At 64.4% G+C, this 109,388-nt stretch carries 117 protein-coding genes; 54 read left to right on the top strand and 63 right to left on the bottom strand.

Annotation, left to right across the window (positions count from 1 at the left end):
• Positions 1-47: 47 nt before the first annotated feature.
• Positions 48-353: a hypothetical protein gene (locus FJ946_RS17290; RefSeq protein ID WP_140499110.1), complete on the top strand. Its 306-nt coding sequence runs from the start codon at positions 48-50 to the stop codon at positions 351-353.
• Positions 354-460: 107 nt separating this feature from the next.
• On the opposite strand, the gene FJ946_RS17285 is transcribed toward FJ946_RS17290, so the two are convergent.
• Positions 461-1,057, bottom strand: coding sequence for a DUF6456 domain-containing protein (locus FJ946_RS17285; RefSeq protein ID WP_140521422.1), 597 nt, complete (start codon positions 1,055-1,057; stop codon positions 461-463).
• Between the two features lie 134 nt (positions 1,058-1,191).
• On the opposite strand from FJ946_RS17285, the gene FJ946_RS17280 reads away from it, so the two are divergent.
• Complete coding sequence (locus FJ946_RS17280) at positions 1,192-1,473, top strand: DUF982 domain-containing protein (protein ID WP_140499114.1); 282 nt, start codon at positions 1,192-1,194, stop codon at positions 1,471-1,473.
• 99 nt (positions 1,474-1,572) lie between these two features.
• Entirely contained in the window at positions 1,573-1,875 is a 303-nt protein-coding gene (locus FJ946_RS17275) for a DUF982 domain-containing protein (RefSeq protein ID WP_181167691.1), read from the top strand.
• Positions 1,876-2,116: 241 nt separating this feature from the next.
• On the opposite strand, the gene FJ946_RS17270 is transcribed toward FJ946_RS17275, so the two are convergent.
• Together FJ946_RS17270 and FJ946_RS31185 are read right to left on the bottom strand one after the other, a co-directional pair.
• A complete protein-coding gene (locus tag FJ946_RS17270) occupies positions 2,117-2,701 on the bottom strand; it encodes a GcrA family cell cycle regulator (RefSeq protein WP_140521421.1) in 585 nt (194 codons plus the stop codon).
• A gap of 128 nt (positions 2,702-2,829) precedes the next feature.
• Positions 2,830-2,976 (bottom strand): hypothetical protein, encoded by a 147-nt coding sequence (locus tag FJ946_RS31185; protein ID WP_224618688.1) that lies wholly within the window; start codon positions 2,974-2,976, stop codon positions 2,830-2,832.
• Between the two features lie 299 nt (positions 2,977-3,275).
• Here FJ946_RS31185 and FJ946_RS17260 point away from each other — a divergent pair, with 299 nt between their 5' ends.
• Positions 3,276-3,980, top strand: coding sequence for a helix-turn-helix transcriptional regulator (locus FJ946_RS17260; RefSeq protein ID WP_140565749.1), 705 nt, complete (start codon positions 3,276-3,278; stop codon positions 3,978-3,980).
• Between the two features lie 62 nt (positions 3,981-4,042).
• Here FJ946_RS17260 and FJ946_RS17255 read toward each other — a convergent pair whose 3' ends face one another.
• Positions 4,043-4,345 (bottom strand): hypothetical protein, encoded by a 303-nt coding sequence (locus FJ946_RS17255; protein ID WP_140556357.1) that lies wholly within the window; start codon positions 4,343-4,345, stop codon positions 4,043-4,045.
• Between the two features lie 173 nt (positions 4,346-4,518).
• Here FJ946_RS17255 and FJ946_RS17250 point away from each other — a divergent pair, with 173 nt between their 5' ends.
• The 4 genes from FJ946_RS17250 to FJ946_RS17235 all read left to right on the top strand — a co-directional run bounded on the left by FJ946_RS17250 (position 4,519) and on the right by FJ946_RS17235 (position 6,828).
• Complete coding sequence (locus FJ946_RS17250) at positions 4,519-4,887, top strand: hypothetical protein (protein WP_140565410.1); 369 nt, start codon at positions 4,519-4,521, stop codon at positions 4,885-4,887.
• 191 nt (positions 4,888-5,078) lie between these two features.
• Positions 5,079-5,639 (top strand): hypothetical protein, encoded by a 561-nt coding sequence (locus FJ946_RS17245; RefSeq protein ID WP_224519033.1) that lies wholly within the window; start codon positions 5,079-5,081, stop codon positions 5,637-5,639.
• A gap of 2 nt (positions 5,640-5,641) precedes the next feature.
• On the top strand, positions 5,642-6,256 hold the full coding sequence (locus FJ946_RS17240) for a hypothetical protein (protein WP_246673066.1): 615 nt from the start codon (positions 5,642-5,644) through the stop codon (positions 6,254-6,256).
• Positions 6,253-6,828, top strand: a complete 576-nt coding sequence (locus tag FJ946_RS17235; RefSeq protein ID WP_140516193.1) for a hypothetical protein — start codon at positions 6,253-6,255, stop codon at positions 6,826-6,828. Before FJ946_RS17240 ends, FJ946_RS17235 begins: the two co-directional genes overlap by 4 nt.
• A gap of 22 nt (positions 6,829-6,850) precedes the next feature.
• Here the strand turns inward: FJ946_RS17235 and FJ946_RS17230 are convergent, their stop codons facing one another.
• The 5 genes from FJ946_RS17230 to FJ946_RS17205 form a co-directional block, all read right to left on the bottom strand.
• Entirely contained in the window at positions 6,851-7,963 is a 1,113-nt protein-coding gene (locus FJ946_RS17230) for an ionic transporter (RefSeq protein WP_140565414.1), read from the bottom strand.
• Between the two features lie 127 nt (positions 7,964-8,090).
• Entirely contained in the window at positions 8,091-9,386 is a 1,296-nt protein-coding gene (locus tag FJ946_RS17225) for a hypothetical protein (RefSeq protein WP_140565418.1), read from the bottom strand.
• A 132-nt stretch (positions 9,387-9,518) separates the two neighbouring features.
• A complete protein-coding gene (locus FJ946_RS17220; RefSeq protein WP_140516199.1) occupies positions 9,519-10,535 on the bottom strand; it encodes an ABC transporter permease in 1,017 nt (338 codons plus the stop codon).
• Positions 10,532-12,097, bottom strand: a complete 1,566-nt coding sequence (locus tag FJ946_RS17215; protein ID WP_140559844.1) for a sugar ABC transporter ATP-binding protein — start codon at positions 12,095-12,097, stop codon at positions 10,532-10,534. The genes FJ946_RS17220 and FJ946_RS17215 overlap by 4 nt, the downstream gene beginning before the upstream one ends.
• 234 nt (positions 12,098-12,331) lie before the next feature.
• A complete protein-coding gene (locus tag FJ946_RS17205; RefSeq protein WP_140565423.1) occupies positions 12,332-13,279 on the bottom strand; it encodes a substrate-binding domain-containing protein in 948 nt (315 codons plus the stop codon).
• Between the two features lie 318 nt (positions 13,280-13,597).
• On the opposite strand from FJ946_RS17205, the gene FJ946_RS17200 reads away from it, so the two are divergent.
• Positions 13,598-14,290 (top strand): RibD family protein, encoded by a 693-nt coding sequence (locus tag FJ946_RS17200; RefSeq protein WP_140565427.1) that lies wholly within the window; start codon positions 13,598-13,600, stop codon positions 14,288-14,290.
• Positions 14,291-14,308: 18 nt separating this feature from the next.
• Here the strand turns inward: FJ946_RS17200 and FJ946_RS17195 are convergent, their stop codons facing one another.
• Positions 14,309-15,199, bottom strand: coding sequence for an SDR family oxidoreductase (locus tag FJ946_RS17195; RefSeq protein WP_140565430.1), 891 nt, complete (start codon positions 15,197-15,199; stop codon positions 14,309-14,311).
• Positions 15,200-15,289: 90 nt separating this feature from the next.
• On the opposite strand from FJ946_RS17195, the gene FJ946_RS17190 reads away from it, so the two are divergent.
• Positions 15,290-16,135, top strand: a complete 846-nt coding sequence (locus FJ946_RS17190; RefSeq protein ID WP_181167669.1) for a helix-turn-helix transcriptional regulator — start codon at positions 15,290-15,292, stop codon at positions 16,133-16,135.
• An 84-nt stretch (positions 16,136-16,219) separates the two neighbouring features.
• Here the strand turns inward: FJ946_RS17190 and FJ946_RS17185 are convergent, their stop codons facing one another.
• A complete protein-coding gene (locus FJ946_RS17185) occupies positions 16,220-17,119 on the bottom strand; it encodes a LysR family transcriptional regulator (protein WP_140516211.1) in 900 nt (299 codons plus the stop codon).
• Positions 17,120-17,214: 95 nt separating this feature from the next.
• Here FJ946_RS17185 and FJ946_RS17180 point away from each other — a divergent pair, with 95 nt between their 5' ends.
• From FJ946_RS17180 to FJ946_RS17170, 3 genes are all read left to right on the top strand, one after another.
• A complete protein-coding gene (locus FJ946_RS17180; RefSeq protein WP_140565433.1) occupies positions 17,215-18,099 on the top strand; it encodes an aldo/keto reductase family oxidoreductase in 885 nt (294 codons plus the stop codon).
• A gap of 125 nt (positions 18,100-18,224) precedes the next feature.
• Entirely contained in the window at positions 18,225-18,956 is a 732-nt protein-coding gene (locus FJ946_RS17175; RefSeq protein ID WP_140516215.1) for a pseudouridine synthase, read from the top strand.
• A gap of 143 nt (positions 18,957-19,099) precedes the next feature.
• Positions 19,100-19,501: a VOC family protein gene (locus tag FJ946_RS17170; protein ID WP_140565436.1), complete on the top strand. Its 402-nt coding sequence runs from the start codon at positions 19,100-19,102 to the stop codon at positions 19,499-19,501.
• Positions 19,502-19,507: 6 nt separating this feature from the next.
• Here FJ946_RS17170 and FJ946_RS17165 read toward each other — a convergent pair whose 3' ends face one another.
• On the bottom strand, positions 19,508-20,089 hold the full coding sequence (locus FJ946_RS17165; RefSeq protein ID WP_140565439.1) for a histidine phosphatase family protein: 582 nt from the start codon (positions 20,087-20,089) through the stop codon (positions 19,508-19,510).
• Positions 20,090-20,308: 219 nt separating this feature from the next.
• On the opposite strand from FJ946_RS17165, the gene FJ946_RS17160 reads away from it, so the two are divergent.
• A complete protein-coding gene (locus tag FJ946_RS17160; protein ID WP_140565442.1) occupies positions 20,309-20,758 on the top strand; it encodes a universal stress protein in 450 nt (149 codons plus the stop codon).
• A 35-nt stretch (positions 20,759-20,793) separates the two neighbouring features.
• Here the strand turns inward: FJ946_RS17160 and FJ946_RS17155 are convergent, their stop codons facing one another.
• Positions 20,794-21,552, bottom strand: a complete 759-nt coding sequence (locus FJ946_RS17155) for a sulfite exporter TauE/SafE family protein (protein ID WP_140565445.1) — start codon at positions 21,550-21,552, stop codon at positions 20,794-20,796.
• Positions 21,545-21,754: a hypothetical protein gene (locus FJ946_RS17150; protein WP_140565448.1), complete on the bottom strand. Its 210-nt coding sequence runs from the start codon at positions 21,752-21,754 to the stop codon at positions 21,545-21,547. The genes FJ946_RS17155 and FJ946_RS17150 overlap by 8 nt, the downstream gene beginning before the upstream one ends.
• Before the next feature lie 171 nt (positions 21,755-21,925).
• Here FJ946_RS17150 and FJ946_RS17145 point away from each other — a divergent pair, with 171 nt between their 5' ends.
• The 7 genes from FJ946_RS17145 (at position 21,926) to FJ946_RS17120 (ending at position 26,685) form a co-directional block, all read left to right on the top strand.
• Positions 21,926-22,798 (top strand): LysR substrate-binding domain-containing protein, encoded by an 873-nt coding sequence (locus tag FJ946_RS17145; RefSeq protein WP_140565451.1) that lies wholly within the window; start codon positions 21,926-21,928, stop codon positions 22,796-22,798.
• A 125-nt stretch (positions 22,799-22,923) separates the two neighbouring features.
• The gene (locus tag FJ946_RS17140) at positions 22,924-23,430 is read left to right on the top strand and encodes an Lrp/AsnC family transcriptional regulator (RefSeq protein WP_140499160.1); all 507 of its coding nucleotides are present in this window, start codon (positions 22,924-22,926) and stop codon (positions 23,428-23,430) included.
• Positions 23,427-23,552, top strand: a complete 126-nt coding sequence (locus tag FJ946_RS31455) for a hypothetical protein (RefSeq protein WP_263483102.1) — start codon at positions 23,427-23,429, stop codon at positions 23,550-23,552. The genes FJ946_RS17140 and FJ946_RS31455 overlap by 4 nt, the downstream gene beginning before the upstream one ends.
• 110 nt (positions 23,553-23,662) lie before the next feature.
• Entirely contained in the window at positions 23,663-24,451 is a 789-nt protein-coding gene (locus tag FJ946_RS17135; RefSeq protein WP_140516312.1) for an ABC transporter substrate-binding protein, read from the top strand.
• 122 nt (positions 24,452-24,573) lie between these two features.
• Positions 24,574-25,245 (top strand): amino acid ABC transporter permease, encoded by a 672-nt coding sequence (locus FJ946_RS17130; protein WP_140565454.1) that lies wholly within the window; start codon positions 24,574-24,576, stop codon positions 25,243-25,245.
• Positions 25,242-25,916, top strand: coding sequence for an amino acid ABC transporter permease (locus FJ946_RS17125; protein WP_140547216.1), 675 nt, complete (start codon positions 25,242-25,244; stop codon positions 25,914-25,916). Before FJ946_RS17130 ends, FJ946_RS17125 begins: the two co-directional genes overlap by 4 nt.
• A gap of 25 nt (positions 25,917-25,941) precedes the next feature.
• Positions 25,942-26,685, top strand: coding sequence for an amino acid ABC transporter ATP-binding protein (locus tag FJ946_RS17120; RefSeq protein WP_140565457.1), 744 nt, complete (start codon positions 25,942-25,944; stop codon positions 26,683-26,685).
• A gap of 14 nt (positions 26,686-26,699) precedes the next feature.
• On the opposite strand, the gene FJ946_RS17115 is transcribed toward FJ946_RS17120, so the two are convergent.
• The 5 genes from FJ946_RS17115 to FJ946_RS17090 all read right to left on the bottom strand — a co-directional run bounded on the left by FJ946_RS17115 (position 26,700) and on the right by FJ946_RS17090 (position 30,553).
• Complete coding sequence (locus FJ946_RS17115; RefSeq protein ID WP_140565460.1) at positions 26,700-27,398, bottom strand: RES family NAD+ phosphorylase; 699 nt, start codon at positions 27,396-27,398, stop codon at positions 26,700-26,702.
• Complete coding sequence (locus tag FJ946_RS17110; RefSeq protein ID WP_140565462.1) at positions 27,392-27,802, bottom strand: MbcA/ParS/Xre antitoxin family protein; 411 nt, start codon at positions 27,800-27,802, stop codon at positions 27,392-27,394. Before FJ946_RS17110 ends, FJ946_RS17115 begins: the two co-directional genes overlap by 7 nt.
• A gap of 292 nt (positions 27,803-28,094) precedes the next feature.
• Positions 28,095-29,528, bottom strand: a complete 1,434-nt coding sequence (locus tag FJ946_RS17100; RefSeq protein WP_140565468.1) for an aldehyde dehydrogenase family protein — start codon at positions 29,526-29,528, stop codon at positions 28,095-28,097.
• Positions 29,529-29,681: 153 nt separating this feature from the next.
• The gene (locus FJ946_RS17095) at positions 29,682-30,065 is read right to left on the bottom strand and encodes an ACT domain-containing protein (RefSeq protein ID WP_140516236.1); all 384 of its coding nucleotides are present in this window, start codon (positions 30,063-30,065) and stop codon (positions 29,682-29,684) included.
• Positions 30,066-30,085: 20 nt separating this feature from the next.
• Positions 30,086-30,553, bottom strand: a complete 468-nt coding sequence (locus tag FJ946_RS17090; RefSeq protein WP_140499176.1) for a GNAT family N-acetyltransferase — start codon at positions 30,551-30,553, stop codon at positions 30,086-30,088.
• Here FJ946_RS17090 and FJ946_RS17085 point away from each other — a divergent pair.
• A complete protein-coding gene (locus FJ946_RS17085; RefSeq protein WP_140565471.1) occupies positions 30,546-30,866 on the top strand; it encodes a hypothetical protein in 321 nt (106 codons plus the stop codon). The genes FJ946_RS17090 and FJ946_RS17085 overlap by 8 nt on opposite strands.
• Before the next feature lie 105 nt (positions 30,867-30,971).
• Positions 30,972-32,036: a YeiH family protein gene (locus tag FJ946_RS17080; protein WP_140565475.1), complete on the top strand. Its 1,065-nt coding sequence runs from the start codon at positions 30,972-30,974 to the stop codon at positions 32,034-32,036.
• A gap of 93 nt (positions 32,037-32,129) precedes the next feature.
• Here FJ946_RS17080 and FJ946_RS17075 read toward each other — a convergent pair whose 3' ends face one another.
• On the bottom strand, positions 32,130-32,627 hold the full coding sequence (locus FJ946_RS17075; RefSeq protein ID WP_140516241.1) for a GAF domain-containing protein: 498 nt from the start codon (positions 32,625-32,627) through the stop codon (positions 32,130-32,132).
• Between the two features lie 76 nt (positions 32,628-32,703).
• On the opposite strand from FJ946_RS17075, the gene FJ946_RS17070 reads away from it, so the two are divergent.
• Entirely contained in the window at positions 32,704-33,117 is a 414-nt protein-coding gene (locus FJ946_RS17070; RefSeq protein WP_246673067.1) for an NUDIX domain-containing protein, read from the top strand.
• Positions 33,118-33,134: 17 nt separating this feature from the next.
• Here the strand turns inward: FJ946_RS17070 and FJ946_RS30790 are convergent, their stop codons facing one another.
• The 3 genes from FJ946_RS30790 to FJ946_RS17060 all read right to left on the bottom strand — a co-directional run bounded on the left by FJ946_RS30790 (position 33,135) and on the right by FJ946_RS17060 (position 35,445).
• The gene (locus tag FJ946_RS30790) at positions 33,135-33,293 is read right to left on the bottom strand and encodes a hypothetical protein (protein WP_181167670.1); all 159 of its coding nucleotides are present in this window, start codon (positions 33,291-33,293) and stop codon (positions 33,135-33,137) included.
• A 148-nt stretch (positions 33,294-33,441) separates the two neighbouring features.
• Positions 33,442-35,070, bottom strand: a complete 1,629-nt coding sequence (groL, locus tag FJ946_RS17065; protein WP_140663576.1) for a chaperonin GroEL — start codon at positions 35,068-35,070, stop codon at positions 33,442-33,444.
• A gap of 60 nt (positions 35,071-35,130) precedes the next feature.
• Positions 35,131-35,445 carry a co-chaperone GroES gene (locus tag FJ946_RS17060; RefSeq protein ID WP_140565483.1) on the bottom strand — a complete coding sequence of 105 codons (315 nt, stop codon included), beginning with the start codon at positions 35,443-35,445 and terminating at the stop codon, positions 35,131-35,133.
• Between the two features lie 246 nt (positions 35,446-35,691).
• Between FJ946_RS17060 and FJ946_RS17055 the strand changes: the two genes are divergently transcribed.
• Positions 35,692-35,940, top strand: a complete 249-nt coding sequence (locus FJ946_RS17055) for a hypothetical protein (protein WP_140499188.1) — start codon at positions 35,692-35,694, stop codon at positions 35,938-35,940.
• Complete coding sequence (locus FJ946_RS17050; protein ID WP_140499190.1) at positions 35,937-36,203, top strand: DUF1488 domain-containing protein; 267 nt, start codon at positions 35,937-35,939, stop codon at positions 36,201-36,203. The genes FJ946_RS17055 and FJ946_RS17050 overlap by 4 nt, the downstream gene beginning before the upstream one ends.
• 23 nt (positions 36,204-36,226) lie before the next feature.
• Here FJ946_RS17050 and FJ946_RS17045 read toward each other — a convergent pair whose 3' ends face one another.
• Together FJ946_RS17045 and FJ946_RS17040 are read right to left on the bottom strand one after the other, a co-directional pair.
• Positions 36,227-36,418 (bottom strand): hypothetical protein, encoded by a 192-nt coding sequence (locus tag FJ946_RS17045; RefSeq protein WP_140521391.1) that lies wholly within the window; start codon positions 36,416-36,418, stop codon positions 36,227-36,229.
• Between the two features lie 5 nt (positions 36,419-36,423).
• Positions 36,424-36,630 (bottom strand): hypothetical protein, encoded by a 207-nt coding sequence (locus tag FJ946_RS17040; protein ID WP_140499194.1) that lies wholly within the window; start codon positions 36,628-36,630, stop codon positions 36,424-36,426.
• A 728-nt stretch (positions 36,631-37,358) separates the two neighbouring features.
• Here FJ946_RS17040 and FJ946_RS17035 point away from each other — a divergent pair.
• The 5 genes from FJ946_RS17035 (at position 37,359) to FJ946_RS17015 (ending at position 43,881) form a co-directional block, all read left to right on the top strand.
• Positions 37,359-38,408 carry a LacI family DNA-binding transcriptional regulator gene (locus FJ946_RS17035; RefSeq protein WP_140565487.1) on the top strand — a complete coding sequence of 350 codons (1,050 nt, stop codon included), beginning with the start codon at positions 37,359-37,361 and terminating at the stop codon, positions 38,406-38,408.
• A 63-nt stretch (positions 38,409-38,471) separates the two neighbouring features.
• Positions 38,472-39,719, top strand: coding sequence for a sugar ABC transporter substrate-binding protein (locus FJ946_RS17030; RefSeq protein WP_140565491.1), 1,248 nt, complete (start codon positions 38,472-38,474; stop codon positions 39,717-39,719).
• A gap of 374 nt (positions 39,720-40,093) precedes the next feature.
• Positions 40,094-41,020: a sugar ABC transporter permease gene (locus FJ946_RS17025; RefSeq protein WP_140499200.1), complete on the top strand. Its 927-nt coding sequence runs from the start codon at positions 40,094-40,096 to the stop codon at positions 41,018-41,020.
• Positions 41,020-41,877 (top strand): carbohydrate ABC transporter permease, encoded by an 858-nt coding sequence (locus FJ946_RS17020; protein ID WP_140565495.1) that lies wholly within the window; start codon positions 41,020-41,022, stop codon positions 41,875-41,877. Before FJ946_RS17025 ends, FJ946_RS17020 begins: the two co-directional genes overlap by 1 nt.
• A gap of 21 nt (positions 41,878-41,898) precedes the next feature.
• Positions 41,899-43,881, top strand: coding sequence for a glycoside hydrolase family 127 protein (locus FJ946_RS17015; protein WP_140565498.1), 1,983 nt, complete (start codon positions 41,899-41,901; stop codon positions 43,879-43,881).
• A gap of 73 nt (positions 43,882-43,954) precedes the next feature.
• Here FJ946_RS17015 and FJ946_RS17010 read toward each other — a convergent pair whose 3' ends face one another.
• The 7 genes from FJ946_RS17010 to FJ946_RS16980 form a co-directional block, all read right to left on the bottom strand.
• Complete coding sequence (locus FJ946_RS17010) at positions 43,955-44,353, bottom strand: DUF1801 domain-containing protein (protein WP_140516262.1); 399 nt, start codon at positions 44,351-44,353, stop codon at positions 43,955-43,957.
• Positions 44,354-44,450: 97 nt separating this feature from the next.
• Positions 44,451-44,906 carry a DUF1801 domain-containing protein gene (locus FJ946_RS17005; RefSeq protein ID WP_140565501.1) on the bottom strand — a complete coding sequence of 152 codons (456 nt, stop codon included), beginning with the start codon at positions 44,904-44,906 and terminating at the stop codon, positions 44,451-44,453.
• 11 nt (positions 44,907-44,917) lie between these two features.
• Positions 44,918-45,142, bottom strand: coding sequence for a hypothetical protein (locus tag FJ946_RS17000; protein WP_140499210.1), 225 nt, complete (start codon positions 45,140-45,142; stop codon positions 44,918-44,920).
• Between the two features lie 34 nt (positions 45,143-45,176).
• Positions 45,177-45,569: a VOC family protein gene (locus FJ946_RS16995; RefSeq protein WP_140559866.1), complete on the bottom strand. Its 393-nt coding sequence runs from the start codon at positions 45,567-45,569 to the stop codon at positions 45,177-45,179.
• A 73-nt stretch (positions 45,570-45,642) separates the two neighbouring features.
• On the bottom strand, positions 45,643-46,074 hold the full coding sequence (locus FJ946_RS16990) for an SRPBCC domain-containing protein (protein ID WP_140565504.1): 432 nt from the start codon (positions 46,072-46,074) through the stop codon (positions 45,643-45,645).
• Complete coding sequence (locus FJ946_RS16985) at positions 46,071-46,394, bottom strand: metalloregulator ArsR/SmtB family transcription factor (protein WP_140559868.1); 324 nt, start codon at positions 46,392-46,394, stop codon at positions 46,071-46,073. The genes FJ946_RS16990 and FJ946_RS16985 overlap by 4 nt, the downstream gene beginning before the upstream one ends.
• Before the next feature lie 128 nt (positions 46,395-46,522).
• Positions 46,523-47,242 (bottom strand): gamma-glutamylcyclotransferase, encoded by a 720-nt coding sequence (locus tag FJ946_RS16980; protein ID WP_140565507.1) that lies wholly within the window; start codon positions 47,240-47,242, stop codon positions 46,523-46,525.
• Between the two features lie 212 nt (positions 47,243-47,454).
• Between FJ946_RS16980 and FJ946_RS16975 the strand changes: the two genes are divergently transcribed.
• From FJ946_RS16975 to FJ946_RS16965, 3 genes are all read left to right on the top strand, one after another.
• Positions 47,455-48,147 (top strand): DUF2270 domain-containing protein, encoded by a 693-nt coding sequence (locus tag FJ946_RS16975; protein ID WP_140556314.1) that lies wholly within the window; start codon positions 47,455-47,457, stop codon positions 48,145-48,147.
• Between the two features lie 162 nt (positions 48,148-48,309).
• The gene (locus tag FJ946_RS16970; protein ID WP_140565509.1) at positions 48,310-49,584 is read left to right on the top strand and encodes a DUF763 domain-containing protein; all 1,275 of its coding nucleotides are present in this window, start codon (positions 48,310-48,312) and stop codon (positions 49,582-49,584) included.
• Positions 49,585-49,940: 356 nt separating this feature from the next.
• Positions 49,941-52,262 carry a cation:proton antiporter gene (locus FJ946_RS16965; protein ID WP_140565512.1) on the top strand — a complete coding sequence of 774 codons (2,322 nt, stop codon included), beginning with the start codon at positions 49,941-49,943 and terminating at the stop codon, positions 52,260-52,262.
• Between the two features lie 9 nt (positions 52,263-52,271).
• Here the strand turns inward: FJ946_RS16965 and FJ946_RS30785 are convergent, their stop codons facing one another.
• Both FJ946_RS30785 and FJ946_RS16960 read right to left on the bottom strand, forming a co-directional pair.
• Positions 52,272-52,415, bottom strand: a complete 144-nt coding sequence (locus FJ946_RS30785; RefSeq protein WP_181167671.1) for a hypothetical protein — start codon at positions 52,413-52,415, stop codon at positions 52,272-52,274.
• A 203-nt stretch (positions 52,416-52,618) separates the two neighbouring features.
• Positions 52,619-53,452: a methyltransferase domain-containing protein gene (locus tag FJ946_RS16960; RefSeq protein ID WP_246673068.1), complete on the bottom strand. Its 834-nt coding sequence runs from the start codon at positions 53,450-53,452 to the stop codon at positions 52,619-52,621.
• A 402-nt stretch (positions 53,453-53,854) separates the two neighbouring features.
• Here FJ946_RS16960 and FJ946_RS16955 point away from each other — a divergent pair, with 402 nt between their 5' ends.
• The 5 genes from FJ946_RS16955 to FJ946_RS16935 all read left to right on the top strand — a co-directional run bounded on the left by FJ946_RS16955 (position 53,855) and on the right by FJ946_RS16935 (position 60,286).
• Complete coding sequence (locus tag FJ946_RS16955; protein ID WP_140565517.1) at positions 53,855-54,286, top strand: DOPA 4,5-dioxygenase family protein; 432 nt, start codon at positions 53,855-53,857, stop codon at positions 54,284-54,286.
• Between the two features lie 365 nt (positions 54,287-54,651).
• The gene (locus FJ946_RS16950; protein ID WP_181167672.1) at positions 54,652-56,235 is read left to right on the top strand and encodes a class I SAM-dependent methyltransferase; all 1,584 of its coding nucleotides are present in this window, start codon (positions 54,652-54,654) and stop codon (positions 56,233-56,235) included.
• Positions 56,228-58,432: a sensor histidine kinase gene (locus tag FJ946_RS16945; RefSeq protein ID WP_181167673.1), complete on the top strand. Its 2,205-nt coding sequence runs from the start codon at positions 56,228-56,230 to the stop codon at positions 58,430-58,432. The genes FJ946_RS16950 and FJ946_RS16945 overlap by 8 nt, the downstream gene beginning before the upstream one ends.
• Positions 58,425-59,540, top strand: coding sequence for a hypothetical protein (locus FJ946_RS16940; RefSeq protein WP_140565529.1), 1,116 nt, complete (start codon positions 58,425-58,427; stop codon positions 59,538-59,540). Before FJ946_RS16945 ends, FJ946_RS16940 begins: the two co-directional genes overlap by 8 nt.
• Positions 59,541-59,542: 2 nt before the next feature.
• Positions 59,543-60,286 (top strand): hypothetical protein, encoded by a 744-nt coding sequence (locus FJ946_RS16935; protein WP_140565531.1) that lies wholly within the window; start codon positions 59,543-59,545, stop codon positions 60,284-60,286.
• Between the two features lie 100 nt (positions 60,287-60,386).
• Here the strand turns inward: FJ946_RS16935 and FJ946_RS16930 are convergent, their stop codons facing one another.
• Genes FJ946_RS16930 through FJ946_RS16915 form a run of 4 tightly spaced genes read right to left on the bottom strand, consistent with a single transcriptional unit; the run spans position 60,387 to position 64,247 of the window.
• Positions 60,387-60,632 (bottom strand): MoaD/ThiS family protein, encoded by a 246-nt coding sequence (locus FJ946_RS16930; protein WP_140565534.1) that lies wholly within the window; start codon positions 60,630-60,632, stop codon positions 60,387-60,389.
• Positions 60,633-60,643: 11 nt separating this feature from the next.
• Positions 60,644-62,908: a xanthine dehydrogenase family protein molybdopterin-binding subunit gene (locus tag FJ946_RS16925; RefSeq protein WP_140565536.1), complete on the bottom strand. Its 2,265-nt coding sequence runs from the start codon at positions 62,906-62,908 to the stop codon at positions 60,644-60,646.
• Between the two features lie 2 nt (positions 62,909-62,910).
• Positions 62,911-63,387, bottom strand: coding sequence for a (2Fe-2S)-binding protein (locus tag FJ946_RS16920; RefSeq protein ID WP_140517305.1), 477 nt, complete (start codon positions 63,385-63,387; stop codon positions 62,911-62,913).
• Positions 63,387-64,247, bottom strand: a complete 861-nt coding sequence (locus FJ946_RS16915) for a xanthine dehydrogenase family protein subunit M (RefSeq protein WP_140565539.1) — start codon at positions 64,245-64,247, stop codon at positions 63,387-63,389. The genes FJ946_RS16920 and FJ946_RS16915 overlap by 1 nt, the downstream gene beginning before the upstream one ends.
• Before the next feature lie 248 nt (positions 64,248-64,495).
• Here FJ946_RS16915 and FJ946_RS16910 point away from each other — a divergent pair, with 248 nt between their 5' ends.
• Together FJ946_RS16910 and FJ946_RS16905 are read left to right on the top strand one after the other, a co-directional pair.
• A complete protein-coding gene (locus FJ946_RS16910; RefSeq protein WP_140499234.1) occupies positions 64,496-64,939 on the top strand; it encodes an SRPBCC family protein in 444 nt (147 codons plus the stop codon).
• A gap of 98 nt (positions 64,940-65,037) precedes the next feature.
• Positions 65,038-66,186 carry an amidohydrolase gene (locus tag FJ946_RS16905; protein ID WP_140521370.1) on the top strand — a complete coding sequence of 383 codons (1,149 nt, stop codon included), beginning with the start codon at positions 65,038-65,040 and terminating at the stop codon, positions 66,184-66,186.
• Positions 66,187-66,252: 66 nt separating this feature from the next.
• On the opposite strand, the gene FJ946_RS16900 is transcribed toward FJ946_RS16905, so the two are convergent.
• The gene (locus FJ946_RS16900; RefSeq protein WP_246673069.1) at positions 66,253-66,483 is read right to left on the bottom strand and encodes a hypothetical protein; all 231 of its coding nucleotides are present in this window, start codon (positions 66,481-66,483) and stop codon (positions 66,253-66,255) included.
• A gap of 343 nt (positions 66,484-66,826) precedes the next feature.
• Between FJ946_RS16900 and FJ946_RS16895 the strand changes: the two genes are divergently transcribed.
• Both FJ946_RS16895 and FJ946_RS16890 read left to right on the top strand, forming a co-directional pair.
• On the top strand, positions 66,827-68,854 hold the full coding sequence (locus tag FJ946_RS16895; RefSeq protein WP_140565542.1) for an amidase: 2,028 nt from the start codon (positions 66,827-66,829) through the stop codon (positions 68,852-68,854).
• Between the two features lie 67 nt (positions 68,855-68,921).
• A complete protein-coding gene (locus tag FJ946_RS16890; protein ID WP_140499242.1) occupies positions 68,922-69,341 on the top strand; it encodes a VOC family protein in 420 nt (139 codons plus the stop codon).
• A gap of 23 nt (positions 69,342-69,364) precedes the next feature.
• Here the strand turns inward: FJ946_RS16890 and FJ946_RS16885 are convergent, their stop codons facing one another.
• Both FJ946_RS16885 and FJ946_RS16880 read right to left on the bottom strand, forming a co-directional pair.
• Positions 69,365-70,012 (bottom strand): ThuA domain-containing protein, encoded by a 648-nt coding sequence (locus FJ946_RS16885; protein ID WP_140499244.1) that lies wholly within the window; start codon positions 70,010-70,012, stop codon positions 69,365-69,367.
• 52 nt (positions 70,013-70,064) lie between these two features.
• Positions 70,065-71,087, bottom strand: coding sequence for an LLM class flavin-dependent oxidoreductase (locus FJ946_RS16880; RefSeq protein ID WP_140565545.1), 1,023 nt, complete (start codon positions 71,085-71,087; stop codon positions 70,065-70,067).
• Positions 71,088-71,209: 122 nt separating this feature from the next.
• Here FJ946_RS16880 and FJ946_RS16875 point away from each other — a divergent pair, with 122 nt between their 5' ends.
• Positions 71,210-72,307: a CaiB/BaiF CoA-transferase family protein gene (locus FJ946_RS16875; RefSeq protein WP_140565548.1), complete on the top strand. Its 1,098-nt coding sequence runs from the start codon at positions 71,210-71,212 to the stop codon at positions 72,305-72,307.
• Between the two features lie 174 nt (positions 72,308-72,481).
• On the top strand, positions 72,482-73,708 hold the full coding sequence (locus FJ946_RS16870) for an FAD-dependent oxidoreductase (protein WP_140517321.1): 1,227 nt from the start codon (positions 72,482-72,484) through the stop codon (positions 73,706-73,708).
• Positions 73,709-73,733: 25 nt separating this feature from the next.
• Here the strand turns inward: FJ946_RS16870 and FJ946_RS16865 are convergent, their stop codons facing one another.
• From FJ946_RS16865 to FJ946_RS16795, 15 genes are all read right to left on the bottom strand, one after another.
• Entirely contained in the window at positions 73,734-74,009 is a 276-nt protein-coding gene (locus FJ946_RS16865) for a hypothetical protein (protein WP_140517323.1), read from the bottom strand.
• A 165-nt stretch (positions 74,010-74,174) separates the two neighbouring features.
• Positions 74,175-75,671, bottom strand: a complete 1,497-nt coding sequence (locus FJ946_RS16860) for an aldehyde dehydrogenase family protein (RefSeq protein WP_140565551.1) — start codon at positions 75,669-75,671, stop codon at positions 74,175-74,177.
• Between the two features lie 113 nt (positions 75,672-75,784).
• The gene (locus FJ946_RS16855; protein ID WP_140517327.1) at positions 75,785-77,047 is read right to left on the bottom strand and encodes a D-tagatose-bisphosphate aldolase, class II, non-catalytic subunit; all 1,263 of its coding nucleotides are present in this window, start codon (positions 77,045-77,047) and stop codon (positions 75,785-75,787) included.
• Complete coding sequence (locus tag FJ946_RS16850) at positions 77,044-78,039, bottom strand: sugar kinase (protein WP_140565554.1); 996 nt, start codon at positions 78,037-78,039, stop codon at positions 77,044-77,046. The genes FJ946_RS16855 and FJ946_RS16850 overlap by 4 nt, the downstream gene beginning before the upstream one ends.
• 72 nt (positions 78,040-78,111) lie before the next feature.
• On the bottom strand, positions 78,112-81,921 hold the full coding sequence (locus tag FJ946_RS16845) for a hydantoinase B/oxoprolinase family protein (protein ID WP_140565557.1): 3,810 nt from the start codon (positions 81,919-81,921) through the stop codon (positions 78,112-78,114).
• A gap of 260 nt (positions 81,922-82,181) precedes the next feature.
• Entirely contained in the window at positions 82,182-83,183 is a 1,002-nt protein-coding gene (gene doeB, locus FJ946_RS16840; RefSeq protein ID WP_140499259.1) for a N(2)-acetyl-L-2,4-diaminobutanoate deacetylase DoeB, read from the bottom strand.
• Positions 83,184-83,188: 5 nt separating this feature from the next.
• A complete protein-coding gene (gene doeA, locus FJ946_RS16835) occupies positions 83,189-84,367 on the bottom strand; it encodes an ectoine hydrolase DoeA (protein WP_140499261.1) in 1,179 nt (392 codons plus the stop codon).
• A 138-nt stretch (positions 84,368-84,505) separates the two neighbouring features.
• Positions 84,506-85,498, bottom strand: coding sequence for an ectoine utilization protein EutC (gene eutC / locus FJ946_RS16830; RefSeq protein WP_140521360.1), 993 nt, complete (start codon positions 85,496-85,498; stop codon positions 84,506-84,508).
• Positions 85,498-86,484 carry a hydroxyectoine utilization dehydratase EutB gene (eutB, locus tag FJ946_RS16825; RefSeq protein ID WP_140521359.1) on the bottom strand — a complete coding sequence of 329 codons (987 nt, stop codon included), beginning with the start codon at positions 86,482-86,484 and terminating at the stop codon, positions 85,498-85,500. The genes eutC and eutB overlap by 1 nt, the downstream gene beginning before the upstream one ends.
• Positions 86,485-86,512: 28 nt before the next feature.
• Positions 86,513-87,289 (bottom strand): ectoine utilization protein EutA, encoded by a 777-nt coding sequence (gene eutA / locus FJ946_RS16820; protein ID WP_140517339.1) that lies wholly within the window; start codon positions 87,287-87,289, stop codon positions 86,513-86,515.
• Between the two features lie 5 nt (positions 87,290-87,294).
• Positions 87,295-87,954, bottom strand: coding sequence for an ectoine/hydroxyectoine ABC transporter permease subunit EhuD (ehuD, locus tag FJ946_RS16815; RefSeq protein ID WP_140565560.1), 660 nt, complete (start codon positions 87,952-87,954; stop codon positions 87,295-87,297).
• A gap of 16 nt (positions 87,955-87,970) precedes the next feature.
• Entirely contained in the window at positions 87,971-88,630 is a 660-nt protein-coding gene (ehuC, locus tag FJ946_RS16810) for an ectoine/hydroxyectoine ABC transporter permease subunit EhuC (protein WP_140499272.1), read from the bottom strand.
• Between the two features lie 208 nt (positions 88,631-88,838).
• Entirely contained in the window at positions 88,839-89,690 is an 852-nt protein-coding gene (gene ehuB, locus FJ946_RS16805; protein WP_140499273.1) for an ectoine/hydroxyectoine ABC transporter substrate-binding protein EhuB, read from the bottom strand.
• A gap of 93 nt (positions 89,691-89,783) precedes the next feature.
• Positions 89,784-90,575, bottom strand: coding sequence for an ectoine/hydroxyectoine ABC transporter ATP-binding protein EhuA (gene ehuA, locus FJ946_RS16800; protein WP_140499274.1), 792 nt, complete (start codon positions 90,573-90,575; stop codon positions 89,784-89,786).
• A 221-nt stretch (positions 90,576-90,796) separates the two neighbouring features.
• Positions 90,797-92,182: a PLP-dependent aminotransferase family protein gene (locus FJ946_RS16795; RefSeq protein WP_140499275.1), complete on the bottom strand. Its 1,386-nt coding sequence runs from the start codon at positions 92,180-92,182 to the stop codon at positions 90,797-90,799.
• An 84-nt stretch (positions 92,183-92,266) separates the two neighbouring features.
• Here FJ946_RS16795 and FJ946_RS16790 point away from each other — a divergent pair, with 84 nt between their 5' ends.
• The 4 genes from FJ946_RS16790 to FJ946_RS16775 all read left to right on the top strand — a co-directional run bounded on the left by FJ946_RS16790 (position 92,267) and on the right by FJ946_RS16775 (position 97,082).
• On the top strand, positions 92,267-92,758 hold the full coding sequence (locus tag FJ946_RS16790; protein ID WP_140517347.1) for an Lrp/AsnC family transcriptional regulator: 492 nt from the start codon (positions 92,267-92,269) through the stop codon (positions 92,756-92,758).
• Positions 92,759-92,957: 199 nt separating this feature from the next.
• Complete coding sequence (locus FJ946_RS16785; protein ID WP_140565754.1) at positions 92,958-94,451, top strand: NAD-dependent succinate-semialdehyde dehydrogenase; 1,494 nt, start codon at positions 92,958-92,960, stop codon at positions 94,449-94,451.
• A 32-nt stretch (positions 94,452-94,483) separates the two neighbouring features.
• On the top strand, positions 94,484-95,863 hold the full coding sequence (locus FJ946_RS16780; protein WP_140565563.1) for an aspartate aminotransferase family protein: 1,380 nt from the start codon (positions 94,484-94,486) through the stop codon (positions 95,861-95,863).
• A 112-nt stretch (positions 95,864-95,975) separates the two neighbouring features.
• Positions 95,976-97,082, top strand: coding sequence for an alcohol dehydrogenase family protein (locus FJ946_RS16775; protein ID WP_224646819.1), 1,107 nt, complete (start codon positions 95,976-95,978; stop codon positions 97,080-97,082).
• 62 nt (positions 97,083-97,144) lie between these two features.
• Here FJ946_RS16775 and FJ946_RS16770 read toward each other — a convergent pair whose 3' ends face one another.
• The 5 genes from FJ946_RS16770 to ehuB (FJ946_RS16750) are packed head-to-tail and all read right to left on the bottom strand — an operon-like array spanning position 97,145 to position 100,954.
• Positions 97,145-97,870, bottom strand: a complete 726-nt coding sequence (locus FJ946_RS16770; RefSeq protein WP_140517353.1) for a GntR family transcriptional regulator — start codon at positions 97,868-97,870, stop codon at positions 97,145-97,147.
• Positions 97,867-98,646, bottom strand: a complete 780-nt coding sequence (gene ehuA, locus FJ946_RS16765) for an ectoine/hydroxyectoine ABC transporter ATP-binding protein EhuA (RefSeq protein WP_140499280.1) — start codon at positions 98,644-98,646, stop codon at positions 97,867-97,869. Before ehuA (FJ946_RS16765) ends, FJ946_RS16770 begins: the two co-directional genes overlap by 4 nt.
• A complete protein-coding gene (ehuD, locus tag FJ946_RS16760) occupies positions 98,643-99,302 on the bottom strand; it encodes an ectoine/hydroxyectoine ABC transporter permease subunit EhuD (RefSeq protein WP_140565566.1) in 660 nt (219 codons plus the stop codon). Before ehuD (FJ946_RS16760) ends, ehuA (FJ946_RS16765) begins: the two co-directional genes overlap by 4 nt.
• Positions 99,299-100,027 (bottom strand): ectoine/hydroxyectoine ABC transporter permease subunit EhuC, encoded by a 729-nt coding sequence (gene ehuC, locus FJ946_RS16755; protein WP_140556261.1) that lies wholly within the window; start codon positions 100,025-100,027, stop codon positions 99,299-99,301. Before ehuC (FJ946_RS16755) ends, ehuD (FJ946_RS16760) begins: the two co-directional genes overlap by 4 nt.
• Positions 100,028-100,084: 57 nt before the next feature.
• Positions 100,085-100,954 carry an ectoine/hydroxyectoine ABC transporter substrate-binding protein EhuB gene (gene ehuB, locus FJ946_RS16750; protein WP_140499283.1) on the bottom strand — a complete coding sequence of 290 codons (870 nt, stop codon included), beginning with the start codon at positions 100,952-100,954 and terminating at the stop codon, positions 100,085-100,087.
• A gap of 454 nt (positions 100,955-101,408) precedes the next feature.
• Here ehuB (FJ946_RS16750) and FJ946_RS16745 point away from each other — a divergent pair, with 454 nt between their 5' ends.
• The 5 genes from FJ946_RS16745 to FJ946_RS16725 are packed head-to-tail and all read left to right on the top strand — an operon-like array spanning position 101,409 to position 107,678.
• Complete coding sequence (locus tag FJ946_RS16745) at positions 101,409-102,557, top strand: Xaa-Pro peptidase family protein (RefSeq protein WP_140565569.1); 1,149 nt, start codon at positions 101,409-101,411, stop codon at positions 102,555-102,557.
• 9 nt (positions 102,558-102,566) lie between these two features.
• Positions 102,567-103,823 carry a sarcosine oxidase subunit beta family protein gene (locus FJ946_RS16740; RefSeq protein ID WP_140565572.1) on the top strand — a complete coding sequence of 419 codons (1,257 nt, stop codon included), beginning with the start codon at positions 102,567-102,569 and terminating at the stop codon, positions 103,821-103,823.
• 12 nt (positions 103,824-103,835) lie between these two features.
• Positions 103,836-104,102 (top strand): sarcosine oxidase subunit delta, encoded by a 267-nt coding sequence (locus FJ946_RS16735; RefSeq protein WP_140565575.1) that lies wholly within the window; start codon positions 103,836-103,838, stop codon positions 104,100-104,102.
• Complete coding sequence (locus FJ946_RS16730) at positions 104,099-107,047, top strand: sarcosine oxidase subunit alpha family protein (RefSeq protein ID WP_348640506.1); 2,949 nt, start codon at positions 104,099-104,101, stop codon at positions 107,045-107,047. The genes FJ946_RS16735 and FJ946_RS16730 overlap by 4 nt, the downstream gene beginning before the upstream one ends.
• Positions 107,040-107,678, top strand: a complete 639-nt coding sequence (locus tag FJ946_RS16725; protein WP_246673070.1) for a sarcosine oxidase subunit gamma family protein — start codon at positions 107,040-107,042, stop codon at positions 107,676-107,678. Before FJ946_RS16730 ends, FJ946_RS16725 begins: the two co-directional genes overlap by 8 nt.
• An 85-nt stretch (positions 107,679-107,763) precedes the next feature.
• On the opposite strand, the gene FJ946_RS16720 is transcribed toward FJ946_RS16725, so the two are convergent.
• Together FJ946_RS16720 and FJ946_RS16715 are read right to left on the bottom strand one after the other, a co-directional pair.
• Positions 107,764-108,357, bottom strand: a complete 594-nt coding sequence (locus FJ946_RS16720; protein WP_140499290.1) for a DJ-1/PfpI family protein — start codon at positions 108,355-108,357, stop codon at positions 107,764-107,766.
• Positions 108,358-108,424: 67 nt separating this feature from the next.
• The gene (locus tag FJ946_RS16715; protein WP_140499292.1) at positions 108,425-109,375 is read right to left on the bottom strand and encodes a substrate-binding domain-containing protein; all 951 of its coding nucleotides are present in this window, start codon (positions 109,373-109,375) and stop codon (positions 108,425-108,427) included.
• Positions 109,376-109,388: the final 13 nt, after the last annotated feature.

The raw sequence follows: 109,388 nt of genomic DNA, 5'->3' as shown, positions 1-109,388 counted from the left end.
GCCGCGAGGGCAGCGTTTATTAGATGAGCCTTAAAGAGGAGGTTGCCATGAAGAAACTCTTGCTCGCATCCGTGATTGCCGTCGCTTCGGCGGTGGCCGTGATCGCCCCGGCAAATGCCGCCAGCATCACGCTTGGCATCGGCAACGGCTATGACGACGATTATTATGTTCCCAGATATCGTCACCACTATCGCGATTATTCCGACGATGACGGCTACTATCGCCGCTACAGCATGTATGACGAGAGCTACCGTCCGCGTTATTACGGTCATCGTCGCTGCCACACCGAGGTGATCAAGCACTGGCGTCATCACCATCGGGTCATCGAGAGAGTCCGCGTCTGCAGGCGTTGACCTGACAACCAATCCGGCCGGCATCGCGCCGGCCGGATGTCATGCACAGCGCCATGCCCTGGAGCGGAGCACTTGTCGTGCGCGCCGCAACTCCTCGGGGCCCAACCCTATCGTCGCATCATCATCCCGTAGTGCATCGCCAGCAGATCGAGCCCGATTCTCAACAGCTTTGCCGCCACGTCCCTGCCCTCGCTCATCTCTCCCGCCACGCCTCTGACCGACTGCTCCAGGCACACGATCTTCCGGACCACGTCGACCACCTCCCAATGGCCGAGCGCGCGGGTCGCGGCGGCGTGCGACCGTCCGGCATTGAGCACGCTGTCGGTGATGCCGCCGCTTGTCCTGTCGCCGTCGACGCGTTCGCTCCAGCGCATCGGCTTGATATCAGCCTGCTGGCTGGCGCGGAAATCCTCGCGGTAGCGCAGACCGGCTTCGCGCTGCTGGCGCGACAGCGAGGTGATGCCCAGCAGCGGATCGATGCTGCGCACCCGCACGATACCACCGGTGGAGGTATGGCCGTCATTGGACACCTCATAGACGCGCCGCGCCTCCGATGTCCCGGTTGCGAGCCGCTTGCGGCCGAACTCATCGTCCCGCAACGCGAAATCATGGCCGACCTCGCGGCGGATGCGCACCTGCTCGGCCTCGCCCTTCGGCAGCTTCGGCGTCTGCGGTTTGGCTGATCTGGCGGCTTTCTTGCTCATGGCTGCGTCCTTGTGGGGAGTGGATTGAGGTGCTGGCTGGCGCGGCAGCGATCCCTGGCGAAATTGGCTGCGTGCGCCGGAACCAGCGGCGAGGCTGGGCGTTGTGCCGCACCAAACCAACAGGAGGTATGCCCATGACCGCCTTCATGCCGGTGACCTTGCGCTTCTGCGACAACAAGACCATGCTGGTGGGCTCCATCGCCCAGGCGGCGACCGCGCTTCGCCGGCAATGGCCTGACAAGACGGCCACCGCCTATCTGGATGCGGCAAGGCTGGTCAGGCTCGCCATCGACGGCAGCTGCCGCCAGCGCGTCGCCTTCGAGGCTTTCACCAAGGCGGCCGGGCAGCAGGGGCTGCTGGTGGCTAAGCCGCGTAGCCGCGCCCATGAATGGCTCGACGCCGCCGCGGGCCCGTGAGGTGGCTGAAAACGTGATGCAACCGCGCCGCCGCCTTGCACGTTGATAGGGGCTGGCTTCCGAGCCGCGCGCAACGCCAAGGTAACCGCCGTGGGTACCATGAAAACAGGATCTCCGCTCAAAGTATGCCTGGACGGGCATGTCGAGGTGATCGACGGCGTCGCTGAGGCAGCCGACTTCCTGCAGCGCTGGCCGATTGAACGGCGTGGTCATGTCTACCGCAGTGCGCTCAACGCGTGCAGCGCAGCCATCGCGGCGCAGATTTCGCACGCCGACGCGATGAAAGCGTTCACCGGCTTCGCCCGGGTTACCCGTATATTGGCCGGCGATGACGGCCGGCCAGCGATGCCTGATGCAATAAGCGTGCGGATACCAAAGCAGGGCCACGATCTGCCAAAATAAAAGCGTTGCGTGGCCGCCGTTCTCGCCAGATCGCCAACACTGCAAAAGAAAAGCCAGCGTTGCAGCTAGTCTCTTTCTCCCCGTTTTACGGGGAGAAATGCCCGGCAGGGCAATGAGGGGCGGTGCCACCGCTTCGATACCTTGCATCTGACCCAATCTCCCTCCCGAATTCATGCCGTTCCCAATCCTGCACCCGGCGCCGCCCGCCTGCCGTTAGCTTCTCTCCAGAACGGGAGGAAGCTCACCCCGCCTCGCAGACACGCCGGCGGAAGCGCGCCTGATGATAGGTGCAGTAGCTTTTCATCGCCCTTGTGCGCATGCCGCAGCACAGCATGTGGACGCCCGGCCGGCCGCCGGGCGCGTCGTTTTCCGGATTTTGCTCCAGCGCCAGGTCGAGCGGAGCGCGGCAGCGGCCGAACAGGCAGTCGACGAAGCGCATTGCCACGCCATGCGGCTGGCGGCCGATCGGGCTTCGCTGCGGCACCGGCACCTCCAGGCGGTAGGCTTGCCCGTCCGCCATCAGCACGCCGGCCTCGCGTGCTGCGAGGCGTTCCGCACCTTCACCCTTCGGCACGCGCTTGCGTCCGGCCTTGGCGGCGCGGTCGGCGGCCTTGTCATTCGCCCTCTCGGCTGCCGCGATGCGCTTGCTGTTGGCAAAACCGATCGAACTCAGCATGGCGTTACGGTGAACGATGCCGATGATGGCGTCGCGCGACACCGGGCTGCCTCGCGACGCGCTGAACCGAGCCGCGATGCGCGAGGCGGAAAGTCCGTCCGTCAGCCAGCCGGCGATCGCCTGCAATTCCTTGTCGCCGTAAAGTGCCATATCTGGTCTCCGTCCATTGCGCGGCCGCGGCAGCGCGCGACGCCGCCGGCGAGTATCGGTGTCGGCCCGCCGCAGGCGGTGGGCATTGTTGGGTTGGATCCGGCCTGTCGGCCGTTGGATTGGCGGCCTCAGCCCGGCCGGCCGCCCAGCGCGGCGAGGCGCGCCAGCCGCGCCTCTGCCGTCACCCGGTCGGGTGCGAAAACCGCCCTGCCCGTCAGCCTGTCGAGCAGGATCACGGTGCCGTCCTCGGTCCGGATCAGGGAGCGGATCCGCACCGCGCTGAATTGGGGGCCGGAGCCGCGGGGAGCGGCGGCTCCGGCCGTTCCGGCCGCCGGTGACGGGCGGACCGGACGTGCGGCTGATGCATCGGGGCAATCAGCCTCACGCTTCGCCCTGGCCGGGGAGGAGGACAGCCGGGGCGAAAGGGAATGAGCGCTGGCCGGCTCGCGTGAAGCTGGCCTGAGGGCGCTTTCGACTCGGAAGGGGTTGAGCTTTTGCATGAACGGATATAAGCATAACTCAAAAACTTATGCAAGCCATTCTTTCATGGACGAAAGCAGCGCTTGTTGGTCACATGGGCGCCATGGTGAAAACGCAACTGTCGATCAAGGTCGGGGCGGCAATCCGCCAGGCGCGCAAGCAGCGCGGCCTGGTCATGCGCCACATCGCCGAGCACAACGACACCGACGTCGCCGCCGTCGGCAATTGGGAAACCGGTCGCAACCTGCCCAAGACGGAAAACCTCCTGAAGACTGCCGCCTTTCTGCGTGTCGACCCGGTGGCGCTCGGCAAGGGCGAGGTGGTTTTCCTCGACGATGCCGGACCGGTCAACGACGCCGAGATCGTCACCGACGCCGGGCCGCCCCCCGCCGGGCCGATGGACATCCAGGTGCTGGGCGCCGCCGTTGGCGGCGACGACGGCGATTTCACCTTCAACGGCGAGCCCGCCGGCTACGTCCAGCGCCCACCCGGCATCCGCAACCTGGCCAAGGTGTTCGCGCTGCATGTACTCTCGGATTCCATGGTACCCCGTTACGAGCCCGGAGACCTGATCTATTGCGGCGGCCGCGATGCCGTCCCGGGCGATCACGTGGTGATCGAAACCTTCCCGGAAGAGAACGAACGCAACGGCAAGGCCTTCATCAAGAAATTGGTCAAGCGCACCGCCGTCGAACTGGTGGTCGAACAGTACAATCCGCCGAAGACGTTGACCTTCAACCGCTACGCCATCAAGCAGGTCTGGCGGGTCATTCCGTTGAAGGAATTGCTGGGCTATTGAGGGCGACGGGGCAATTCTTCCTCCCACAAGGAGAGCAGGCAAAACCCAGCGTCGATGCCACCTCACGCCCGCCCCGATCCCTCCAGCGGCATCTCGCGCTCGCTCAGCATCAGCGCCTCGCTGCGCACGCGCTGGCGCTCGTTGATAAACGCCGCCCGGATCTGGATCGCCGTGCCCGGCAGCCCGTCGGCGCGGCAGGCCGAGCAGACCAGCCGGCCCGAAAGCGCTGCCAGCGGCGTATTGCCAGTCACGCCGAAGCGCCGCAGCTGATCGGGCTTCCACCACCTGTTGCGGCCGCAATCGGCGCATTCGACCGATATCGAAACGACATCCGCAATCACTGATCCCTTGCCCGTCAATGCCATCGCGGCTCGCCTTTTTGTTCCTTGTTTGTTCGCATATTCCTGTGTTTTGAAACGAGAGTCGAGTCGCATCTTTCAGGGCTCCGCAAAAGTTTCTCTTTCGCCAATTTTTGAGTTATGCTTCTATATGACTTGCAAAGCCGAGTCGGCGCGCGTGCAGCACCCCGGGAGAGACGATGGACGCCCTTGCCGCCGATTTCGCTCATGCCTGCGGCTATGACGGCGACAGTCACGCCCTCATCGAGGCTTTCGCGAGAATCCGCGAACACGGCATCCGCCAGGCGCGCCTCGGCCATTTCAGGCGCAAGGCGGTCGTCGACGCGCTGAAACAATCGGAAGCACTTTTCCTGGCGGCGATCGGCCCGGCGCTATCGGCACAGGAAGCCATCGAGGACGCCGCCCGCTTCATCTCCTTCTGGCGCAACATGCCGCGCTGGCGCCAGGAACGGCGCCTGGCGGACCTCGCCAGGGCGAGGCAACAACGCCTGCTGGCGCGCTTCTTTCGCCGCTACGGCCACCGCATTTGGGCCTTGCAGGCGGCATAGGCGGGCTCGCTAAGCCGTCGGCGACCACACTGCGCCACGAGAGAGACGCAGCCACGAGAAGGACTGGGCAATGCCGCCATTTGCGGGTTCCCATCCGCGCGTTTTCTTCCTAGATTGCCTGCGGGTGGCTGATCGTTCGACGTGCATATCAGGGAATGTTCAAGACTGCCCGTTCAAGAGTCCAGGCCTGGATGACGGCAGGCGCGGGAACCATCGCCGCGCTGTTGGCGGCCGGCCTCATGGGCGCCTTTGGCGCCCTGCCCGCTCACCCTCCGCCGCAACTGCCGTCCGATGCCGCCATCGATGCCGGCCGCTGGCGCATCAAACCGGTGCGTGCCTATGTCAGCCATGCCGACATCCATGGCGTGCCGCTGAAACCGGGCCAGAAGGCACTGGTGCTGGAGGCCGACATGACCAACCGCACGGCCGAATCCAACAAGGCCTACTTCGCTGTCTTCAAGCCGGAGGGAATCACCCTGCCGGACTCGATGCCGATGATCGCCCTGATACGCGATTCGACCCTGGCGCCGGAACTGCACCCCGGCATGACCGAGCGCCTGGCCTATGTCTGGCCGCTGGCCGGCGACGCCGCCGTGCCGCCGACGCTCGCCTTCGGCGTCACCGCGGAGATCTTCAAGCCGCGCGACAATCTCTACGGCACGCCCGGCTGGTACAATCCCTACCGTCTCGGCACCGTGACCTTGCCGCTCGCCGATATGCCGGCAACGGACACGCCGGGAGCCGGCTCATGAGGATGCGGGTCCTCGGCAATCTCGCGATTCTCGCCGCCACCGTGGCGCTGAGCTACGGTATGCAGCTTTCCAAGCCGCATTATGCCGACCTCACCGCGCCCATCCCGGTCGACGGCGCCATGCACGACACGGTGCGGGCACGCAGCTTTGACGTGCGGCTTGACGAGGTTGTCTTTGCCCGCGCGCTGAAGACCAACCAGTTCGGGCAGCAAAAGCTTTTGACGACGAGCGGCGTGTGGGCGGTGGTGACGACCAGCCTCACCGCGACCGACGCCTCCATCACGGTCGCGGACGGCACCTGGCAAGGTCCGACCGGTCTGCGCTACCGCCAGACGGAGCGGCTGGGCTATCGCCAGGACATGCCGCCGCACGGCGTCGATCCCGGCTTGCAAAAACGCGGCCTGTTCGTCTTCGAAGTACCGCCCGACCAGATCGGCGGCGCCAGGCTGCTGGTCTCGGAACGCCAATTCGGCGCGCTCGACGCGCAGGCCCGCATCAGCTTCGACGGGTTGTCTGCCGGCGCCGATGGAGAACCGGCCGGCATCCTGCCGCAATACGATCTGGATGCACCACCGGGCCAGACTTCTCCGGGCCAGACACCGCAGGGCAAGCCATGAGCGCCGTCGCGACCGACATGGGGCCGGCCGCCGAGCGGCAGGTCGAGAAAAAATGGCGCAGGCGCAGCCTGGCGGCGCTTGTCATCCTGCTGCCGCTGGCGCTGGCAGAAACCAGCCATGACAGCTTGCGCGAATGGCTGGGCGGCGAAGACCTCATCGCCAGGGATGTCGAGTTTGGCCAGTCCGCGCACTTCGGCGGCAGCGACTGGAAGCTGGCGGACCTGCGCGGCGGCAAGGCCGGCCGCTTGCCCGATCAGGCCTTCGCCGTCATCGCCACCTTCTCCGTCACCGTCGGCGATCCCGACTTGCAGAAGCAATGGCTGGGCTGCAGGCTGATGCTGACCGATGCCGCCGGCCGCCGCTGGCTCCCCGACATGATTTCGGGCGTCAGACTGCCGGACGGCGTGATGAACTGCACCTCGGCGATCTTCTCCGGCGCCAAGACAGGCGACGTCATCACCATCGGCGACACCTTCATCGTGCCGGAGGATGCCATCAAGACCATCCGTCCCGCCATTGGGCTGGGAAGCGGGCGGCCGTGGTACCTGCGGTTTCAACGGCCGCCGAAGTAGCGACAGCGCCGGCAGTCCGGAGTCACGGCACGGCGATCAACAGGACGTAGGCAACAAAGACGACGAGGTGAGCAAGTCCGGTGAGAACCGTCGTGCGTCCGGTACTGAAACTTACGACACTCACCGCAAGGGCCAGAACCAGCAAAATCACGTCGCTCGGACCGAGACCGAGGTTGAGCGACTTTCCGGTGATGAGGCTGGCCGCCGCCACTGCCGGGATCGTCAGTCCGATGGTCGCGCACGCCGAGCCCAAAGCGACGTTCAATGCGCGCTGGAGCTCATTCCCCCACGATGCCTTGATGGCGGAGATCGCCTCGGGGAGCAGCACGACAAACGCAATCATCGCGCCGACGATCGCATCCGATTGCGGGATCTGCAGGTAGGTAAGGCCATCTTCAACGCCAGCCGCGACCCGTTCCGTCAGCAGGACGATCCCGACCAGTCCCAGAAGCAGGAAGACGAAATGCGTTGGCACGCCGTGGACCTGCGGAGAATGGCTTTCCGGAGCGCTTTCACGCAGCTGCACCTCCAGGAAGTCCTCTTTCTGGCTGTAGCTCTGGGCGAAAACGAAACTGCCGTAGAGCAAGAGCGACAGCAGCGCGACGAAAGCCAGTTGCGTGGGAGAAAATGTCCCGGGGCTGGTGGCAAGCGTATAGTTCGGGAGCACCATCGTCAGCACCGTGATCGCGGTCAGCACCGAAAGAAAGGAACTTGTGCCTTGCCTTCGGATGTCCTGGTGGCGGTGCCGCCACCCGCCAAGTGTCAGGCACAGCCCCACGATGCCGGTGCAAACGATCATGACCGTGGAGAACACGGATTCTCGCGCCAGGGTCGGATTGTTGGCGCCATGTCGCATCATCGAGACGATGATCGACACTTCGATCGTCGTTACGGCCAAGGTAAGGACCAGGGTGCCGTACGGCTGTCCAACACGTCGGGCTATCGCCTCCGCATGTCGCACCACGGCAAAGACGGTTGCCAAGGTAAGGATGATCGATATGCCGGCAACGATCACCACAATCGCCGTCCGATCTTCGATCGGCTCTATGTTCGATTGCAATAACGCCAGCGCGCAGCAGACCACAGGCAGGCCGAAGGTCATTGCCTCACTTCGACGGCGGAAGAAGTAAGTCATGCCATTCTCTTCGATCTTGCGAGTGCAAACAGGCGGTCTGTTTACGAGACCAGGAAAGATCGCACTTTCGCCCCATCGCACGTACATGGCAAGGCGCGGCAAGGATACGCTACGGCCGTTCCCGTCGCTACCGGGAACGACCGCCCGTCTCACCCGTCCCCTTGGAAAGCGAGAACGCCGTCTCCAGGACGGCGGCGAGGAAGCAGATGCGCAGCGGCTCGATGAGGATGCCGGTGGAGGAATCCTGGAACGGGCTGCCGAACAACAGCGTCACGCCATGCGACAGGATCTGCCAGACGTCGAGCTCGTGCGGGCCGATCAGCCGCGTCGCGCCGAGCCACAGCCAGGCCGCGCCCCAGTCGAGCAGGCGATAGCCGACGATCAGCGTACACAGCAATACGAGGCTGGAACTCACCGTCAGCCGCACGCCATTGGCGATCGGCAGATAGCGCGAGCGGTAGCCGGCGACGAAATGCTCGACGAAATCGCGCAGGAATTTCGGCAGGCCGGCATAGCGCTTGCCGACGCGTTCCAGCCGGCCGTGCACGCGCATCAGTGCCGTATCGTCGCGCACATCATAGCCATAGATCAGCGCCGCCATCACCAGCCAGATCAGCGGCAAGAGCATGTAGAAGAACAGGTTGACGGCGATCGTCGAGGGCGCGATCGAGGTGATCTCGACCGGCACCATCGGCGCGGCCGTCGCCGTCGGCACCGGGCTCGCCAGCCCGTCGGCCGACGCCTGCAGAACCGACCAGAAATTGCGGCTCATCAGCCATTGCAGCGCGCTGTCCTTCCAGCGGCTGATGACGTAGAGGCCGACGAAGATCCAGTTGGTCTCGCAGATCACCACCACGATCTGCCAGAACGAGGCGGCGCCCGTTTTCGCCTGCATGAACTTGGCCAGCCGGCGCACCAGCCAGGACACCGCCACCGAGACCAGCAGCCAGCGCGAATCCAGCACGTCCAGAACATTGGCGCTCTGGCCGAAGCCGGCCTGGTCGAGCGTTTCGCGCGAATATTGCCGCACGATGTCGCCGAGGAACCCCCAGGCCGCGTAGTAGGCGAAGAAGGGTAACAGCGCGATGGTGATCATGCGCACCAGCCGCGAACCGCGCCGGTCCGCGGTTCCCTGCCCCTCGGCGACCGTGGCCTTTTCCGCGCCACGCTGCGCGGCCAGCACATGGGGCAAGCCGGGACGCAGCACATGGAACATCGCCACCGTCACCACCAGTTGCGCCAGTGCCACCAGCGTCAGCATGGCGAGCCCGGCGAAATGATTTGCCAGCGCCACCTTGGCCGCCAGTTGCAGCAAGAGATCGCCGGCCAGAACACCGGCCAGCACCAGCACGACGAGCTGCGGCCAGAACCGCCGCAGCAGCGAAAAACTCAAGCTGATCGGTCTGATGATATCGGCAAACATGAGGTTCTCTCAGAATGCCACCCGCCCGAAATCCTTCTAGCAAAGGGGGGTTGTTTTGCAAGAAAGGTAGCGAGCTCTCCTGCCTATGGCAGAGCGGCGATTTCCCCTTCTCCGACGACAAGGGAGAAAGAATTAGCGCCTCACCCGCGACTTCAGCCAGCGATCGAACGCCACCGCCAGGATCAGGATTAGGCCGATGACGATGCTTTGCGTGTAGGACGAGACGTTGTTGAACTGGAGCCCGTTCTGTAGCACGCCGATCAGGGCGGCGCCCACCACGGTGCCGCCCACCGAGCCGATGCCGCCGAACAGCGAGGTACCGCCGATGACGACGGCCGAAATGACCGTCAGCTCGTAGCCGATGCCGGCCACCGCTTCGGACGAATTCAGCCTGGCCGACAGCACGAAGGCGGCGAGCCCGGCGAAGAAGCCGACGATGACATAGACCGAGACCAGGATGCGGTCGACGCGCAAGCCCGACAGCCGTGCGGCCTCGGCATTGCCGCCGACGGCGTAGACGGCGCGTCCATAGCGCGTGTAGCGCAGCACGATGTGGCACAGGATGGCGGCCGCCGCGAAGATTATCGCCGGCACCGGCACGGGGCCGATCAGCCCGGTGCCGAACCAGCGCATAGAAGCGTCGAAGCCCGAGATCGGGCCGCCATTGGAGATGGTCAGCGTCAGGCCGCGAAACACGGTGAGCCCGCCAAGCGTGACGACGAAGGGCGGCACTTTCAGCCTGGTGATGGCAAAGCCCTGAACACCGCCGGCCACCGCCCCCACCACCACGGCAGCGAGCAGCGCCGCGAACCAGCCATAGCCCTGCGTTCCCGACGTCGACAGCGACAGCGTGTTGGCAGTACCGCCCTTGGCGACCACGGCCGCCACCATGCCGCAGAAGGCGAGCAGCGAGCCGACCGAGAGATCGATGCCGGCGGTAAGGATGACGAAGGTCATGCCGAGCGCGATCAACCCGGTGATCGATATCTGGCGGGTGATGTTGAACAGATTGATCGGATCGATGAAGCTCGGCTTCAGCACGGTGAAGACGACCACCAGCGCCGCCAGGAACAGCAGCGGCCCGAAATTCATCAAGAGCCGCGCAATGCTGATGCCGCCACGCCGGCTCTGCTCCTCGGCCACGCTCATCGTGCCTCCTCCTCAACCGCTCCCGGCTGGTCGAGCGCCATCAGTTCCATCAGTTTTTCCTCGCTTGCCTCGATGCCCGGCATCTGCCCGGTGATGCGTCCCTTGCGCATGGTCACGATCCGGTCCGACACAGCCAGCACTTCGGGCAGCTCGGACGAAATCATCATCACCGCTATGCCGCGCGCTGCCAATTGCACCAGGATCTGGTGCACCTCGGCCTTGGCGCCGACATCGACGCCGCGCGTCGGCTCGTCGACGATCAGCACCTTGGGGTCGCGCGCCAGCCAGCGCGCCAGGATCACCTTCTGCTGGTTGCCGCCCGACAGGCCCTCGATCGCCTGCTCGGCCGACGCCATGCGGATCGACAGCATTTTCCGGAACCCCGCCAGCGCATCGCGCTCTCGCCGCTCGGCCATGAAGCCGAAGCCATTGCTGAACCGCCCGAGCGAGGCGACGGAGAAATTCGGCAGGATGCCGAGCGCGGCGAAGATCGCCTGATGCTTGCGATCCTCAGGCACAAGGCCGATGCCGAGCGCTATGGCATCCGCCGGCGAGGCCGGCGCGATGGGCCTGCCGTCGAGCGTGATCGTGCCGCCCGCGATCCGGTCGGCGCCGAAGATGGCGCGCGCCAGCTCCGTGCGACCCGAGCCGACGAGGCCGGCGACACCCAGGATCTCGCCGGCCTTGAGGTCGATATCGACGCCGTCGAGCACGATGGCGTGCGGCGCTTCGGGATCGCGCACCGTGCGCAACCCGCGCACCGACAGCACGACGTCGCCGGCCACCGTGCGCTGCGCCGGCCGCGCATAGAGCTCGGACGCCGCGCGGCCGACCATTTTCTCGATGATGCGCGGCAATCGGATCGGCCCGCCTTCGCGGTCGAGATTGCCGGCCAACCTGCCGTCCCGGAGCACCGTCATGCGGTCGCAGATGGCGGCGGCCTCCTCCAGCCGATGGGTGACGAACATGATGGCGACATGGTCCTTGCGCAGCCTGTCCATGATCGACAGCAGCCGCTGCACCTCTGTCTCGGTCAGCGCTGATGTCGGCTCGTCCATGATGATCAGCCGGCTCTTCAGCGACAGCGCCCGTGCAATCTCGACGAGCTGCTGCTCGGCCACCGAAAGCGCCGAGACCGGCGTCATCGGATCGATCGTGAGGCCGACGCGGGCGATGATGGTGCGGGAGTCCTGCTCCATCTTGCGCCAGGAGACGAGGCCGAGCGGACCGGCCGGGGCGCGGCCGATGAAGATGTTCTCCGCCACCGTCAGCGTCGGGATCAGGCTGAGCTCCTGGTAGATGGTGACGATACCTAGCCGCTTGGCATCCTGCGGGCTCGACGGCCGGTAGTCGGCGCCGTCGAAAATGATATGGCCGCTGGAAGGCGGTATGACGCCCGACAGGATTTTCAGCAGCGTCGATTTGCCGGCGCCGTTTTCGCCGAGCAGGCCGAGGATTTCGCCGGGCCTGACGTCGAGCGAGACATCGTTCAGCGCGGTGACGCCGGCGAAACGCTTGGTGACGCCCTCGACGGCGAGCAGGACGGGTGCGGCTTCAGCCATGGAATGGGTGCTTCCCTCGATGCAGTTTCCGGACCCGTCGGCGCGTGAACACCCCCCTCTGTCCTGCCGGACATCTCCCCCGCAAGGGGGGAGATTGGCTGTCTGTTCCGCATTCGCCAATTCTCAACGCCGCAATGAGAATGCGGACATCGACGCTGCCGATCTCCCCCGCCTTGCGGGGGAGATCGCCGGCAGGCCAGAGGGGGGTGCTGCCCCGCCGACCTCTCCATGCGCTCACTTCGTCTCGTTCAACCTCTCGGCCTTGTCGAGATTGTCCTTGCCGATGACGATCGGCGTCAACAGCACCAGCTTCTCCTTCGGCTCCTTCTTGTCCCTGGCGTAGGCGACCGCGATCTGCACGGCGGTGCGCGACTGCTGGCCGGGGAACTGTTCGACCGTGCCGGCGAGCTTGCCGTCGCGGACCGCGACCAGCGCTTCCGGCAGCGCATCGAAGCCGTAGATCTTGACGTCGGTGAAGTTGCGCGCCGCGCAGGCTTCGAGCGCGCCCAGCGCCATGTCGTCATTGGCACAGACGATCGCGTCCGGCTTGCCGTTGGCGGCAAGGCCGGCTTCCGTCACCGACAGCGCCTCGGCGCGGGCGAAATTGGCGGTCTGCTCGAAGACGATCTGGTACTTGTCCTTCAAGGGATCGAGCACATTGTGCACGCCCTTGTTGCGGTCGATCGCCGGCCCGGCGCCGGGTTGGCCCTGGAGGTGGAACAGTTTCGCGCCGTTGGGGAACGCCGCCACCACGGCCTGCGCTTCCGCCTCGCCGCCCTTGACGTTGTCGGCGCCGACATGGGCGAGGATGCCCTCGACGCCGTCGACGCGGCGGTCGATCGTCACCACGGGAACGCCCGCCTTGACCGCTTCCTCGATGGCCGGCGCCAGCGCGTTGACGTCGAGCGGCGAGATCACGATGGCGTTGACCTTCTGCACCAGGGCCGCCTCGATGTCGGCGGTCTGCTTGGTGGCCGAGTTCTGGCCATCGCTCTCGGTCAGGTTGACGCCTTGCGTGGCGGCTTCCGCCTTGATCTCGTTCAGCATGTGCACGAAGAACGGAAAGCCGAGACTGGGCACCGAGCCGAGAATGGTGAGCTTGTCCTGCGCAAATGCCGAGGGCGCGGCAAGCACCATGGCGCCCGCGGCCACGGACGTCATCAGGAATTCACGTCTGTTCATGGGATCCTCCTCCACAAGAACGCACGGCCCCGGAAACCGGGACGGTTTCAGGAAGGATCATGCGTCGGTTCAAAGTGTTGGAGCATCCTCCTTGCGCTTGCTAACGCATGCCGCTCCAGCTGATCGCCGTTGCAAAAACTGCCTCCCGTCGGCACCAGCAAACGGATGCTAGCCCAGGCTCAACCATTTGTGCAACATCGATATAACAGGGCCAGACGGCAATGGTCGGAATTTGGATGAGCCGGGTGCCCAGCTTCCATTCTCCGGCGCTGGCCCTAGTTTGAACCGCGCCTGAGCCCATTCCCTGGAGACACCCGCATGAAACCGCACATCATCTGCCATATGATCGCGTCGCTGGACGGCAGTCTCCACCCGAGCCGCTACACGGCCAGCCCGGACGGAACCCGGGCCGAATGGTCGAGCCTCTACGAGCATATCCATAATGATTTTGCGGGCGACGGCTGGATCGTCGGCCGCGTCACCATGGCCGAGATGAGCAAGGCCGGCGCGCACCCGCCGGCCGATGCGGGCAAGGTCGACCGACCCTATCATGTCGCGCAAACCGGTACCGGAAGCTACGCGGTGGCGCTCGATCCATCGGGCAAGCTCCACTTTTCCAAGCCCGACATTGGCGGCGACCATGTCGTGGTGCTGCTTGGGCACGATGTCGCCGACAGCCACCTGGCCGAGCTCGCCGCCGACGGCGTGTCCTATATCATGGCGGAGACGGCCGACATGGATCTCGGCCGGATGCTCGAAGTTCTCAACCGCGAATTCGCCATTCGCCGGCTGCTGCTCGAGGGCGGCGCCGGCATCAACGGCTCCTTCTTCGCGGACGGCCTTGTCGATGAGCTCAGCCTTCTCGTCGCTCCCGCTCTTGATGGGCGGGCGGCGAACCAGGGTTTCGTCGAATTCGGCGAAACCGGCCTCGCGGGCAAGATGCAACTGTCGCTCAAAAGCTGCGAAGCCCTCGCCCACGGGCTCGTCCATTTGCGCTACGCCGTCGGCTGACGACGCTTTATCGGCGGGTCATGCGTCGTACCGCATGGCCTCGAGATCGGCGATCAGCGTCGGGCCGGTCGGCTGCCAGCCGAGCCGCGCCCGGGTCAGCGCGCTGGAGGCCGGCAGATCCATCGGTGCGAACATCGCCATCCAGCCGAAATGCTCCGCCGCCTGTTCCGGAGCGATCGAAACGACCGGCACGTTGAGGCCCCGCCCGATCACCTCGGCGATCGCGCGCACTTCGACGCCTTCTTCGCCGACCGCGTGATAGCGCGCGCCGGGCTGCCGCTTTTCCACCGCCAGCCGGTAGAGGCGCGCCGCGTCCAGGAGATGGCCCGCCGCATAGCGGTTGCGGCCCTCGCCGACATAGGCCGAAACGCCTTTCTGGCGCACGATTTCGATGAGCGGCGTGATGAGCCCTTGCTTGACCGGGTTGTGAACCTGCGGCAGCCGCACCACCGAGACGTTGACGCCGGCTTCCAGCAAGGCATTGCCGGCGAGCTCCGAGGCGATGCGCGGATTGGGATGGCTGGCGTTGAAGACGTCCTCGCTGGCAAGCTCGCCATGTCCGGGGCTGCCCACGCCGACGCCGGAGGTGATCACCAGCGGCCGGTCGGATCCGGCCAATGCCTGGCCAAGTGCCGCGATGACCCGGCTATCCTTCTCGCAATTCTCGGCAAACCGCGAAAAATCATGGTCGAACGCCGTGTGGATCACCGCTTCCGCCTTCGCCGCGCCGTCGCGCAGGCCCTCTGGATCCTCGAGCGTTCCCCGATGCACTTCGGCGCCCGCCGCCGCCAGCGCTTCGGCCCCCGCTTCGGAGCGAGTGACGCCGACCACCTGATGGCCCGCCTTGATGAGCTCGGCAACGAGCGCCGAGCCGATGAAACCGGTCGCGCCGGTCAAAAAGATACGCATGCGAATTCTCCTGCACGATTGCCTGCGCAGTATCGCCGGTCTATTATTCCATTAAAGTAGTGATCTTATCGTGGTATAATGGCTAACAGGATGCCCACCAATTCCGCCGGTTCGCTCGCGGCGTTTCTGAGAGACCGGCGCACCCGGCTCGATCCGGCCTCGTTCGGATTTTCAGGGCGCCGGCGCACGCCGGGGCTGCGCCGGGAGGAAGTGGCCCAGCGCGCCAACATCAGCCCGACCTGGTACACATGGCTGGAGCAGGGTCGTGGCGGCGCGCCTTCGGCCGATGTGCTGAACCGCATCGCCAAGGGGCTGATGCTGACCGAGGCCGAGCGCGAGCACCTTTTCATGCTCGGGCTCGGACGCCCGCCCGAGGTCCGCTATATCGGCGCGGAAGGCATCAGCCCCCGGCTGCAGCGCCTCCTCGACACGCTTGAATCGAGCCCCGCCTTGGTCAGGACCGCTACCTGGGATGTCGTTGCCTGGAACCGCGCCGCCCAGGTCGTGCTGACCGATTACAGCGCCCTGCCCGCAGACCAGCGCAACATTTTGCGCTTCATGTTCCGCAGCCCGGCCATCCGCGAAAAGCAGCACGACTGGGAAAACCTCGCCCGTTTCGTGGTGGGCGCCTTCCGCGCCGACGCGGCGCGTGCCGGCGCGGTGTCCGAGGTACGCGAACTCGTCGACGAACTGTGCAGCGCCAGCCCCGAATTCGCCGCCCTGTGGCGCGAGAACGACGTGCTCAGCCATGGCGACGGAACCAAGCGACTGAAGCACCCGGTGCTCGGCGACATCGAGCTGGAATATTCGGGATTCGCGGTCGACGGCCGCCCGGATCTGAGCCTGACCGTCTACAATCCGGTCGACAGCGCGGTCGCGGAGCGGATTCGCGAGCTGGCGAAGCGCGCCAAGGTGTCATTGGACCCGCCGCGATGATCCCCGCTCGTTCCTGGAACATTCCAGAAATGCGCAGCGGGTTGCGTCCTGCCATGCGTCCCATGAAACCGTCATCGGGGCGCCTTACCACCGCATCCCGCCGACAAAGTCGATGAATGCCCGCAGCGGCGCCGGGATGAGCCGGCGGCCCGGGTAATAGAGGAACGGGCCGGAAAACTCCTGCCACCAGGGCTCCAGTACCGGTTCGAGCCGGCCATCGTCGAAATAGGGGCGCAGCCAGTCCTCGAACAGCGAGACGATGCCGCCGCCGGCGACCGCCACATCGAGCGCAAGCGCCATAGCGGTGCCGGTGCTGACCAGCAGCGGCCCGGTCGGCTCGACGCTCACTATCTCGCCGTCGCGCTCGAACTCCCAGGGCGGCGTCAGGCCGCTGGCGAAGCGGCCGCGCAGGCATGCGTGATCGAGGAGGTCGCGCGGATGGTCGGGCCGGCCACGCCGGTCGAGATAGACCGTTGCGGCAGCGGTGGCGAAGCGCTGCCGGCGCGGGCCGATCGGTACGGCGATCATGTCCTGCTCCAGCCGCTCGTCATAGCGAATGCCGGCATCGCAGCCGCTCGCCAGTATGTCGACGAAACTGTCCTCGGCGGTCACCTCCAGTCTTATGTCGGGATAGGCGGCAAGGAAGGGCGGCAGAAGGCGCGGCAGAACCAGTTTCGCCGCCACGACAGGCACGTTGAGCCGCAGCGTGCCGGCCGGGCGGCCGCGAAAGCCGTTGACGACATCGAGTGCTGCCTCGACCTCGCCGAGCGCGGGGCCCAGCCGCTCCAGCAGGCGTGCGCCGGCCTCGGTCGGTGCGACGCTGCGCGTGGTGCGGTTGAGGAGCCGCACGCCGAGCCCGGCCTCCAGCCGCCGCACCGTTTCGCTGAGGCTGGAGGCGCTGACGCCGCTGACCCTGGCCGCCTCGCGAAAGCCGCCGGCGCGCGCCACCGCCATGAATGCCTGGAGGTCGCCCAGATCCGCCATTGTTCGCCTTTCCGCACAGCCTGTGCCGATTGCGCCATATTATCGCGCAAGCGGGCATTGTCTATATCTGGGCCGATCCACAGGAGATTGAGACCATGACTGACATCAGCAAGGCCGGAACATTCAAGCTTGGCGACCGCATCGTGAAGCGCATGGGCTACGGCGCCATGCAATTGGCCGGACCCGGCGTGTTCGGCCCGCCGAAAGACCATGACGGTGCACTCGCCGTGCTGCGCGAGGCGGTGGCGAGCGGTATCGACCATATCGACACCAGCGATTTCTACGGTCCGCACGTCACCAACCTGATCATCCGCGAGGCGCTGCACCCCTATCCCGCCAATCTCACCATCGTCACCAAGGTCAGTGCCCGGCGCGGCGCCGATGCATCGTGGATCCCCGCAATGTCGCCGCAGGAACTGACGCAGGCCGTGCACGACAATCTCCGCAATCTGGGACTGGACACGATGGAGGTCGTCAACCTGCGCTCCATGCACGGCATACACGGCCCGGCCGAAGGCTCGCTCGAACCCCAACTGAATACGCTCGCCGAACTGCAGCGTCAGGGTCTGGTGCGCCATATCGGCTTGAGCAATGTCACATCAACCCAGATCGCGCAGGGGCGCGGCATCGTCGACATCGTTTGCGTGCAGAACCAGTACAACATCGCGCATCGCGAGGATGACGCACTGATCGACGAGCTTGCCGCGGCCGGCATCGCCTATGTGCCGTTCTTCCCGCTCGGCGGCTTCACGCCGCTGCAATCCAGCACGCTGGCCGATGTCGCGCAAAAACTCGGCGCCACGCCCATGCAGGTGGCGCTCGCTTGGCTCCTGCGTCGCGCGCCCAACATCCTGCTCATCCCCGGCACCTCGTCCATTGCGCATCTCAGGCAAAACATCGCGGCGGCGGAGCTGGAGCTGCCAGCCGACGCGCTTTCCGTGCTGAACGGGATCGCGGACGAGACCGAGCAAGCAGCCTAAGCCGGCGCGACTAGCGCTTGCCGGGCGGCACCGCTGTCCGGCAAGATCCCGACCTCGGCGGCGGCTTGCGCAACCGTCGCCGGCCATGGCATCTGGTCCGGTACAACGGATCGATCCGAAGCAGCATGGCTCCACGACCACCACGACCCGGCGTCAGCCTCAACCGCGCGCTGTCGAAGCTCGGCCTGTGCTCGCGCACGCAGGCCGAGCGGCTGATCGCCGAGGGCCGCGTGCGCGTCGGTGGCAAGGTCGCGCGCGATGCTTCCCTGCGCGTCGATATGAATCGCGACCGCATCGCCGTCGACGGCGAAAAAATCGTTGCCGAGCGCAAGGTCTATCTCATGCTCAACAAGCCGCGCGGGCTGGTCACGACCCGCGACGACCCGCTCGAGCGCGACACCGTCTATGCCTGTCTTGAAGGGCTTGACCTGCCTTTCGTCTCGCCGGTCGGCCGGCTGGACAAGGCGAGCGAAGGCCTGCTGCTGATGACCAACGACACGCGCTTTGCCAACCGGCTGATGGACCCGGCCTCGCACCTGCCCAAGACCTATCATGTTCAGATCGCCACGGTGCCCGACGCGGCGGTGCTGGAAGCGCTGCGCGCCGGCGCGCGTATCGACGGCGAGACCTTGAGCGCCAACTCGATCGAGCTGCTGCGCAGCGGCGGCCGCACCGCCTGGCTGGAGATCGTGCTCGACGAGGGCCGCAATCGCCACATCCGGCGCCTGCTCGCCGCCCACGGCATCGAGGTCAAGCGCCTGATCCGCGTGGCCATTGGCCGCTTGCCGCTCGGCGATCTCGCCAAGGGTACGGCAAGGCATTTGACGCCCGATGAATTGGCGCTGCTGGCGGGGTGAATAGGCGCAGGGTTGGCACTGTCGTTCGGCATATCTGAAAATCGCGCCGGCACTTCCGTCTCCTGACGGAAAGCTGTCAGGAGCCCCGGCCTATAGAAGGCCGGGAGCCCAGCCGCGGCTTCGACGATCAAGGAGCCAATGCGATGAATTTCGTCTCTGTCCGCATCATCACGTCCGATGTCCAGCGCCTCGTGCGCTTCTATGGCGAGATCACCGGCATGCCGGTGACGATGTACACGGAGGACTTCGCCGAACTGGCGACGCCGGCCTGCACGTTGGGGATCGGCAGCACGCGCACCCTGATGCTGTTCGGCAGCGACATCGCCCGCCCAGCCGACAACCGCACGGCCATAATCGAATTCCGAGTCGGCGACGTCGATGCAGAATTTGCCAGGCTGGCGGAAACCATCAAGGGCGCAATTGTCCAGGAGCCTGCCACCATGCCTTGGGGCGACCGCTCGCTGCTGTTCCGCGACCCGGACTGCAATCTGGTGAATTTCTTCACGCCTGTAACCGCCGAGGCGATCCGGAAGTTCGACAGCTAGGCCGTCCTACTTCCCGTTCCATTTGCGCACCACCGGCTCGCCGAGGTCATGCTCGTAGCCGAGCACGCTGATGCTGGCCGTATCAAGCACGAACAGCGCGCCGTCCTGCGGCGGCAAGCCGAGCCAGCGGGCGGTGAGCACGCGCAGGAAGTGCGCGCTGGAAAAGATCAGCGTGTCGGCATTTGCCTCGCGCAGGCGATCGATGATCCTGTCGGCGCGGGCGCCCACATCGGCCGCCGTTTCGCCTTGCGGGCAGCCGTCGCGAAAGACGTTCCAGCCCGGTCGTTCGGCCAGGATCTCCCTGGTGGTTCTCCCTTCATAGGCGCCGTAGTCCCATTCCTGCAGGTCGTCCATCTTGATGCTTTGCGCCCCGAATCCGGCAAGCACGCTGGTGTTGTAGGCGCGCTGCGAAGGGCTCGACCACACGGCCGAAAACGGCAGGCCTTTCAGCCGATCCGCCACACCCCGCGCGGCCGCCTCGCCGGCCGCCGTCAGCGGCATGTCGGTGCGGCCGGTGTGCTGGCCCGAAAGGCTCCACGCCGTCTCGCCATGCCGGACCAGATGGATTTGAGGAAACGCGCTGCTCATGATGGGCCTTTCGAAGTTGCCGCACCTTAGAGGACGATGCGGCGAAGGGGAATCCGGCTGGCGCGAAAGTCCGGGGGTGGAACGCTCGTTTGGGTGCGGTCCACGCGATGCCCACCACATTCCCTGGCCCTGATCCCCGCCGCATTGGCACAATGACTGGGCGCCGGGCATAACTATGTGTGGTCCATAGTTCACCAAGCACGATAGGTCACGATCATCATGTACAAACATCTGCTCATCGGCACCGACGGGTCGGAACTGGCCGACAAGGGCGTTACCCACGGCCTCGGGCTGGCAAAGGGCCTCGGCGCCGCCGTGACCTTCGTCACCGTCTCGGAACAATTCCCGATCTTCGCCTGGGGCGGCGCCATGGCCGGCTACGCCGTGGGCGATGGGCTGGCCGCCTATCAGGAAGAAGCCCGCAAATACGGCAAGGAGGTGCTCGACAAATGCAAGGCTTCCGCCGAGGGGCTGGGCGTGTCGGCCAAGGTCGTGCACATCGAGGACAGAAGGCCCGCCGAGGCGATCCTGGAGCTGTCGCAGACCGAACGCTGCGACCTGATCGTCATGGCCTCGCACGGCCGCCGCGGATTGGGCAGGCTGCTTCTGGGAAGCCAGACGGCGGAAGTCGTGTCCTACAGCGAAATCCCGGTCCTGGTGGTGCGGTAGGCCGGTCCGGCCAGTCGGCGTTCGGCAAGCGGTGCTCAAAACGCCGCTTCGGCCACCAGATAAAATCCCAGCGCCAAGAGCCCGGCGAAGAACACTTTGCGAAAAGTCTCGACGCTCATGCGCTGGCGCAGCACCTGGCCGACAGCCATGCCGGCGAGCGCAGGCGCCAGCACCGCGACCGAACCCGCCAGCCCGGCCGTCGGCGAGGCCAGGGCGCCGGCCCTGAACAGCCCGATGGCCAGCGCCGCCGTCGACACGGTGAAGGACAGGCCGAGCGCCTGGATCAGCTCTTCCCTGCCCAGCCGCAGCGATTGCAGGTAGGGCACCGCCGGAATGACGAAGACGCCGGTGGCGCCGGTGACCAGGCCAGTTGCCACCCCGACCAGCGGCGATAGCAAGGCCTCGTGGCGTGGCGGCGTCGAAAAGCCGGCCTTGGCGAGACCGAGAACGGCATAGAGCATCAGTGCCACGCCGAGCGCGCCGGACGCGGCCGCCGTATGCGCGCCGGTGAGCAGGCCGGCGCCGGCAACGGTGCCGATCACCACGCCGGCCATCATCGTCCATAGCCGCCTGACGAGCCCGCCGAACGAAGGACCGGTGGACAATTGCCACAGGTTGGTAACCAGCGACGGGATCAGCAGAAGCGTGGCCGCTTCGGCCGGCGCCATGGTCACCGCCAGCAGGCCCATCGCCACTGTCGGCAGGCCCATCCCGACCACGCCCTTGACGAAGCCGGCGGCAAGGAAGACGGCGCAGATCCAGGCAACGGCGGCGGCGCTCAGCGGCTCAATCATGGAGCAGCATGTCGGCGGCGTCGATCCCCGCTGCCGGCCCCGGTCCGGCGGCGGCGCTGCTGACAGGGGCGGATGTCATGGCGCATCCTGGCATGCCGGAATCCAAGCGCGCCACGGCCAGAAGGGCGACGGCAACCGCCAGCAGCATCGCCGCGCTTTCAGCGATGCCGAGCCCTTGCCGGTTCGATGCTGGTTTTCTCATCATGGACCTCCACCGAAACTGTTTGACGAAATTCGCCGTCACCCACAATGTGGAAATCGCGGCACCAGCCTTCGGCTGAGGCGAAGGCTGGCGCCGCAAGCCGGTCGGCCCGCTGCGCCATCGATCGCGTGATAGCGGCCATCGCCCGGGCTGTCTTGCGGGAGGAAAAAAATGCACTTCGACCTCGTCGATCTCCGACTGTTCCTGCTGGTTGCCGAGCGCGGCAGCATCACCCATGGCGCCGAGCTCGCGGGCCTCGCGCTGGCCTCGGCCAGCGCCCGCATCAAGGGCATGGAGGACAGGCTCGGCGCGCCGCTGCTGGAGCGCCGCCGGCGCGGCGTGGTGCCGACCGCCGCCGGCCAGGCACTGCTGCACCACGCGCGCGCGGTGCAGAACCAGCTCGAGGCGATGGCCGGCGAGCTCGGCGCCTATGCCACCGGACTGCGCGCGCGGGTCCGCCTGCTCGCCAACACGGCCGCCACCAGCGAGCTTCTGCGCGACAAGCTGCCGGCCTTTCTGGTCGCGCATCCCGGCATCGACATAGAGCTCGATGAGCGCCCCAGCCACGAGATCGCCGAGGCGGTGGCCAGCGGCGCCGCCGATCTTGGCATTGCTGCGACCTGGGCCGGCCTTTCGCATCTCGAGCAGAAATCGTTCTTCGTCGATAGGCTGGTGGTGATCGCCGCGCGCAACCGCCCCGGCCTCGAAGGCCGCGCGACCGGCCTCGCCGACATTCTCGGTGAAACCTTTGTCGGCCTGAGCGCCGGCCATCCCTTGCAGGAGCACATCTCCCGCCAGGCCGCGCGCCTTGGCGGTCATCTGCATTTTCGCATCCGCGTGCCCGGCCTCGATAATGTCTGCAGGCTGGTGGCCCAGGGCGCGGGCGTCGCCATCGTGCCGGAAAGCATCGTGCGCCGCTCGGCGCCCAGCCTGCGCAGCCTGCGGCTGACGGACGACTGGGGAACCCGCCAGCTCAATCTCTGCGCCCGCCGCTTCGACACGTTGACGCCGCAAGCCAAGCTGCTGGTGGCCGCGCTGGTGTGAAGCCGCCGCCACATGCTGAATTCGCGTGGAATCATGCCTTGCCTTTAAGGAATCCATGAAATAGCTTGTTTGCACATAGGCAAAAAAATCGCCTAGCTTTTTTCGTTTTATGAAAGACGGGGGACTTGCGGGAACATCTCGATCTGACCGATCGGCGGCTGGTCAAACAGCTGTCGCAGGACGCACAGCCGGGCATCAACCGCCTCGCCGAGATTCTGGCGATCTCGGTGCCGACGGTGCGCACGCGGCTGCGCAACCTGCTCGACCGCAACCTGCTCAAGATCGTCGGGCTCTTGAACCTGACGGAGCGGCCCGAACTGATCTCGGCCATCGTCGGCATCAACGCGCAAGGGCGCGGCCGCGCCCGCGAGTTGGCGCAGCGCATTTCCGAACTGCCCTTCGTCAACTCGGCCTCGGTCGTCACCGGGCGCTTCGACATCATCGTCGACGTGACGGTGGCCGGCGACGTCGCCGATCTCTACCGCGTCACCAGCGAGTTGATCCCGGGCGCCGGCGAGCCGGGCGAGGTCGTGCGCAGCGAGACCTTCGTCGTCATGGCGTCCTGCAACAAATGGGTCAGCCTGCCGGAAGGCTGCTGGTCGGACGACAGCATTCGCAAGGAGCCGGCATGAGGATAGCGGTTCTCGGAGGCCTCGGCCTGCTCAACCCGCTGCTGCATGTGCCGGACGCGCCTTTCTTCGGCGCGTTGCCCAGGCGCGGCATCGCGGTCGCCGAAACGGCGGCCCGGCACTGAGGAAACGGATTTTCGAACGGTGGCCGCCGCCGGCAACGGCGCCGCCGCTCAAAAAGCACCCTGTAGGGTGGACAACAAGACGACAAAAGGAGGAATGCCCAATGAAACCAATGAACATTGCCAAGCTTTTCATCGCCGGCCTCGCACTGGCCGGCCTCACCGCCGCCGCCAGCGCCGGATCGCTCGACGACATCACCAAGCGCGGCGAACTGCGTGTCGCCGTGCAGACGCAGGGACCGCCCTTCTCGCTGGTCGGCGCCAATGGCGAACGCACCGGCAGCTCGGTGGAATTGGCCGAACTGATGGCCAAGGAAATGGGCGTCAAGATCACCTTCCTCGACTTCGACTGGGACGGCCTGATCCCGGCGCTGCTTTCGGGCAAGGCCGACCTTCTGGTCGCCGACATGACGCCGACGCTGGCACGCGGCATGAAGGTCGCCTTCACCACGCCTTACATGTATACGGGCAGCACCGTCTTCACCAAGGCCGACGGCAAGTTCAAGACCGCCGACGACTGCAAGGCCAAGGGCACCAAGATCGCCGTGCTGCTCGGCGCCACCGGCGAGAAGGAAGCCAAGGCAGCCTTCCCCGATGCCGACATCAAGAGCTACAAGGGCGGCGGTCCGCTGCTGCTCGACGCCGTCAACAACGGCCAGGCCGATTGCGGCGTCAACGACGTCTCGGCGGTCAAGGGCCAGTCGACGGCCTATCCGGCCGGGACCTTCACAATCATGCCGGACCTCCTCTCGAAGGAGCCGCTTGCCTTCGCCACCCGCTATGACGAGCCGGATCTCCTGATCTGGATGAACCTGTTCCTCAACCAGGTCACCATCGACGGCCGCCTGCAGAAGAACCTCGACTACTGGGTCAATTCGGAAGACTGGAAGAAAGATCACTGATTGGGGATTAGGGAATTAGGGATTAGTGAGTAGCGAATTAGTGAGTAGTGAATAGGGAATTCCGGATCCGCCTCACTACTCACTACTCACTACTCACTACTCCCTAATCACCATTCACGCCCATGCTCGAGAATTTCAGCTTCCGCACCATCGTCGAATACCTGCCCCTGTTCGGGCAGGGCCTGGTCACGACCGTGTGGCTGTCGGCGCTGTCCTTTTTCGGCGCGCTCGCAGTCGGCATCCTGCTGTGCGCGATGAACCTGCAGCGCGGCTGGCTGTTTCGGGTGCCGGCCAAGGCCTATATCGACGCCGTACGCGCCACGCCCTTGCTGGCGCAGCTCTATTTTCTCTATTTCGGCCTGCCGCGCCTCGGTTTCGTGCTGCCCGAACTCGTCGTCGGCATCCTCGCGTTGTCACTGAACAGCGGCGCCTATGTCGCTGAAATCATTCGGGCCGGCATCCTGTCGATCCCGCGCGGCCAGGTTGAGGCCAGTGTTGCTTCGGGCATGACCTATGTCCAGCGCATGCGCCTGGTGGTCCTGCCGCAGGCGTTCAAGGTGACGATCCCGCCGCTGCTGGGACAAGCGATCGTGCTGGTCAAGGATTCGGCGCTCCTGTCGCTGATCTCCGTTGCCGAGCTGACGCGCGCCGGCCAGTTGCTCGCCTCCGACCGTTTCATGCCGGCGGAAGGATTTCTCACCATCGCCGCCTTCTACCTCCTGCTCTATTACGGCCTCAAAGGGCTGGCGGTTCTCTCCGGCCGCTGGCTCGGTTCGGCGGGAGCGCGCACATGATCTGGCAACAGTTGCAAAGCCTTGCTGGCAGCTATCCGCTGGCGCTGCGCGGCCTCGGCATGACCGTGGTGCTGTCGCTGATCAGCCTGGTGCTGGGCACCCTGCTCGGCTTCGGCCTCGGCATCTTGCGGACCGGCGACAACCGGTTGATCTCCGGCGTGATCGGTGCCTGGGTAGACCTCATCCGGGGCACCCCGTTCCTGGTGCAGATATTCCTGATCTTCTTCATCTTGCCGGAGCTGGGCATCGAGCTCGACGCCTTCACCGCCGGCATCATCGCGCTGACCAACCTCGCCGCTTGCTTCATCTGCGAGATCGTCGCCGCCGGCATCCGTTCGGTTCCGACGGGCCAGGTCGAGGCGGCACTGGCGTCCGGCCTGTCGCGCTGGCAGCGCATGCGCCAGGTGGTGCTGCCGCAGGCGATGCGCATCGTGCTGCCGCCGCTGATCGGGCAATATGTGCTGCTGATCAAGGACTCTTCGGTCGTCTCTGCGATTGGCCTGACCGATCTCACCCGCGTCGGCTGGCTGGTGGTGCAGCGCGTGCCGAACGGCCTGCTGGTGTTCTTCCTCGTCGGCGTCGGCTATTTCATCGTCTGCTATCCGCTGATCATGCTCGCCCGCCGGCTCGAGCGGCGCATCGGTGCCGCCCATGGCGAGGTGCAGATATGACATCGAACCCAAAGGTTCCGACCACATGACCAAAACGGGCATGATCGATTTTCGCGGCGTCAACAAATGGTTCGGCACGCTCAACGTGCTGAGGGACATCACGCTCAGCGTCGAGCCGCGCGAAGTGGTCGTCGTCTGCGGCCCGAGCGGGTCGGGCAAGAGCACGCTTATCCGCTGCATCAACGGGCTGGAGACGATCAAGGACGGCGACCTTGTCGTCGACGGCCAGCGGCTCGGCGACCCCGCCACCAACATGACGAAGCTGCGCACCGAGATCGGCTTCGTCTTCCAGTCCTTCAACCTCTACCCGCACAAGACCGCGCTCGAAAACGTCACGCTGGCGCCGATCCATGTCCGCAAGATCCCGCGCGCCGAGGCCGAGCAGGCCGGCCGCGAACTGCTGGCCAAGGTCGGGCTTGCCGACAAGGTCAACGCCTATCCTGCGCAGCTTTCAGGCGGCCAGCAACAGCGTGTGGCGATCGCCCGCTGCCTCGGCATGCGCCCCAAGATCATGCTGTTCGACGAGCCGACCTCCGCCCTCGACCCCGAGATGATTTCGGAAGTGCTCGACGTCATGGTCGCGGTTGCCGAGGAAGGCATGACCATGATGGTGGTGACGCATGAGATGGGCTTTGCCCGCAAGGTCGCCCGGCGCGTGGTGTTCATGGATGCTGGCGCCATCGTCGAAAGCAGCACGCCCGACGAGTTCTTTTCGCACCCCAGGACCGATCGCAGCCGCGCATTCCTGAGCAAGATCCTGCGGCACTGACCGGCGCCGCCGCCTCAAGTGACCGCCAGCACCTTGCCCGTATCGTGCTGGCGCACGAAATCCACGTGGCGGCCGTCCCAGTGGTAGCTGTAGTGCCTCCCCTGGACGGGGACGGTGATTGCATCCGGCCAGAAGATGCCGATGCACTGCCCGCTTGGCATGCGCACGCTGTTCCACACCAGCCCGTCGCTGCCGGCCGCACGCAAGGCGCGGCCTTCGGCCTGCGAGGCGGTGTAGTCGTCCGGGTCGAGCGCGCCGGGCACCGCGTTGACGTCATCGAGGTCGCGATCGACGCTGCCGATCAGCACGCGGAAATCCGCGGTCCAGCCCGGCTCCTCCTTGGTGGCGCGCATAAAATTCTGGTGGTGGTGGATGGTTTCGGCCAGCGCCACCTCCTCGCTGTCGCCGGCATAGTAGATGCCGTAGCTGCCATCGGAAAACCGCCCGGGCCGCAAGGTCGAGCAATGCACGAAGGGCGCCATCACGAAACTTGCGCCGGGTCCGGACACCCGCCTTTCGGCAGGAACCTTGCCGAGGTCGCCGAGTTCCAGCCGGATGCGCGGATTGGTCTTCTCCTCGACGGCGGCCAGCGCTTCCCAATCGCGCGGGTCGGCAATGTCCTCGAAGAGGTCGATAGGCGGATGGATGGAGCGGATGATGCGGAAGGTCTGGGGCCAGTGGACGCGGCGCCGGACCGCGAGCCCACTCACCATGCACCACGCTCCGCGTCGAGCCATTCGCGCATCGCGGCAAGGTCGGAGATTTCGCCGCGCAGCATCAGGTCGAGCGCCGATTGGCCGCCGAACGTGGCATTGGGCTTGCGGATCCAGGCATAGCCGCGCGCCGGCTCGGTGAAGAGATAGCGCAAACCCTTGTGGATGCCCATCAGATGCGCCATGCGGGTGCGCAGGTCACGGTCGATCCGGCCGATTCCGCCTTCCTTCCAGCGCGCCCAGGTGCGCGCCGACATGCCGCCGAGCAGGATGCAGGCCTCGAGGTCGGTCAAGTTCCAGGCCTTGAACAGATTGACCGTGGTGCGCGCCAGGGCGCCCGCCTCTTCATCCGAGATGGCGCTGCCGACCGCGGCCGGCGTGGTGACGATGGACTGAAGCTGCATTTTCTGCTCCCGCTACTGGCAGACATATAGCATGTATTTGCCAATTGGCAAGGAAAACAGGACCAGAGCGGCCACCTAGGTGGTGCGGCATAACAGAACCAGGGTTCCTCGCCCCCACGAAGGTGGGGGAGAGGTGGCTCGGCGAAGCCGAGACGGAGCGGGGGAATGGCGCGGCGTGGATATGCCGTGAAAACCTCCATCGCCGCAGCCCCCTCTCCGACCGCTTCGGGGCCACCTCCCCCGCTTTGCGGGGGCGAGGAACCCACGTTCTGTGAGGGCGGCTCTTGTCCGCCTACTCCGCCGCCTCATACCCCGCGATACCCTTGATCTCCAGAAAATCCTCCAGCCCGTATTCGGCGTATTCGCGGCCGTTGCCGGATTGCTTGTAGCCGCCGAAGGGCAGGCCGGCGTCCCATTGGGGATAGTTGATGTAGACGTTGCCGGAGCGCATGCGCGCCGCGACGTCGCGCGCCTTCTGGATATCCTTGGCCTGGATATAGGAGGCAAGGCCGTAGACGGTGTCGTTGGCCTGCTCGACCGCCTGCTCGACCGTGTCGTAGGGCATGATGGCCAGCACCGGCCCGAAAATCTCCTCGCGCGCGATGCGCATATCGTGGGTGACATCGGCGAACACGGTCGGCCTGACATAGTAGCCACGGTTGAGTTCGGCCGGACGGCCGGGGCCGCCCGTGACCAGCGTGGCGCCCTCGTCGATGCCGCTCTGGATCATGTCCTGGATCTTGTCGAACTGGGCCTGGCTGACGACAGGGCCGAGCTTGGTGCCGGGAGCGTCGGCCGGACCGACCACGAACTTTTCCGCCGCCGCCTTGGCATAGGAAGCCGCCTCGTCATGACGGTCGCGTGGCACGAACATACGGGTTGGCGCGTTGCAGGACTGGCCGCTGTTGCTGAAGCAGCCGGCGACGCCCTTGGTTACGGCGGTGGCGAGGTCGACATCCGGGAACAGGATGTTGGCCGACTTGCCGCCAAGTTCCTGGTGCACGCGCTTGACCGTGTCGGCGGCAGCCTTGGCCACCAATATGCCGGCCCGGGTGGAGCCGGTGAACGACATCATGTCGATATCGGGATGGCTGGACAGCGCTTGGCCGACGCCGGGACCGTCGCCATTGACGAGGTTGAACACGCCCTTCGGCACGCCGGCCTCGTCGAGGATCTCGGCAAAGACGATGGCGTCGAGCGGCGCGATCTCGGATGGCTTCAGCACCATGGTGCAACCGGCGGCAAGCGCCGGACCCACCTTGCAGGTGATCTGGTTCAGCGGCCAGTTCCATGGCGTGATCAGGCCGACGACGCCGATCGGCTCCTTGACGATCAGCGAGGAGCCCTTGACCTGCCGGAACTGGAAGCTCTTCAGCACTTCCGCCATCTTGGCCAGATGCGCGAGCCCGATGCCGACCTGGCTGTCGAGCGCCATCCGGCGCGGGGCGCCCATCTCGCGCGACACGGCGAGCGCCAGGTCCGGGCTGCGCTTCTTGTAGACCTCGATGATGCGGTTGAGGATGTCGAGCCGTTCCTCGACCGAGGTGAAGCCGAATGTGCCGAAGGCGCGCTTCGCGGCGGCCACCGCCTTGTCGACGTCGGCCTTGGAGCCCAGCGAAATCTGCGCGAAACTATCTTCGTTCGACGGATCGATGACATCGAGCGTGTTGGGCACGACAGGATCGACCCACGCGCCATCGATGAAGAACTGCAGATTGTGTGACATGATTTCTCCTGAGGGGCGCCGCACAGCCGTCCGGCGTGATATCTGGTTAGAAATAACGATGCGCGAATGGCGGTGTCAAACGCAACCCCGAACTGGTGAGCGAGCCGCGAGCGGTTGAACCAGCCGGGCGGGCGATAGCTGGAATAGAACGAGTTAAAGCAGAGTATGCCCGGCTTCGCCCAGAAGCCGTGTCGCCGCGACCCGATCGGCGGCTTTCACCAGCAGGTGATCGCCGTCGAAAGTCGACACCACGAAAATGCCCAGCTCGTTTTCCGACAGTGGCCTGATGACCGACAACACGATGCCGGTTTCATCGAAAGCGAAAGGTCCTTGGAGCTTGAAGGCGACCCACTCGTCATCCCGCTTGACGCCATCTGGAACGCGATCCTGCAGACAGACGATCGAAAGTTCATCCTCGGTTCTGGTGATGCTGACGAAGCCTGGCCCGTCCGCCCAACCGGGAACGCTCGCTCCAGGCTCGAGCCGCGAAATCGCGTACAGCCCGGGCAGTTGCTTCAGCCTGATTTTGGCAGCCATTGTCGAACTCCGATTGCGGTCTATCCAGCGAGCCTCTTGCTCATATAGACAGTCGTACCGTTCATGAACGGCTCCTCCCGGTCGATCCTATAGCCGTGCCTCTTGTAAAGCGACACATTGGCCGCGAAGGCGCCATTGGTCAGCAGGCGAAGTTCGTTGCGGCCCGCTTCGGCCGCCTTGCGTTCAGCCCGCTCCAGCAACAGCCGGCCGATCCCCCTTCCCTGCGCATGCGGTGCCACGCAGACATTCTCGATCCAGACATGATCGTCGGCTGGCATGGTTTCGATCGCGCCGACGATTTCGCCCTGGTCGGTCGCAAGGTCGAACTCATGCTCTGCAACCGCTATGTCGTAGTCGGCGCGCATGGGCAGCGGTTCGCGGCCGATCAGCGGCACCCATTTGGCATAGGCCAAGCGCACGATGTCCCGGATGGCTGCGGCGTCCGCCGGCCCGGCCTGCCGGAACTGGATGGAAGGATTGATGCTCATCGAGGGCTCCAGACATGAACAGCCCGCCGACGGTTGCGCGGGCGGGGCTGGGAAGAACGAACCGGAATTAACGGGCCACTCCTCGTCGTCGCGCAATCATGCCGCCTCGCAGTGTACAGGTTCGGCGTCGCATGACATTGGCGCGGGGAAGAACGAACATGGCGCCAAGCTGGCGCAGCATGAGTGGCCCGTCAAGCCGACGCCAAGCCACCTTCTGGCGGTGCCCCAGCCTCTTTACCGCGCTGCCTCACCAACCCTGATTAGAGGCATGCCGTATCGGCCCTTGGCCGACGACCGCATTTTGGTCACGTAAGCCGGAAAACCGTCCTGGAAAATCGATCATTCTAACGAAAATAATTCATTGGAAAGATTAGTCGGGGAATGGCATTCCCCGGGCGAAGTCGCCTGGAGCATGACGTTGTCTTCCTTATCCCACATTGCGAACGATATTCCAAAAAGCCTGATTTCCGCCGAACCCGCGCAGCGCCGCAAGGCGCTCGACTCGACCAAGGCCGGACCCGTGCCCGGTATGATATTGGTCGCGATGATCACTGCGGTGGCCTTCTCGGCCCGCAACGTCTCCGGCTTTGCCCTGTTCAGCCCGATGATAATAGCCGTCGTCGCCGGCATGATCTACTCCAACGTGCTCGGCACGCCGGGGCACGCCAAGGCCGGCATCGCGTTTTCGCAGCGCCGGCTGCTGCGCTTCGCCATAGTGCTGCTCGGTTTCCAACTGACGCTCGGCCAGGTGGTGTCGATCGGCGCCGGCGGTGTCGGCATCGTGGCAGCCACCCTTGGCGCCACCTTCGTCTTCACCATCACACTCGGCCGGCTGATCGGCGTCGACGCGAAACTGGCGCAGCTGATCGCCGCCGGCACCTCGATCTGCGGTGCCTCGGCAATCGTGGCCACCAACATCGTCACCGACGCGCGCGACGAGGACGTCACCTACGCCGTCGCCTCGATCACCTTGTTCGGCACCGTCGCCATGCTCGGCTTCCCGCTGCTGTCGCCGCTGCTCGGCCTCGACCAGCATGCTTTCGGCCTGTGGGCGGGCGCCTCGATCCATGAGGTGGCGCAGGTCATCGGCGCCGGCTTCCAGAACGGCACCCAATCGGGCGAGATCGCCACCGTCGCCAAGCTCACCCGCGTCGCCATGCTGGCGCCGATGATCATCGCGCTGGGCCTGATGGCGCGCCGCAAGAGCAGCAGCGACCAGCAGGCGGCGCGCCCGCCCATGCCATGGTTCGTCGCCGCCTTCGTCGCCGTCGTGGCTCTGAACAGCCTTGTCGCGATACCCGCCGAAGTGAAATCGGCGATGGCGCTCGCCACCACCATCATGCTGACCATGGGGCTGGCCGCCATGGGCCTGCAGGCCGATATCTCGCAGCTGCGCTCGCGCGGCCTGCGCCCGCTCGCGCTCGCCTTCTCGGCCTTCCTGTTCATCGGCGGCTTCAGTCTGATGCTGGTGAAGTTGGCCTAGGCCCCAAAGGTAGCGCTCTACGGCGCCCCTGTCCTGCCGGACAGAGGGGGCGAAGGAACTCGACGGCCGACCGTCGGTCTTTTTGCTGAGCGCCTAATCCTCGAACGAACTCGCCGCCACATAGATCGCGGCCAGTGTTTCGATGCCGGCCTGGTCTGCCTTGTCGAAGCGGCCGGGCAGCGGGCTGTCGAGATCGAGCACGCCGAAGACGCCTTCATCGTCTTCGAGAAGCACGACCAGTTCCGAACGCGAATCGGCGTCGCAGGCGATGTGGCCGGGGAAATCGTGCACGTCCTTGATCAGCATCGAAGTGCCGAGGTCGACCGCCGTGCCGCATACGCCCTTGCCGACGGCGATGCGCACGCAGGCCGGCTTGCCCTGGAACGGACCCAGCACCAATTCCTCGTCCGAGGCCAGGAAATAGAAGCCCGCCCAGTTGAGATCGGGCACCATCTGGAAGATCAGCGCCGCGGTGTTGGCGGCATTGGCGATCGAGTCGCCCTCGCCCTCGAGCAGCGCCTTCAGTTGCGCGGCAAGATCGCGGTAGAACGCGGCCTTGTCCGAAGTGTCGATGGCCTTGGCTGCGAACATGGCTTGTCTCCGAACTGAGAATCGCGGTTCCGTTTTCCGCAGGCTCTGCACCAAACGACCACCGGAACAGTCTACCGTGAATCCTACCCGCCACGAAAGCCGCAAGATCAGGATCGCTGCCGGCGTCATCGCGGATGCGTCGGGCCGGCTGCTTCTGGTGCGCAAGCGCGGCACCAGCGCCTTCATGCAGCCCGGCGGCAAGATCGAGCCGCGCGAGGCCCCGCTCGACACCCTGATGCGCGAACTGCGCGAGGAACTCGGATTGGCGATCGACCCCGCCACCACCTCCTGGCTCGGCCTGTTCTCGGCCACGGCCGCCAACGAGCCGGACAGCACGGTCGAGGCGGAATTGTTCGCGCTCTCCATCGACGGCCAGCCGATAGCCGCCGCCGAGATCGAGGAGATCATCTGGCTGGAGCCCGGCTCGACCAATTCCGTCGAACTTGCGCCGCTGACGCGCGATGTGGTGCTGAGGTTGAGCGGAATGTAGCGGCGGCGGCGCCGCTATTACATCGGACGCTTGGGTTCGCCCTTTTGTGGCGTTGCCGGATCGGGCTCGGATTTCTTGTGCTTGTCGGCGGCAATCCTGCGGATGCGGTCGAAGCGGCTTTCCTCTGTCGTTTCGGTCGTGACGACCGTCTGTGGCTTCTGCACGAACACGATCATGGATCGATCTCCTGGGCCAGAGGCCTACGCGCCGGGAGAGAATCCCCGGCGATAGTCGTCTCGCCTGCGGCAAAGACCGTTTTGGCGAGATACGGATCAGGTCTGAAAGATGGCTTTTATGAAACCACCTTCGCGAGCCGGCCGAATCTTAGTAGCCGCCCATGCCGCCACCGCCGCCCGCAGGCGCGGCATCCTTGGCCGGAATGTCCGAGATCATCGCTTCGGCGGTGATCAAAAGCGCGGCGATCGAGCCGGCATCCTGCAACGCGGTGCGCACCACTTTCGCCGGATCGACGATGCCCGCTTTGATCATGTCGACATACGCCTCGTTCTGGGCATCGAAACCCTGGTTGTGATCCTTGCTGTCGGAGAGCTTGCCGACGACAACGGAGCCTTCAACGCCCGAATTCTCGGCGATCTGGCGGAGCGGCGCTTCGAGTGCCCTGAGCACGATCGAGATGCCGGCGGTGACATCGGCATTGGCGCCGTTCAGGCCGGCAAGCGCCGTCCTGGCACGCAGCAGGGCCACGCCGCCGCCCGGCACGATGCCTTCCTCGACCGCCGCGCGCGTGGCGTTCAGCGCGTCGTCGATGCGATCCTTCTTTTCCTTGACTTCCGACTCGGTGGCGCCGCCGACGCGGATGACGGCAACGCCGCCGGAGAGCTTGGCCAGCCGCTCCTGCAGCTTCTCCTTGTCATAGTCGGAGGTGGTTTCCTCGATCTGGCCCTTGATCTGGGCGACACGCGCCTGAATGGTCGCCTTGGTGCCGGCGCCGTCGATGATCGTGGTGGTGTCCTTTTCGATCAGCACGCGCTTGGCGCGGCCGAGCATCTCGATGGTGACGTTCTCCAGCTTGATGCCGAGATCCTCGGAGATCATCTGGCCGGATGTGAGCACCGCGATGTCTTCCAGCATCGCCTTGCGGCGGTCGCCGAAGCCCGGCGCCTTGACGGCCGCGACCTTGAGGCCGCCGCGCAGCTTGTTGACGACCAGCGTCGCCAGAGCCTCGCCTTCGACGTCCTCGGAGATGATCAGCAGCGGCCTGCCGCTCTGCACCACCGCTTCGAGGATCGGCAGCATTGCCTGCAGATTGCCGAGCTTCTTCTCGTGGATGAGAATATAGGGCTCTTCCAGCTCCGCGCGCATCTTGTCGGCATTGGTGACGAAATAGGGCGAGAGATAGCCGCGGTCGAACTGCATGCCTTCGACGACGTCGAGTTCGGTGTTCGCGGTCTTGGCTTCCTCGACGGTGATGACGCCGTCATTTCCGACCTTGTCCATCGCCTTGGCGATCATCTCGCCGACGCTGGTATCGCCATTGGCGGCGATTGTGCCGACCTGCGCGATCTCGGCCGACGATTTGACCTTCTTGGCCTTCGCCTTGATTTCCACGACGACGGCCGCGACGGCCTGGTCGATGCCGCGCTTGAGGTCCATCGGGTTCATGCCGGCGGCAACCAGCTTGGCGCCTTCGCGCAGGATCGAGGCGGCCAGCACCGTGGCAGTGGTGGTGCCGTCGCCGGCGAGGTCGTTGGTCTTCGAGGCCACTTCGCGCACCATCTGCGCGCCCATGTTCTCGAACTTGTCGGCAAGCTCGATTTCCTTGGCGACGGTGACGCCGTCCTTGGTGATGCGCGGCGCCCCATAGGCCTTGTCGATGATGACGTTGCGGCCCTTGGGGCCGAGCGTGACCTTGACCGCATTGGTGAGGATCTCGACGCCGCGCAGCATACGGTCGCGCGCATCGGTGGAGAATTTGATTTCCTTGGCAGACATGATTTTATCCAGTTCGCATTTGGAGTGGAGCCGTCACCGCGCAGAGGCGCGGCGCTTCAGTCAGGCGGCCTTCTTGGCTTCGATGCTCTTTTCGATAACGCCGATGATGTCGGCTTCCTTCATGATCAGAAGATCCTCGCCGTCGATCTTGACCTCCGTGCCCGACCATTTGCCGAACAGGATCAAGTCGCCGGCCTTGACGTCGAGCGGAACAAGTGCGCCGTTTTCGTCGCGGGCGCCGGGACCAACCGCGATCACTTCGCCTTCCTGCGGCTTTTCCTTGGCATTGTCGGGAATGATGATGCCGCCCTTGGATTTGATATCGCCTTCGGCGCGCCGGATGACGACGCGGTCGTGGAGTGGCCGAAATTTCATGAGAACTTCTTTCTGGGGCCGGCATAGGCGGCCGCCCCCTTCTATAGGCTCTTTGGCACTCGATAGATAGGAGTGCCAAAATTTATTCCGAGCGGATATTGAATAATCATAGTATTATTTCGGCGCCTGGGTTCATCGGGTCGGAAAAACGACCAAATATTTCAAAAATTTGAATTTTCCCGGCAGAGTACCTATTTATCGGACAAGTTCATTTTCACGATTTCAGACTCAAGGGAGATTTCCTCGATGGCCGACGGCAACCAGACGATCATGGAAAAAGCTGAAGCGCGCTTTGTCGACAAGCAGAAGAAGACGGCGGAGCGCAACAAGGCAACAGCCGAATATATGTCCGAAGCGAGGGCCAGGGAGATCAAGACGGCAAGGCTGAGGCAATTGCGGCTGGCCAAGGAAGAAGCCGACCGCGTGGCCGAGGCCCTGAACCCGACGCCGAAGAAGAAACGCGCGGTGAAGAAAACGACGGAGGCAAAATCATGAGCCTGACCTTCCCCAACCGCAGCCGCAGCTACGACGAGGCCGGCAAGCGCATCCGGTTCGTCGGCTATGACGGCATGTTCCAGATTTCCTTCTCGGTCGCCGCCGATGCCATGACGAGGATGCAGCCGGCGACGGCAGCCAATGAAGCCGGCTATCTCGCCACCTTCGACACCGAGAGCAGTGTTATCCGCGACGTAGCGTCAAAGGCCTATGACCGCACGCGCAAGAGCATGTATGTGCTGACGGCCGACGACTTCCGCTGAGACGACAGGCGAACGGCGCTGGATCAGGATTTACGCTCCGCCTTCTCCCGGCGCTTGACGTCCCGGACATTCATCTGATCGACCATGGCGTTGGCGTCGCGCGGGCTCATGCCGACCATCGCTCTTTGCCTGACGACGACGGGCTGGCCGGTGAAGACGTCGATGATGGCCCAGCTTTGGGGCAAGTCCATGCGCAGTGCGTAGCGGTTGGCCATTTGCCTCAGCCCTGCAACATGAAGAAGACCATGCCCAGGACCGATATCGTCCAGGCGACGACCGACAGCTTCAGCACCATGCCGCCATGGGCGGCCAGGGCCTCCCGCAGCCGTGGGGCGATACCTGCCGACGGGACCGGTTCCACCGCGACGACACGGGGTCCCTTGGCGCCAAGTTTTCCAAAGACGGGCAACAGCGACGGTTCACGCACGAAAATGGCCTCGAATGTCGGGGAAAGTCGGAGCGGGCAAGCTCTCGCCCTTCCATAGCACTCTTTTGGCGAGTGCCCTGCATGCCAAATGCAAATAGGCTGCTTTAACGCCGGCCGCATGCCACGTGACCCCGATCGTCAGATGCTGAAAGCGCGCAAGTCGGCTGGGTAGCAGTCTTCTTGCCGGCGCGTCAGCGTCACAACGAAGACGAGGACCTGTCCGGCCCAGGCCGCAAATGCAAGCTGGCAAGACCCATCGCCCTTGATGGTCCGACGCAGGCTCTACGTCATATGATTTTTTGGAGGCCTCGCCTCGGGATCGAACCGAGGCTTCAGAGATTTGCCGTCTCCAGCGTAGCCGCTCCGCCACGAGGCCATGACTAGCGAACTAGCCGATAATATTTGCGCAAGCGTTAAGACCGAAGAGTCGTTTGTAGACATGTCGCCGATTGCTGCTTTGGCCGGCTCGCGCCGTGGGCAGCACTGACGGCTGCCGATCAGGAATTCGCCTGATGAACTCGCCGGGCGGCGAGCCCGTGAGCCCGCCCTCCGGCGGCCACTTCGCACCACCGGAGGACCAGCCACTTTTCCTCTTGAACAGCCTCTGGATCTGGCCTAGTTTGGGTTGAGAAAAGGTTTTTCCAAACATTTCCGAGCGGGCTCGGCCATTGGCCGGGTCATTCCGGCCTGTAAGAGAAAACCTTTTCCCAATCGGGATTTTCGCCGCAATGGCATTGGACGATCAGCCAGCCTTTCCCAAGCCCGTCACCTTGCGTGACGTGGCGGCCGAGGCTGGCGTCAGCGTCGCCACCGCCTCGAAGGCGCTCAACGACCAGGGCCGCATGACCGCCGAGACCCGCGAGCGCATCCGCGAGACCGCGCAGCGCCTCGGCTTCCGGCCCAACAGCCTGGCGCAGAGCCTGCTGCGGCGACGCTCCTTCACCGTCGGCCTGCTCACCAACGATACCTATGGCCGCTTCTCGCTGCCGCTGATGTCGGGCATTTCCGACGCGCTGGTCGACGCCGGCGTCTCGGTGTTCCTGTGCAATGTCGAGGAGGATCCGCGTCTCGGCCAGCTCCATGTCGAGGCCATGCTCGACAAGCGCGTCGACGGCATCATCGCCACCGGCAAGCGCATCGACCGTCATCTGCCGGTCGACCTGTCCAATCTGCGCATTCCGGTGATCTATGCCTTCACCCAGCCCGATCCCGACGCCGTCGCCTTCGTCTCCGACGACGCTGGCGGCGCGCGGCTGGCAGTGGAGCATTTCTGTCGGCTCGGCCGCAGGCGCATCGCCCATGTCTCGGGACCGGCGAGCTTTGCCGTGGTGCACGCCAGGGCGCAGGCCTATCGCGATGTTCTGACCGAGAACGGCCTGTCGGTCACCGAGCCGCTGCTCGGCTCGTGGTCGGAGGCCTGGGGACACGAAGCCGTGGCGAGGCTGTTCGACGGCGCGGCCGACGGCGCAAGCGAAAGGCCGGACGCCGTCTTCTGCGGCAACGACCAGATCGCGCGCGGCGTCATCGATGCCTTGCGCGAGCGCGGTCTCGACGTGCCCGGCGATGTCGGCGTCATCGGTTTCGACAATTGGGAGATCGTGGCCGAAGCGACACGCCCGCCGCTGACCTCGGTCGACATGAACCTGGCTGCGCTCGGCCGCGAAGCGGGGCTGACCTTGCTTTCCCTGGTCGGCGGCAAGCCCGCCGCGCCAGGCATCCGGAAACTGCCGTGCCGGCTGGTGGTGCGTCAGTCCTGCGGCCGCCTGCCGGACGGCTGAAGAACCAAACGCCGCAATCGGCGGCAAGCCGCGCATCGCGGCCAAAACGTGGAGGAGGAGAATATGAGGACTTTGATTGCCAAGCTGGCCTTGACGCCCGCCGTACTCGGCTGCGGGCTGCAATTTGCCGCCGCCGAGACCGCCAACATCTGGGTGCGCGCCGACGGCTCGAACTTCATGCCGCGCATCGTCGATGCCTACAACAAGGGCCACACCAACCAGATCAAGCTCGACATCATCCCCAACGCCGAGATCATTCCGAAATACGGTGCTGCCGCCGCCGGCGGCACGGCGCCCGACGCGCTGTCGCTCGACCTGATCTACACGCCCTCCTTTGCTGCCGCCGGTCAGTTGGAGGACATCACCGACTGGGCCAAGTCGCTCCCCTATTTCGCCAGCCTGTCGCCGGCTCATGTGAAGACCGGCACGTACAAGGACCGCATCTACGGCCTGCCCTTCTCCGCCGACGCCTCGGTGCTGATCTGGAACAAGAAGCTGTTCAAGCAGGCCGGCCTCGACCCCGAAAAGGGCCCGGCCAATTGGGCCGAGATCGAAGCCGACGCCGAAAAAGTCAATGCGCTCGGCGGCAACATCAAGGGCTTCTACTTCTCCGGCAATTGCGGCGGCTGCAACATCTTCACCTTCACGCCGCTGGTCTGGGCCTCGGGCGGCGATATTCTCTCACAGGACGGCTCCAAGGCGACGCTGGACAGCCCGCAGCTGCGTGGCGCCATCGATCTCTACCGCTCGATGGTCAAGAAGGGCCTGGTGCCGGAAGGCGCCCAGACCGACACCGGCGCCAATTTCTTCGCCGCCTTCGCCGGCGGCAACATCGGCATCTCGCCTTCGGGCGCCTTCGCCATCGGCGCGCTCAACACCCAGTATCCCGACATCGACTACGGCATCACCTTCCTGCCGGGCAAGGATGGCGGCTGGTCGTCCTTTGCCGGCGGCGATAATTTCGTCGTCACCAAGGGCACCAAGAAGATCGATGTGGTGAAGGAGTTCCTCGACTTCGCCTATTCGCTGGAAGGCCAGACGATCCTGGCCAAATATGGCAGCCTGCCGGTGCGCGGCGACATCGCCAAGGACGCGCTGAAGGACCTCGACCCGCGCTACCAGGTCGCAGCCGAGGCCATGGCCAAGGGCAAGACGCCCTATTCGGTGGTGTTCAACGACCTGATCAACTCCGCCAACGGCCCGTGGACGCAGATGGTCAACGAGGTGTTCTTCGGCGACGACGTCGACGGCGCCATCGCCAATGCGCAGGAGACCATGCAGTCGATCATAGACCAGGCGCCGCAGAAATAGGCGCCTGCCGGCCGCCCGCCTGTCTCCCTGAGCGGGTGGCCGGATACTGTTTGGTTCAGATACAGGGCTATCGCGTTGAGAAGACTCACTAGCATCGACAGCTTGGGACCTAGCGCACTTCGCCTCCCCTTCTCCCCTTGTGGGGTGAGAAGCGGTCCGCGCAGCGGACGAAAAGCCAACTGCTTGGCTTTTCGAGCTTCGAACGCCCTGAGCCTGCGAAGGGCCGGGTGGTGGCCGATCCACTCTGCCGGGTCCCCGCTGCTTCGCAGCGTCCCGGTGTTCGCCGGCCTTTCATCGTGCCACTGGCACGATGAATTCGCCTCCGGCGAACCGGCCGCTCACCCCACAAGGGGAGAAGGAAAAGCGGGCCAGCCATGACCACCATCACAGCAACCACCGCCCCGCCCCGCGCCCGAAAACTCGTCGGTGCCGGTCGCCGGCAATGGATCGGTCTCATCTACGTCGCGCCGGCCGTGGCGCTGGTCATGGTGTTCTTCGTCATCCCGCTCGGCATGACGGCGTGGATGTCGCTGCACAACTGGCCCCTGATGGGCGGGCACTCCTTCATCGGCCTCGACAATTACGTCGCGATCCTGCGCGACACCAGGTTCTGGAATGCGCTGAAATTCACCGGCTATTACACGGTGATCGTCACCATCGCGATCTTCGCCGTCGCCTTTCCGCTGGCCATCTTCATCGAACGGCCGCGCCCGCTGACCAATCTCTACCGCACCGCCTTCTTCATGCCGGCGGTGGTCGGTTTCGCCTCTGCGAGCCTGCTCTGGTCATGGCTGCTCAACGTCGATTCCGGCCTGTTCAGCCCGGCCGCCTACAACCTCGGCCTGATCGACAGGAAATTCAACCTTCTGGCCACCTTCCAGCCGGCCTTCTGGTCGATCATCGCCATGGTGGTGTGGAAGGTCGCCGGCTTCACCATGATCATCCTGATGACCGGCCTGCAATCGATCCCGCAGGATTTGCAGGAGGCCGCCGTCATCGACGGCGCCGGCCCGTTCGCGAGGTTCCGGGCCATCACCTTGCCGCTGATGCGCCGCACGCTGGCGCTGGCGCTGATCCTGTCGGTGGCCGGCTCGGTCCTCGCCTTCGACCAGTTCTACATCATCCTGCGCGGCGGCCCGCGCAACCAGACGCTGACGGCGGTGTACTGGATTTTCAACCAGTCCTTCGTGTCGTTCAAGCTCGGCTATGGCGCGGCGCTCTCCATGGTGCTGCTGGTGATCCTGGTGGCGCTCAGCCTGGTGCAGCTCTGGCTGCTGAGGAAGCCCGAGGGCCTCGACTGATGGCGCAGGCAATGTCCGCTCAAGGCAAGCTCGCCGCCAGCGTCGTCAGGCACTCCACCGGCATCATCGCCTCGGTGCTGTTCGTGGCGCCGATCGTGTGGACCGCGCTGTCGGCCTTCAAGCCGGCGCAGGAGGCGCGCCAGCCGCCGTTGCCGCCCTGGCCGACGACAGGCTTCTCGCTGGAAAACTACGCCACGCTCAACACGTTCGGCGACGGGCTCTGGGTCTCGGCGCAGAACAGCATCTACGTCTCTGTCATGACGGTGCTGGTCTCCGTCGTTGTCTCCGTGCTCGCCGGCTACGGTTTCTCGCGCTTCCGATTTCCTCTCAAGGACCTGTTCTTCGTCCTCATCCTGTCGACGATCATGATTCCATTCCAGTCGATCCTGACGCCGATCTTCCTGGTGCTCACCAAGCTTGGCCTGCACAACACGCTGACCGGGCTGGTCGGCGTCTATGTGACGCTGCAATTGCCGTTCTCGATCTTCATGATGCGCAACGCCTTCGACGCGATGCCGCGCGAGATCGAGGAGGCCGCGCGCATGGACGGCGCCGGAAACCCCACCATGCTGTTGAAGGTGATGCTGCCGCTGGTCTGGCCGGGCGTCGTCACCATCGCGCTGTTCGCCTTTCTCGGCGCCTGGAACGAGTTCCTCGCCGCTTTGGTGCTGATGACCGACCAGTCCAAGTTCACGCTGCCGGTGATGATGACCGCACTCCAGTCCGGCCGCTTCGGCGCCATCGACTGGGGCGCGGTGCAGGCGGGCGTCACCGTGATGATGGTGCCGTGCCTGATCCTGTTCCTGGCTTTGCAGCGCTTCTACATCCGCGGCCTGATGGCCGGGGCCGTCAAGTGATCGATCGAATGGAGTAAGTTCATGACCGCATCGTCTTCCGCCAGGCCTGCCAGCGCCTCCAGGCCCAAACTCGCCTTCCGGCCGCTACCGGTGCCCCAGGTCGACGTGCACGGCTTCTGGGGCGACCGTGCCGACGCCGTCGCCGCGCGCACCGCCGATATCCTCTACGACCGCTGCGTCGAGGCGGGCATGCTGGAGCAGATCGATCCGGACCGGCCCTCGCCCGGCGTCGTCATCCCGTTCCATTCCCCTTCGCCCGACGAGGCGGCCTCCCCCGGCTTCACCGGCTCGACGGTGACGACGCAGATGTTCTGGGACTCCGACTGGGGCAAGACGATCGAGACGGCGGCCTATTCGCTCTACCGCGCCAAGAACCCGGAGCTGGAGAAGAAGATCGACGCCGTCATCGACCTCTACGAAAAGCTGCAGCAGCCGGACGGCTATCTCTCGAGCTGGTACCAGCGCATCCAGCCCGGCCTGCGCTGGACCAATCTGCGCGATTGCCACGAGCTCTATTGCGCCGGCCACCTGATCGAGGGCGCCGTCGCCTATTACCAGGCGACCGGCAAGCGCAAGCTGCTCGACGTCATGTGCCGCTATGCCGACCATATCGCCTCGGTGCTCGGGCCCGAGCCGGGCAAGAAGAAGGGCTATTGCGGCCATGAGGAGATCGAGCTGGCGCTGGTGAAGCTGGCGCGGGTGACTGGCGAGAACAAATACATGGAGCTGGCGAAATACTTCATCGACCAGCGCGGCCAGCAACCGCATTATTTCGACGAGGAGGCGCGCGCCCGCGGCACCGATCCCAAGGCCTATCATTTCAAGACCTATGAATACAGCCAGTCGCACATTCCGGTGCGCGAGCAGGACAAGGTCGTCGGTCATGCGGTCAGGGCGATGTATCTCTATTCCGGCATGGCCGACATCGCCACCGAATATGGCGACGACAGCTTGCGGGTGGCGCTCGACCGGCTGTGGGACGATCTCACCAGCAAGAACCTCTACATCACCGGCGGGCTCGGGCCGTCGGCGCACAATGAGGGCTTCACCAGCGATTTCGACCTGCCCAATGAGAGCGCCTACGCCGAGACCTGTGCCGCCGTCGGCCTGGTGTTCTGGGCCAGCCGCATGCTCGGCATGGGGCCGAACGCCCGCTACGCCGATATCATGGAGCGGGCGCTCTACAACGGCTCGATCTCGGGCCTGTCGCTCGACGGCTCGCTGTTCTTCTACGAAAACCCGCTGGAAAGCCGGGGCCGGCACAACAGATGGAAATGGCACCGCTGCCCGTGCTGCCCGCCCAATATCGGGCGCATGGTGGCCTCCATCGGCAGCTATTTCTACAGCCTGGCGGACGACGCGCTTGCCGTCCATCTCTATGGCGATTCCACCGCTCGTTTCGACATAGCGGGCGTGCCGGTGGCACTGACGCAGGCGAGCCGCTACCCCTGGGACGGTGCGGTCGCCATCACCATCGAGCCGCAGGCGCCGGTCGCGTTCACCCTGCATCTGCGCGTGCCGGCATGGAGCGCCGGCGCGGCGCTCAAGGTCAATGGCGAGACGGTGAAGCTCGAGGACGTCACCAGCGATGGCTACGCGGCGATCCGGCGCACATGGAAGAAGGGCGATAGCGTCCGCCTCGATCTCGAAATGCCGATCGAACGGCTCTACGCCAACCCGCAGGTGCGTCAGGACGCCGGCCGCGTGGCGCTCTCGCGCGGCCCGCTGATCTACTGCGTCGAGGCGACCGACAATGACGGCAGCCTGCACCGCATCGCATTGCCGCGCACCGCAAGCATCGAGGCGCATGACGAGCCGGACCTGCTGGGCGGCGTGGTGGCGCTTTCGACCACAGCGCTGGCCGACACCGATGAGGGCTGGCAAAACGGGCTTTACCGCACCGACCCGCCCGCTGCCAGACAGACGCGGCTGACCGCCATCCCCTATTTCGCCTGGGACAACCGCGAGCCCGGCGAGATGCTGGTGTGGCTGAGGGACGGATGAGGCCAGAAGGGCGCGAAGGAGCGCGACAGGTTTCGTTCTGCCCGCCGCGTCTTCGGTGCCAGTCACACGGAGCCTATCGCCGGGCCTTTGACTTGTTCAGAGCGGCGGCGGCGTGGATAAGCGCCTTGAACGCTTCCTCGTCGACCTCCTCGCCCTCTTGGAAATCGATGGCGCGCCTGGTGTTTCCTTCCAGGCTGGAGTTGAACAGGCGCGACGGATCGGGCAGCGCCGCACCCTTGGCGAAGGTCAGCTTGACGACGTTCTTGTAGGTCTCGCCGGTGCAGATCATTCCGGCATGCTCCCACACCGGGACCCCGCGCCATTTCCACTCCTCCACGATCTCGGGGTCGGCCTGCCGGATCAGGCCGCGCAGCCGGCTCAGCATCTCGCCCCGCCAGTCGCCGAGTTCCTCGATCCTGCCGTCTATGAGCTGCGAAGGAGACCTGCCTTCTGGCGACCCGCTCTTCGTCATGTCCGTTCTCCTTCAGGCTTGAGGGCGGTCACCGCCCCGTCCGCCCGATCATAGGCGCTCTGTCGCGGGCGGCAAATCCGGGCCCGGCGCGCAAATCTCACATCCGTTCGCCGGGCAGTCGGCTCGCCTGCTTCACCCACTCGGTGAACTGGGCCTCGTCGAACTCGTCGTCCTCATGAATGTCAAGGTAACGCGTGTCCTTGCTTTTGGACTGGCCAGGCGGCACCGGGTCCAGCGAGATGCCGCGGAAGAAGGCCACCTTTATGTATTTCGTGAAGCAATGAAAGCTGAGGAACCAGCCCTCGCCTTCCACGCCATAGAAGGGCGAGTTCCATTTGACGGCCTTGCGCACATCAGGCACGGCACGCTCGATGAGCGCGTCGAGACGGCCGCCGACCTCGCTCTTCCAGTCCGGCATGGCTGCGATATAGGCCTGCACGGGGGCGTTGCCTTCGCCCTTGGCGATCTGCGGGTTGCCGCCAGAAAGCAGGACCGGACCGGCGGTTGCTGGCCTGGCGGCGCCTTTGGCTGATTGCCCCTGCCTCTTCGCCATCCATCCCGTCCTTACTGGCTCGCGCGCTGCCGCCCGTTAAGCCGCTTGGCGGCGTATGGCAGCACGAACATGTAGAGGCCGCTGAACAGCAGCAGGAAAAGCGGCAGCAGCGGCGAATAGACCACCCAGGCAGGCGGCTGCCCCAAGCCCATGGCGACGAAGTTGGCGAGGACAGTCCCCGTGAAGATGATCGATAGCCAGCGATGCGTTTGCCGGACCCATTTGTTCCAATCCATGCTATCTCCTCCCGGAAAATGAACGAAACGCCGCTTACCAGCGCGCCAGCTGCGTGATCTGGATGAGGTTACCGCAGCTGTCGTTGAGCTGCGCTATGGTCGAGCCGGTCACTTCGGTCGGCGCCATGGCGAAGGCCGCGCCCCGCGCCTTGATGCGCTCGTGATCGGCCTTGATGTCGTCGGTGAAGAGCATCAGCGCCGGCTGGCCCTGCTTGAACAAGGCCTGCTGGTAGGCCTTGGCCGCCGGGTTGTCGCTCAGCGCAAGCTGCAGCTCGGTTCCCTCAGGCTCGTCCGGCGAAGCCACGGTCAGCCAGCGAAACGGCCCGTTGCTGAAATCGGCCTTCTTGGTGAAGCCCAGCACGTCGGTGTAGAAGGCAAGCGCCTTCTCCTGGTCGTCCACATAGACGCGGGTCAATTTGATCTTCATCGCATGTCCTCCATAGGTTTTGTTGCGGCGGCCGTCTTCGAACAGCCTTGCCATGAACCCCGCCTGGCGGATTTCAGTCCGTCCGTGCCAGGAGCTCTTCCAGCTTCTCCAGGAATTTCGGCCATCCCATCTTGGCGCCGCCATAGGCCCGCCTCTGCTCGGGCCGGAAACCGGACTGCTCCATGCGCAGATGGGTTCCGGCAGGCGTCGGGGTGAGCGTGAAGGTCACCACGCTCCTGAGATCGAAGGTCGGGTCCTGGTGCGCGAGGTTCCAGGTGTAGGACAGCGTCTTGTGCGGCTCGACGGCAAGCACCTCGCAATCCAGCACGCCGCCCCAGGCGGTGCTGAGGTTGAAGCGATGGCCCACGACCGGATTTAAATCGTTCTTCATCAGCCACTCCTCAATCAGATGCGGTTGCGTCAGTGCGCGCCAGAGTTTTTCCGGCGGATGCGAAATCTGCCGCTCGACGACGACAGTGCGGGTGTCGGCGGCACTGTCGTTCACTGGTCCATCCTTTTGAGCAGATCCTCGAGATCGTCGAACCGGGTTTCCCAGAACCCGGCCATCTCACGCGTCCAGTCCATCAGCGGCGCCAGTGCGCCGAGCTGCGCGCTGTAATGCGTCTGGCGGCCTTCATGGCGGTCGCGCACCAGCCCGGCCTGCTTCAGCACGCCCAGATGCTTCGACACGGCCGGCTGCGAGACCCCCGACTGGATCGTCAGCGCTCCCACCGTCTGCTCTCCCTGGCGGCACAGCCGTTCGAAGATGGCGCGCCGCGTCGGGTCGGCGAGCGTCCTGAAGAGCGCATCATGAGCATCCGGCATTTAATCGATAACCCGTTGGCTATTGATGGACGTATAACCGTCGGGATATGTATTCGTCAAGCGGAAGATTTGGAGGGGCGGGAAAGCGTCTGGAACTTCCGGATCGCGTTGCGCTGGGACGCCGATCGCTAAGCCGTGGCGTGGACGCGGTTGATCTCCTCGGCCACCAATGCCTGCAACTGCCACAGGTTGCGATCGCGAATGCCGCAGGCGTCGAGGTGGCGGATGGTCTCGAACAGATATTGCGCGCCCGAGCCCCAATGGCCGGCGGCGCGGGCCAGCGTCGCCGCGATCGCCGGTTTGTCCAGCCTGCCGACATAGCGCGCATTGGCGGGATCGACGACGAAGCCGAGCGCGCGGCACATGCCGCCCTCGGTCCTGACCCGCAGCCAGCGCGGCACGTTGACGGCGGGCAGGATGGTCATCTCGCGGCGCAGCAGCGCCTCGAGATTGTCGGCAACCGGCTCCGCGATCTCGAACACCATGCCCTGGCATTGGCCACCACGGTCGAGCGCCATCATCAGGCCGGGCTGCTCGATCGTGCCGCGAAACCGCTGCACGGTGAAGCAGAAGGAGCGGTGCCAGCCGGTCGCCACCGCGCGCTCGCCGCCCCTCACCTCGCCCGCCGGCTTCCACAGCAGCGAGCCATAGGCGAACAGTTTCAGCGGCCCGGCCGGCGCATCGGCCAGGATTTCGTCGCTGAAACGTGCATAGTCGGCGTCGGTCATGTAGACCATGCCCGGCGTCGGCCCGGCATCCTCGACCGCGCGCAAGGTGCGGGCGACCAGCGCCTCCGTCAGCGCCATCGCCGCCTTGCGCGGCGATGCGGTGGAAATCGGCTTGTTCATGTTCGTCATGTTGCCCAAGGCAAAGGGATTCTCAAGAGCCAGAGCCACTCGGACCCGGACTCAGAAGCTGAGCGGACCTGCCCAAGCGTTTGAAAAGCCTCGGCGCACCACCGTCGCGATAGAATTGGCCGAAAGTCCGCCTGGGTTGGCGCGAGCCGCCGTCGGCGGAACGAGATCGCGTTCGAGGCGTTCCATAGGGTTGGGAGGGAACTATGAACGATGCGCCGGCAACGCCCGTCGGCAGGACACTTACGCCTGGCGAAATGGTCACCGTGATGTCGCATTTCCATCGCGCCGAGATTGCCCGCATGGCGGGATGGCGCGACCGTATCGACAGGACCAGCAATTGGGCGATCACCGTCGTGGCCGCGATGCTGTCGGTGTCGCTGTCGACGGCCAGTGCCCATCACGGCGTGCTGCTGTTCGCCATGCTGCTGGTGCTGCTGTTGCTGTGGATCGAGGCACGGCGTTACCGCTTCTTCGACGTCTACCGCGCCCGTGTGCGCCAGTTCGAGCGCCACTATTTCGCGCAGATATTCTCGCCGCAGCCGGACTTCGCCTCGGACTGGCTGCTGATCGTCGGCGAAAGCCTGCGCACGCCGAAATTCCTGGTCTCGCAGCGGGTGGCGCTGGCGCGCCGTTTGCGCCGCAACTACATCCATATGATGCTGATCCTGCTGCTCGCCTGGATCCTCAAACTATCGACGCCGAGCCTGCTCGATCGGGCCGCGCCGGTGGGTTTCGTCGGCACATTGCGCGAGGCCGTCAGCGCCGCCGCCCTGGGTCCCGTGCCCGGCCTGGTCATCGTCACGCTGGTCGCCATCCTCTTTGCCGGCCTGCTGGCCGTCGCCTCACTGACGCCCGACGACAACGGCGAACTCTCCTTCGGAGACGTGCATGTCTAGTCCGCGATGGACAAAAACGCTTTGCGAACAACCGGGTGAGGCGCCATCCTGAATCAAACCGCGAATGAGCGCCTGCGTGCCGGCTTGGAAAATAGCCGCATGGATGCCATCTAGAGGGACAGATCCGGTCCTCGGGCGGCCGGCCACGGAGCATCGAAACAAGTGACGCAGCGAAGCGGCAGCGCCGACCTGCCGCTGCATGGCGGACGGGTCCCGAAATGGCTGGGCGACCGCATGACGCGGCTCGGCGCGGTGCTGTGCCAGGCGATCGTCCACCATTATAGCCGCGACGAGCTGCTGCGCCGGCTGGCGCATCCCTTCTGGTTCCAGTCCTTCGGTGCGGTGATGGGCATGGACTGGCATTCGTCCGGAATCACCACCAGCGTCATCGGCGCGCTGAAGCGCGGGCTGACGCCGCTGTCGGGCGAGCTCGGCATCCATGTCTGCGGCGGACGCGGCGCTCATTCGCGCAAGACGCCGCATGAGCTGGAGATGATCGGCGAACGCGTGGGCTTCGACGGCGCGGCCCTTGCCACGGCCAGCCGCCTGGTCGCCAAGGTCGACAGCGCCGCCGTGCAGGACGGTTTCGACCTCTATCTGCACGGCTTCATCGTCACCGACGACAGCCGCTGGGTGGTCGTCCAGCAAGGCATGAACGGCGACAGAAGGCAGGCGCGCCGTTACCACTGGTTGTCGGAAGGGTTGAAGAGTTTCGTCGACCAGCCGCACGCGGCCATCGAGGGCGAGCGGCAGGGCGAGATCGTCAACCTCACCGACCATCGCGCCGAGGCCTCGCGCAGCGGCCAGCTCGATCTTCTGCGCCAGCTCGGTCCCGACCGGATCGTGCACGAATTCGCCGCCATCGAGCCTGCGGCGACTGAAGCAAAGCGCGACAGTGCACAACCAATGCTGCCCAATCTGGTCATGCCGGCGCACCATGACGTGCGCGAAAGCGACATCGTCATGCGCCGGCTGCACGGCAACATCTCCGCCGCCATCGAGAGCGGCCCGACGGATTTTCCCGAATTGCTGCTGGTGCCGGGCGTCGGCGCCCGCACGGTGCGGGCGCTGGCCATGGTGGCGGAGGTGGTGCATGGCGCGCCGTGCCGCTTTTCCGACCCGGCGCGCTTCTCGCTGGCGCATGGCGGCAAGGACCGGCATCCCTTTCCGGTGCCGCTGAAGGTCTATGACGAAACCATCGCCGTCATGAAGTCGGCGGTCGCCAAGGCCAAGCTCGGCCGCGAGGAGGAGCTTGCCGCCTTGCAGCGGCTCGACGGCCAGGCGCGGCGACTGGAGCGCTACGTCACCGGCCCGAGCCTGAAGGAGATCGTCGCCGGCGAGTTCGACCAGTCGCACCTGCTCGGCGGCCGCAGCGTCTTCGGCCCGGAGCCGCCGCCTGAAGGTGCTTTGCCGGGCGGCGCCAAGAAGTCGGGCTAGATCGCCGATCGCGGCCGCTACGCCGACAATTGGCGAAGCAATCCGCGGGCGGCGTCCAGCCGGTATGGGCCTTTCTCCCCGTCACTATACGGGGAGAAATGTCCGGCAGGACAATGAGGGGCGGCGCCAAGCTTTCGGCAAATAGCATCTGGATCCTGTATTTCTCCCATGTCGGCGCTGCCCCTCATCCGCCTGCCGGCACCTTCTCCCCGTATAGAGACGGGGAGAAGAGGGCTGTCTTTTATGTCGGCACTTACCCCAACAGATCGGCCGGAACAGATTGGCCCGACCCGCCGCAACCTTGCGCGGCATTGCACGTTTATGGGCAGCGGACTTGATCCGCGTTGAGGGGTTGGATGACTAGGCACTGGCCGCAAACGGGATTTCTTCCTGCCATTCTCATCCTTTTCGCCGCCTTTACCTCGCCGTGCCCGGCCTGGGCAGCCCAGGCAAGCAGCCACGCCGCGGGCATGGGCGGCTCGGCGGAGGGCGTTTTCGTCGCCGAGATCGTGCTTCTGCTGCTGGTCGGCCGTGGCCTGGGCGAAATCTTCCAGCGCTACGGCCAGCCGGCGATCATGGGCCAGCTGATCGGCGGCATCCTGCTGGGGCCTTCCCTGTTCGGCTGGCTCTGGCCCGGCGCACAGCAGCTGATCTTCTCGACCGACCCCGCGCAGAAGAGCATGATCGAGGCGGTCTCCCAGCTTGGCGTCCTGCTGCTCCTGCTGCTCACCGGCATGGAGACGGACCTGCGCCTGGTGCGCCGGGTGGGCGCGGCGTGTTTTTCGATCTCGGTCACCGGCGTCGTCGTGCCCTTTGCCTGCGGTTTCGCGCTGGCGCAGTTCCTGCCCGGCACGCTGCTGCCCGACCCCAGCGAGCGCGTCGTCGCCGGGCTCTTCCTCGGCACGGCGCTGTCGATCTCCTCGGTCAAGATCGTCGCCATGGTGGTGCGCGAGATGAACTTCATGCGCCGCAATCTCGGCCAGGTCATCATCTCCTCGGCCATCATCGAGGACACGATCGGCTGGCTGATCATCGCCGTCACCTTCGGCATCGCCACCAATGGCAGCCTCCAAATCGTGCCGCTGGTGGTAACGGTGGCCGAAGTGGCGCTGTTCATGGTGTTCTCCTTCACCATTGGCCGCCGGCTGGTGTTCACGCTGATCCGCTGGAGCAACGATTCCTTCCGCAGCGAGTACGCCGTCATATCGGTCATCCTGATCATCATGGGCGTGATGGCGCTGATCACCAATCTGATCGGCGTCCACACCGTGCTTGGCGCCTTCGTCGCCGGCATACTGGTCGGCGAATCGCCGATCCTGTCCAGCCACATCGAGAGCCAGTTGCGCGGCGTCATCACGGCGCTCTTCATGCCGATCTTCTTCGGCATGGCCGGGCTTTCGGCCGACCTCACCGTGCTTGCCGACCCGACGCTGGCGCTGCTGACGCTGGCGCTGGTGCTCATTGCCAGCATCGGCAAGTTCGGCGGCGCCTTCATCGGCGGCCGCTTCGCCGGCATGACGCTGAAGGAGGCGACCGCCGTCGGCAGCGCCATGAACGCGCGCGGCTCGACCGAGGTGATCGTCGCCTCGATCGGCCTGTCGATGAACATCCTGTCCCACAATCTGTTCACCATGATCGTCACCATGGCTGTCATCACCACGCTCGCCATGCCGCCGATGCTGCGCTGGGCGCTCGGCCGGCTGCCCGTCGAAGACGCCGAGAAGCAGCGCGTCGACCGCGAGCTGCTCGACGAGCGCGGCTTCGTCTCCAAGCTGGAACGGCTGCTGCTGCTGGTCGACGACAGCCCGGTCGGCAAGTTCACCGCCTATCTCGCGGGCCTGGTCGGCGGCGGCAGCGGCATGCCGACCACGCTTCTCCACCTCAAGGACGGCAGGCTTGCCGGCCCGGCCCGCGACAAGGGCCCGGAGCGTGCCTTGAAGGAGGTCAAGAAGGGCGCCGCCAGAAGCGCCAAAGCGGTCAGCAAGGCCGAGGACACGCCGGTCGAGAAGGTGCATCTCACCGCCCGCAGCGAACGCGAAGCGACCGCACGGACGATCGCCGAGGAGGCGCGCAAGGGCTATGGCCTGCTGCTGGTCGGGCTCGAGGCCATGCTGACCGAGAAGGGATCGTTCACCGAGGCGCTCAACGACATGACCAGCGGCTTCGACGGTCCGCTCTGCCTGGTGCTGAACGGTGCCGGCGCCGGGGGCAAGATGCCGGTGCTGCGCGCCGGAACCACCATCCTCGTTCCCGTCAACGGCACGGAAGTGTCGCGCCGCGCAGCCGATTTCGCCCTGGCGCTGGCAAGGCCGCACCGGGCGCGGGTCAAGGTGCTCTATGTCTCGCAGGCGCGCAAAGGCGCCCGGCAAGGCACCGTTTCGCACCGCCGCGAGGAGGCGGTGCTCAAGGACGTCGTCGACCTCGCCGACCGCTACGGCGTCGCCGTCGACACCGCCATCCGCGCCCGCGCCACGCCCGACAAGGCGATCGCCAGGGAAGTGGCCAAGGGGGCGGCGATGGTGGTGATGGGCGTCACGCAGCGGCCGGGCGAGGAACTGTTCTTCGGCGACACCGCCATGGCGGTGCTGGCCGCCGTCCCCTGCCCGGTCGTGCTCGTGGCAAGCGACCGCATCCGCGCCGAAGCAAGGCCCGAGGCCGCGGCCGAAACCGGTGCCTGATGGCCGAGCCTATAGGCCGAAGAACTGCCTGCCGATCACATAGCCCAGCGCCACCACGGCCAGCGGAAACAAGGCCGGCGCGACCTTGCCGAGCACCGAGCCTTGCTGCTCCTTTGGCGGCACATAGCGTGCATTGCCGAGATTCTTGGTCATTGCGTACCCCCGCGCGAACCAGTTCATTAGCAGATGCTTATTAACAGCACGGCCGAATTAACGGTTCGCGAAGAAATTCGCTCGAAAGCCGGCCATTTGAGCGGAGGGCTGGCGAATGCGGTTTGGCTCAGTCTCGATCTCGGAATCGGGTTTGCCTGCGGCCTCGCGCACCCGCCCGCGGCTTCGGCCGTCGCGGCGGAGCGCTATGTCCGGCAGACCGCCATGACGAAGAATTCGCGGTAGCAGAAGTCCGGATCGTCGAGGAGGCGATCCGGCCGCTGCTTCAGGTCCTGCCAATAGGCCTGGTCGGAATCAGGCAGGGCATAGCCCGGCGCGACGCCGGCGAAATAGGCCAGCAGGTCGGCAACATAGTCGCGCGTGAAGCGAGGCGCGGGCTCCCAGCGCTCGACCAGCCAGCCCTTGCGGCTGACGACCTCCAGGCCCGCCTGGCGCAGCCGCGCCGGAAGCGTCGAACCGCAATCGGTGCCGAGCACGCCCCGGTCGCGAAATCCCTGGAGCCTCGCCGCCATGAAGCGCGCCAGCAGCGCCCGGTCCATGGGCAGGATCTGCAAGATGGTCGAATCGAAATCCTTGACCGCCAAGATGCCGCCCGGCTTCAGCACGCGCCTGGCCTCGCCGACGGCAAGCTCGAACTCGGCCGGCGTCAGATACTGCATGACATTGCCGGACCAGACGCAATCGAACGATGCGTCGGCGAAGGGCAGCGACAGGATGCTGCCGACATGCGCGGCAATTTCCGGCGGCTCGGACAGCGTGCCCGCGAGGGCCTCGACCCGGGCGATGTTTTCGGGCGCGAGGTCGAGCGCGGCGATGAAGCCGGAGGGGCCGACGGCGCTGGCGATGAGCGGCAGGAAGCCGCCGCTGCCGCAACCGGCATCGAGCACGCGCCAGCCCGGGCGGATGCCGGCATCGAGCAAGGCCGCCTCATATTCGGGGCGCGACGATTCAAAATGAAGGTCGAGCCAACCGGCCTCGCTCGCTTCGTGACCGGTGGACGTTTGGTTCCTGGCAGACAAATGATTACCCCCCAATGACGCGGCACGGATAGAAGCGCACCGAGCGGCATCACGCAATGCCCTGCGAATCTAAGTGGAACTAGCGCCGGTCATTGTGCTCGTCAGTTGAGGGCTGGATGGACAGGATGCGCCGCATGTCGGTCGCAAGGACGTTGATTGCGCCTACCCAAAAGCAGACATCTGAATGCGGCGCCGCGTTGTACGCGCTACAAGCGACCCGCAGTCTGGACCGGCAACTCGCACGACCTGAGCATTCACCGCCATACGGCGGACCCGTGGCCAAAGGGTCGAGCCGGGCCATGTCATCGCCCGCTGGAAACGCGCTGGCGGATCACGGCTACAGACAAGATGTCCGTGCTTCGGCTAGAGTTTCGTCTGGCACCAGGCGAAGGGAGCATCGGGATGGGCAAAGCCAGTTCAGCGCCGGCCGGGCAGCCCAGGCCGCTCGCCGAGATCGCCAGCTACCACGCCCACATCTACTATGACGGAGAGGCGCAGCGGCAGCACGCCGAATGGCTGCACGAGCGCATCGGCGAACGCTTCCGCGTGCGCCTGGGCAACTGGCGCGACGGGCCGGTCGGCCCGCATCAGCAGGCCATGTACCAAATCTCCTTCGCCACCGAGATCTTCGCCACGCTGGTGCCCTGGCTGATGCTGAACCACGGCGGCCTAAGCATCCTCGTCCACCCCAACACCACCAACCCCAAGCGCGACCATCTGGTCGACCCGATCTGGATCGGCCGGGCATTGGCGGTGAAGGGCGAGGTGCTTGGGGAGGAAGATGAGGCGGAGGAGGCTCTGGGGGTGAATACAGAGCCGACGCTGGGGGCTTAGGGGCACAACTCTGGCTGAAAGGATCAACTCGGAGGAAGAGCGCGCCCTGGGACCAGATGGTCTCAGTCGGGTGAGTTGTAGATGAACGCGGATTTACGCGAGATGCCGATTTTCGCCGAAGTCGGGCGGAGGCATATATGTAGCATTGCTCAAAGGGCGTCGGCGACAATGTCAAGATCGTCGACAGCCACGGCCGCGGCCATCGCCGAGGGCGAATGCGCAAGTGACCTTTATCTATGCGGCCAGTACCAAGGACTTGGCCCCGATAAACATCTGTTCTATCACAATGACGGGTTGCCCCGTCGTACAAGCTCCATACGATCGGCAAGCGAATGGGGCGAACTGGCCGACGGCGAAGTGAGTGGATGAAGATGGGGATTCAGGAACGGCCAAGTCGCAAGCTGCTAGGTCAGTTCTTTACCCCCGCTTTCGAAGCAAACTCAATTGTCTCCTGGGCTGTTCGCACAGGGCATGAACGCATTCTCGAACCCAGCGTTGGGGAAGGAGGCCTCCTCCTCCCTGCACTGGAACATGCACGAACGTTACATCTCGCTCCCAAGGTCCGAGTCATAGCATGTGATGTCGACAAATCTGTAATCGATGTGCTCAGCACGACGACTGGCCCTGAAGTCGATCTGATCTGTTCGGACTTTTTCGATCTTGACCCGAAAATGACTGCGTCGGTTGATGTGGTCTTGGCCAATCCCCCATTTACCCGGAACCACCAGCTTGGCATCGAACAGCGAACGCGACTCAAAAAGCGATACCCTGTCAAGGGTGCGGCGGGCCTCTGGGTATACTTCGCCCTGCACGCACGTAAGTTCTTGCGGCCGGGTGGCCGAATGGCCTTTCTCGCGCCCGCTGCCGCGAGCTTTAGTCGGTATGGCGAAGATCTTTTGCTCCAACTGAAAAACGAATTTCAGGAACTTTCTCTGCAGGAGCTCCCGAACAAACCCTTGTGGGTTGGGTCCGCCGACGAACGGGGTGTGCTGGTTTTGGCGGATGGGTATCAGGCCGGACCGGCTCCCTCGATAACTCGTGGTGTTTGGAACCACGACGGCTTGCCGCGTGGGGCATTGAGCAGAACCTACGCCAGGACCCCCGCTTTTGACGCACTAACAAGTGCTTCTCGACCGCTTGGAGAGATCGCCGACATTTCTATCGGCCTCGTCACGGGAAGGAACGCTGTGTTTCTCCTGAACCAACAAGAGGTTGCAAGACATAAGATCGATAAGAACGATCTCACTCCCGTAATCACACGCGCGAAGCATGTCTGTGGGATTGTTGTTGACAAGCAAGATCTTTATTTGCTCGGTCACAACGGTGAGAAAACGTGGATGCTCACGCCACGTGACTTGGGTGAACGTGGTAGTGGCGTTCGATCAAGATTGGCGTTGATCAATGCGAAGGCCAGGCGGGAAACACTGTGGCTCAATAAAAGATCGCCTTGGTGGATGGTCGGCAAGATCGAAAGATGTGATGCTGTTTTCACTTACATGAACGATAAAGGCCCTCGCTTAGCATTGGTAGAAGGTGGTGTGTTCTGCACAAACACGTTACATCAAGTGACTTTCAAGAAAGCAACCAGCGAGCACGACCGACTTTCGGCAGTCGTTTCCATTTTATCGACATTTGGTCAGTTATGTGCTGAAGGAATTGGCAGAGGATACGGTGGTGGTCTGCTGAAGTTCGAGTTGCAAGAAGCGCGATTGATGCCCGTCTTTGCGCTTGCCGACGGTGTGGCTTCCGAGGCAGTTCTCGTCATCGACAAAAAACTCCGCAGCGGCCAGATGGACGAAGCTCGTCGCCTCGCGGACGCTATGGTGCTTCCGCCGATCCTCGGCGCGGAATGGCTGACAACGGCCCGTGAGCTCGAAGAAATGCTCGAACACGTTCGTGATGCAAGACGACGCGGAGAAGCCCGCCAATTCGAGTATAGCAATGTCTGAGATCGTCAACTTTCATGCTGATGCAGCAATTGTGAATCGGCTTGGGCGCGAACTCGTTGCAAAGCAGGAGACAGCTCTCGTTGAATTGGTCAAGAATGCCTATGACGCTGACGCAACCTCTGTCACGGTCTCGTTCGACGGCAGGGGAGGTCCGGGCGCCGTGCTGTCGATACAAGACAACGGCGTCGGCATGTCGCGAGATGATATCGTAAACGGCTTCTTGAGGCTCGCGTCGGATTTAAAAGTCGTTGAGCCCAAATCGCCTAAGTACAGGCGCACACGAGCCGGTCGAAAAGGGATAGGGAGGTTCTCGGCTCAACGCCTCGGCAATCGCCTCGTTCTAACGACGCAGGTCGACGGCGGACCATCAGCATGGCAGCTCGTTGCAGACTGGACCCAGTTCAAAGCGGGGAAACGCCTCGATGACGTCAGCGTCATTCTCCGCAAATCGCCTGCTACCGCGCCAGGGACAACGCTAAGAATTGAAGGCTTGAATGACGACTGGTCGCCGGGTCAAATCAGAAGCTGTTGGCGGAGTGTCTTGGCGCTGCAGCAGCCCTTTCCCGTTACGCCTGTTAAGGATCCAATGATCGATCCGGGATTTGCAGTGGAGTTCCGCGACGGCGGCGGCCTTTTCCAGGATGAGACCGTCGTCGCCAATATGCAGACCGAGATACTCGACCACTTGCCTGTGATTATTGAAATGCGGATCGATGATCGCGGTCGGGCCATGTGGCGAATAACAAAAAATGCTTTCGGCGAGTTAAGGGACTGGCGACCTATACACCATGAGGCTCGCGATAATTCTGAAGCGGCAAGCTATGGGTCACTTCGAAATGTTGCAATGAAAGCCTATCATGTCATCCTTGATCCTACTTTGCTACCGAGTGTAGTCTTTACTCGGGTCAGGGATATACTATCTCGTGAAGGAGGCATTAGGCTTTATCGAAATGGCTTTAGGGTAACACCCTACGGTGAGCGAGACGACGACTGGTTGAGACTTGACGAGATCTATAGCCGTCGAGACTTCCTCGCGCCGATCGCAAATAGAAACTTCTTCGGTGTTGTTGAGATTTCTGACCCGGAAGGTGCCCTGTTCGAGGAACACACTTCCCGCGAGGGCTTAATAGAAACTACGGCTTTCCGGGAGCTTCGAAACGTCACCTCCTCGACGCTCATCACAGCGGCGACTGAAATCCAAGCCGACCGCGGACGCAAGACTAGGACGAGCACACCTTCTCCACGGCCGGAGATAACGACAGCTTTATCCGAAGCGCGTGCTGCTATGCGCGCTGCCCGTGAAGCAGCCGAGAGTGTCGCCAACTCTTCATCCGATCCCGGGCCTGCAAAGCTTCTAGTAGAAAGTGCTGCAGCGGCAGAGAAAGTAATCGAGCAGCAAGAGCAAATCATTGCAACCGAGCGACGTCTAGTTGCTGATGCAGGCGCAATGATGAGGCTTCTCTCCTCGCTCGGCATGACGACTGCTGAGTTCAGCCATGAGACGGGAATGGCATTCGAAGCCTTCAGGTTGGACCTGGAACGGGTTTTTGAGGTCGCAGTCTCGGCAAAGCAAGACGATAAAAAATTCTTGGAGTTGGCTTCGCGAGCGCGAGAAGCTTTGGTTCGTTTAGACACCCTAACTGGCTACCTGAACGCCACAGTTGCGAGCCGCGCGCTTCGCGAGATTCATCCGGTGAGCCTGAGCAAAGCAGTTGAGGACTTTGCGCGGGGGATACGAGCGCACGCGGAAACCCAAGCTACAAAGATCGAGGTTGAGACACCTCCGCTGGATCCCCTGTACACTGCCCCGATGCACGAAGCGGAGCTCGCGTCAGTTCTTTTGAACTTTCACACCAATGCATTAAAGGCGATGAAGCGTACAAGCAACGCAAGGAAGATCTTGGTTGTGGCGGATCGAGACACAGAGGACAACAGGGTCAGACTCCGGTTCTGCGACTCCGGCGATGGGGTGCCTACTGAGATGCGCGAGCGGATATTTGAGGCATTCGTCACGCGACAGAGTGCGCCGACTTCGAGCGCTTCCGACAACGAACATGCTCAGGGCACCGGATTAGGCCTTTGGATCGTTGAGCAAATTGCGACCAATGCCGGCGGCAGCGTAGCAGTCGTAGATCCACCGGAAGGATATTCAACGTGCTTTCAGCTTCTTCTGCCGGAGGAGAGCGACAATGGTTGACAGAGGCGATGTCGAGGGAAAGTGGCTCTTTGTTGACGATGATGACGCGAGCGCTGCCTCGTATCGGGATGCATTCGCGGAAGGATCTGACCCGCTCGAAATCGTTGTCGCGCGGCCGTCGGTCGGCCGTGAGTTGCTTTTAACGGGCGCTCATCCAAAGGGTGTTCTAATGGACGTCGAGCTATCCGGGGAGGCAGGTGAGCACGGTACCGGTCTCGGTTTGGCGCAGGACATACGAGCCTTCCAAAAATCCGGCGGCCCAGAATATCCAGTTATTCGATTTGCTAATATTCTTCCGATACAGAAGAATGTTTCAGGAGACCCGGCTAGCGATGATCTTTTTGACGATAAGATAAACAAGTCCGATGTTGGTAAGCATCGCGATGAATTTGCGCGCAGAATTGTTAGTACACGAACCGTCTATGAAGGACTTCTTGCATTCGATAAAGGGAAATTGGAATTTAATAAGCTATTTAATATTGATGGTCAACGCATCGAGGAATGGCTTCACCCCGGTTTGCTTGCGAGAATAGAAGATGGACACTCGCATGCCACTCACGTTGCCGCGGGGGCGTTCATCCGCTCATTCTTGGGCCCTCCAGGCCTTCTTATTGGTCACAACCTTCTGATTACGCGTCTAGCCATAGACCCGGACAGTGCTAAGAAACATTGGGATAAGATAGCCTCTTTCGTCGCCGGATTTGCTTATTCGGGATTGGGACACGGGTTCTCGCCCCGGTGGTGGGCACGGGGGCTTGAACTGGCATGGATGTCATTGAAAAGCGCAGAGAACCCTTTGGCATCAACACCTGCGGGAGAACGTGCAGCAGTTCTCTCGAAAGAGTTGGGTGTAGAGCTTGCCGCTCTCAAGATGCCTCTTATAAGCCCCGGCCATCGCCCATGGCGGCAGTGTCAACTGAGTAACGAGCAAAATCCCCCTGAGTTTTTGCCAGTTGATCCGAAGTATGGCGTGCGCCTCACGCCTCGGGCAGATTTGGCGCCATGGGTCGATCCACTTTATGCGTCTATTGGCGTGGCGCTTCGAAACAAGGACGACCGGCGGTTAAACCGACGCGACCTCGACCGGTTGGCAGCGGAGCTGCGATAACCGTGTTAGATTCGATTATCGAAGATGTTATTGAACTTCAAAACCCACTACGCCGGGTTCCCGAGACAGAGATGATTGCTGATGCAATCGCGGGACTTCACGGATCTTTTCAGGGGGCATCTCGCAATGGCAAAATGCTTGCAGGCATGGTGCCGATGGTGCTTCCACGGCAAGGTATTCATCCTGCCAATACCGAGTTGCTTGATGCGAGCATCTCATTTCGCTTTGGAAGCTCGATCTCAAACGACAGCGCGATAGAAGACGTATTTTCCGAAATTCAAGTTTGCGTTCGAGGTAAACTGCCAATTGATGGGGGCTTTGCTACGCTGGAGGATCACTGGAGAATCGACACTCAGGTAAAACAAGAGGGCAATCTCCCCAAAGAGTCCCACCCTCTGTTCCATTTTCAAAGAGGGGGACATGCTCAAGACGCTTTTGCTGGCGTGCCCGGTTTTGCCCCAGGGCCGGACTTAAAAATCACTGGTTTCGAATGGAGAGGGCTAATGCAAAACCCTGGTCCGAGAATACCAGTTGTCCCAATGTGCCCTTCTGCGGCGATTAACTTTGCGCTGGCTCAACACGATGGTGTCGTTTGGCGGAAGCTTATGAACGACCCGGAATACTCCAATGTAATCGATCGCTGCCAAAACCGCTTGTGGGCTATGTATGCCGACGCGCTGGTGGATGAGAAGCGTAGGCGAATTTTGCTGGGACATTTTTGCATTAACGGTAAATTCTCGGCCTGAGACACAGTGTCGGTTTTGGACGCGTTGGGATGCTCGGGATGCCCACATGAGAGGCAAAACAGCCGCTGCTCAAATGATTGACATGACAGCCAGCCTCCCCTCACCCCCCAGCCAGCCGCGGCAGCAAAAAAATCTCCGCCCCCGGCGGCAGCTTCTTCGACCACGTATCCCGATAAATCACCCCGTCGATCGCCACCGCGATCCCCCGGTCGATCAGCGGCTCCAGGCCGGGATACTGTTCAGCCAGTTTCCTGAACAGCTCCCTTATATCCTTGGCCTCGACCTCGACCTTGCTCTTGCCCCCGGCGGCGGTGCCCAGCGCCCCCCAGAGCGTGACTTCGACCATCGCGCTGGAGCCTAGCCTTCCCGTTCCGCCTCGATCGCCGCCAGGATGCGCGGCGGCGACATCGGGATGTGGGTCATGCGCACGCCGGCGGCGTTCGACACCGCGTTGGCGATTGCCGCCAGCGGCGGCACGATCGAGGTCTCGCCGACGCCGCGCACGCCATAGGGGTGGTTGGGGTTGGGGATTTCCAGGATCTGCGTGTCGATCATCGGCAGGTCGGAGCAGACCGGGATGCGATAGTCGAGGAAGCCGGCGTTCTGCAGCCGCCCGTCCTTGCCGTAAATATACTCCTCGTTGAGCGCCCAGCCGATGCCTTGCGCGGCACCGCCCTGGTACTGGCCCTCGACATAGGTCGGGTGCACCGCCTTGCCGGCGTCCTGCACCACGGTGTAGCGGATCACCCTGGTCGAGCCGGTGTCGGGGTCGACCTCGATGTCGCATATATGGGTGGCGAAGGAAACGCCGGCGCCGTCCGCGACGAGCTCGCTATGGCCGGCGATCGGCCCGCCGGTCTTGCCGGATTGCGCCGCGATCTCCTTCAGCGACAGCTTGCCGAGATTGCCGTGCTTCTCGCCCTTGGCCACCGCATGGCCCTGTTCCCAGACCACGTCGTCGACGGAAATGTCCCACATCTGCGCGGCGCGCTCGCGCAACACCTTGATGGCGTTGCGGGCAGCCGAGATGGTCGCCATGGAGGAGGAGAAGGTGCCGCGGCTGCCGTCGGTCATGTCGTTGTAGCCGAGGCTGGAGGTGTCGGCGACGACGGCCTTGACCTGCGAATAATCGATGCCGAGCTCCTCCGCCGCCACCAGCGATAGCGACGCGCGCGAACCGCCGACATCCACCGTGCCGACGGCAAGCGAGACCGAGCCGTCCATGCCGATGTTGAGGTCGGTGCAGGTCTGGCCGCCGAAATTGAACCAGAAGCCGCAGGCCATGCCGCGGCCCTGGTTCTTACCCAGCGGCGCCTTCATATGCGCATGGTTCTTCACCGCCTCCAGCGTCGGGCCGATGCCGATGGGGCCATAGACCGGGCCGTAGGATGATCGCGTGCCTTCCTGCGCCGCGTTCCTGATGCGGAAGTCGACCGGGTCCATGCCGATCTCCTTGGCGAGCTCGTCGACGGCGCTTTCCACCGCGAAGGCCGCCATCGGCGCCGATGGCGCGCGATAGGCCGCCGTCTTCGGCCGGTTGACCAGCACTTCGTAGCCGACGGTCTTGACGTTCTCCAGCCGGTAGCAGGCAAACGCCGTCATGGCGCCGATCTCGGCCCAGGTGCCGGCATAGGGGCCGCTGGTGTAGCGCAGCGTCGCTTCCGCCGCGGTGATCGTGCCGTCCTTGCGGGCGCCGATCTTGACGTCGATCGAGGTGGCGCTGGTCGGACCCGAGGCGCGGAACACCTCGTCGCGGGTCATCACCAGCTTCACCGGGCGGCCGGCCTTGCGCGACAGAGCGAGCGCCACCGGCTCGGCCCAGACATGGGTCTTGCCGCCGAAGCCGCCGCCGATCTCGGAGGAGGTGACGCGCAGCTTCGAGGCTTCCATGCCCAGCAACTGGGCGCAATGCTGGCGATAGACGAAATGCCCCTGAGTGCACACCCACAGGTCCGCCGTGCCGTCGGAGCTGACATTGGCCACGCAGGCATGCGGCTCGATATAGCCCTGGTGCGTCTGCTCGGTCTTGAAGGAGCGCTCGACGATGAAGTCGGCCTGCCCAAAACCCTGATGGACGTCGCCATGGCCGAACTGGCTGCGCTTGGTGACGTTGGACGGCTTGACCGGCTTTTCCTCCAGCCCCTCGGTGAAGATGGTCTCGTTGATCAGCGGGGCGTGGTGCTGCATCGCCTCGTCGACATCGGTGACATGCGGCAGCACCTCGTAGTCGACCTCGATCAGCTTCAGCGCCTGCCTGGCGGTGCGGGCGTCGATCGCGGCGACAGCGGCCACCGCATGGCCGTCATAGAGCGCCTTGGTGCGCGCCATGCAATTGTCGAGGATGTCGTACATGGCGGCATCGCCATCGGTGAGGTCGGGCAGGTCGGCGGCGGTGATCACCGCCTTCACGCCGGCGAGCTTTTCCGCCTTCGAAGTGTCGATCTTCCTGATCTTGGCGTGCGCGTGCGGGCTGCGCAGCACACGCCCGACCAACTGGCCGGCCATGTTGAAGTCGGCACCGTAGCGGGCGCGGCCGGTCACCTTGTCGACGCCGTCGGGACGGATGGGACGCGTGCCGACCGAAGCGAAATTGCGATTGGAAAAACGCGGATCGAAATTCATCGTCAGGCTCCCTTCATCACGCTTGCCGCGTCCTGGACGGCGCGCACGATCTTGTCATAGCCGGTGCAGCGGCACAGGTTGCCGGCGAGGCCGAAGCGGATCTCCTCCTCGGTCGGGTCGGGGTTCTTGGCCAAAAGATCCTTCGCCGCGATCAGGAAGCCCGGCGTGCAGACGCCGCATTGCAGCGCGGCGTGCTCCAGGAATTTCTGCTGCAGCGGATGCAACCGGTCGCCATGCGCCATGCCCTCGACGGTCTCCACGCGGCGCCCTTGCGCCTCCGCGCCCAGCACCAGGCACGAGCACACCAGCCGGTCGTCGAGGATGACGCTGCAGGCGCCGCAGTCGCCGGTGCCGCAGCCTTCCTTGGCGCCGGTCAGCCCGAGCCGGTCGCGCAGCACGTCGAGCAGCGTCTCGTCGGGCTGGCAGAGATACTCGACGCTGTCGCCGTTGATCGTGGTTGAAACTGCTACACCGGCCATCACTTGCCTCCTGCACGCTTGTAGGCTGACGTGGCGGCCCGCCTGGCCAGCACGCCCGCGACTTTCCGTCTGAACTCGATCGTGCCCCGCTTGTCGTCGATGGGCCGGCAGGCCCCGGAGCAGACCTTGGCGAGCCGCTCGAGCGCGGCTTCGTCCAGCGTCCTGCCGATGAGGGCCTCGGCGGCCTCCTGCACCAGAAGCACCGTGGGCGCGGCGGCGCCCAGCGCCACGCGGGCCGCCTTGACGACACCTTGCTCGTCGAGCGTCAGGTTCACGCCGGCGCTGACCACCGCGATATCCATCTCGGTGCGGGGAATGAACCTGAGATACGCGTCGCCCGAGCGCTCCGCTTGGCTGTCGAGCAGGATCGCCTCGATGATCTCACCCTTGGTGAGCGACGTCTTGCCCGGTCCGGTCGGCACCGCCTCCACCGCAATGGTGCGCCGGCCCGCGGGCCCGACGATCACCGCCCTGGCGCCGGCCGCCACCAGCGCCGGCACGCTGTCGGCCGCCGGCGAGGCGTTGCACAGATTGCCAACGATGGTGCAGCGTCCCTGCACCTGCTTCGAGCCGATCAGCTTGGCCGCCTCGACGACGCCGGGCCAGGCCTTCTTCAGGGCCGCGTTCTCTCCCAGCACCGCGCAAGGAACCGCCGCACCGATGCTGAAGCCGTCGGCCGTCTCCCTGATTTCGCTCAAGGCCGCGATCGCCTTGATGTCGACGATCAGTTCGGGTTCGATGAAGCCGCCCTTCATCCTCACCAGCAGGTCGCTGCCTCCGGCGAGAATGGCCGCCGTTCCGGCCGATCCGGCCAACTGGCCAACGGCATCTTCGATTGAAAGTGGACGTATGTAGCGCATCGTCTCCCCTTGGTCACAGCGATCTCAGCGACCGTTATAAACAGTCTCCTCATAATGGCTATCCGGTTCGTCATTTTCGACGATTGGGCCAGCCGCCGCAAAATCGAGTCCCAACCCAGGCTGAACTGGCGTAAGCCAGTCGCGCAGGCCGCGGCCGAGGCTCTGAAAAAATTCCAGGAGCCGGTGTCGGACTGGCCGGGCCCCGCTCGTCCTTGGGGCATCGAACAGGCATTATGAAAGGATATGATATGCCCGGCACCGTACGTTTGCACCGTGTTCTCACCACCAGCCCGGAAAAAGTCTATCGCGCCTTCGTCGAGGCCGACGCGCTGGCGAAGTGGCTGCCGCCGAACGGCTTCACCTGCACGGTTCATCACTTCGAGGGCAAGGTGGGCGGCACGTTCAAGATGTCGTTCCGCAACTTCACCACCGGCGACAGCCATGCCTTCGGCGGCGAGTATCTCGAACTCGTTCCCGGTGAGCGCCTGCGCTACACCGACAGGTTCGACGACCCCAATCTGCCGGGCGAGATCCAGGTGACCGTCACCCTGAAAAAAGTATCTGTCGGCACCGAGATCGACATCACCCAGGCCGGCATTCCCGACGTCATCCCGGTCGAGGCCTGCTATCTCGGCTGGCAGGAGTCGCTGCGGAACCTGGCAAAGCTCGTCGAGCCCGAGATAAATCAATAGGCCAGACGGTGGCGGTTTCAGCCATTTGCCGCTAGCTATCCTTCCGACGCGCCCGGTCGATCGGGCGCGTCGTGAGCGATACAGCGGAGGCCAAAATCATGACTCTCACCAACCGGGACATCGTCGAGCTGACCGAATGGCGGCGCAAGTTGCACCAGCAGCCGGAAATCTCGAACGAGGAGGAAAAGACGGCAAAAGCCGTCGTCGACTTCCTCGCCGATACCAATCCCGACAAGGTGCTGACCGGATTGGGCGGGCATGGTGTCGCGGCCGTCTACGACAGCGGCAAAAACGGACCAACCGTCCTGTTTCGTTCGGAACTCGACGCGCTGCCGATCGAAGAACTGTCCGGCGTGCCGCATGCCTCGCGCGTGCCAGGCAAGTCGCATATGTGCGGCCATGACGGACACACCGCGATCCTGGCGGCGCTCGGACGCCAGCTCGGGCGCGAGCGGCCCGCCAGCGGTCGCATCGTGCTGATGTTCCAACCGGCGGAAGAAACCGGCAATGGCGCCGCCGGGGTGGTGGCCGATCCCCGCTTCGGCGAGATCGCGCCCGATTTCGCCTTCTCGCTGCACAATCTGCCCGGCGTGCCGTTCGGCGAGGTGCGGCTCAAGCCCGGCGTGGTCAACTGCGCCTCGCGCGGCATGCGCATCGTGCTGGAGGGCAAGACCGCGCATTCCTCCATGCCCGAGACCGGAATTTCGCCGATGCCGGCGATCAGCGCGTTGATGCCTGCCCTGCCCGCGCTCGGGCACGGAACGTTCGCCGACGACGATTTCGGCATGGTCACCGTGACCCACGCCGAGATGGGCGAGGCCGTGTTCGGCATCGCGCCCGCCCACGCCGAGGTCTGGGCGACGCTGCGCACCAGGCGCGACGAGCGCATGGCGGATCTGTGCGCCGCCGCGGAAGCGCTGGTCACGAAGATCGCCGGCCAGCATCGCCTGTCCGCAAGCTGGGACTACCACGAGATCTTCGTCGCCAGCGTCAACGCGCCGGACGCGGTGGAGCATCTCCAACGCGCCCTCGACGAAGAGGGCGTCGCACACACGCAAGAGGCCCTGCCGATGCGTGCCTCGGAGGATTTCGGCTTGTTCGGCCACAGCGCGACGTCGGCGATGTTCTTCCTCGGCGCCGGCGAGCGCCACCCTGCCCTGCACAATCCCGACTATGATTTCCCCGACGACTTGATCCCGATCGGCTCAAGGATCTTCATGCGCACGGCGCGCAATTTGCTGGGGTGAGGCAGGCCGGATGGCCGATCGGGGCGAGCCGGCACGCCACGCCCGGGCTGTGGCGGAACGGCTTCGCTAAACGTCGAGAACAACCGTCATTCCACGGACCTCGGCCATCTCGAGCAGCAGGTCCTGCAGGCGGTCCTCGGTCATCGTCTCGCCGGTTCTCTCCAGCAGTTCGTCAATGCTTTCCTTCATCGAAAGGGCGGCAACCCCGGTTTTTTCGGCGAGCAGCCGCCCTATGGCAGCGCGGATTAGGGCATTCTGGTCAGGCATGATTCCCCCTTCATGCTGGGATGGCGGCATGAGTTTTCTTCAATGCATGCTTCCGCCGCAACTTCTGCGAGCTTCAGCTTACGCTTGCAAGTCGTTTTGAGGGACTGATATTCACTATTTGGCGAATAGTTGCCCACGGACGACACCAGAGGCGCAACTCCTCGTTGCCGGATCCGGACCTCGCCGCTCCAGAAGGCACCTGACGCGCCGTCTCTATTAGAGGTTGCATCGGTCAGCCGCTTTTTGCCAACCGGGATATGCAATCGCGGCACCGCGCCCGACCCGCCAGGACCACCGTCAATCGCGATTGGCCCTTGCCGAAGCCGGCGGCCTCGCTCATCCATGCCTGGAAACGATCGCCAGGGGCCAGAAGATGATCGATGCCAGCTTTCACATCGTCGAAGCGACGATCGAACAGTTGCGGCGCGCACTCGACGACGGCACGGTGAGCAGCGTCGAACTTGTCGGTGCTTATCTCAGGCGCATCGCGCATTTCGACCGGCACGGCATCAGTCTCAATGCGGTCCCGGTTCTCAATCCTGATATGTTCGAGGACGCCGCGGCTTCGGATCGGCGCCGCAGCCAGGGCAAGACGCTCGGCCCGCTCGATGGCATCCCCTACACCGCCAAGGACAGTTACAAAGTGTCCGGCTTGACTGTTGCCGCCGGCTCGCCGGCCTTCGAGCATCTCATCGCCAACGAGGACGCCTTCACCGTCGCCCGGCTGCGCGCCGGCGGCGCGGTGCTGATCGGCCTCACCAACATGCCGCCCATGGCCAATGGCGGCATGCAGCGCGGAGTCTATGGCCGCGCCGAAAGCCCCTACAATGCCGATTACCTGACCGCCGCCTTCGCGTCCGGCTCCTCGAATGGCTCGGGCACCGCGACAGCGGCGAGCTTCTGCGCTTTCGGGCTTGGCGAAGAAACCTGGTCGTCCGGGCGTGCGCCGGCCACCAACAACGCGCTGGTAGCCTATACGCCCTCGCGCGGTGTCATTTCGGTGCGCGGCAACTGGCCCCTTGTGCCGACCATGGATGTCGTCGTGCCGCACACGCGCAGCGTGCCCGACATGCTCGAATTGCTGGATGTGATCGTCGCCGACGATCCCGAGACGCGGGGCGATTTCTGGCGCGCGCAGCCCTGGATCGCGCTGCCGAAGAGTTCCGAAATCCGACCGCCGCGCTATACCGATCTGGCGCTAGCGGGGTCGCTGAAAGGCATGCGGCTTGGCGTACCCAGAATGTATATCGGCCGCGACAGCGGCGCCGACCGGCCGATCGAAACCCGCGCCTCCGTGCTTGATCTCTGGGAGCAAGCGGCGGCGGACCTGACACGGCTTGGAGCCGAGGTGATGGAGGTCGATTTTCCTGTCGTCTCCAACTACGAGCGCGATCGCCCCGGCGCGCGCACCATGGTCGACCGCGCTCTGGTGCCGCCGGACTTCGCCGACCGCGAAATCTGGGACCTCTGCATCTCAGCCTGGGATGACTTCTTACGCGCGAACGCCGATCCGAACATCCCCGATCTCGCTTCGGTCGACGGCCCGAAAATCTTTCCGCAACCACAGGGCACGCTGCCCGACCGTTATGAAGGCGGTTTCGACTTGGCACAGTATGTCGAGCGCGCGAAATCAGGCGTCACGCCGTTCCGGGCCATTCCGACGATGGAGGACGGGCTGAAAGGGCTGGAAGCGACGCGGCGGCTCGATTTCGAGGACTGGCTGGACGCGAACAGGCTTGATGCCGTCGTGCTGCCTGCCGTCGCCGATGTCGGGCCCGCCGATGCCGACATCACTGAGGCCTCCGCGGCGCTTGCCTGGCGCAACGGCACCTGGGTCGCCAACGGCAATCTGGTGTGGCGGCATTTCGGCATCCCGACCGTTACCGTGCCGATGGGCACCATGGCCGACATCGGCATGCCGGTCGGCCTGACCTTCGCCGGCAAGGCCTATGACGATGAAAGGCTGCTGCGCATAGCTGGCGACTTCGAACGCTCCACGCAGCGCCGCACCCAGCCGCCGCGCACGCCGGAACTCGCCGACGATGTATTTTCGCGCCGGGCCAATCAAGCCGGCAATGGCAAGGCACCTGCGCTCGCGATCAAGCTTGCGGCCGAGACGCGCGACAGCGGCGATCAGGACGAGATCGTCATCACGCTCGACCTCCCCGTCGACGCAACCGAGACGGAGCACGCCAGCATCAAGGTGCACGTCAACGGAGATGCCGTCGCGATGCGCCGAGCCGGCGCGCGTCTGACCGGCCGGGCGTTTGTCCCGGCCGCGGAGCATCAACGGATCCACAGCGTCTGGCGCGGCCCCTACGGCTCGATCGTCACGGCGGTGATGCGGCTGCGGGATGGACGCAGCGCGGGCGCCTATGTGGTCACCGGCGGGATTGAATGACGATGAGCCCACGCGGGCCAATTTCGCGCCGGGCTATGTGAACCTGCGAAATTATGAGGAGCCAGCCATGATCAAGGTCAAACAACTCGCCCATGTCTGCATCTTCGCCAATGATCTGGACGAGACACGGCGCTTCTACGAGGATGTCCTGGGCATTGATATCCAGTTCAATTTCCTGCGCGACGGAAAGATTTTCGGTTTCTACCTTAATTGCGGCGGCCGCAGCCATATCGAGGTTTTTCACAAAGAGGGTGCGCGGTTCAGCGAGACGAACCAGATCAACCATTTCTGCCTGGAGGTGGAGGATATCGACGCCGCGATCACGCATATCGCGTCCAGGGGCGTGGAGGTCACCGCGAAAAAACTCGCCTGCGACGACACCTATCAGGCTTGGCTGCGCGACCCCGACGGCGTGAAGATCGAACTGTTCGAATACACCGGCAAGAGTGCGCAATTCACAGGCGGCGATCGCGTCGCCGATTGGTAGGCTGTCGCGGTTTCAGTGGGCAGCTACCCCCGCGCGGCCCAGAGCAAACCACGCTCGACGATGACAGCCATTTCCGGCATCGCGAACTCATCCGCCGTGTGTCCGAGCGAACTGTAGAAGACCTTGCCTGCGCCATATCTTCGCTTCCAGACAACCGGCATGTCGACGCCGCCGATGCCCGGGAAATGCTCGTCGGTGAAGGTGGTCGTCGCCAGCACCTCGTTGCTCGGGTCGACATGCATGTAGTACTGCTCCGACCGGTAGGCGAAGTCGCTAATGCCTCTCGTGATCGGATCGTCCGGTTTGGTGATGACCACGCGATAGTCGATGATGTCGCCGGGATGCGCGACCCATTGGCCGCCGGTCATGAACTGATAGTCCGGCTCGTTGCGGAAACTGTCGCCCATCGTGCCGTGGAAACCGCCGAGTCCCGTTCCCTGTCGAACCGCGCGCGTCAGATTCTGCAGCTCGGACTTTTCGATCTTCGACATGGTGATGACGGGCACGATGAGATCGAATGAGTTCAGCTCCGGATCGGCAAACATCCCCGTGCCCTCGCCGAGCGTGACCGTGTATCCATTGCGCTCCAGCATGTCGCGCACCACAGTGGCGCTGCGCTGGGGCGTATGGCCTTCCCACCCACCCCAGGCAATCAAGGCCTTCTTTGCCATGCAGTGAACCTCCTGAACTGTCCGCAGCAGCGATGGTTACACGGCTCGGCTGTCAGCGCCAACCCAGCGCCGGCGCGACATGGGTCAGGATCGCCTCGATGGCATGGGCGTTGTAGTCGACGCCGAGTTGGTTGGGCACGGTGAGCAGCAGCGTGTCGGCCTCGGCGATCGCCTCGTCCTCGGCCAACTCCTTGATCAGCACGTCCGGCTCGGCGGCATAGCTGCGCCCGAAGATCGCCCGCGTGTTTTCCTCGATGAAGCCGATCTGGTCGCGGCCCTCATTGCCGCGCCCGAAATAGGCGCGGTCCCGGTCGTCGACCAGCGCGAAAATGCTGCGGCTGACCGAGACGCGCGGTTCGCGTTCATGGCCGGCCGCCTTCCAGGCCTCGCGATAGATTCGGATCTGCTCGGCCTGCTGGATATGGAAGGGCTTGCCGCTTTCGTCGAATTTGAGGGTCGAGCTCTGCAAATTCATGCCCAGCTTCGCCGCCCACTCCGAAGTGGCGTTGGTGGCGGCACCCCACCAGATGCGCTCGCGCAGGCCTTCAGAATGCGGCTCCAGGCGCAGCAAGCCGGGCGGGTTGGGAAACATCGGCCGCGGATTGGGCTGGGCGAAGCCCTCGCCGCGCAGCGTGTCGAGGAAGACCTCGGCGTGATGCCGCGCCATGTCGGCGTCGCTTTTGCCTTCCTGCGGCGCGTAGCCGAAATAGCGCCAGCCATCGATCACCTGTTCGGGCGAGCCCCGGCTGATGCCGAGCTGCAGGCGCCCGCCTGCGATGATGTCGGCGGCACCCGCGTCCTCCGCCATGTAGAGCGGATTCTCGTAGCGCATGTCGATGACCGCCGTGCCGATCTCGATGTGGCTGGTCTTGGCGCCGACCGCCGCCAGCAGCGGAAATGGCGAGGCGAGCTGTCGGGCAAAATGGTGGACGCGGAAATACGCGCCGTCAGCGCCGAGTTGCTCGGCCGCGACGGCGAGATCAATGGATTGCAACAGCGCCTCCGACGCCGAGCGCACCTGCGATTGCGACGAGGGCGTCCAGTGCCCGAATGACAGGAAACCGATTTTTTTCATGGCCCTGACGTATATACCGGCGACACGTGCTTCAATGCCAAAAGAGCAGGGTTACACACCGTCGCCCCTGCGTGACACCAAAAGTGTGCCTTACCGAAAGTTTGAATGCCGTGGAGGGTGGGATGCTCAGGGGAATCCGCATCGTCGAGATCGAGGCGTTGGGGCCGGCGCCCTTTGCCGGCATGCTGCTCGCCGATCTCGGCGCCGACGTGATCGTCGTCCACCGCAAGCATGCATCCGTGCCGGGCCTTCCCGAGCGCTCGCTGCTCGATCGCGGCAAGCGCTCTATCGCGCTCGACCTCAGGGATGCCGAGGACGTTGCCGTGCTGATGCGCCTGATCGCCACCGCCGACGGCCTGATCGAGGGCTTCCGGCCGGGCGTGATGGAGCGTCTCGGGCTTGGTCCAGATGTGTGTCTGGCCGCCAACCCTCGCCTGGCCTATGGCCGCATGACCGGCTGGGGGCAGGAAGGCCCGCTCGCCCGCACCGCCGGCCACGACATGAACTATACCGGCGTGTCGGGCGCACTCTGGTATGCTTCCCTGCCGGGCGAGCCGCCAATGGCGCCGCCGACGCTGGTCGGCGACATAGGCGGCGGCGCGCTCTATCTGGTGATCGGCATGCTGGCCGCCATCATGAACGCCCGCGCCGGTGGTGAAGGCACGGTCGTCGACGCGGCGATCGTCGACGGCTCGGCCCATATGATGAACCTGTTGATGTCGCTCGCACCATCCGGCGGGCTTGCCGCCGAGCGTGGCCGGAGCCTTCTGGACGGACCGCATTGGTGCCGCGTCTACCGCACGTCTGATGGCGGCTTCATCAGCGTCCAGTGCGTCGAGCCGAAATTCTATGCGCTGTTCCTCGACAGGCTTGGTCTGGGCGGCGATCCGCAGTTCGCCGCTCAGTTCGACCGCGGCCTCTGGCCTGAGCTCGGCAGCCGGCTGGAAGCGATCTTTGCCGAAAAATCCCGAGACGAGTGGATGAAATTGTTCGAAGGAACGGATGCCTGCGTCGGGCCTGTGTTCAGCCCGCATGAGGCGGCGCTGCATCCGCACATGGCCGCACGCGGCTCCTGGTTGGTCGAGAATGGCGCACTCCAAGCTGCCTCCGCCCCCCGTTTTTCCAAACGGACGGCAAAGGCACCGGCGAAAAGCCCGGCACGCGACGAACATGGTGCGGAGATTCGTGCCGAACTTGCGGATCCAACCGTAAGTCGTTGAATAGGCAGTTTTCGGCTACCCGCCTTTGGCTGAGGAAATCGCCGACTGGCCTGCGCCCGACTCGGACCGAAGACGATATCGTGGCGGCACTCGCTCGGCAGCCGCGGGCGGGATACTTGAAAGACAGCTCGTATACCAGTATACGAGATGTCTTTCATTAGGAGGCTGCGCTCCATGTCCTTCAACTCGACTCGCGTCCAGACACCAATGGATGCCGTAGTCATCGGCGGCGGCATCGCCGGCTGCACGCTCGCCTATGAACTGGCCCGCCACGGTCTCAAGACGACGATCCTCGAGCAGAGCATGATCGCCGCCGAGTCCTCAGGACGAAACACCGGCACCTTGCTCACCGGCCCGCAGAAAGAGGTCGTCGAACTGCTGGACGCCAGCGTCGCGATCTATGCCGAGCTTGCCGACGGACCCGTTCCCTTCGAATTCGCCGCCATCGCACATCTGCTGATTTCCGAAGACGAGGCGAGTTTCGAGGCGGCTGCCGCCGTGGCCGACCGCTACAGGGAAGCCGGCGTGGCAATGGAAAAGATCACGGGCAAGGAACTGGCGCGCGACCACCCTCGTGTCGGCTTCAACGTGGCAGGCGCCTATTCCGTCGGCCGTGCATGGACGCTGGAACCCATGGGCGCGACACATGCCTTCGCCCACGCCGCCCGTGAGGCCGGCGCGACGATCCGCACCGGCCTGCGCGTCGCCCAGATCTTCTCCAGGGGCGGCAAGGTCCAGGGTATCTTGACCGACCAGGGGATCGTTCCCGCCGATCTCATCTTCATCGCCAACGGATTGTGGATGTCGGACCTTCTGCGCCGCACCGTCGGCGACGGACCGCTGCCCGGCCTGCCCTTCACCGCCGGCCGCGGCTGGTTGATCCAGTTGGGAAAACTCGACTTCGAGCTGCCCTGGATCGTCGAGGAATTGACCTGGCCGGATCAGGAAGAGCTCGGCCGGCGCATGAGGCTCGACGGCCTTGCCGATGTCGCCGCGCAGCGCGACGACCAGCCGGCGGTGGAAGCCATCTGCCTCAACCCCATGGGCGGCGGCGATGCCAGGCTTGGCGCCTCCGTCCAGCCGGCCTTCCGCGATCTCGTCCGCAACACCGACATGGCGAGCCGGATCGCCAGCCGCACGCTGCGCATGCTGCCGGGCCTCGGCGCGCCGCAGGTCAGGAACGTCTATCCCGGCAACCGCCCGATGCTGTCCGATGGCTTGCCGGTCGCTGGCAGGACGGCCGTCGAGGGCCTGTTCGTGCATGGCGGCATGGGTTCCATCGGCATGCATGCCGCCCCCGCCACCGCGCGCTGGCTGGTTGACGCCGTGTTTTCCGGCAATGGCAGCCCAGCCCAGACATGGCTGCGGCCGGACCGCTTTCCCGGATGGGAAGCGTCATGAGCCTGCTTGCGGAGCGGTCGGCCCGCTATTTTCCGCAATGGTGATCGTTGATCTTGTTCAGCGCATTCGCATCCGGCCCCACCCGGTGGTAGGAACAGGCGCCGGCGGCCGTCGTGACAAGCTGCCGGTCATAGTAGCGCGGGCCGCCGAACAGTATGTCGATAATATCGCCGTCAGCGGGAACATAGCGTTCGGGTTCGCCCTGGTGGTGGCGGTGCCTGGCCCCGGCGGACGCCGAAGAGACGATGCCGCAGCCCATCACAAGGGCGAGAGCGCAGATCGCGAAGCGTTTCGTCGTCATCGACAACACCTTCCTGGCCAACCGGATTTCATCTTATATCCAAAAATCGCCGGATAAAGAAAAGTTCCTGAGAACGGGCGCCGGTTGATTTGCAGCCGGCGTGCATGAGCGGCAGCGTGAGAACCGGCGGCGCAGGCCGGCTCGCCTGACAAACCGACAAAAGCCTTAGTCGGTCTGGATCCACACCGACTTGGTCTCCAGATATTCGTGCAGATGTTCGATGCCGCCCTCGCGGCCATACCCGGACATTTTCATGCCGCCGAACGGCACGGCGGGGTCGATGGCGTGGTACATGTTGACCCAGACGGAACCCGCCTTGACCCGGCGGGTAAGCTTGTGCGCCGTGCCGAGATGGGTGGTGAAGATGCCGGCGGCCAGCCCATAGGGCGTCGCATTGGCGCGGGCGACGGCTTCGTCAAGCGTATCGAAGGGCATTGCCGAGATAACGGGCCCGAAGATCTCTTCGCGCGCTATGGTCATCGTGTCGGACACCGCGCCGAAGACGGTTGGGGCGATGAAATTGCCGCCGTCATAGAGGCCGCCGGTCAGCCGCGATCCGCCGGCGACCAGTTCCGCGCCCTCCTCGCTGCCCGCCTTGATGTAACCCTCAACCTTGCCGGCCTGCCGCGCATTGATGAGCGGCCCCATTTCGGTTTCGGCCTCGATGCCGTGGCCGATGCGCAGCCTGCCGGCGAAATCGGCGAGCCGGCGCACGAACTGGTCATGGATTTCGCGTGCCACGAACAGTCGCGAACCGGCGATGCAGACCTGGCCCGAATGCACGAAGACAGCCATCGCCGCGATCGGAACGGCCTTGTCGATATCGGCGTCGCGGCACACGATGAGCGGCGACTTGCCGCCGAGTTCTAATGAAACGCGCTTTAGATTGGCAACACCCGCCCGGGCGATCGCCTGGCCGGTGAGCGTCGAGCCGGTGAAGACGATCTTGTTGACGTCGGGATGTTCGGCAAGCCGCGCGCCGGCTTCGGCCCCGGTTCCGGTGACGATGTTGACAACGCCGTCGGGAACGCCCGCTTCCTGCATCAGCCGCGCGATCAAAAGCGGCGTCAGCGATGCATCCTCGGAAGGTTTCAGCACGATCGTGCAGCCAGTAGCCAGCGCCGGCGCGATCTTCCAGATCGACGCGGCGGTCGGCGCGTTCCAGGGAATGATGGCGCCGACCACGCCCACCGGCTCGCGCCGGGTGAAGGTGACGATCTCGCCCGGGATCGAATTGTCGATTGATTCGCCATGCAGCGCGGTCGCCATCCCGGCATAGAAGCGCAGCATGCCGATGACCCGGCGCCGGTTGGCGAGCGTGCGCGTGATCGGCAGCCCCATGTCGAGGGTGTCGGAGACGCAGAGCTCTTCCCAGTTCTTCTCGAAGAGATCGGCGATCCTGAGCAGCACGCACTGCCGTTCGTAAGGCGAAAATCCGGACCACGGACCTTCGAAAGCGGTGCGCGCAGCCACCACCGCCGCGTCGATGTCGGCGGCGCCTCCGCGCGGCACCGTCGCCAGCACCTGCCCCGTCGCCGGGTTGAGCGCCTGCATCTCCTGTCCGGACTGCGCAGCGACCCATTTGCCGCCGATGAACATCGGCCGGAATTCGCCATGGTAGAGCGTCGCGGCCTTCGCCCTTGGGTCGAAGTTCAGCGTCATATCCTCCTCCTCGCCATTCCGTCGCGACTATTACCCCGGTGCAGGCACACCTCAAGCAAGTAAGCCGACAAGTCGTCGAAATGACCGAACTGCGTCCCCTGGCTATCGGCCGCTCAACCGCTGGAGGCGAAGCGGTAGCCCTCCAGCGCCTGCTGAACCGCGGCCACCAACACCGCCTCCGGATCGAGCGGCTGCCCGGCAAAGCGGTCGAGCGCGGGCAGATGCTGATGGAACAGCGTCACCGGCACGGCCTTGCCCGACAAGGCGGCCGTCAATCGCTGGACAGCTTCCATCGCCTCCTGATGGTTCCAGTAGTAACGTATGCGGTCCGACAGCGAATAGTGCCGCTGCACGCGCTGTTGCGCCGCAGAGCCGTGGTAGTGGCTGTGCCAGTCCTTGGCATCGGCCGTCATCAGCGCTTCCATGGTCTGATAAAGCGGGCGCGCGCCGTAGTCGGGCAACAGATCGGAGGCGATCAGGTCCAGCCCATAGAGCGCTTGGCGCAGTTCGAAAGTCAGCTGCGGCCCCACCTTGAGGATGGCAAAGCCGTCCTCGACCAGTTCGCGTAGGGCCGCTTGCGTCTGATAGTCGGTGGAATGGGCTTCGTAGACCAGGCCCGCTTCCTGGTCGAGCAATTCGCGCAGATGCAGCGCCTTGGCGCGATCGTAGAAGACCACGTTCTCGTTGCCGAACTCCACGCCCGGCTGCACCACCACGGCGATGACCCGCGAGAAGGCGTCTGCGAGGCCGTTCTCGTGGAAGATCTGCCGATGCACCGCCAGTGTGTGCTGGACCGCGGACAGGCTTGTGGGGCTGATTTCGCCGATGAGATGATCCGCTCCGCCCGGCGGCGGAACCTCGGTGCCGATCACGTAGAGTGGCCGGTCGGTCCCGCTGGCGGCGTCCTCGGCCTTGCGCGCCAGGCGGGCGGCGCGCCTGGCAATCGTAGCGTCATCCAGCGCCGCCGGCTCGCCCGCGCATCCCATGGAGGCATCGAGATGGATCTTGCGGAAACCGGCCCGGACATAGGCGGACACCATGTCCTCGGCCTTCGCCATGGCCGCGCCGGCATCTTCCTTTCGCCATGGATTGGGACCGAGATGATCCCCGCCGAAGATGACCCGCTCGGGCGCAAGGCCTTCGGAGCCTGCAATAGCGGTCACCGCCGCGACGAAGTCAGCGGGCTGCATGCCGGTATAGCCGCCGAACTGGTTGACCTGGTTGCAGGTCGCCTCGATCAGCAGCGGCCGCGAGAACAGCGCGGCGTCGCGCACTGCGGCCCGGATCACGACCGGATGGGACGAGCAGACGGAGGTGATGCCTTCCGCCGCGCCCCGCCGCCGGGAATTTGCAAGTTTCAGCAATGGATCGGTCACGGGCGTCGCCTCGGCGTGTTGGCAATGAACAGATCGAGTTCGGCGCGCGTGCCGGCTCCTTCCATCGGGCCTTGCCGCGTGACGTTGCGCGCGCCTGCCGCATTCGCGTAATCGAGCGCGGTCACGGCAGGCATGCCGAGCCTGCGGCAGGCGATGTAGGCACCGCCAAAACAGTCGCCCGCGCCGGTCGGATCGATCTCCTCGACCAGGAAGCCGGGCGACTCGACGCGGCTGCCGTCGGCGCCGAACAGGGACGCGCCCAACGCGCCGCGCTTGACGACGACCTCGCCGGCGCCGCGGGCAAACAGCGAGGCGAGCGCGTCGGCTTCATTGTCGTTGCCCGAAGCGGTGTGGAGTTCCTCACCCGACGGCAGGATCAGATCCGCAATGTCGAGAAGCCGCGCGAAGCGCTCGCGCGTCTGGCCATGGCCGAGCAGTTCCTTGCGAAGATTGGGATCGAGCGAGATGCTTCCGCCACGCGCCTTGACCACATCGATGGCATGGTCGAGCACCTGCCAAATGGCGGGAATGCTGAGTGCGGTGCCCATGACGTGCAGGTGGCCTGAACGCGCCAGCAGCGCCCTGGCCTCAGGGGTCAAGCCGACCCGCGCCGCGGCCGATTTGCCGATATTGTAGACGAAGTCGCGCGAACCGTCCTCACGGTAGCGCACGAAGGCGCTGCCCGTCGGATAGTCTGGGCTGACGGCGATGGCCGAGACATCCGCACCGTCCCGGCGCAGGCGCTCGACATTGATCCTGCCGAAATCATCATCGCCGACGCAGGCGATGATGCCGGCCCGCCCGCCAAGCCTGGCGCATTGGTCGACGAAGATCGCCGGCGCCCCGCTCGGATAGGGTCCGGTCAGCGCGATGGGCTCGAGAAAGCCGTTGCCACGGCTGGTGGCCATGATCTCCACCAGGATCTCGCCCACGGTGACGGTCGGCCCGAGTCCATCGGGTGCCAGTGTCTTCAATGGGGATTTGCTTGGCATGGCGAAGGCCCCGTGTGAAAGGCAAGGGAAATGCGGATTCCAAAAAACGGATAGAGCGGTTCCGCGATTCTATCAAACGTTGGACGGCCCTGGCTCCGGCCTTCCGAACGCCCCGGGCGTCGGCGTCGTCACGATGACGGCGTCGCCGGCCTGAAGCACCGTCTGGTCGCAGGCTTTCAGCACCTCGACCGTGCCGTCCTTGCGGCGCACTTTGGTCGAGCCGACCTCGCCATCGCCACCGCCGCCCAGCCCTTGGGGCGGCCGGTTGCGATGCGAGGACAGGATGGCGCATTCCATCTTCTCCAGGAAGCGGATGGTGCGCTTCGTGCCGTCGCCGGCATTCCACCTGCCCTTGCCGCCGGAGCCTTCGCGGATGTGGAAATCCTCCAGCATCACCGGAAACCGCAGCTCCAGTATTTCCGGATCGGTAAGGCGCGAATTGGTCATATGGGTGTGAACGCCCGACGTGCCGGCAAAGCCGCGGCCGGAATTCATCTCGCCGGCGGGCGAACCGGAACAGATCGTCTCGTAATACTGGTACTTGCTGTTGCCGAAGGTCAGATTGTTCATGGTGCCTTGCGCATTGGCCATAGCGCCCATGGCGCCGAACAGCGCGTTGGTGACGTGCTGCGAGGTCTCGACGTTGCCCGCGACGACGGCGGCGGGATAGGCGGGTTTCAGCATCGAGCCGTCCGGGATGATGATGTTGATCGGCCTCAGGCAACCGGCATTCATCGGGATCATGTCCTCGACCATGACGCGGAAGGCATAGAGCACCGCCGCCCGGGCGACAGGCTCTGGCGCGTTGAAATTGTTCTTCATCACCGGCGACGTGCCGGTGAAGTCGACCGTCGCCTCGCGCTTTTGCCGGTCGACCGATATCTTCACCTTGATCACCTGGCCGGTGTCGGTGGGATATTCATAGGCCGATGTATCCGGCAGCCGCTCGATCACGCGCCGCACGCTCTCGGCCGCATTGTCCTGCACATGGCCCATATAGGCCTCCACGACATCGAGCCCGAAATGCGCCACCATCTTGCGCAGCTCCGCCACGCCCTTTTCGTTGGCGGCGAGCTGCGCCTTGAGATCGGCGATATTCTGGTGCGGATTGCGGGCCGGATAGCGGTGATCGGTGAGCAGCGTCTGCAGCTCATTCTCGCGGAACTTTCCGCGATCGACGATACGGAAATTGTCGAACAGCACGCCTTCCTCGTCGACCGTGGTGGCAAGTGGCGTCATCGAGCCCGGCGCGGTACCGCCGATATCTGCGTGGTGGCCGCGCGAGGCCACCCAGAAGAGGATCTTGGGCGATTGGCCAATCTCCCCTCTTGTCCGGGAAATCGGCTGCTCTTCCTCGAAAACCGGCGTGACCACCGTGATATCGGGCAGATGCGTGCCGCCATTATAGGGAGCATTGAGCGCAAAGACGTCGCCGGGATGAATGTCGCCGGAGTTCAGCCGGATGATGGTCTCGACCGAGCGGTCCATCGAGCCCAGATGCACCGGCATATGCGGCGCGTTGGCGACCAGCGCGCCGTTCCGGTCGAAAACGGCGCAGGAGAAATCCAGCCTTTCCTTGATGTTGACGGAATAGGCGGTGTTCTGCAGCGTCACGCCCATCTGCTCGGCGATCGACATGAACAAATTGTTGAACACTTCCAGCATCACCGGATCGGCCTCGGTGCCAAGTGCCGCCTGCCGGCCTTTCTTGCTGGTGCGCCGCATCAGCACGTGGTTCCTGGCCGTGATCTCGGCCTGCCAGCCCGGCTCGACGACGATCGTCTGGTTGGGCTCGATGATCAGTGCGGGGCCGGCGACCCGATCGGACGGCCGCAACGCCTCGCGCCGACAGACGTCGGCTTCGTGCCATTTTCCTTCCGTATAGATCCGCCGGACCTCCTCGGCCCTGGCTTTTGATGGCTGCCCCGCCTGCGCATAGGCTTCGGTATTCTGCTCGCCGCCCGCCTCCGTCCCCTCGACGCTCACAGCTTCGACGATCATCGGCTTGTCCTCATAGACGAAACCGAATTGCGCCTTGTGGGCAGCCTCGAAATCGGCCCTCGCCCGCAACATCGAGCCATGGTCGAAATGCACCGGAAGTGCGGTGTCGGTGCCGTCATAACGGATCTGCAACGCCGGTCTGGCGGTCACCGCGTCCTCGGCGATGCCTTGTGCGGCGAGTTCCGCGACAACGGCGGTTTGCAAGGCCGCGATCAGGCCTTCGATTGCCGGCCTCGATTCTTCCGCGAGCGGTGCAAGCAAGGCCTGCTGGCGTGAGGCAAAGACCGAAGACAGGCCGATGCCGTAGGCCGACAGCAAGCCGGAAAACGGATGGATCAGCACCGCCTCCATGCCGAGTGCGTCGGCGACCAGGCAGGCGTGCTGGCCGCCTGCGCCGCCAAAACAGTTCAGAAGATATTCGGTGACGTCGTAGCCGCGCTGCACCGAGATCTTCTTGATGGCGTTGGCCATGTTTTCCACCGCGATTGTGACGAACCCTTCGGCCACCGCTTCGGCCGAGCGGCCGTCGCCGATTTTAGCTGCGAGCGCGGTGAATTTCTGGCGCACGATCTCCGCGTCGAGCGGCTCGTTCTGGCCGGGGCCGAAGATGGCAGGGAAAAAATCCGGCTGCAGCTTGCCGAGCATGACGTTGGCGTCGGTGACGGCGAGCGGGCCGCCGCGCCTGTAGGCGGCGGGGCCTGGATTGGCGCCGGCGGAGTCCGGGCCGGTGCGAAAGCGGCCTGCTTCGTAGTGCAGGACCGAGCCGCCGCCGGCCGCGACGGTGTGGATGCGCATCATCGGCGCGCGCACGCGCACGCCTGCGACCTCGGTATCGAAGGCGCGCTCATATTCGCCGTCATAATGGGCGACATCGGTGGAGGTGCCGCCCATGTCGAAACCGATCACCTTTTCGAAGCCGGCGATCTTTGCCGTCTCGACCATGCCGACGACCCCGCCGGCCGGGCCAGACAGCAGCGCATCCTTGCCCTGGAACAGGTCCGCGGCGGTCAGCCCGCCAGAAGACATCATGAACATCAGGCGGGGACTTTCCCTTCCCCTCGAGGGGAGGGTGGCGGCGAAGCCGCCGGGTCGGGTCGGATCGACGGGGTTCGACGTCTTGGTGGTGCCTTCTGCGGCGATCCCCTCTGCCGGCTTCGCTGACATCTCCCCCTCGAGGGGGGAGAGAACGCCGAGTTCCTGGCCTACCCTTTGCACATATCTCGACAGGATCGGAGACAGATAGGCGTCGACCACGGTGGTGTCCCCGCGGCCGACCAGCTTGATCAGCGGCGACACCTCGTGGCTGACCGAAACCTGGCCGAAACCGAGCTTGCGGCAGACCTTTGCGACGGCCTTTTCGTGATCGGGATATTTCCAGGCGTGCATGAAGACAATGGCGACCGCGTCGATGCCGTCCGCCTTTGCCTGTTCGATTGCCGGGCGACAGGCAGCGATGTCGAGCAGCCGTTCGACGCAGCCGTCGGCAAGCACGCGCTCGTTGACCTCGATGACGCGCTCGTAGAGCTGTTCGGGGAGGATGATCTCCTTGGCGAAGATGTCGGGCCGCGCCTGATAGGCGATCCTCAGCGCATCGCGAAATCCCTTGGTGATGAGCAAAAGCACGCGGTCGCCTTTGCGCTCCAGCAGCGCGTTGGTGGCGACCGTGGTGCCCATCTTTACGTCGCCTATCAGCCCGGCGGGGATAGGCTCGCCGGGGCGCAGGCCGAGAAGGTCGCGAATGCCCTGGATGGCTGCGTCGGCATAGGCCTCGGGATTTTCGGACAGAAGCTTGCGCGGATGCAGGCCGCCCTCGGGATCACGGCCGATGACATCGGTGAACGTGCCGCCGCGGTCGATCCAGAAATCCCATTTTTGTTGCATTCCGACACCCTCTTTATCGCGAGTATGGCAGCAAAGTCATACTCTTTGATACCCGAGTTCGCGCCGGAACAAGTCGTCGCGCCATCGCCTCTTCGATGACGGTGGCTTTGGATGTCTGAGGCCCTGGCAAGGCACGCGCCTCCGCAGCGCGCCGGCCGGAGCCGTGAGCGCGGCCGGCTGGCTCGCCGGCCGCTATCTGGATCCAGGATGGAAAAATGCGGGATAGGCCCGAACTTGCCTGAAGGCGGGGGGCCCTTCCGTCAATCGACCAATGCGGCAACCACCGAGACGCAGTCGCCGGCCTTGACCAGGCCGGGGAAGTGCCGCGCCGCCAACATGCCCGACATTTTTGCCCGGATCTCCTGGGGGGCGATGCCGGTTCGGCCGGTGGAATGGATGCGCGCCAGCACCGCGCCCTTCTCGACAGGCTCGCCGAGATCGACCATCGTCTCGACCATGCCGTCTTCCTCCGCGAAGGCAAAGCAATCGCCGGACGGCATGTCGAGCCATTGGGTTGGCGTCTTTTCGACCGCACCGGCAACGATGCCGGCATGCCTCAGCACGTTGAGCATGCCGCGCCGGGCGATCCGCACCGTCTCGGCTCTCGACGTGCCTCCACCGCCGAGCTCGGTGGTGACGAACACCTTGCCCATGTCCTCGGCGGCGGTATCGTACATGCCGACGGCATCGATTTCGATCATGCGCATCGAGAACGGCGCCGCGAAGGCTTCGACCGCCGCGAAGGCCCTCTGCTCCAGGGCCTTGTTCGGCAGCGTATGGGCGGCGCAGAACGGCACGAAGTCCAGCGTCTTGCCGCCGGAATGGAAGTCGAACACGATATCCGCGCGGGGAAGCAGCTCCCGCTGGAAATAATCGGCGATCTTTTCCGTCACCGTACCGTCTGGCCGGCCTGGAAAGCTGCGGTTCATGTTGCCCTTGTCGATCGGCGAGGTGCGCGTGCCGGCGCGGAAGGCCGGATAGTTCATCGCCGGCACGATGATAACCGTGCCGCTGACTTGGGCGGGATCGAGCGTGCGCGCCAGATCATAGAGCGCCAGCGGCCCTTCATATTCGTCGCCATGATTGCCGCCGGTCAGCAGGGCCGTCGGCCCCTTGCCGTTGCGCAGGACGCAGATCGGGATCATCACCGAGCCCCACGCCGAATCGTCGCGGCTGTAGGGCAGGCGCAGGAAACCGTGCTGTGCGCCGTCGCGATCGAAATCGACCGAGGGCGAGACCGGCGACGGACGAAGGTCGGACATCGGTTTCAATTCTTCACCACCAGCTTGCGCGGCACATTGGCCAGGCACTCGACGCCCGTCTCGGTGATCAGGATGGATTCGGTGATTTCCAGCCCCATCGTCTCCAGCCACAGGCCGGTCATGAAATGGAAGGTCATGCCGGGCTTCAGCTCGGTGCGATCTCCGGGGCGCAGGCTCATCGTGCGTTCGCCCCAGTCCGGCGGATAGGAAAGGCCGATCGGGTAGCCGGTGCGGTTGTCCTTGACGATGCCATATTTCTTCAACACCGCGAAGAAGGCGTTGGCGATGTCTTCGCACGTGTTGCCGGGCTTGGCTGCCGCGAGCCCCGCGTCCATGCCTTCGAGCGTCGCCTTCTCCGCATCGAGGAATTCCTGTGTTGGCTTGCCGAGGAACACTGTTCGCGACAGCGGGCAATGATACCTGTTGTAGCACCCGGCGATTTCGAAGAACGTGCCCTCGCCCGACTTCATCGGCTTGTCGTCCCAGGTCAGGTGCGGCGCCGAGGCGTCGGCGCCCGACGGCAGCAGCGGCACGATCGCTGGATAGTCGCCGCCGATGCCGTCGACGCCACGCGTGCCGGCATCATAGATCTCGGCGACGAGATCGCATTTGCGCATGCCGACCTCTATCTTGTCGACGATGCGCTGGTGCATCGCCTCGACGATGCGGGCGGCCTTGCGCATATAGTCGATCTCGGTCGGGCTCTTCACAGCGCGCTGCCAGTTGACCAGCGCGGTGGCGTCGACGAAACGGGCATTGGGCAGGTGCTTCTGCAAAGAGGCGAAGGCGGCGGCCGAGAACCAGTAATTGTCCATCTCGACGCCGACGGTCAGCTTGCCCCAGCCGCGATCGGCAAGCACGCTCGACAGGAAATCCATCGGATGGCGCTCGGTCGACTGCACATAGTGATCGGCATAGCCGACGATGTTGTCATGCGCGAGATAGGCGGTGCGCTTGGCGCCGTTGGCGTCCTGACCGCGGCCATACCAGACCGGCTCGCCCGACGGCGGCACGATGACGGCCTGATGCACGTAGAAGGACCAGCCGTCATAGCCGGTGAGCCAGGCCATGTTGGAGGGGTCGCTGACAATAAGCAGATCGACGCCTTTCGCCGCCATGGCTTTCCGCGTTTTGGCGAGGCGATCCGCATACTCGCTTCGCGAGAATTTCAAATTCGGTTGCATTTTGTTGGTCCTCGTTTGTTGGGCCCTGGAACCCGCTTCAACTTCCGTTGAATCTGGCTCCAGGTAATTTTTTGTTTGAGCATGATCTCCTCGGAAAACCGGTTCCCACTTTTCCGGATCATGCTCTTGCGGCCAGCATCAACTTTCAAAAATGGTTCCGGCTTTCGCGACCCGGGCCCGGTCACGGGCTAGCGTGGCGATCGCGGTGTCCTGCACGCCGGTGCCGGTCAGGTCGGCGATGGTGATGTCGTCCGCCGCACGCCGGCCATGCCGTTCGCCGGCGATGATCTGACCGAGTTCGGCCACCTCCGTGTCCGCCGCCATCACGCCGGCGGAGATGGCATGGTGCAATTCACCGAGCCGGCGCGTCTGCCTTGCGCTGTCGGCGACATAGAGATCGGCCATGCGCAGGATTGCCGGTGCGATCTCGTTCTTGTGCTCGGCGTCCGAGCCCATGGCGGTGATGTGCTGGCCGGCCGAGACGAAGCCGGCCTTGATCAATGGTTCTGTCGAGGGCGTGGTGGTGACGATGATGTCGGCGCCGGCGACCGCCTTGGCCGCATCCGGTTCTGCGCGCACCACGATGCCCAGTTTTTCGCTCAAGGCGCCGGCCGCGGCTTGCGCCTTGGCCGCGTCGCGCGCCCAGATGCGGGCTTCTTCGATCGGCCGCACCAGGCGCAGCGCCTCAAGCTGCAATCCGGCCTGCACGCCGGCGCCGAAGATGGCGGCAATGGATGAGTCCGGCCGCGACAGGTGTTTTGCGGCGACCGCCCCGGCGGCTGCGGTGCGGACGTCGGTGAGATAGCCATTGTCGAGCAGCAACGCCTCGACCAGACCGGTTTTTGCCGACAGCAGCACCATCATGCCGTTGACGCTGGGCAGGCCGAGCTTGGGATTGTCGAAGAAGCCGGGGCTGATCTTGATGGCGAAGCCATCGATGCCAGGCACATAGGCGGTCTTCACGTCGACCTCGCCGCGATGCTCGGGGATGTCGAGCCGCAGGATCGGCGGCATCGCCACCGGCAGGGTAGCGAGCGCCCGGAAGGCGTTTTCGACGCAAGCGACGGCGTCGAGATCGAGAGCTACGATCTCGCGTAGTTCTTTCTCGGTAAGGATGGTCATCCGGTTCATCAGGCGCGCTCCGCAACTACTTCGCCGCAAACGATCTTTCTGTGCAGGCTCATATCGATATTACGACCGGAAAGCAGAACGACCACCGGTCCGTTTGGCTTCACCTTGCCGGCAAGCAGCGCAGCGATACCGACCGCGCCGGCGCCCTCGACGATCTCGCGCTCCTGTTCATAGGCATGGCGGATGCCGGCGGCGATCTCGTCTTCGGAAAGCAGCACGACGTCGTCGAGCAGGTCTCGGCACATGGAAAAGGTCAGCCGGTTGTCGAGGCCAATGCCGCCGCCGAGCGAATCCGCCAGCGTCGGCAGCTCCTCCACCTGCACCGGGCGCCCCGCATCGAGGCTGGCTTTCATCGCCGCGCCGCGCGCCATCGAGATGCCGACGACCTTTGTGCTCGGCCTGACGCCCTTGACCGCTGCGGCAATCCCGGAGGCCAACCCGCCGCCGGAGAGCTGCACCAGCACCAGAGCGGCGTCAGGAACCTGCTCCATGATCTCCAGCCCGAGCGTGCCCTGCCCGGCGATGATGTCGGGATGGTCGAAGGGTGGCAGCATCACGAGACCCTCTTGCGCCACCAGCCGCTCGACCTCCTGCTGCGCGTCGTCCTGGCTGTCGCCGACAATGCGGATTTCCGCGCCGAGGCAGCGGATGGCATCGAGCTTGTTCCGAGGCACCAGCCGCGACATGCAGACAACCGCGCGCATGCCTTCGAGCCTGGCGGCATGGGCGAGTGCGCGGCCGTGATTGCCGGTCGAAGCCGCGACAACACCGCGTGCCCGCTGCTCGGCATTGAGCGAAGCAATGGCGTTCGAGGCGCCACGCAGCTTAAAGCTGCCCGTGATCTGGCGGTGCTCCAGCTTGAGGTGAACGGGAAGGCCGAGCCGCTCCGACAGGCTCTCGGATGGCACGACCGGTGTCGGCTCGACCTTGCTGGTGATGCGTTGGCGCGCGGCGCGGATGTCTGAAAGGGCGACGGCGTGCGTCATGGGTCGCTCGTGCATGCAGGACATGACCTTACTGTCCAAGCGGCAAGGTCGTCAGCCGCCCGAACTCCGGACGCGGCACATCATCGCCACACAGTCGCAGGCAATTCCACGCGCTCGCCTGGTTGCTGGTGACGACCGGGCGGCCGATAGCCTGTTCCATCGCGGCAACCGCCAGCGCCGAGCGCAGCGCCGTGCAGGACACGAACAACGCCTCGGCCTGCGGGTCAGTCGCCTCGCGCGCCAGATCGACGAGGGCTGCCGGCGCAATGCGCGCCATCTCGCGGTCATCCTCGAAGCCGAGACAGGTGAAGCTGGCGATCTCGAAGCCGCGTTCGGCGAAATAGGCCGCCATCGGCCGGCTCGTCTCGACGGTGTAGGGGGTGAGAATACTGATCCTCTTCGCGCCCAGAGCCCTCAGTCCGCGCACGCCCGCCATCGGCGGCGTGACCACGGGCACGCCAGGCTTGGCCGCCTGGATCGCCGCCTCGATCTCGGCATCGCCGATCACCACGGAGGCCGACGTGCAGGAGTAGCAGATGGCGTCGAGCGGTTCGTCCGGCAGGATCAGCGCCGCGCCAGCCGTCAGTTCGGGCTGCATCTTGCGCAGATTCTGAGGCGTGGTCGGATTCTTATAGGGGATGCGGGCGACATAGATGCCGATCCTCTCACTCGCCACCATGCGACGGAAGTCCGGCTCGCTGGTGTGGTCGGTGGCCAGGATGATCAGGCCGACGCGCTTTTCCAACGGGCGCACCTCGAGTGCGGGCCTTGTCGGCATCAGCCTGATTTCGGGAAGCGGCTTCATGGGAACTACCTTTCGATCTTGCCGTAGCGATGTTCCAGCCAGCGCAGCAGCATAACCGAGAAAAGGCTGATGATCAGGAAGAAGGCGCCGACCAGCGTCATCGGCTCGACATAGCGGTAATAGGTGTTGGCGACGCTCTTGGCCTGGTTCATCAGCTCCAGCACGGTGATCGCCGACAGCAGCGGCGTCTCCTTGAACATGGCGATGAAATAATTGGCCAGCGCCGGGATCATCGGCGGGATTGCCTGCGGTATGACGATGTGGGTCCAGGTCTGGCGAGCGCTGAGATTGCAGGCTTTGGCCGCCTCCCACTGGCCGCGCGGCACGTTCTCGATGCCGGCGCGATAGACCTCCGCCGTATAGGTGCCGTAGTGCAGCCCAAGCCCGATGACGCCGGCCACCAGCGGCGGCAGCAGGATGCCGAAATCGGGCAGCACGTAGAAAATGAAGTAGAGCTGCACCAGCAGCGGCGTGCCGCGGATGAATTCGGCCGCCCAGCCGACCGTGCGCGACATGATCTTGTTCGGCGAGCGGCGGGCCAGTGCGATGCCCAGCCCGACGATTGCCGCCAGCACCGAGCCGAGCACCGTCGCCAGGATGGTGATCTTCACCCCCTCGATCAGCGTCGGCAGGATCTGCCGGACGAAATCCCAGTCCCAATCCATTACAGGGCCCAATCCATCAGACGCGCACTCCGTCGAGGCCGCGCGCCATGCGCCGCTCCAGCGACCGCACGCCCCAGGAGATGACGAGCGCGAGCGCGAAATAGATCACCAGGATGGTGGTGAACGGCATCAGCGTGCTGCCGGTCTGCGAGCGCACCACCTGCGCCTGGAAGGTGAGATCGGCGAGCGAAATCAGCGAGACGACGGATGTCGCCTTGAGCAGTTCGATGGCGTTGTTGCCGAAGGTCGGCAGCATCACCAGAAGCGCCTGCGGCAGGATGACATGGCGCATGCCTTGCCAGCGGCCGAGATTGAGAGCCGTGCAGGCCTCGTATTGCTCGGCGCCGACCGACTGGATGGCGCCGCGCACCACTTCCGCCGCATAGGCACCGACATTGAGGCCCAGCGCCAGCACGCCGGCTTGCAGCGGAGTGAGTTCGACGCCCGCCAGGGGCAACACGAAATAGGCCCAGAACAGCTGTACGAAAATCGATGTGCCGCGGAAGAATTCGATATAGGCGGTGGCGAGCGCCCGCAACGCGAAGAAGCGCGACAGCCGCCCCATGCCGGCCAGGAAGGCCATCACGAGGGCCAGCACCGACCCCATCAGCGTCAGCTCGATGGTGACAAGCGCTCCCTGCAATATCAGGCCGAGATAGCCGGACCACTGGGTCATGTATCAGAGGCTTCCAACGTTTGGTTTTAGCAACTTCTCCCCTCTCACGGGGAGAAGATGCAGGTTCACCCTCCTTAGCTGCAGCGCAGCTGCCGCGAAGGACGGGCAGGCGATGAGAGGCGGCTCCAAGCTCGCAGAAACGCGCGCTGCCCCTCATCCGGCCCTTCGGGCCACCTTCTCCCCGTCCACGGAGAGAAGGGAAAAGGGCTTATTTCGCCGCGCAGAGCTTGTCGCGCGTCGTCGACATCGCCGCCGCCGCCGAGAAGCCGTAGGGCTCGATGATCTTGGCGAACTCGCCCGACTTCTTCATCTTGGCGAGCTCGACGTCGAAGGCGTCGCGCAGCGCCTCGTCACCCTTCTTGAACGCGGCGCCGTCGCAATAGACGGGCGCGCCCTGCACGGGTGCTATGACTTCGAGGCTCGGGTCATTGGCCTTCTTCATCAAATCGTTGATCGACAGGACGGGGAGCGAATAGGCGTCGATGCGGCCGTCCTGCACCATCTTCAGCCCGCTCTGGCCGTCGGGCACGACGATGACGCGGTCACGCGGCACGCCGGCGTTGAGCGCGAGCTTCTCCTCGGTGCCGCCGCCGGGCGCGCCGATGGTGGCGGAGGTGTCCTTGGCGACATCCTCGTAGCTCTTGAAGCCCTTCGGATTGCCTTTCTTCACCAGCATCGCCTCGGCGTCGCACAGCACCGGCTCGGAATAGGCAACCGCCGCACAACGCTCCGGCTTCATGAACAGGCCGGCGGTGACGACATCGAAACGGCCGGCCTGCAGGCCGGGGATCATGGCACCATATTCCGAGATCGACGCGGCAACGTCGGCGACGCCCAGCCGCTTGAAGATTTCCCGTGCCACGTCGGGCGCGGCGCCCGAAACCTTGCCGTCGGCGGCGACCGCCGTGTAGGGCGGCTCGTTGGCGATGGCGAGGCGGGCGAAGCCTTGCGCCTTCAGCTGCTCGAGCTTGCTGTCGTCGGCCGATCCGATGTTCGAGGCCGCGAGCACCGCGGTCAGCGCAAGACCGGCGACGCCGGCCAGAATGCCAAGTTTTTTCATTGTTCCCAACTCCATGTTTGTGTTCTTGGTTGCAGTCATTTCAGGACGGCAATGCCGCCCTTGCGGACGGTGTCGCCGCCTCTGGCATGGCGGTCAGACGCGATGTCCGGCCGCGATGATCTTCTTCAGGAAACCTTGCGTGCGCTCCTGTTTGGGATGGCGGAAAATCTCATCGGGTTTGCCCTCCTCGACGATGCGGCCGCGGTCGAAGAACAGCACCCGGTCGGCGAAGTCGTGGGCAAAGCCCATTTCATGGGTGACGAGCAGCATCGTCATGTCGGTTTCGGCCGCGAGCTTGCGCATCACGTTGAGCACCTCCTCGACCAGTTCGGGATCGAGCGCCGAGGTGACCTCGTCGAACAGCATGATCCGGGGCGACAGTGCCAGCGCGCGGGCAATCGCGACGCGCTGCTTCTGGCCGCCCGAAAGCTGTGCCGGCATGGCCTTGGCCTTGTCGGCCATGCCGACCATGTCGAGCAATTCCATCGCCCGCTTCTCGGCGGCAGCGCGCGGCGTGCCCTTGGTCAGCATCGGCGCCAGCGTGACATTGTCGATGACGCATTTGTGCGGGAACAGATTGAACAGCTGGAAGACCATGCCGATCTTCTGGCGCATCCTGGCCAGATGCCGCTCGTCGGCAGCCAGCAGCTGGCCGTTTCGCTCCATGTGATAAAGATGCTCGCCGTCGATCTGGATGTGGCCGCCATCGATGCGCTCCAGCGTCATCAGGATGCGCAGGATCGTCGTCTTGCCCGAGCCGGACGGGCCAATCAGCGCCAGCTTCTCGCCGGGCATGACCTGCATGGACAGGCCGTCCAGCACCTTGAAAGTGCCGAAGCTTTTCGAAATGCCATCGACCTTGATGATAGGCGCGGATGCGGACAAACGAATTTCCCGTGCTGGAGAAGCCTATGCCCTTAACGATGCGGAACCCGCCAAATCATGTCAATTGGGAAAATAATATCATGACAATTATTCTGATCCCGCACAATTCTTGGACATTCAGTGCCTAGCAATGTGCCGAGATCGAAATCAAGTCGAACCGAAAATGACAGCACCGGGGACGCCTTTGGCGGTCGGCATCGTCTGGATAGCGGCACATCTCGCTAGATTGCGAGCAGCAGATGCTCGGGGTCGCCAAGCAGCAGCTTGGTGACAACGCCGAGGCCGGCGCGCAGTTCCCCCTCGGTGGTCGAGCCCAGCGAGATGCGCACCGCCGGTTGCCAGGGCGCTTGCGAGATGCGGAAGGAGGCGCCGGGCGCGATCGCCACGCCTTGCAGGCGCGCCTGGGCGACGAAGCTCTCCTCGGCACGGTCGGCGGGCAGCTGCAACCAGACATGCAGTCCGTCGCGCCGGGTGCGATAGTCGACGCCGGCCAGCACCTCGGCGACGATGTCCTGGCGTCGCCGCAATGCTGTGCGCTGCCAGCGCACCAGTTCCATCGCGGTGCCGTCGGTCACCCATTTGGTGGCGATCTCCGCCACCAGCGGCGTCGCCATCCAGTTGGAAACCAGATGCCGGTTGGCGACCGCGGCGACATAGCGGTCGGGGGCGGCGAGATAGCCGATGCGCAGGCCCGGCACCACGATCTTGGTGAAGGACGTGACGTAGAGCGTGCGTTCAGGCGCGAAGGCGGCGACCGGCGGCGGCCGGTCCTCGACCAGCGGCCCCAACACATCGTTCTCGATGATGGCTATGTCGTGCCTGCGCGCAACCGCCGCAATCTGCTCGCGCCGCGCCGCATCCATCAGCGTCGCCGTCGGGTTGATCACCGAAGGCTGCACGAACACGGCGCGGATGTCGGAGATCCGGCAGGCCTCGTCCAGCGCTTCCGGGATAAGGCCATTGCCGTCTATCGGCAGGCCTTCGAGGTTGAAGCCGAGATAGCGGGCGAGCGGCACCAGCGTATGGTGGCCGATCGCCTCGGTGGCGACGGTCGAGCCGGGCGGCGCCACGCTCATCAGCGCCACCGTCATGCCGGCGGTAGCGCCATTGGTCAGGCTGATATTCTGCGGCGAGGCATCGAGACCGCACAGCTTCAGCCACTCGACCGCCACGGCGCGGTGACGGGGAAACACCATGTTGGGCCGGAACGACAGCGCCGAACTCGACGGCAGGTTGTCGGCCAGCCAGCCCAGCGCCTGCTTCAGCCGCTCCAGATGCATCGGCTCGCAGACCGGCTTCAGGATCGAGAGATCGATCACTTCGCCCAGCCGCTCCGGCAGATAGGGCGGCTCAGGCTCGCGCCGCTGCGTCTGGACGAAGCTGCCGCGGCCGATCTCGCCCGAGATCAGGCCGCGGCGAATCAGTTCCTCATAGGCGCGACTGACCGTCTGCACCGATAGTTTCAACTCGTCGGCCAGCCGGCGATGCGTCGGCAGCCGCGCGCCGTTGGCGAGCCGCCCATCATGAATGGCGCGTGCGAACTGGTCGGCCAGCGACTGGTAGGCGGGCCGCCGGATGAGCGCGGGATCAGGTTGCCATAATGTCATGACTTATTAGAGATCGAAATCAGTGCAATTGACAATCGAAATAATGCGCCGTCATGGTACGGCGGGACCAAAAAGTGGATACAGATGGCCGCCGCGAAACTCGACCCGATCGACCTCAGAATCCTCGACGCGATCCAGCGTGACGGGCGCATCACCAAGCTGGCGCTGGCCGACAAGGTCGGCCTGTCACCGACGCCGTGCTGGATGCGGCTGCGCAAGCTGGAAAAGGCCGGCATCGTCTCCGGCTATCATGCCTCGATTGCTATGCGCGTCGTCGCACCCGTCGCCACCGTGCTGATGGAGGTGACGCTGGCCAGCCATCGCCAGGCCGATTTCGACCGCTTCGAGCGTGTCATCCGCGACATACCTGAGATTGTAGCCTGCTGGTCGGTGGGCGGCGGCGTCGACTACGTTCTGAAGGTTATGGCGCGCGATATCGATACCTATCAGCGGCTGGTCGATGCCTTGCTCGAACGCGAAATCGGCATCGATCGTTACTTCACCTACATCGTCATCAAGACGGTGAAGGACGAGACCGTGCTACCGCTTGCCGATCTGTTGCCGGTGCAGTCCTGAGATCGAAACCAGCGTTCATCTGGCACCGTACGCTCGGAGAATGCGCGAAAGCACCCGCCCCACCCCTGCGGCTAGACAGATCGTCCTGCTCCCCAGCCGAATAGAGAGAATCTCTCTATATAGCTGCACCTAAACAGCCTCATCCTTCGCGCCGACGCCCCTAGTCTTGCGGCATCACCCCAATCGGGAGCAATCGATGATGTCCGCGCACTTTGCCCGTTCGCACCGCCATGAGGCGCTCGACCGCCTCGCCGACCGCCGGCTGCTGCGCGAGCTTGCCTATGTCGACGGGCACTGGACGGCAAGCGAGGCGGCGGAGAGCTTCGAGGTCACCGACCCGGCGACCGGCGCCACGGTGGCCTTTGTCGCCGCGCTCGATGGCCGCCAGACGGCAAGTGCGATCGATGCGGCGGCGCGCGCTTTCCCTGCCTGGCGGGCGCTGTTGCCGCAGGAGCGCTCGAAAATCTTGCGCAAATGGTTCGACCTCATCATTGCCGCGAAAGACGATCTCGCTCTGCTGATGACGCTGGAACAGGGCAAGCCCTTGAAGGAATCGCTCGGTGAGATCGACTATGCCGCCTCTTTCGTCGAATGGTATGCCGAGGAAGCAAAGCGCCTCAACGCCGAAAGCGTAACCAGCCATCTGGCGAAGGCGGAAATGACGGTGCGGCGCGAGCCGCTCGGCGTCGTCGGCGTCGTGACGCCGTGGAACTTCCCGTCCGCCATGCTGACCCGCAAGGCGGCTGCGGCCCTTGCCGCCGGTTGCACCATCGTCGCGCACCCCTCTTCGGAAACGCCGCTCTCGGCGCTGGCGCTGGCCGAACTCGGCGAGCGCGCCGGCCTGCCCGCCGGCGTCTTCAACGTCGTCACCGGCAAGGCGTCGATCATAGTCGGGCGAATGTGCGAGGACCCGCGCGTGCGCGCCATGAGCTTCACCGGTTCGACCGAGATCGGCAGGCTGATCGCGGCCCAGAGCGCGCCGACGATGAAGCGGCTGGTTATGGAGCTTGGCGGCCACGCGCCGCTGATCGTCTTTGCCGACGCCGATCTCGACAAGGCCGTGCGCATCGCCGTCGACGCCAAATTCGCCACGTCCGGCCAGGACTGCCTCGCGGCCAACCGCATCTATGTCCAGCGGCCGATCTACGATCGTTTCTGCGCCGCCTTCGCCAAGCGCATCGAGGCGCTGCGGACCGGCAATGGCCTTGCCGACGAAAGCGACATCGGCCCGCTGATGCATGAGCGCGCCGTCAAGAAGGTCGAGGAGCAGGTCACCGACGCGCTCGCCCATGGCGCCCGCTGCCTCGTTGGCGGCAGAAGGCACCAGGCCGGCCCGTTGTTTTACCAGCCGACGCTGCTGGCTGACGTATCTGACGAGGCACTGATCATGCGCGAAGAAACGTTTGGTCCGGTCGCAGCCGTGACGCCGTTCGACAGCGAGGACGAGGTGACCGCGCGCGCCAACGCCTCCGAATATGGTCTGGTCGCCTATGTCGTGACCGAGAACGGCGCCCGCCAGCAGCGCCTGGGCAGGGCGCTGGACTACGGCATGGTCGCCATCAACCGCGTCAAGATCACCGGTGCGCCGATCCCGTTCGGCGGCGTCAAGCAGTCCGGCATTGGCCGCGAGGGTTCGCGTCAGGGGCTCGAAGCTTTCACCGATCTCAAATATCTTTGCCTGGACGTCGCTTAAGCCGCGTCCACGTTCCTCAAGGAGTCAAAAGAATGCTCGACCAGTCCAACGAACTCGCCGCCTGGGATCGTGATCACTTCTTCCATCCCTCGACGCATATGGGCACCCACGCGCGCGGTGAATCGCCGACGCGCATCATGGCCGGCGGTGAAGGCGTCACCGTCTGGGACAGCAACGGCAGAAAAAGTATCGATGCCTTCGCCGGCCTCTACTGCGTCAATGTCGGCTATGGCCGCCAGAAGATCGCTGACGCCATCGCCGCCCAGGCCACGAACCTCGCCTATTACCACGCCTATGTCGGCCACGGCACCGAGGCCTCGATCACGCTGTCGAAGATGATCATCGACCGTGCGCCGAAGGGCATGTCGAGGGTCTATTTCGGCCTCTCCGGTTCGGATGCCAACGAAACCAACATCAAGCTGATCTGGTACTACAACAACGTGCTTGGCCGCCCGGAGAAGAAGAAGATCATCTCGCGCTGGCGCGGCTATCACGGCTCCGGCATCATGACGGGGTCGCTGACCGGGCTCGATCTCTTCCACAATGCCTTCGACCTGCCGCGCGCGCCGATCCTGCACACCGAGGCGCCCTACTATTTCCGCCGCGCCGACCGTTCGATGAGCGAGGAGCAATTTTCGCAGCATTGCGCCGACAAGCTCGAGGAGATGATCCTGGCCGAGGGCCCCGAGACCGTCGCCGCCTTTATCGGCGAGCCGATCCTCGGCACTGGCGGCATCGTGCCGCCGCCCGCCGGCTACTGGGAGAAAATCCAGGCGGTGCTGAAGAAGTACGACGTGCTCCTGGTCGCCGACGAAGTGGTGACGGGCTTCGGCCGGCTGGGCACCATGTTCGGCTCCGACCATTACGGCATCAAGCCGGACCTGATCACCATCGCCAAGGGCCTGACCTCCGCCTACGCGCCGCTGTCGGGCGTCATCGTCGCCGACAAGATGTGGCAGGTTCTGGTGCAGGGCTCCGACAAGCTCGGCTCGCTGGGGCACGGCTGGACCTATTCGGCGCATCCGATCTGCGTCGCCGCGGGTGTGGCCAACCTCGAACTGATCGATGAGATGGATCTGGTGAGGAATGCCGGCGAGACCGGCGCCTATTTCCGCGCCGAATTGGCCAAGGCCGTCGGCGGCCACAAAAACGTCGGCGAGGTGCGCGGTGACGGCATGCTGGCGGCGGTCGAGTTCGTCGCCGACAAGGACGACCGTGTGTTCTTCGATCCGGCGCAGAAGATCGGACCGCAGATCGCCACGGCCCTCGCCGCAAGCGGGGTCATCGGCCGCGCCATGCCGCAGGGCGACATTTTGGGCTTCGCCCCGCCGCTTTGCCTGACGCGCGAGGAGGCTGACACCGTGGTGGCCAAGACCGCCGATGCCGTGAAGAGCGTGTTCGCCAATCTCTAATTGCCGAGATCGGCGCTGCCCCTCATCCGCCTGCCGGCACCTTCTCGTCGTTCACGGAGAGAGGGTAAAGGTGAGGGGCAGCGCCACCTACAAGTATTCGGAAGTGAACGCGATGACCTCTCATCCCACCCTCCCCGCCACCATGGCGGCCGTGCAGCTTACCGGCCACGGCGGCCCGGAAAAGCTCGTCTACCGCACCGACGTGAAAGTGCCTGTGCCCGCCGCCGGCGAAGTGCTGGTCAAGGTCAGCGCCTGCGGCATGAACAACACCGACGTCTGGGTTCGCCAGGGCGCCTATGGCACGGAGGAGGACGCAGGGGCCGTGTCGACATGGCGGCGCCAGGGCAACACCCTGACCTTTCCGCGTATCCAGGGCACCGACACGGTCGGCACCGTCGCTGCCGTTGGCGCAGGGGTCTCGCCGGAACGCATCGGCGAACGAGTGATGGTCGATTTCTCGATCTACAATCGCGACGACGATTCGCTCGCCGACATTGACTATATGGGTCACGGCCGCGACGGCGGTTACGCCGAATACCAGGCTGTACCGGCCGAGAACGCCCATGTCGTCGACACTGACTTGAGCGATGTCGAACTCGCCACCTTCTGCTGCGCCTATCTCACCGGCGAGCAGATGCTGGAACGTGCAGGGCTCAAGGCCGGCGAACGCGTGCTGGTCACCGGCGCCTCGGGCGGCGTCGGCTCCGGCATCGTGCAATTGGCGCGGGCGCGCGGAGCCATTCCCTATGCCGTCGTCGGCAAGGGCAAGGAGCAGGCAGTGCTCGACATCGGCGCCGAAGCCGTGATCACCCGTGGCGTGGCCGACCTGCCGCAAGCCGTGGCCAAGGTGACCGGCGGCCAGCCCATCGACGTCGTGGCCGACCTTGTCGGCGGCGCGATCTTCAACGATCTGTTGCGCATCCTGAGGCCCGAGGGCCGCTACACCACCGCAGGCGCCATCGCCGGCCCGGTCGTCCAGCTCGATCTCAGGACCATGTATCTCAAGCAGCTTCAGCTCCACGGCTCGAGCCAGGGCACACGTGCGGATTTCCGCCGTATCGTGCGCTATATCGAGGAAGACAAGATCCGGCCGCTGGTCGGCGGCGTCTACAGGCTTTCCGATTTCCACCGCGCCCAAGCCGATTTCATCGCCAAGGATTTCGTCGGCAAGCTGGTGGTGGTGCCTGATGCCGTGGCTGAACGGCGGCACCCTAAATAAGAGGACGGAGCAGCAGCGCTTCTCGGCGCCGCAAGCTACGTCACCATGACAAAGGACGACCGTCAGGTCTTGCCGTCAAATTCATCATGTCGGCCGGCATGGCGCACCATGCGCCGAAAGCTCATCGAGATATGGGCTCGCCTGATGTGCCCGATCGATTCCCAATCCCCGATTTCCGCCGCAGCCAGCACTTCCTCCATTTCGCGCCGGAAGGCCGTGAACTCCTCCACCAGGCCGAGCTGCGGCATCATCTTGAGGACTACGCGCGCAACCTGAAAATACAGTCTTTCGCTTATTTCGCGCAGGGGCTGGTTCCCGGTCATGCCGGATAGTTCAGTGAAGAAGTCCATGTTCAGCTGCAGGAAGGCACGCTGATCCGGGTTGAGCATATCGGAATCGCAGCGCGCGATGAGCGCTCGGATGCGATCGAGGTCGACCGCCGTTCGGGGAATTGGCGAAAGCTTGCCGACAAGCAGCGCGAGTTCCAGTCGCAGATGATAGACCTGCTGCAACTCCTCGATGTCGACGTCGGTAACGATCGTACCGACGCCGTGGATCGATTGCACAAGCCCTTCGGCCTCGAGCCGCGCCAGCACGCGTCGGACCGGTGTGCGGCTGATCTCGAATTCCTGGGCGAGTTCTTCCTCGGAGAGCCGGCTCCCCGGCGGATAATCGAGAAGGCAGATACGGTCGCGCAGGATCAGGTAGATGCGTTCGAACCGTTCGCGCGCCGAAAGCGGACGCGAAGGCGGCACTGTCTTGGCCGAGGCATCCGTATCAAGCGTCATCCAGCCTCCAGGACAGCGTGCAGGAACTGCCGCGTCCGCTCATTCTTGGGTGCGCCGAAAAGCTCTGCTGGCGGCCCCTGCTCGCAAATTTTACCCTGGTAGAAGAAGCAGACGCGATCGGAAAATTCCTTGGCGAAGCCCATCTGGTGGGTGACCATGAGCATCGTCAGATCATGCTCGCGGCCGATTTGCCTTATCACTTGCAGCACTTCGCCGACAAGTTCCGGATCGAGCGCGGACGTCACCTCGTCGAACAGCATTATCTTGGGCCGCATCGCCAGCGCCCTGGCAATGGCGACGCGCTGTTGCTGGCCGCCGGAAAGCTGTGAAGGGTAATGATCCTTCTTCTGCGACAGCCCGACCATGTCGAGAAGCTCGGCCGCCCGTGCTTCGGCATCGGCCCGCTTCATGCCAAGCACGGTCATCGGCGCCTCGATGCAATTGGCCATCGCCGTCATGTGTGGAAACAGGTTGAAAGACTGGAACACCATGCCGATCTTCGCCCGGATGCGGCGGATATGGGCAAGATTGGCGGGCACCAGCTTTCCGCCTTGCTTCATATGTGTCAGTGGCTCGCCTTCGACCCAGATGACGCCGTCGTTGATCGTCTCCAGCGTCATCAGCATGCGCAGGACCGTGGTCTTGCCGGAACCGGACGGTCCGATGACGGAAACCTTCTCGCCGCGCGCGATTTCGAGGTTCAGCCCGTCGAGCACGGTGAGCGCGCCGTAACGCTTCGAGACATTGTCGAAACGGACCATCGGTTGTTCGGTCATCGCGCGGTCCTTCGGTTGAGCAGGCGTTCGAGGGCACGGATGAGCGCGGCCGAAACCAGGCTCATGGCCAGGAAGAACAGGCCGACCAGCGTGATCGGTTCGGTGTAGCGGAAGGTTTCGGAGCCGATGATCTTGGCCGTCTGCATGAGTTCCAGCACGGCGATGGCCGACAGCAGCGGCGTCTCCTTGAACAGCGCGACGAGATAGTTGCCGAGCGCCGGCACGATGGGCGGTATCGCCTGCGGGATGATGATGTCGCGAAAGGTCGTCCAGGAGGAGAGGTTGAGTGCGATCGAGGCTTCCCACTGGCCGCGATGGATGTTGTCGAAGCCCGCGCGGTAGACCTCCGAGCAATAGGCGGCGTAGTGGATGCCGATGGCCAGAACACCGGCCGTGAATGCGTCGAGCACGACGCCGAATTTCGGAAAGACGAAATAGAGAAAGAAGATCTGGATGAGCAGCGGCGTCGAGCGGATCAGTTCGACCAGCACCGAGATCGTCCAGCCGGTCCAGGGCACCGCGACACGGATTACCGCAAGTACCAGGCCGAGCAAAGCCGCGATGACGAAGCCGAGCAGCGTCGCCTCGATCGAGACGACGGCGGCGCGTGCCAGCACCGGCAGGATCTCCGCGGCAAAACTCCAATCCCAGATCATGCCGCCCTCCCCCGCGCCAGGCCGAGCGAGGCCCGCCTTTCGAGAAGCCGCATGCCGATGGAAACGGTGAGCGACATGGCGAGGTACATCAGCAGCACCAGCGTGAAGATGGGAATGGTCTTGAAGGTGTTCTGGTTCATCTGCTGCGCCTTGAAGGCGAGGTCCGTGAGCGTGATCAGCGAAACCAGCGCCGTCGATTTCAAAAGCTCGATGAAAAGATTGCCCCAGGGCGGGATCATGGCGACGAAGGCCTGCGGCAGGATGATCCGGCGCAGCATTTGCGCGCGGCTCATGTTGAGCGCCGTTCCCGCCTCCCATTGGCCGCGCGCGACCGACTGGATTGCACCGCGCACGCATTCGGATCCATAGGCGCCGACATTCAGACCAAGCGCCAGCACCGCGACGGGAAACGCGTCGAGCGTGACACCGAATTGCGGCAGCACGAAAAACAGCCAGAACAATTGCACGAGCGCCGAGGTGCCGCGAAAGACTTCGACATAGACAGTCGCCAGCCATCTGAGCGGCGCTGGACCATACATGCGCGCTAGCGCGGCGAGCACGCCCATGACGACCGCCAGCAGGCTGCCGAGAACAGCGATCTCGATCGTCAGGACGGCGCCCTGCAATAGTCCCGGTAGGAACAGCCTGTACGTCTCCTGCGTCGCAAGCGCCGCGATCACGGCCAGCGAAACGACCAGCATGGCAACGAGCGTGCGGATCCCCATCTGCTTCTCCGAGGAAAAAAGAGGGCGGCGTTTTCACGCCGCCCAGCAGTTGGGAATTTATTCGCCCTTGCAGAGCTCTGCAGTCGTCTTGTTCGGCAGATAGTCCTTGCCGAAGCCGAGCGGCTCGACCAGCGCGATATGCTCCGGCGTACCGAGGAACTTCTTCAGTTCGGCGTTGAACGCTTCCTGCAGATCGGTGTCCTCCTTGCGGAAGCCGAAGCCGCCATGGCCCTTCACCGACTTGCCGGCAACTTCACCGAAGGGCTTGGTCGATTCGACGCCATCGGCCTTCTTGGCCATGTCGGCGATCGAGAGCGCGGTTAGCGCGGCAGCATCGGCACGGCCAGACTGGACCGCCGCGACCAGGCTGGATTGGTCGGGCAAGGAAACGACTTGTCCTTGGGCAACGCCGGCGTCCTTCGCATATCCCCCCTCGACGGCGCCCGCCATCACGGCGAGCTTGAGATCGGGATTGTCCTTGATGCTCGAATAGTCCTTCACGCCTTTCGGATTGCCCTTCGCGACCAGCATGGCCTGGCCGATGCCATAGGACGGTTCGGAAAAATTGATCTCGGCGCAGCGCTTGGGATTGATGAACATGCCGGCGGCGATGATGTCGAAGCGGCCGGCCTTGAGACCCGGAATGAGCGAGCCGAATTCGGTCAGCACGCCGTCGACCTGCGCAATGCCCATCTTGGCGAGCACCGCCTTGGCGACTTCCGGCGCTTCGCCGGTCAATTTGCCGTCAGGCGTGGCGAAACCGAACGGCGCCTCATTGGCGAAGCCGACGCGGATATAGCCGTCCTTCTTGGCGCGTTCGAGCGTCGTTTCGGCATGGGCCGGCAGTGACGTGAATGCGGTCGCGGCGAGCGCAAGACAGGCGGCGGCCTTCACGAGCGCGCGGCGGGATATCTGTGACGTGAACATGCTTTCCCCTTTTCTTCTTCGATAATTATCGGGCTCGAACGATGTTTCTCCACCATCGCGTCAAGCGCACTAAGACGTATACAACTCATCTGGACATATCGCAAGACGCACTGTACGAATCTGGAAAAATCGCCATTGGGCTTGATTGTGCGGCTTTGTGATGCGCAAGTTGTGCACAATTAAGGTGTGCTTTCTCGATGCGATACGAACCGCCTTTGGATGAGGGCAGGAAGGAAAACGGCTTTGGACGCGTCGGGCGGGCCCACCAAGGCGGAATACGCGCGGCGCCTGGCCGACGTGAAGCAACGCATGGCAAAGGCCGGCTTCGATCTCAATCATCTGCCAGGATCCCAGCGCCAGCGAAGGCGGCGGCGAGCGGCTCTGCGACGTGACCCGCGATCCCATCTTCATCGACTGACCATCAGCCCAGGACCGGCAACTCAAGGACACCTCAATGGACCGCAATCCCTTTTCCGAAGCCGAGATCGCCGGCCGCTTGTCGAAAGTTCGCACGGCATTGGCAGAGCGCAAGCTCGACGCCGCCGTCTTCGCCTCGCCGGAGACTGTTTTCTACCTCACCGGCCTCGACCATTGGGGTTATTTCGCGCCGCACCTCCTGATCGTCGCGCTCGACCGGCGTCCTATCCTGGTCACCCGGTCGATGGAGAAGGTGACGATCGAGAATCAGGTGAAGGCAGCAGAATTCCGCGGTCACTCCGACAGTGAGACGGCGGCCGACCTCGCCGCGCGCGTCATTTCCGAACCCGGCCTGGCCGGCAAACGGATCGGCATCGAAAACTGGACCTCCGGCCTCAGCCACGGCCTCGCCCTGAAGCTTGAGGCGCAGGCCGACGCCAAGTGGAGCGACGTCTCGGGACTGGTCGACAAGATGCGGTTGGTGAAGAGCGCCGAGGAACAGGTGCTGATGCGCCGCGCCGCCAAGGTCACGGATGCTGCGGCAGGTGCCGCCATCGCTGCCATCTCCGACGGCGCCGCCGAGCAGGAGGTTGCCGCCCAATGCGTGGCGGCGATGGTGCGCGCCGGCGGCCACGCGCCGGGCTTCGGCCCGTTCATCCGGCCCGCCGCCCGGCTCGGCGAGGAGCACACGACCTGGGGCGACGGCATCTATCGCAGCGGCGAGCCGGTCTTCGTCGAACTGTCGGGCTGTGTCTCGCGCTATCACGCGCCGCTTGGCCGGCTGATCCGCATCGGCAACATCAAGGACGAAGATGCCGCCATGGCCGAGGTCACGGCCAAGGCATTCGAGGCCGTCGTCAGGGCGCTCGAGCCAGGCGCCAGGGCGCGCGATGTCTACGCCGCCTGGCAAGGCGTCGCCGACGAGGCCGGCCTGTCGCATTATCGCCGCCATCATTGCGGCTATCTCGTCGGCATCGGCCAGCCGCCCTCATGGACCGGCGGCAATTCGGTGACGGGCCTCAGGCACGATTCCGATCTCGAAATCGAGACCGGGATGAGCTTCCACATCCTGTCCTGGCTGATGGGCACCGGCCGCGGCGACCATTTCATCTCCAACACCGTGCTGCTGACCGATGCGGGGGCCGAAGTGCTGACCCGCACCCCGGCCGGCCCGATCGTCCGCTAGACCATGAACATGGCGCGCTATTCGGCGTTTTCGATTTTCCGCAATGCCCTTTCCGGCCAGAAGAACTGGCGGCGCGCCTGGCGCGCGGCCGAGCCGAAGCCCGCCTATGACGTGATCGTCGTCGGTGGCGGCGGGCATGGCCTTGCGACGGCTTTCTACCTCGCCGAGAACCACGGCATCCGCAATGTCGCCGTTCTGGAAAAGGGCTATGTCGGCGGCGGCAATGTCGGCCGCAACACCACCGTCATCCGCTCCAACTACCTGCTTGACGGCAACACCCAGTTCTACGAATTCTCGGTCAAGCTGTGGGAAGGCTTGTCGCGGGCGCTGAACTTCAACGTGATGTTTTCGCAGCGCGGCCAGATCGTCACTGCCCATTCGGCCGATCAACTCGACACATTCAGCCATCGCGCCAACATCATGCGTCTGAACGGCATCGACGCCGACATACTCGACCGCGACGCTGTGCGCCGGCTGGTACCCTATCTCGATTTCTCCGAAACCGCGCGATTTCCGATCCATGGTGCGATCTTGCAAGGCCGCGCAGGCACGGCGCGTCATGACGCCGTCGCCTGGGGCTATGCGCGCGCTGCCGACGGCCACGGGGTCGACATCATCCAGAATTGCGAGGTGACCGGCTTTGTCCGCAACGGCGAAAGGATCGTCGGCGTCGAGACCAGCAAGGGCCGCATCGGCGCCGGCAAGGTCGGCCTCGCCGTCGCAGGCCATACTTCGCTCCTTGCCGCCAGGGCCGGCCTGGAACTGCCGATCGAAAGCCACGTGCTCCAGGCTTTCGTCACCGAGCCGCTCAAGCCGCTGGTAGATCACGTCGTCGCTTATGGCGCAGACCATTTCTATGTCAGCCAGTCGGACAAGGGCGGGCTGGTCTTCGGCGGCAATCTCGACGGCTACAATTCCTACGCCCAGCGCGGCAATCTCGGCGTCGTGCGCGAAGTGGCGGAGGCGGCGATAGCCCTGATGCCCTGCATCTCGCGTGTCAGGCTGCTGCGCCATTGGGGCGGCGTCATGGACATGACGCCGGACGCCAGTCCGATCATCTGCCCGACCCCGATAGAAGGGCTCTATCTCAATGGCGGCTGGTGCTATGGCGGCTTCAAGGCGACGCCGGCCTCCGGCTGGTGCTTTGCCCATATGCTGGCCACCGGCAAGCCGCATCCGCTGACCGCCGCCTACGCGCTCGACCGTTTCCGGACCGGCCACACGCTCGACGAGGCCGGCGCCGGACCCTCGGCCTGGCTGCAATAGAGAGCGAGAGAAATGCTTCGCATCGACTGCCCATGCTGCGGCCCGCGCGACCATGACGAGTTCCGCTATGGCGGCGACGCTTCCGCGGTGCGCCCGGCGCATGACGATCCCGATCCGGAGGCGTGGTACCGCTATGTCTATGTGCGCAAGAACCCGGCGGGACCGCACCGTGAATTCTGGCAGCACGTGACCGGCTGCCGGCAATGGCTGGTCATCGAGCGCGACACGAGGAACCACGCTATCGCATCGGTCGGCTTCGCCAGGAAAATGCCAGCATGAAAATGATTGGAAATCGTCTGGCCGCCGGCGGCCGCATCGACCGCACGCAGCCGCTCCGCTTCACATTCGACGGCCGCGAGCTGGGCGGCTATCGAGGCGATACGCTTGCTTCCGCGCTGCTTGCCAATCGGCTCATGCTGACAGGCCGCAGCTTCAAATACCATCGGCCGCGCGGCATCTTCTCGGCCGGCCCGGAAGAACCCAACGCGCTGGTTACGCTCGGAAGCGGTGGACGGCGCGAACCGAACCTTCCGGCCACGACACTGGAACTGGCTGAAGGTATGACTGCCGAAAGCCAGAATCGCTGGCCGTCCCTTGCCTTCGACGTGCAGAGCGTCAACGGCCTGTTTGCGCCCCTTCTTTCTGCCGGCTTCTACTACAAGACCTTCATGGGTCCGACCCGCCGCGCCTGGATGTTCTACGAGCATTTCATCCGTAAAGCCGCGGGATTGGGCCGGGCCGGCACCGAACCCGATCCCGACCGTTACGAGACCCGGCATGCATTTGCCGATGTTGCAGTCGTCGGCGGCGGCCCTGCCGGCCTGTCGGCGGCGCGCGCCGCGGCAGCCAGCGGCGCCAGGGTCGTCCTCGTCGAACAGGACTTTCTGCTCGGTGGCCAACTTCTTGCCGAGCGCACCGATGGCAAGGCGGCAGCCTGGCTGACAAAGATCGAGGCGGAGCTTGCAGGCCAGCCCAACGTCACCCTGATGCGCAAGACGATGGCCTTCGGCACCTATGACGGCAACACGCTGGGGCTGATCGAGCGGCATGACGGCCAGGTCGCGCAAGGCGCTGCGCGGCAGGTTTTCACCGTGCTTCGCGCCGGCTCGATCATCTTTGCGGCCGGTGCTATCGAACGGCCGCTGGTGTTCTCCAACAACGACCGGCCAGGCATCATGCTGGCGTCCGCCGCCCGGACCTATCTCAACCGCTTCGCCGTGCTGCCGGGGAAGAATATCCTCGTGGCCACGATGAACGACGGTGCCTATCGCGCTGCTTTCGACCTCGCCGCCGCCGGCGCGCGAGTGACGGTCGCGGACCAGCGCGGCGCTCCGCCCGCCGGTCTGGCGGCGGAAGCCGGACGCCTGAACGTAGAGATCCGCTCCGGAACCCGGATCGCCGATCTGCGCGGCAGCCATGCGGTGAAGGCCGTACGGCTTGCCGGCCCGAGCGCCAAATCGGAAATCGCCTGCGATTTCGTCTGCGTCTCCGGCGGCTGGTCGCCGACCGTGCATCTCACCTCGCATCTTGGCGTCAGGCCCGTCTATCGCGACGACATCGACGGCTTCGTTCCGGGCGGCTTTCCGGCAGGCCAGTTCGGCGCCGGCGCGATGATGGGGCGCTTCTCGACCGCCGACGCGATCGAGGACGGCCACCGCGCCGGCGTCGAAGCGGCATGCTTCTGTGGAAAACCGGCGGCCATGCCGGCGCCGGATGAACTCGATCTCGAAGGGGCCCCGGCCGCTCCCTTTCGTGCGATCTCTTCCGCGGGGCGCGGCAAGGCCTTCGTCGATCTACAGATGGATGTGACCACCAAGGACATCGAGCTCGCCCATCGCGAGGGCTATGAATCCGTCGAACACCTGAAGCGCTACACCACGCTCGGCATGGGGACCGACCAGGGCAAAACCAGCAATTTCGCAGCACTTTCGGCCATGGCGGCGCTGCGCCGGGCAACGATTGCGCAAACCGGAACCACGACCTTTCGCCCACCCTACGCGGCGGTCGCGATCGGCGCGCTGGCCGGTCGCGCCGTCGGTCATCACTTCAAGCCGGTCCGTCGCACGCCGATGCACGACTGGCACCTGGCAAACGGTGCCGAGATGCTCGAGGTCGGTCTCTGGATGCGTCCGTATTTCTATCGCGATGCCGGACGCGACGTGAATGAAGCCTATGTCGCGGAGATGCGGATCGTGCGCGGCGGCGCCGGGCTGATGGACATTTCCACCCTCGGCAAGATCGACGTGCAGGGGCCGGACGCGGCCATATTCCTCGACCGTGTCTACGCCAACGGTTTCGCCAAGCTTCCCGTTGGCCGCGCGCGCTACGGCGTCATGCTGCGCGACGACGGCGTCGTCTTCGACGACGGCACCACCACGCGCTTGTCGCAAAATCGCTTCTTCACGACCACCTCTACCGCCAGGGCCGCCGATGTCCTGTCGCGGCTGGAATTCCTGCTCGACACCGCCTGGCCGGATTTGCGTGTCGCGGTCTCTTCGGTAAGCGACGAGTGGGCGGCGATGTCGATCGCCGGGCCACGAAGCCGCGATGTCCTTGCCGCCGCCTTTCCCGCGCTCGATGTCTCCAACGAGACGCTGCCGCATATGGGCGTCATCGAAGCCGAGTTCGACGGACGGGCCCTGCGCGTTATCCGCCTCAGCTATTCCGGCGAGCGCGCCTACGAGATCTATGTCGGCGCCAGCGCCGGCGAACAGGCCTGGAGCCGTCTCATCGAAGCAGGCGCGCCGGTCGGCCTCAAACCTTATGGCGTCGAGGCGCTTGGTGCGCTGCGCGTCGAAAAGGGCCACGTCGCCGGGCCCGAGATCGATGGCCGCACCACGCTCGACGATCTCGGCCTCGGGCGCATGGCCGGCAAACGCGGCGGATTCGTCGGCGACGTCCTGCGTCGTCGTCCGGCCTTTCAGGCACCCGACCGCCAGCGCCTCATCGGGCTGGAATGCATCGAGGACGGCAAGCGGCTGCGCGGAGGCGCCATATTGTTCCTGCCTGGCGATGCCGTCACCGGCCACGGGCGCGGTCGGATCACCTCGGTTACCTTCAGCCCGGAACTCGGCCACTATGTCGGACTGGCGCTGTTCGCGGGCAATGCCGCGGCCGAAGGAGACGAGATCATCGCGGTCTACCCGATGCGGACAGAGACGGTTCGCGCCCGCGTCGTGCCTTCTGTCTTCCTAGACCCCAAGGGAGAGCGCATGCATGGTTGAACCTGTGCTGTCGAAGGACTTCAACCTGTGGGCCTCCGATTGCCCGATCATTCAGATCGAGGGCTGGGACGGAACACTGGCAAGATTCGAAACGAGCGTCTCGCAGGCCTTGGGCGCGACGCTCCCTGCCAGCGTCGGCGAGACGGTTCGGCACGCTGGCGCCCTCATCGTCAGGATCGCGCCCTGCCGTCTTTGGCTGATCGTCGAGACAGGCGCGGAACCGCCCGCCATTGCGATCGATCCGGAATTGGGCTGCTCGGTTCTGCTTGGTGAAGGCCGGGTGCGGTTCAGGATGGAGGGTGCGCGTCTTCAGGACATTCTCTCTGCCTGCATGCCGGTCGACTGGTCGTCCGCCGCTTCGGCCCCTGGCCGTGCTGTACAGACGTCCATCCATCACGTGCCGGCGCTCTATCTGCGAACGGGCGAGAGCAGCTGCGACCTGATCGTGCCGCGAAGCTTCGCCATCAGCCTTGCCGACTGGATTGCCGCCGCGTTAAAGCAATCCCGGGAAAAGTGCGTAACGTTTTCCGCTCGCGATTGCGTAAGGAAAAAGCTGGACCTGTCCGGCGCAGCGGCCGCTAAACCGGCAGGACGCACCGCGCGCATACCTTTTGCACGACGGTCGATATAGTCGTCCGCATCGGCGAAGGTCTCGGCATCACTGGTGGAGGCCGACACGCCACGGCAGCGCGCCGGCCTCCGCCTTGGTTAGCGGCTCAGTTGTGGCGGATTTCCGTGCCGAGCACTTTCAGGCACTCACGGATGAAGGCGGCCAGCGCCGTCCATCCCTTGGCCGACACCATCGTACCATCGACATAGGCTTCCGTCGGCGAGAGGTCGATATAGGTACCGCCCGCGAGAGTGACTTCCGGCTCGCAGGCGCCCAGCGCGCCGACCTTCTTGCCGCGCACGACGCCGTCGACCGCAATCAGGATCTGCACGCCATGGCAGATCGTGAAGATCGGCTTCTTGGTCTCGTGAAAGTGTCGAACGATCGTCTGCACCCGCTTGTCGGTGCGGATGTATTCCGGTCCGCGTCCGCCCGCGCAGTAGACCGCGTGGTACTGGTCGAGCTGCTTTTCCGCATCCGAGAACGTCTTGTTGATCAACGCGTAGTGTCCGAGCTTTTCGGTGTAGGTCTGGTCGCCCTCGAAATCGTGCAGCGAGGTCTTGATCAGGTCGCCCGCATTCTTGTCGGGGCAGACGACATGGACCGTGTGGCCGACGGCTTCCATCGCTTGCTGGTAAACGAAAATCTCGTATTCCTCGGTGAACTCACCGGTCAGCATCAATATCTTCTTGCCTGGCATAGCTCTTCCTCTCTGTTGTTGGCATGCAAGGCGCATCACGCGCCTTGCCTCATTCGGATTGCGGGCCTCAGAACGGGGAGTCGGGGAAGTAATATTCCTTGGCGTTGGCCTGGGTTATGAGCGGGGCGTCGAGTTTGACGGCACCGCGAACCGGAGCCTGACCGATCAAGTTGGCCACGGTCATGTAGATAGCGGTCTTGATCATCGCCGGCGGATACGGCGTCTCGACCGGTGTCATCGCATCCCCGTCTATCACCTTCTTCACGATGTCCTTCATGCCGTTGCCGCCGAGCGCTAGCTTGATATCGGTTCGGCCGGACTGCTTGACGGCCTCGAGCACACCGAGAAGCATGTCGTCGTCATTGGCCCAGACCGCATCGATGTGCGGGTGCTTGGCCAGGTAATCCTGCATGAGCTTGAAGGCCTCGTCGCTGTTCCAGTGGGCATACTGCATGTCGAGCACCTTCAGGCCGGTGCCCTTGATGGTATCCTCGAAGCCCTTGATGCGCTCGTCGTCGATGACGGTGGGAATGCCGCGCAGCACGACGACGTCACCTTTGCCGCCCAGTTTGTCGATCATGAACTTCGCCGTATTGGTGCCAACCGCGATGTTGTCGCCGGCAAGATACAGGTCCTGAATGGAAGGGTCAGTCAATCCCCTGTCGACGACGGTGATGAACGTACCCATCTCCTTGATGGCTTTCACCGGCTGGGTCAGTTCCTCGGAGGTGTAGGGCAGTATCACCAGCGCATCCAGCTTGCGGCTGGCCGACAGATCCTCCAGCGCGCTTACCTGGTCGGCCGCCGAGGGCGACGTCTTCACGACGACTTCGACATCCGGGAAGGCCGCGTTGATTTCCTTTGCGGCGGCCTGCGCGTGATAGACGATGCCGGCCGTCCAGCCATGATCCGCCGCCGGGATCGACACCGCGACCACCTTCTTGTCGGCTGCAAGCGCCTGGCCGGCCACCATCAGTGCGCCGACTGCCGCAACGGCAACCCATTTCCTGCTAAACATAAATACCTCCCAG

Origin of the sequence: Mesorhizobium sp. B2-4-7 (assembly GCF_006442685.1) — a bacterium.
Classification (GTDB): domain Bacteria; phylum Pseudomonadota; class Alphaproteobacteria; order Rhizobiales; family Rhizobiaceae; genus Mesorhizobium.
This window is presented reverse-complemented; position numbering and strand designations above follow the sequence as displayed.

Bases quoted from the DNA above. Each gene is read 5' to 3' on its own strand.
- FJ946_RS17290 (WP_140499110.1), top strand. From the start codon at position 48: ATGAAGAAACTCTTGCTCGCATCCGTGATTGCCGTCGCTTCGGCGGTG.
- FJ946_RS17285 (WP_140521422.1), bottom strand. From the start codon at position 1,057: ATGAGCAAGAAAGCCGCCAGATCAGCCAAACCGCAGACGCCGAAGCTG.
- FJ946_RS17280 (WP_140499114.1), top strand. From the start codon at position 1,192: ATGACCGCCTTCATGCCGGTGACCTTGCGCTTCTGCGACAACAAGACC.
- FJ946_RS17275 (WP_181167691.1), top strand. From the start codon at position 1,573: ATGAAAACAGGATCTCCGCTCAAAGTATGCCTGGACGGGCATGTCGAG.
- FJ946_RS17270 (WP_140521421.1), bottom strand. From the start codon at position 2,701: ATGGCACTTTACGGCGACAAGGAATTGCAGGCGATCGCCGGCTGGCTG.
- FJ946_RS17260 (WP_140565749.1), top strand. From the start codon at position 3,276: ATGGGCGCCATGGTGAAAACGCAACTGTCGATCAAGGTCGGGGCGGCA.
- FJ946_RS17255 (WP_140556357.1), bottom strand. From the start codon at position 4,345: ATGGCATTGACGGGCAAGGGATCAGTGATTGCGGATGTCGTTTCGATA.
- FJ946_RS17250 (WP_140565410.1), top strand. From the start codon at position 4,519: ATGGACGCCCTTGCCGCCGATTTCGCTCATGCCTGCGGCTATGACGGC.
- FJ946_RS17245 (WP_224519033.1), top strand. From the start codon at position 5,079: ATGACGGCAGGCGCGGGAACCATCGCCGCGCTGTTGGCGGCCGGCCTC.
- FJ946_RS17240 (WP_246673066.1), top strand. From the start codon at position 5,642: ATGCGGGTCCTCGGCAATCTCGCGATTCTCGCCGCCACCGTGGCGCTG.
- FJ946_RS17235 (WP_140516193.1), top strand. From the start codon at position 6,253: ATGAGCGCCGTCGCGACCGACATGGGGCCGGCCGCCGAGCGGCAGGTC.
- FJ946_RS17230 (WP_140565414.1), bottom strand. From the start codon at position 7,963: ATGACTTACTTCTTCCGCCGTCGAAGTGAGGCAATGACCTTCGGCCTG.
- FJ946_RS17225 (WP_140565418.1), bottom strand. From the start codon at position 9,386: ATGTTTGCCGATATCATCAGACCGATCAGCTTGAGTTTTTCGCTGCTG.
- FJ946_RS17220 (WP_140516199.1), bottom strand. From the start codon at position 10,535: ATGAGCGTGGCCGAGGAGCAGAGCCGGCGTGGCGGCATCAGCATTGCG.
- FJ946_RS17215 (WP_140559844.1), bottom strand. From the start codon at position 12,097: ATGGCTGAAGCCGCACCCGTCCTGCTCGCCGTCGAGGGCGTCACCAAG.
- FJ946_RS17205 (WP_140565423.1), bottom strand. From the start codon at position 13,279: ATGAACAGACGTGAATTCCTGATGACGTCCGTGGCCGCGGGCGCCATG.
- FJ946_RS17200 (WP_140565427.1), top strand. From the start codon at position 13,598: ATGAAACCGCACATCATCTGCCATATGATCGCGTCGCTGGACGGCAGT.
- FJ946_RS17195 (WP_140565430.1), bottom strand. From the start codon at position 15,199: ATGCGTATCTTTTTGACCGGCGCGACCGGTTTCATCGGCTCGGCGCTC.
- FJ946_RS17190 (WP_181167669.1), top strand. From the start codon at position 15,290: ATGCCCACCAATTCCGCCGGTTCGCTCGCGGCGTTTCTGAGAGACCGG.
- FJ946_RS17185 (WP_140516211.1), bottom strand. From the start codon at position 17,119: ATGGCGGATCTGGGCGACCTCCAGGCATTCATGGCGGTGGCGCGCGCC.
- FJ946_RS17180 (WP_140565433.1), top strand. From the start codon at position 17,215: ATGACTGACATCAGCAAGGCCGGAACATTCAAGCTTGGCGACCGCATC.
- FJ946_RS17175 (WP_140516215.1), top strand. From the start codon at position 18,225: ATGGCTCCACGACCACCACGACCCGGCGTCAGCCTCAACCGCGCGCTG.
- FJ946_RS17170 (WP_140565436.1), top strand. From the start codon at position 19,100: ATGAATTTCGTCTCTGTCCGCATCATCACGTCCGATGTCCAGCGCCTC.
- FJ946_RS17165 (WP_140565439.1), bottom strand. From the start codon at position 20,089: ATGAGCAGCGCGTTTCCTCAAATCCATCTGGTCCGGCATGGCGAGACG.
- FJ946_RS17160 (WP_140565442.1), top strand. From the start codon at position 20,309: ATGTACAAACATCTGCTCATCGGCACCGACGGGTCGGAACTGGCCGAC.
- FJ946_RS17155 (WP_140565445.1), bottom strand. From the start codon at position 21,552: ATGATTGAGCCGCTGAGCGCCGCCGCCGTTGCCTGGATCTGCGCCGTC.
- FJ946_RS17150 (WP_140565448.1), bottom strand. From the start codon at position 21,754: ATGAGAAAACCAGCATCGAACCGGCAAGGGCTCGGCATCGCTGAAAGC.
- FJ946_RS17145 (WP_140565451.1), top strand. From the start codon at position 21,926: ATGCACTTCGACCTCGTCGATCTCCGACTGTTCCTGCTGGTTGCCGAG.
- FJ946_RS31455 (WP_263483102.1), top strand. From the start codon at position 23,427: ATGAGGATAGCGGTTCTCGGAGGCCTCGGCCTGCTCAACCCGCTGCTG.
- FJ946_RS17135 (WP_140516312.1), top strand. From the start codon at position 23,663: ATGAACATTGCCAAGCTTTTCATCGCCGGCCTCGCACTGGCCGGCCTC.
- FJ946_RS17130 (WP_140565454.1), top strand. From the start codon at position 24,574: ATGCTCGAGAATTTCAGCTTCCGCACCATCGTCGAATACCTGCCCCTG.
- FJ946_RS17125 (WP_140547216.1), top strand. From the start codon at position 25,242: ATGATCTGGCAACAGTTGCAAAGCCTTGCTGGCAGCTATCCGCTGGCG.
- FJ946_RS17120 (WP_140565457.1), top strand. From the start codon at position 25,942: ATGACCAAAACGGGCATGATCGATTTTCGCGGCGTCAACAAATGGTTC.
- FJ946_RS17115 (WP_140565460.1), bottom strand. From the start codon at position 27,398: ATGGTGAGTGGGCTCGCGGTCCGGCGCCGCGTCCACTGGCCCCAGACC.
- FJ946_RS17110 (WP_140565462.1), bottom strand. From the start codon at position 27,802: ATGCAGCTTCAGTCCATCGTCACCACGCCGGCCGCGGTCGGCAGCGCC.
- FJ946_RS17100 (WP_140565468.1), bottom strand. From the start codon at position 29,528: ATGTCACACAATCTGCAGTTCTTCATCGATGGCGCGTGGGTCGATCCT.
- FJ946_RS17095 (WP_140516236.1), bottom strand. From the start codon at position 30,065: ATGGCTGCCAAAATCAGGCTGAAGCAACTGCCCGGGCTGTACGCGATT.
- FJ946_RS17085 (WP_140565471.1), top strand. From the start codon at position 30,546: ATGCTCATCGAGGGCTCCAGACATGAACAGCCCGCCGACGGTTGCGCG.
- FJ946_RS17090 (WP_140499176.1), bottom strand. From the start codon at position 30,553: ATGAGCATCAATCCTTCCATCCAGTTCCGGCAGGCCGGGCCGGCGGAC.
- FJ946_RS17075 (WP_140516241.1), bottom strand. From the start codon at position 32,627: ATGTTCGCAGCCAAGGCCATCGACACTTCGGACAAGGCCGCGTTCTAC.
- FJ946_RS30790 (WP_181167670.1), bottom strand. From the start codon at position 33,293: ATGATCGTGTTCGTGCAGAAGCCACAGACGGTCGTCACGACCGAAACG.
- groL (WP_140663576.1), bottom strand. From the start codon at position 35,070: ATGTCTGCCAAGGAAATCAAATTCTCCACCGATGCGCGCGACCGTATG.
- FJ946_RS17060 (WP_140565483.1), bottom strand. From the start codon at position 35,445: ATGAAATTTCGGCCACTCCACGACCGCGTCGTCATCCGGCGCGCCGAA.
- FJ946_RS17055 (WP_140499188.1), top strand. From the start codon at position 35,692: ATGGCCGACGGCAACCAGACGATCATGGAAAAAGCTGAAGCGCGCTTT.
- FJ946_RS17050 (WP_140499190.1), top strand. From the start codon at position 35,937: ATGAGCCTGACCTTCCCCAACCGCAGCCGCAGCTACGACGAGGCCGGC.
- FJ946_RS17045 (WP_140521391.1), bottom strand. From the start codon at position 36,418: ATGGCCAACCGCTACGCACTGCGCATGGACTTGCCCCAAAGCTGGGCC.
- FJ946_RS17035 (WP_140565487.1), top strand. From the start codon at position 37,359: ATGGCATTGGACGATCAGCCAGCCTTTCCCAAGCCCGTCACCTTGCGT.
- FJ946_RS17030 (WP_140565491.1), top strand. From the start codon at position 38,472: ATGAGGACTTTGATTGCCAAGCTGGCCTTGACGCCCGCCGTACTCGGC.
- FJ946_RS17025 (WP_140499200.1), top strand. From the start codon at position 40,094: ATGACCACCATCACAGCAACCACCGCCCCGCCCCGCGCCCGAAAACTC.
- FJ946_RS17020 (WP_140565495.1), top strand. From the start codon at position 41,020: ATGGCGCAGGCAATGTCCGCTCAAGGCAAGCTCGCCGCCAGCGTCGTC.
- FJ946_RS17015 (WP_140565498.1), top strand. From the start codon at position 41,899: ATGACCGCATCGTCTTCCGCCAGGCCTGCCAGCGCCTCCAGGCCCAAA.
- FJ946_RS17010 (WP_140516262.1), bottom strand. From the start codon at position 44,353: ATGACGAAGAGCGGGTCGCCAGAAGGCAGGTCTCCTTCGCAGCTCATA.
- FJ946_RS17005 (WP_140565501.1), bottom strand. From the start codon at position 44,906: ATGGCGAAGAGGCAGGGGCAATCAGCCAAAGGCGCCGCCAGGCCAGCA.
- FJ946_RS17000 (WP_140499210.1), bottom strand. From the start codon at position 45,142: ATGGATTGGAACAAATGGGTCCGGCAAACGCATCGCTGGCTATCGATC.
- FJ946_RS16995 (WP_140559866.1), bottom strand. From the start codon at position 45,569: ATGAAGATCAAATTGACCCGCGTCTATGTGGACGACCAGGAGAAGGCG.
- FJ946_RS16985 (WP_140559868.1), bottom strand. From the start codon at position 46,394: ATGCCGGATGCTCATGATGCGCTCTTCAGGACGCTCGCCGACCCGACG.
- FJ946_RS16980 (WP_140565507.1), bottom strand. From the start codon at position 47,242: ATGAACAAGCCGATTTCCACCGCATCGCCGCGCAAGGCGGCGATGGCG.
- FJ946_RS16975 (WP_140556314.1), top strand. From the start codon at position 47,455: ATGAACGATGCGCCGGCAACGCCCGTCGGCAGGACACTTACGCCTGGC.
- FJ946_RS16965 (WP_140565512.1), top strand. From the start codon at position 49,941: ATGACTAGGCACTGGCCGCAAACGGGATTTCTTCCTGCCATTCTCATC.
- FJ946_RS30785 (WP_181167671.1), bottom strand. From the start codon at position 52,415: ATGACCAAGAATCTCGGCAATGCACGCTATGTGCCGCCAAAGGAGCAG.
- FJ946_RS16955 (WP_140565517.1), top strand. From the start codon at position 53,855: ATGGGCAAAGCCAGTTCAGCGCCGGCCGGGCAGCCCAGGCCGCTCGCC.
- FJ946_RS16950 (WP_181167672.1), top strand. From the start codon at position 54,652: ATGAAGATGGGGATTCAGGAACGGCCAAGTCGCAAGCTGCTAGGTCAG.
- FJ946_RS16945 (WP_181167673.1), top strand. From the start codon at position 56,228: ATGTCTGAGATCGTCAACTTTCATGCTGATGCAGCAATTGTGAATCGG.
- FJ946_RS16940 (WP_140565529.1), top strand. From the start codon at position 58,425: ATGGTTGACAGAGGCGATGTCGAGGGAAAGTGGCTCTTTGTTGACGAT.
- FJ946_RS16930 (WP_140565534.1), bottom strand. From the start codon at position 60,632: ATGGTCGAAGTCACGCTCTGGGGGGCGCTGGGCACCGCCGCCGGGGGC.
- FJ946_RS16925 (WP_140565536.1), bottom strand. From the start codon at position 62,908: ATGAATTTCGATCCGCGTTTTTCCAATCGCAATTTCGCTTCGGTCGGC.
- FJ946_RS16920 (WP_140517305.1), bottom strand. From the start codon at position 63,387: ATGGCCGGTGTAGCAGTTTCAACCACGATCAACGGCGACAGCGTCGAG.
- FJ946_RS16915 (WP_140565539.1), bottom strand. From the start codon at position 64,247: ATGCGCTACATACGTCCACTTTCAATCGAAGATGCCGTTGGCCAGTTG.
- FJ946_RS16910 (WP_140499234.1), top strand. From the start codon at position 64,496: ATGCCCGGCACCGTACGTTTGCACCGTGTTCTCACCACCAGCCCGGAA.
- FJ946_RS16905 (WP_140521370.1), top strand. From the start codon at position 65,038: ATGACTCTCACCAACCGGGACATCGTCGAGCTGACCGAATGGCGGCGC.
- FJ946_RS16900 (WP_246673069.1), bottom strand. From the start codon at position 66,483: ATGCCGCCATCCCAGCATGAAGGGGGAATCATGCCTGACCAGAATGCC.
- FJ946_RS16895 (WP_140565542.1), top strand. From the start codon at position 66,827: ATGATCGATGCCAGCTTTCACATCGTCGAAGCGACGATCGAACAGTTG.
- FJ946_RS16890 (WP_140499242.1), top strand. From the start codon at position 68,922: ATGATCAAGGTCAAACAACTCGCCCATGTCTGCATCTTCGCCAATGAT.
- FJ946_RS16885 (WP_140499244.1), bottom strand. From the start codon at position 70,012: ATGGCAAAGAAGGCCTTGATTGCCTGGGGTGGGTGGGAAGGCCATACG.
- FJ946_RS16880 (WP_140565545.1), bottom strand. From the start codon at position 71,087: ATGAAAAAAATCGGTTTCCTGTCATTCGGGCACTGGACGCCCTCGTCG.
- FJ946_RS16875 (WP_140565548.1), top strand. From the start codon at position 71,210: ATGCTCAGGGGAATCCGCATCGTCGAGATCGAGGCGTTGGGGCCGGCG.
- FJ946_RS16870 (WP_140517321.1), top strand. From the start codon at position 72,482: ATGTCCTTCAACTCGACTCGCGTCCAGACACCAATGGATGCCGTAGTC.
- FJ946_RS16865 (WP_140517323.1), bottom strand. From the start codon at position 74,009: ATGACGACGAAACGCTTCGCGATCTGCGCTCTCGCCCTTGTGATGGGC.
- FJ946_RS16860 (WP_140565551.1), bottom strand. From the start codon at position 75,671: ATGACGCTGAACTTCGACCCAAGGGCGAAGGCCGCGACGCTCTACCAT.
- FJ946_RS16850 (WP_140565554.1), bottom strand. From the start codon at position 78,039: ATGCCAAGCAAATCCCCATTGAAGACACTGGCACCCGATGGACTCGGG.
- FJ946_RS16845 (WP_140565557.1), bottom strand. From the start codon at position 81,921: ATGCAACAAAAATGGGATTTCTGGATCGACCGCGGCGGCACGTTCACC.
- doeB (WP_140499259.1), bottom strand. From the start codon at position 83,183: ATGTCCGACCTTCGTCCGTCGCCGGTCTCGCCCTCGGTCGATTTCGAT.
- doeA (WP_140499261.1), bottom strand. From the start codon at position 84,367: ATGCAACCGAATTTGAAATTCTCGCGAAGCGAGTATGCGGATCGCCTC.
- eutC (WP_140521360.1), bottom strand. From the start codon at position 85,498: ATGAACCGGATGACCATCCTTACCGAGAAAGAACTACGCGAGATCGTA.
- eutB (WP_140521359.1), bottom strand. From the start codon at position 86,484: ATGACGCACGCCGTCGCCCTTTCAGACATCCGCGCCGCGCGCCAACGC.
- eutA (WP_140517339.1), bottom strand. From the start codon at position 87,289: ATGAAGCCGCTTCCCGAAATCAGGCTGATGCCGACAAGGCCCGCACTC.
- ehuD (WP_140565560.1), bottom strand. From the start codon at position 87,954: ATGGATTGGGACTGGGATTTCGTCCGGCAGATCCTGCCGACGCTGATC.
- ehuC (WP_140499272.1), bottom strand. From the start codon at position 88,630: ATGACCCAGTGGTCCGGCTATCTCGGCCTGATATTGCAGGGAGCGCTT.
- ehuB (WP_140499273.1), bottom strand. From the start codon at position 89,690: ATGAAAAAACTTGGCATTCTGGCCGGCGTCGCCGGTCTTGCGCTGACC.
- FJ946_RS16795 (WP_140499275.1), bottom strand. From the start codon at position 92,182: ATGACATTATGGCAACCTGATCCCGCGCTCATCCGGCGGCCCGCCTAC.
- FJ946_RS16790 (WP_140517347.1), top strand. From the start codon at position 92,267: ATGGCCGCCGCGAAACTCGACCCGATCGACCTCAGAATCCTCGACGCG.
- FJ946_RS16785 (WP_140565754.1), top strand. From the start codon at position 92,958: ATGTCCGCGCACTTTGCCCGTTCGCACCGCCATGAGGCGCTCGACCGC.
- FJ946_RS16780 (WP_140565563.1), top strand. From the start codon at position 94,484: ATGCTCGACCAGTCCAACGAACTCGCCGCCTGGGATCGTGATCACTTC.
- FJ946_RS16775 (WP_224646819.1), top strand. From the start codon at position 95,976: ATGACCTCTCATCCCACCCTCCCCGCCACCATGGCGGCCGTGCAGCTT.
- FJ946_RS16770 (WP_140517353.1), bottom strand. From the start codon at position 97,870: ATGACGCTTGATACGGATGCCTCGGCCAAGACAGTGCCGCCTTCGCGT.
- ehuA (WP_140499280.1), bottom strand. From the start codon at position 98,646: ATGACCGAACAACCGATGGTCCGTTTCGACAATGTCTCGAAGCGTTAC.
- ehuD (WP_140565566.1), bottom strand. From the start codon at position 99,302: ATGATCTGGGATTGGAGTTTTGCCGCGGAGATCCTGCCGGTGCTGGCA.
- ehuC (WP_140556261.1), bottom strand. From the start codon at position 100,027: ATGGGGATCCGCACGCTCGTTGCCATGCTGGTCGTTTCGCTGGCCGTG.
- ehuB (WP_140499283.1), bottom strand. From the start codon at position 100,954: ATGTTCACGTCACAGATATCCCGCCGCGCGCTCGTGAAGGCCGCCGCC.
- FJ946_RS16745 (WP_140565569.1), top strand. From the start codon at position 101,409: ATGGACCGCAATCCCTTTTCCGAAGCCGAGATCGCCGGCCGCTTGTCG.
- FJ946_RS16740 (WP_140565572.1), top strand. From the start codon at position 102,567: ATGGCGCGCTATTCGGCGTTTTCGATTTTCCGCAATGCCCTTTCCGGC.
- FJ946_RS16735 (WP_140565575.1), top strand. From the start codon at position 103,836: ATGCTTCGCATCGACTGCCCATGCTGCGGCCCGCGCGACCATGACGAG.
- FJ946_RS16730 (WP_348640506.1), top strand. From the start codon at position 104,099: ATGAAAATGATTGGAAATCGTCTGGCCGCCGGCGGCCGCATCGACCGC.
- FJ946_RS16725 (WP_246673070.1), top strand. From the start codon at position 107,040: ATGGTTGAACCTGTGCTGTCGAAGGACTTCAACCTGTGGGCCTCCGAT.
- FJ946_RS16720 (WP_140499290.1), bottom strand. From the start codon at position 108,357: ATGCCAGGCAAGAAGATATTGATGCTGACCGGTGAGTTCACCGAGGAA.
- FJ946_RS16715 (WP_140499292.1), bottom strand. From the start codon at position 109,375: ATGTTTAGCAGGAAATGGGTTGCCGTTGCGGCAGTCGGCGCACTGATG.